The organism is Chitinophaga filiformis (assembly GCF_023100805.1).
Lineage (GTDB): Bacteria > Bacteroidota > Bacteroidia > Chitinophagales > Chitinophagaceae > Chitinophaga > Chitinophaga filiformis_B.
Genome location: NZ_CP095855.1, coordinates 1,499,456 through 1,614,798 on the forward strand (window position 1 = coordinate 1,499,456; position 115,343 = coordinate 1,614,798).

Genomic DNA, 115,343 nt, shown 5'->3' on the forward strand with positions numbered 1-115,343 from the left:
AAGAGACGGTGACTCCCATACATTGTCTCCTAAAGAAAACGAACTGCTGCGCATGCTGTGCGAGCACAAGAATGACCTGCTGCCGAGAGAACTGGCCCTGAAAAAGATCTGGGGTAGTGATACCTATTTCAATGGACGTAGTATGGATGTATACATCGCCAAACTCCGCAAATACCTGAAGGAAGATCCGGATATCGAGATTGTCAATATTCACGGCAACGGCTTCCGCCTGGTGGTAAAGGACTGATTATATTAAGACAGTTATTGGGATAGCTCCCGGCGAAGAAACCTGAGCGTTTCAGCTTCCGCCTGGAGCTTTCTGTTTGTAGGAAATCATATCAGAGATGTATGAAACTTTTACTTATTGAAGATGAACCATCAGTGGTGTCGTTCATACGCCGTTATCTTTCAGAAGCGGGGTACGATGTAAGCGTAGCACTGGATGGCCAGTCTGGGCTGCAAATGGCCACGGAGCATAGTTTTCAGCTGATCATCCTGGATGTGATGCTGCCCGGTATGAATGGAATGGCGGTTTGCAAGGCATTGCGCAAACAGAACGATACAACACCCATTCTCATGCTCACTGCCCTTGGCTCAACGGAGAATGTGGTGGCCGGCCTGGACAGCGGTGCAGACGACTATCTTGTCAAACCTTTCAAACAGGCCGAATTACTGGCGCGCATACGCTCACTGCTGCGCCGTAATCCTGATAACGCCGCCAATACAACAACCAATAATCATCATAATGCCAATGTGCTGAAGGTTGCCGATCTTGAACTGGACCTGAATACCAAAAGCGCCAGCCGTTATGGCGAAAACATTGTGCTTACAGCTACTGAATACAGGCTGCTGGAATATATGATGAGAAACCCCCGCCGCGTGCTCTCCAGGATGGAAATACTGGAAAACGTATGGGGTATTGATTTTAATATGAACACCAAAGTAGTGGACGTTTATGTCAACTATCTGCGGAAGAAGGTAAACCGTAAAGAACAACCTGCCCTGATCCAGACTGTAGTAGGAATGGGTTATATGCTGAAAGAAGAAGAATGACCATACGTAACAAAATATTAGGTTTATTCATCGCCCTCACCATCTCCATTATCCTGATGATGGCGGCTTTCGCCTATTTCCTTGTTAGTCGTCAGTCTTTCGACGACTTCTATAAACGGCTGGAGATCCGCGCATATATTGCCGCCAGGGCCAGGTTTACACAAGACAAAGACAATAGCGCTGCTTATGCCGAGATCCGGAACGAGCACCTGGAGCGCCTGCCTCACGAAAAAGAATATTTCCTGAGAATAGATACAACCGGTAGCCCTGCTCCTGATCCGGGCCTTAAGCCCCTGCGCCAGAGCTTCTATGAAAAGGTAAAGGCCCAGGGAAAGGCTACTTACCGCCACAGGGATATTTTTTACCAGGGAGTATTGTTTGAGAACGAAGCGGGGAAATATGTTGTAATAGTTTCTGCCAATAATGAATACGGTCAGCACTTTATGACCGAACTGAGAAGAACCCTCATTATCTGCATGGCCATTGCTGCAGTAGTGATCGTTACTGCCGGGCTTTTCTTTTCCCGCTATATCCTGCAGCCCGTCCGCCAGATCACTTCCCGGGTAAAAGATATCCGGGCACATAACCTGCACCTGCGGCTGGATACACCAACCAGTAAAGATGAAATGACAGAACTGGCTCAGACCTTCAACAATATGCTGGACCGCCTGGAGACAGCCTTCGAAACACAGAACAACTTCGTAAGTAATGCCTCCCACGAGCTGGGCACTCCGCTCACGGCTATTATCGGGGAGGCAGAACTGGCGCTGAACAGGCAACGCAATGAAGAGCATTACCGGCAATCACTATCAGTGATACTGAAAGAGGCCGAAAGACTTGAACATATCACCAAAAGTTTGTTGAGCCTTGCCCAGACAGGCTTTGACGGAAAACGGCAACAGCTGGAGAAAATACGTACAGATGAACTGATCTTTACAGTAAAAGAAACAATAGATCGTATCAACCCCGACAACAAGGTGGCCATTGACTATACCATGCTGCCTGAAGAGGAAGATAAGCTCGTCATATTAGGGAATGCGCAACTATTGCAACTGGCGTTAAGTAATATTGTACAGAATGCCTGTAAATACTCAGACAACCGCCCGGCATCTGTGGCCCTGGCTGCTACAGACAAGAACATTATCATTATTATCAAAGACAATGGTATAGGTATCCCTGCCCAGGATATGCCTTTTATTTACGATCCTTTTTACCGTGCTTCCAACACCGGCGGATATAAAGGCTATGGTATAGGCCTGCCGCTGGCACGCAATATTATACGCCTGCATGGAGGAAATATCATCGTCAATAGTAAAGAGAACCAGGGAACGGAGATCAGGATTGTATTGCCGACATATATTCGTTCATAATAATGTTTCATTCTTACCGTTTTCTTACCTGTTTTTGACCTCATTCTTACACCAACGGTGTTTTCTTACTGCATTTTTACCCTTTTTTTAAGTTGCTTTTATGCGGAGCTTACCTGTTCCTAACCCCGGGCTGGTAGTTTTGTGTTAAAAGAATTACCCATGAAGCATGTATTGATTCCTACAGATTTTTCTATCCGGTCTCTTCGCGTAGTGCACGGTGTGGTTGAGCGCTTTGGTGGTGAACCACTTAATATTGTCCTGATGCACGCAGTAGAAATGCCAGGTTCTATCATGGATCTGATGATGCTGTCAAGAAGGTCATCACACTATGATCTCATTACTGCCGACTATAAAGATGCCTGCGAGATCATAAAAAATAAATACGCCTCCGTTATTCAATCGTTGAAAACTGAATTTCTGGTAGGTAATGGTAAAGGTCTGTTCAGAAACTTCCTCTTATATCATAACATAGACGTGATAGCCTGTGCCGCAAAGGATGAATTCCGCAAAGCAGGCCCTCACAGCTACAATCCGGCAGAATTGATCAGGAAGTGCAAATACCCGGTACATCATATAGCGCTGACGCCAAGGAAGGAGAAATACCTGGTGTCTGCCATGTCTGAATTGTTTGAAGTATAGAACCATTAAACCGTTACAAGATGTTATTGAAGAAGAATATCCCGTTCAAATATGTTTTCGGGAAAATAAAGTATGAGGTTTTGCTCGTAGCGGTATATACGCTGGTGGTGGTATTACTGCACGACAGGTTTAATCTGAAGCACATGGCTATTCCATTGTCTGTGCCGATGATCATGGGGACTGTTATTTCGCTGTTGCTGGCATTCCGTTCCAATCAGGCGTATGACCGCTGGTGGGAGGCAAGAACAGTGTGGGGCGCTATTGTAAATGATTCGCGTACGTTTTCAAGGCAGGTGCTTTCATTCATAGATCATGCTTACGATGGAGAAGAGGTAGGGCATTTCAGGGAACGTATGGTACGCAGGCAGATCGCCTGGTGTTATGCGCTCGGCCAGTCCCTGCGTGGACTGGATGGCAGGGAAGGGCTTGACAGGCACATCCCCAAGCGGGAGATATCGCATGTATGCAGGTATACCAATATACCCATGGCGTTGCTGGAATTGCATGCCCGCGATCTTAATTATGCATTGAAACAGGGATGGATCAATGAATACCAGCAGGTACAGCTGGACCAGACCCTTAGCCGTTTGTGCGATGCAATGGGTAAGTGCGAGCGTATCAAGAATACCGTCTTCCCCGCTACTTATAGTCTTTACATCCATTTCGCCCTGAACTTTTTCATCCTGCTGTTGCCATTTGCCCTGATAGAATATTTCGGGTTTGTGGAAGTGCCTATGGTAGTAGCGATTGCCGCTTCTTTCCTGCTGATAGAAAAAATGGCGATCCACCTGCAGGATCCGTTCGACAATAAGCCTACTGATACGCCGATGACGGCAATATCGAGGAATATTGAGCGTGACCTGAAACAGATGCTGAACGATCATCACTTACCTGAAACTGTTAACGCAGAATACAAATTCTATGTGATGTAATAACTGTTTTAAAACCTACACTTACTTTACTCTGTTGGAGAAGGGATAACGTTCCGGTGCATACGAACAATAGCACGATCAGGGATTAACGGAAGGATTACTACAGCGCCGGACGTCATTCCAACATGGATATAGAGTGTTATATGGAGGAAACAAGTAAGGGAGCTTTCGCTCCCTTTTATTTTTTATAGCATACTATCAGAATAACAAGCCGCTGCCGCCTCCTCTGGGCGCTTTGCCCAGGTGTATGTAAGCTTTCTCTGTCACTTCCCTGCCACGTGGCGTACGTTTGATAAAACCTTCCTGTATCAGGAACGGCTCATAGACCTCTTCCAGTGTGCCGGCTTCTTCCCCTACAGCGGTAGCAATGGTAGTTATACCTACGGGGCCGCCTTTGAAATTTTCAATGATCACCTGGAGAATGCGGTTGTCCATTTCATCCAGGCCGTATTCATCCACATTCAAGGCTTTCAGGCTGAACTGTGCTATCTCCAGGTCAATAACGCCATTGCCTATCACCTGTGCAAAATCGCGTACACGCCTGAGCAGGCCATTGGCAATACGCGGTGTGCCCCTGGAGCGCCGGGCTATTTCCATTGCAGCATCTGAAGTGATCTTCGATTGTAACAGGCCCGCTGCCCGCCAGATGATCTTTTGCAGGGTGGCGGCACTATAATATTCCAGTCTTGACTTGATACCGAAACGGGAGAGCAGTGGCGCCGTCAGTAATCCTGAGCGGGTGGTAGCGCCTATCAGCGTGAAAGGATGCAGTGTGATCTGTATGGAGCGTGCACTGGGACCGGTATCGATCATGATATCAATACGGTAATCTTCCATGGCTGAATACAAGTACTCTTCCACTACCGTGCTAAGGCGGTGGATCTCGTCGATGAAGAGCACATCCTTATCTTCCAGGTTGGTGAGCAGGCCTGCCAGGTCGCCGGGTTTTTCTATTACCGGTCCGGAAGTTTCCTTGATATTTACGCCCATTTCATTGGCCACAATGCGGGAAAGGGTGGTTTTACCCAGGCCCGGAGGGCCATGGAACAGGATATGATCCAGGGCTTCTCCCCGTAATTTGGCTGCCTTGATAAATATTTTCAGGTTATCAATGATCTGGTCCTGCCCGGAGAAATCCACGATCTCCCGGGGCCGGATGCTATTCTCAAACTCCTTTTCTGCCGCGCTCTGGCGATTTTCTTCTGGTCTTAGCGGATTAGACATATCGGGGCGAAAGTTACCAAAAATATGGCGCTTGCAAGACGCCGGTAATACATTGTGTGGTATATTTATGCAGCGCCACAAAATTTAACCCGCTTAACACTATGAGAAAATATTATACATTACTACCTGCCCTATGCCTGATCACGCTCATGACCCAGGGACAGCAGATTAAAAAATCAGAAGTAAAACGCATATTATCCACATTAGCTGCTGATGATATGCAGGGACGTGAAACCTTCAAACCTGGTGCGGAAAAGGCCGCTACATTCCTGGAAAAGGAATTTGCAGCGGCAGGGTTACAGCCCCTGGCAGGAGATAATGACTTCAGACAATCATTTTTTCAGTACGACACTAAACCGGTAAAACAGGAATTGGTACTGAACGGACAAGCAACCCAGGGAGAAAGAGTGTTTGTAAGCAGTGTGGAAGCTAATATCAGCTGGACACAGGACACTGAAGTGGAAATAGCCCATATCAACGCGGGCGATAATTTCGATAGCAAGGTACGGGAGCTGAAACGTACGCCTAAAAATACCCTTGTATGGGTGGACAGCACGCAAACCGAAAAATTCAATCAATATGCCGGCGGATTACAGCAGCATGGCGCCAGTAAACAGGATAGTACTGCTACCGTTGTATTTGTTTTAAAACAGCAGGCGTCTGACGATGCAGGTAAATGGTCCGTTCAGGCTTCGCAGGAAGTTACCCGCCTGCCACTTTGTAATGTAGCCGGCATGATCACCGGCAGCGGTAAACCGGATGAATATGTGATCTTTTCCGGTCACTATGATCATATCGGGATCCTGGCGCCGGTAAAGCAGGACAGTATTGCCAATGGTGCGGATGATGATGCGAGCGGGGTGACTGCTGTATTGATGCTGGCCAGGTATTTTAAAACACACCCGCCTGTACGCAGTATTCTGTTTGTCGCATTTACCGGTGAAGAGATCGGCGGTTATGGTTCACGTTATTTTTCACGCCAGCTGGACCCTGAAAAGATCGTGGCAATGTTTAACATAGAAATGATTGGCAAGGAGTCTAAATTCGGTAAGAACAGCGCCTTTATCACGGGTTATGAACGTTCCGACTTCGGGCAGATACTGGGCCGCAACCTGGAATCTTCCGCATTTCATTTCTATCCTGACCCTTATCCAGAGCAGCAGCTTTTTTACCGTTCAGACAATGCTACCCTGGCAAGACTGGGAGTGCCGGCACATACCATCTCCACTACACAGATCGATAAAGATACCCTTTACCACAGTGTGAATGACGAGATAGAAAGCATGGACTTTGATAATATCACCAGCATCATACAGGCCATCGCTACCAGTGCTACCTCTATCGTAAATGGTAAGGATACACCCAGCCGGATAGACAAAGCGGCTGTAAGCAGCCGTCGATAAATTAAGGGATCATCTGGAGAATAATATTCGGATCCGGGCAATTGGCCAGGTATTTTTCCCTTTCGCTGTAACGGCATACACCGGGGTAATCTCCCTTGTTGCCTTCCATGTCAATAATGATCTGGAAATGCAGGTGAGGAGGCCAGTGGCCATTCTCCGGAATATCTCCGAAATGGGCTATCTGCTGGCCGGCTACGATCCGCATATTCTCCTGCAGGCCTTCCAGGTCGCGCAATGAAAGATGGCCATACAGTGTATGGAAAACATATCCCTCCAGCTGGTGACGAAGAATGATAGTAGCGCCGTAGTCGCCATGTATATCATTAAACCGGAAACTATGGACGGTGCCTTCCAAAGGGGCAAATACGGGTGTTCCGGGCTCACCCCATATATCAATGCCCAGGTGCAGGCGACGGGGTTCATCAGCTGTAGAGAAGTGCTCGCTGCGTGCATAAATTGTCCTGTGTTCTGCATAGCCTCCTATGCCAAACCTGCACTGATGTGCTGCCAGCAGCTGATTTACATAGTCGGTGAACTTTTGGGTATCATCCAGTATTGCTGTAGTAAGTGTGGCATTCCGGTCAGTGAAGTCCATAGCCAGCAGGCTGTCATTTTCCGGATCAAACAATACTACCGGCTGAAAGGGCTGATAACGCTTCAGGATCTGTTCTAACATACTGATGGGTTGAGAGGGGCAAATTACAAAAAGTGCGCTTTTTGTTATAATCAGTAAGATTAATAAACCCTTGGTATAAAACGAAAATGCCGCGGTACATACCGCGGCATTTTCGTTTTATAGCTTGATCATTAGATGACTATGTTGATCATCCTGCCTTTTACGATCACTACTTTCTTTACAGGCTTGCCATCGATCCATTTCTGAACGGCCTCGTTCACCAACACTTCTTTTTCAATGGTCTCATTGTCTGCATCGAGCGGGAAGCTCAGTTCAGTACGTGTTTTACCATTCACCGCTATCGGGTAGGTGAAGGCGCTTTCCTTAGTGTATTTTTCTTCAAATACCGGATAGGGGGCGTCCAGGATACTGGTGGTATTGCCCAGCTGATGCCACAACTCTTCGGCAATATGTGGTGCATATGGCGCCAGTAATATCAATACCGGTTCCAGTATGCTGCGTTTATTACATTTCAGGCTGCTCAGTTCATTCACACAGATCATGAACTGGCTGACTGCTGTATTGTAAGAGAAATTCTCCGTATCAGCATCTATTTTCTGTATGGTCTTGTGCAGTGTTTTCAGCTCTTCAGGCGTAGCTGCAGCATCTGTTACAATGATGCCTTTTTGTTCATCAGCAAACAGGCGCCATAGTTTTTTCAGGAAGCGGTGTACGCCTTCAATACCTTTAGTATCCCAGGGTTTAGACTGTTCTACCGGTCCGAGGAACATTTCGTACATACGGAAAGTATCAGCACCGAAACGCTCCACTACGTCATCGGGGTTGACAGTATTGTACTTCCCTTTACTCATTTTTTCGAGTAACACACCACAGATGTATTTTCCATCTTCCAGTATGAATTCTGCATCTTTATTGGCAGGCCTCCAGTTTCTGAAAGCGGCTATATCGAGCTCCAGACCATCTACAATGTTGACATCGGTATGCAATTCGTCTGTCTCGTATTGATCTTTCAAGCCATGGGAAACATACGTATTCGTACCACGCACGCGATACACCATGCGGGAGCTTCCGCCGATCATGCCCTGGTTGATCAGTTTCTTATAAGGCTCCTGGAAGCTGATATATCCCAGGTCAAACAGTGCTTTTGTCCACATACGGGAGTACAGCAGGTGGCCTACAGCATGTTCGGTACCTCCCACATAAACATCTACCTGGTTCCAGTAGTCGGTTGCTGCACGGTCTGCAAACACAGCTGTGTTCTTAGGATCGGCATAACGCAGGAAGTACCAGCTGCTGCCGGCATAGCCAGGCATCGTATTGGTTTCACGCCTGGTGTCGGCATCGATATTTACCCAGTCGGTAATGTTGGCCAGCGGCCCTTCGCCTTCTTCGCCGGGCTTATAGTTCTCTACGTGCGGCAAGGTAACGGGGAGGTCTTTCTCTTCCAGTGCGTAAGGTATACCGTTCTTATATACGATTGGGAACGGCTCGCCCCAGTAACGCTGACGGCTAAAGCCAGAGTCCCTCATCTTATAGTTGATCTGGCGTTTGCCAATACCCATTGCCTCTATTTTGTCTGCCACCACATCCATCGCGGCGCGCATGGTCATGCCGTCGAGGAAATCGCTGTGCTGCAGGATCGCATCTTTTGTAGGGTTGGCCTCTTCTCCGTTAAAGGCATCTCCGATAATGTTGGTGATCGGGATGTTGAAGTGTTTGGCAAAAGAGTAGTCACGCTGGTCGCCGCAAGGCACCGCCATGATAGCGCCTGTACCATATCCGGCCAGTACGTATTCAGAGATCCATACCGGGATGCGGCGTTTGTTGAACGGATTGAGCACATATGCGCCGGTAAAGCAACCGGTGATCTGTTTCACTTCCGCCAGGCGCTCACGTTCTGAGCGGCTCTGTACATAGTCCAGGTATTTTTCCACTTCTGCTTTCTGGTCTGCGGTAGTGATGCGGCTCACCAGGTCATGCTCCGGCGCCAGTACCATGAAATCCACACCGAAGATGGTATCGGGGCGGGTGGTATATACCGTTACGCTGCTATCTGCCACGCTATCAAAAGCAAACGTGATTTCAGCCCCCTGGCTCTTACCGATCCAGTTGCGCTGCATTTCCTTCATGGCGTCACTGTACTCGACGGTTTCCAGTCCTTCCAGCAGGCGGTTGGCGTACTCTGTAATGCGGAGGAACCACTGCCTCATCTTCTTTTTAACAACAGGGTAGCCACCACGCTCACTTACACCATTCACCACCTCATCGTTGGCCAGTACGGTACCCAGGGCCGCGCACCAGTTCACCTCGGCAAAGGCCAGGTAGGCCAGGCGGTAGTGCATAAGGATCTCACGCTGGCGTGTTTCACTGAATTGCTTCCATTCTTCTGCAGTAAAGCTGATATTGCGGTCGCCGGGACATTCATAATCCTTATTACCTGCCTTTTCAAAAGCAGCTATCAGGGTTTCAATGCGTTCTGCTTTCTGCAGGGCGCGGTTGAACCAGCTATCGAAGAGCTGCAGAAAGATCCACTGTGTCCATTTGTAATAACCGGGGTCGCTGGTTTTTATTTCGCGGTCCCAGTCAAAACTGAACCCTATATTGTCCAGCTGCCTGCGGAAGGCAGCCAGGTTGTTAGCTGTAGTAACTGCGGGGTGCTGACCGGTTTCCAGTGCATACTGTTCTGCCGGCAGGCCAAAGGCGTCCCAGCCCATTGGGTGGAGTACATTAAAGCCTTTTAATCTTTTATAACGGGCATAAATATCGGATGAGATATACCCCAGTGGGTGCCCCACATGGAGCCCTGCCCCCGATGGGTAGGGAAACATATCCAGTACATAACATTTGGGTTTGGGGCTGTTGTTGCTAACCTGGTAAGCCTTTGTGTTTACCCAGTGTGCCTGCCACTTTTTCTCAATCGCCCTGAAATTGTATTCCATATATTAATTAAATAATCTGTCTTATCCGAACACAGGCCTTTGTTTAGCGCCTATGTGCTGAGCTTAAAATAACGTTAAAGGACGACAAAAGTAAACATAACTGCTAATTTTTATTATTTTCGCCATTAAACGGTAGATTAATGGCGCAGCAACCCGGCAAATCATCATCAAAAAAATCCAAACCTTCCTATCTCTACTCTATTATTGGGGTGGCCTTAGTGCTTTTTCTGCTGGGGACGCTCGGTCTGATTGTCATACATGCCAATAAACTGAGCGAGTTTTTCAAGGAAAGTATTGAAATACAGGTGATTCTGAGGGATAATGTAAAGGAAGAGCAGGCCATTGCCCTGCGGGATTCCATCGCATCCCGTCCTTACGTGAAGTCTATAGAATACGTCTCCAAGGATATGGCTGCCGAGCGCTTTAAAAAGGAATTCGGAGAGGATTTTATTACCCTCCTGCAATACAACCCCTTATATGCCAGCATCAACATCAAGGGAAATGCCCCTTATGTGAATCCTGACAGCCTGAAAGTGATAGAGGCTAATCTCACCCAGCAGAATATCGTCAGGGAGATCTCCTATCAGAGAGGACTGGTCAGCAAACTGAACGAAAATGTAAGAAAGATCGGCCTGGTGATCCTGGGCATCTGTATACTACTCTCACTGGTCGTGATCGTGTTGATCGACAATACCATCCGCCTGGCGATGTTCAGCAACCGTTTCCTGATCAAGACCATGCAGATGGTAGGGGCTACCCGCTGGTTCATTGCCAAACCATTCGACCTGCGTAGTATTATAAACGGGGCATTAAGCGCATTGATCGCCATTGCCGGCGTAGTCGGCATTGTGTATGGGGCCGACCAGCTGTTGCCCGAACTGGCAGGTATGAGGGATTATTTCATGATGGCGCTGCTGTTCATCGGCATGATCATCATCGGGATCTGTATCTCACTGGTCAGTACACACCGCTCCGTCATGAAGTACCTGCGTCTGAAACTGGACGATCTATATTAATCTGATAATTTTCACCATACGATACTATGAGTAAAGCATCCAAGCATATCACCGTTGAAAAGGCAGGCGTAGAGGAACGCCCTGTTTTTGCAAAAGAGAATTACAAATTCATGATCGCCGGACTGGCTATCGTGCTCGTAGGTTTCCTGTTAATGATGGGAGGCAACAGCGATGATCCCAATACCTTCAAACCTGAAGAAGTATACAGTTTCCGCCGTATTACCCTGGCGCCGATCGTTATCGTGCTGGGCCTGATAGTAGAGATCTACGCTATCATGCGCAGACCTAAATAAGCGCGGATATAAAATATTGAATGTTCACGGCGATGAAATGCTCATCGCCTTTTTTTTGATAACAGTACTTCAGAACTTAAATTCTTTTAATTGTCATGGATATCTGGCAGGCGATTATTATTGCGATAGTGGAAGGATTAACCGAATTCTTACCTGTATCGTCAACAGGTCATATGGTGATCACCAGTGCATTGTTAAAGCTCAACAAAGACGAATTCACCAAACTGTTTGAAGTTTGTATCCAGCTGGGAGCCATCCTGGCAGTGGTCGTTTTATACTGGAGAAAATTCCTGGTATTCGATAAGAACAGGATCAGTTTTTATATAAAGCTGATCGTCGCTGTATTACCGGCGCTGATTGTCGGTTACTTATTTGCAGACCGCATTGATGCATTGCTCGAAAGCCCCCTGGTGGTAGGTATCACCTTATTGCTTGGAGGGATCGTACTGCTGTTTGTCGACAACTGGTTTACCCGGCCCACTATAGAAAAGGATGAACAAATTAGCCTCTTTAAGGCCCTGCGCATCGGTTTCTGGCAGTGTGTGGCCATGATACCGGGCGTGAGCCGCAGCGCCGCTACCATCATCGGTGGTATGCAGCAAAAGCTGACCCGTAATGTAGCTGCGGAATTTTCCTTCTTCCTGGCAGTACCCACCATGGCGGCAGCCACCGGTTATAAGCTGCTGAAGGGACGTGAACTGCTGATGTCCAACACTGAAAACCTGAAACTCCTGTTGATAGGAAACGTCGTGGCATTCATCGTGGCCATGATCGCTATAAAATTCTTCATCAATGCCCTCAAGAAATATGGTTTCCGGGTATGGGGATACTATCGTATTGTGGTAGGCATCGCAATCCTGGTGGCTATCGGGCTCGGTTACAAATTATCTGTATAACTAAACTTTAAAATAAAAGGCAGGTCCCGGATCGTATGGTCCGGGCCTTACTATTTAATCATCTGTACCTGTATGAGAGTTATTTCCCTCTTCCTGTGCTGTATGCTGATCAGCTACGCTGCCGTGGCGCAACGTAATTATGTTCCCGGCACGATCGTTACCCTGAAGAATGATTCACTGAAAGGTTTTATAGACTTCCGCAACTGGTATCAGTCGCCGGGCGAAATTGTCTTTAAAGGAAGCCTGTCCGACGCGAATGAGCAACGATTCAAGCCGGCAGATATTAACGGGTTCAAAGTAGCGGAACCTGACGTTGAATATGTAAGCCGGAAATTGCGTATCGATATTACCAGGCAGGATATCAAAAGCCTGAATGAAAGCACTGAGCGTATCGTACAGGATACCCCGGTATTCCTGATGAGAATAGTGACAGGGCCGTATAACCTGTATCAGTATATAGATCCGTTTTCAAGGGCGCACTATATTTATGATGCCGTTGATGTGCCGGCCAGAGAACTGGAGTATATACAGCAATATGTAGAGCGCTCCTCGGGCAGCGGCATCTTTACAGATGAAAGATATAAAGACCAGTTAGCGGCTTTGTTTGCAGATAATGCCGAACTGTCGGAAAAGGCCGGGAAAGTACCTTACAGGGAAGCGAACCTGAAAAAACTGTTCCTGGCTTACAACACCTATAAGGCGCCGGGAAGCGGAACGCAGCAGCCGGTAAGGGTTCAGAAGAAAGCGCATCTGCCGGTGACTTACGGCATCATGGGGGGAATAGCGTTTAACAGCTATCCTTTTAGCGGAGCTGCCTTTTTAGGACAGGGGGAATATGAAAATACCCAAAGCCCTGTAGGCGGTATCTGGACCGATATTCCCCTGGGCCGTAACGGACGTAATATCTCCTTCGTCGCAGAGTTGCTATATAAAAAACTGGAGGCTAACGGGGATTTGCATGGTGTGTACAACGGTGCTGTTGTAAAGTTTGCGTTCAGCTATTTACAGTTAAATACATTGTTCCGTTATACCTATCCGACTAAAACAGCAATAAGGCCTTATATCAATGCCGGCATCGGGAATGGGTTCGTAATTAAAACGAGTGAGAACAGGATACTGAGAAGCCGCGACACGCAATGGCAGGTTGCAATAGACGGGCCCCGTAAATATGAACAGACATTAGTAGGAGGTATAGGCGTAAAGATCTATAAAGTGAACGTTGAAGCAAGGTATACAACAGGCAATGGCTTCTCTCCTTATCCCGGAGGGAAATCTGCTATTCACAGCTTTCAGATCCTGGCCGCCTATGGTTTCTAACCTTTCACTGCCAGCAGTAATTCCAGGTCTGTATATTTCAGTTTGAACTTTTCACTGAGATGATAATTGGTCAGTGCACCTTTATAGAGATAGATACCATTGCGTACACCGCGCTTGATCCATACAAGATTTTCAAAGCCGCCATCATCGGCCGCTTCCAGCAACAGGGGCATCAGTACATTACTGATCGCTTCTGATGCGGTGCGGGCAAAGCCTGAGGGGATGTTAGGTACGCAATAATGCACGACATCATATTTTTTGAAGACAGGATTCTCATGACTGGTGATCTCTGAGGTTTCGAAACAACCACCACGGTCGATGCTGACATCCACGATCACTGATCCTGCTTTCATATTGCTGACCATCGCCTCTGTTACAACGATAGGTGTACGACCGCTCTGGGATGACAATGCACCCACTGCCACATCTGCATTGCGGAGTTGTTCCGCCAATACCTTAGGCTGCATAACAGATGTGAATATACGTACGCCGATATTGTTCTGAAGGCGTTTCAGCTTGTATATATTGTTGTCAAATACCTTTACAGAAGCGCCTAAGGCCATTGCCGTTCTGGCCGCGAATTCGCCTACAATACCCGCCCCGATGATCACTACCTTGGTAGGCGGAATGCCGGTCACACCACCCAGCAGAATACCTTTCCCTTTATTACCATTACTGAGGTACTGACCTGCAAGCAACATCACCGCACCGCCGGCTATTTCGCTCATAGCCCTTACAATAGGGTACGTACCTGCATCATCTTTCAGGTTCTCAAAAGAGAGCAATGTGATCCTTTTTTCCATCATCTTCTGTACCTGCTCTATCTTCAGGGCAGCAAGGTGGATAGGGGAAATAACGATCTGATGAGGGTGCAGCAGTTCTATTTCTTCATCATTCAGCGGCGCAGACTTTACGATGATCTCCGCTTTGAATACTTCCTTTTTATCATACAGGATCTCGGCGCCGGCCTCTGAGAAATCGGTATCATAGAAATGTGAGCCGTCGCCGGCTTTATGTTCTACTACAATATGATGACCATTGCTGGCTAATATGCTAACCGCATCGGGTGTTAATGCAATGCGGTTCTCCTGGAAGGACGTCTCTTTAGGTATGCCAATAAATAAACGGGAGTTTTTTTGTGGAATATCTAACGTTTCTTCCAGTGGTGAATACGTAAAGCCAGCACTCACAACAGGTTTTTGCCTTTGCTCCATATGATTATCAAGATTGGTCCGGGTGATTTTTTCCGCGTATCCAAAGATACGTCATTTGTTTAAAGCATTATCCGGCGCGTAAAAGCCTTTTTTTGTCAGGTAACACCGATAGCTGCAGCCGGACGGTATCCGGTGGCAGTAGGTCATTGATGATGTCAGGCCATTCTACAAAACTGATGGCATGATCGTGATATAACGTGTCTTCAACGCCCGCTGCTATGGCTTCTTCCTCGTCCTTTAGCCGGTAGAGGTCCAGGTGGTAAATGGTGTATTCCTGACCGTTTTCCCGGAATGCATATTCATTGATGATCGAAAAAGTAGGACTTGCTGTAGCATCTTCCACACCTCTGGCGCTGCAAAGCGCTTTTATAAAGGTGGTCTTACCTGCTCCCATCGGCCCTTCCAGGGTGAATATATGTTGCCCCTTGTAATGTTGCCAGAAGCTTTCTGCAGTTGCCGGCAGCTCTTCCTGAGAAAATGTCCATTCCATGCAGTAAATTTAGCTAATTACTATATCATTGGTTGCTACGGAGTTGCATTAAAAGTTGAACCTGCCGGAATGAATTGATTCTCTGTACAATAAGCAGTTATGCCGATACTCCGTTGCATTAATATTTTATTCGCTAAAAACAGTGCTTGGTACCTTTGTGTAAGGTATTATGATATTAATTTTATTCGCTGAATCATGGAAACGATCAGTTGTAAAGTAAGAGGTATGCATTGCACCAATTGCGCGCAATCGGTGTCAAAATACCTTGAAAATAAAGGGATGCAGGACGTGAACGTGAGCTTTGCCACAGAAGAGTTGAGCTTTACCCTGCCCGCAGGGATCACCTCTGCCAATGATGTGCTGAATGGCATAAACCAGATGGGCTACCAGATTATATTGCCGAACCAACCTCAGCCCGGGAATTTATTCCTCAATACCCTGACCTTTAAATTCTTCTTCTGCGCTGTTTTTACTGCTCCCTTACTGCTGCATATGTGGGTAAACTGGGCCTGGCTCCACGATACCTATGTACAGTTAGCCCTGGCTACTCCGGTATACCTGATGGGTATGTGGCATTTCGGTCGCAGCGCCTGGCGGTCGCTGGTGAACAGGCTGGCCAATATGGACGTACTGATCACACTGGGCGCCACAGCTGCTTACGGGTACAGCCTCACAGGCACCCTGCTGCAACTGGGCAGCGATTATATGTTCTACGAAACGGCAGCAGCCATCATTACCCTGGTATTCCTGGGCAACCTGCTGGAAGAACGTTCCGTAAAGCAAACCACCACCGCCATTGCCGACCTGGCAAGGATGCAGGTGACCACCGCAAGACGGATCGAGGAGCATGGCGATCATGAACATATTCATGTGGTAGACAACCAGACCCTTAAACCGGGAGATAAGGTACTCGTAAATACCGGCGACAAGATCCCGATGGATGGTACTATCTATTGGGGCAGCGGTCATATCAATGAATCGATGATAACCGGTGAAAGTGCTCCCGTAGCCAAAAGCGAAAAGCATAAGGTTATCGGCGGTACCATACTGGAAGATGGCAGTATCAAGATGTTCGTTACGGCCACCGGGAAGGACACAGTATTGTCTTATATCATAGAACTGGTAAAACAGGCGCAGAGTGCCAAGCCCAATATGCAAAAGCTGGCCGACAGGATCAGCGGCATTTTCGTGCCCCTGGTGCTGGGCATTGCTATTGCTACCTTCCTCGGTTGGGCCATTTTCGGGAATGTGAGCACCGGCGAAGCTATTATGAAAAGCATTGCAGTGCTGGTTATTGCATGCCCCTGTGCCATGGGATTGGCTACACCTGCCGCTGTAATGGTAGGGCTGGGGCGCGCTGCCAATAACGGGATACTCATCAAAGGAGCTAATACGCTGGAGGCATTCAAGGATATCAGGTATGTGGTGCTGGATAAAACCGGTACACTTACCACGGGTAAATTGCAGGTAGGGAACTATCACTTTGAAGGAATGACAGAACAGGAATTCAAAAAGATGGTCTATAGCCTGGAAAAATATTCTTCTCATCCCATTGCCCGCTCCCTTTCCGGTTTGTGGAAAGGGGAGGGCGAGACACCCTTACAACAGGTGAGGGAAATAAAAGGCCGGGGCATGCAGGCGAAAGACGTTGCAGGCAATGAGTGGCAGCTCGGCTCTTTTATGATGGCGGAAAAGGTTACCTCAGATGACAGTCATAACATCTATCTTCTGAAGAACGGGCAACTGGCAGGCTGGATCGATCTTACTGATGAGATCAGGCCCGATGCAGCGCTGATGGTGAAGCAACTGCAGCAAAGGGGCATTAAGCCTGTATTGCTGAGTGGAGACACTGAGCGTAAATGCCGGGAACTGGCCAACCAGACAGGTATAACGGAAGTGTTCGCGGGACAGACACCTGAACAGAAACTACAGAAAATAGACGCGCTCATGAAAGAGGCTGCAGTAGCGATGGTGGGAGATGGCATTAACGATGCGCCGGCCCTGGCCAGGGCCAGCATTGGCATCTCACTGAGTGATGCTACGCATGTGGCCATGCAAAGCGCCAATGTTATACTGCTGAACAACCGTCTTTCCTCACTGCCACTGGCACTCGGGCTGGGGCGTCATACCTATCTTACCATCAAACAGAATCTTTTCTGGGCCTTCATTTATAATATCATTGCTATTCCTTTTGCGGCTTTCGGCGTTTTAAGCCCGATATCCGGAGCTGGTGTGATGGCGCTTTCAGATATTGTACTGGCAGTGAATTCTGTAAGACTGCGCTATAAGAAGGTGATCTGAGCATCGGCATGTGCAGATGTGAGCAATTCTTTATTTTTACAGCTGCACTGATATGGCCAATCCATCCGACATACTCAAAAAATACTGGGGATACACGCAATTCCGTCCTTTACAGGAAGAGATCATCCAATCTGTCAGCAAGGGTACAGACACACTGGCCCTGCTACCAACAGGCGGCGGAAAATCCATCTGTTTCCAGGTGCCGGCTATGCTCAGCGAAGGCCTGTGTATAGTGGTCACACCGCTTATTGCCCTGATGAAAGACCAGGTGGCTAACCTGCAAAAGCGGAATATACCCGCAGTAGCTATCTATGCAGGTATGTATTACCAGGATGTGGAAAGACTGCTGGAGGAAGCCCGCAGGGGAAAGTACAAATTCCTCTATCTCTCTCCCGAACGCCTGCAAAGCAAGCGTTTCCTGGAATATTGTGATGGTATGCCCGTGAACCTGCTGGCCATTGATGAAGCACACTGTATCTCTCAGTGGGGATATGATTTCAGGCCGGCCTACCTTGAAATTGCTACTATCCGGACTTATTTTCCCGGGGTGCCGCTACTGGCGCTGACGGCATCGGCTACTCCCCGAGTACAGCAAGACATCTGTGAGAAGCTGTTAATGAAACAGCCGGCTATATTCACAAAAAGCTTTGCCCGTCATAATCTTTCCTATAGCGTTATTGAAGAAGACAATAAACCGGAGAAATTAAAGCACATCCTGCAGCGGGTGCAGGGCAGCGCTATTGTATACTGCCGAAACAGGAAGCGTACGCGGGAAGTGGCTGAGATGCTGGAACAAAGTGGTATTGCTGCCACCTATTACCACGCAGGCCTGACCGGCGAGGAACGTGCGGTGCGACAGGAGCTATGGCTGAATAACCGTATCAGGGTAATGGCTTGTACCAACGCATTTGGTATGGGCATAGATAAGCCCGATGTGCGCGTGGTGATCCACTACGATGCTACGGATGGACTTGAATCATATTACCAGGAAGCGGGTCGTGCAGGAAGGGATGAAAAGAAGTCTTATGCCGTCTTGATGTATCAACAACAGGAACTGACGGAAATGGTCAGGATGATGGCGCTGCAGTTCCCCGAAGCAGAGGAGATCCGCGAGGTGTACCAATGCCTGGTCAATTACCTGCAGGTGGCCGTAGGAAGCGCAGAAGGCGTTTATTATGATTTCGACATCAATGACTTTGTCCGGAAATTCGAACTGAATATTACCACTGCATATAGCGCGTTGAAGATACTGGAGCAGGAAGGTATCCTGCAGCTGAGCGAAAGTGTGTTTATGCCTTCCCGTGTAGAGTTCATCATCAGCAAACAAACGCTGTATGACTTTACAGATATGCAGCCGGCATACGACCCCCTGTTGCAGACATTGCTGCGTACCTACGAAGGCATCTTCGATACGCCTGTACCGGTGTATGAAAAGCAGGTGGCAAGACTTATGAGAAAACCGGAATCGCAGGTCATAGAATGGTTGCAGCAATTGCATCAGCGCCGGATCCTGAAGTATAACCAGCGCAAGGAAGAACCTCAGCTATGCTTCACACAGGAGCGTGTTTCCGCACAACACCTGCGTATCGATACCAACAGGATAAAAGAGCGTATGAAAGTGTACAAAGAGCGCCTGGATGCCATGATCGACTATATCCGGAACAGGGAAGTGTGTCGTACACAGATGCTGGTACGGTATTTTGGCGAGAAGAGCACAGCTGACTGCGGTGTCTGTGACGTGTGTATAGAGAAAAAGAAAAAGCCGCTGGAGGGAAAGGAAGCCGAAGCAATAGCTGTCCAACTATTGGCGCAGCTACAGGCCGTGCCAATGGAGTGGGCGGATGTACGTAACAGGTTATTGACGATAAAGGAAGACGCTTTACTGGAAGTGATGCAATTCCTGATAGCAGAGGGAAGAGCGGGCAGGGACGCACTCGGGAGAGTACATTTGTTGTAGGCAGGATGTTTTTATTATCCCTCTTGTCGCTCTGCCTGTACAATTTTCGAACTTGTTTCCCCATGATTTAAGGCATTTGGCAAATATCGCGGTTTGAAAACAAAGGTTCAGCCGCTTTTCTATTTCTATCATAACCACTACCCGATTCCCTCCGGTCATTTCAGACAGATAACCTATTACTATTCTAATATCATCTATTAATAGAGTGATTTCCCAATGATCGTGGAGCATTCTAATTTTAGGTTAAGTCAGTACTGCTACCCATATATCGCTTAATCCATCACTAATCAATTTTTCAAATTATGAAAAAGAAGATCTTGTTCGTTGTCTCCAGCACCCATGTAATTGGGCCTAACCAGCGTCGTACAGGCAATTTGCTGCCTGAGGTAGCCCACCCCTACGAAGTTTTTAAAAAAGAGGGATATGAGATCGACGTCTATAGCGTCAAAGGCGGCGAGGCCCCTATAGAAATGGTTGAGCCGGAAGATCCGGTCAATCAGGCTTTTCTAAAAGGTGATGGGCCGGAGAAATTTAAGAATAGCGGCAGCATTGAAGAGGTGAGCACAGATAAATACGATGCTGTCTTTGTACCCGGTGGTCTTGCGCCTGTGGCCGACCTGCCGGATAATCCGACGGTTCAGAAAATATTGTCCACCATGTATGAGAATGGCAAAGTAGTGAGCGCCGTTTGTCATGGGCCGGTGTGCCTGATCAACGTCAGATTGAACGACGGCTCTTATCTGATCAAAGGAAAAAAGGTAACCGGCTTCAGTATTACAGAGGAATTCGACTATGCAAGAGGAGACGTTCCATTCGAGCTGGAAGACGCTTTGAAGGAGCGTGGCGCCGACTATAGCTGTATCACTCCCTGGAAGGCGTACAGCATTACCGACGGGAGGCTGGTGACCGGCCAGAACCCGGCTTCCGCACAGGGGGTGGCCCAAAGGGTCGTTACTATTTTAGAATCCTGAGCCCTTCCGGCATAAAAACGAATAATTATGGCAACGTCACCTGTTTACGTATTTGCGCGTTGGAAAGTCAAAGAAGGCAAAATGCAGGAGCTGCTACAGCTGCTGACATCGCTCCGGATGCAAACACAGGCTGAAGAAGGCAACCTCTTTTACACCGTGTGTCAGGACAATTCTGATGCCAACACATTGCTGCTGTCTGAAGGTTACACAAGTGCCACAGCGCAGCAGGCGCATGTAAGTTCGGATCGTTATAAAAAATTAGCAGCCGGCGGGATCATTCCCCTGCTCAATGAACGCGAAGTGTTTTTAACAACTCCAATTATAAAATAAAAGTCATGAAAACAGTACATACGCTCTTGCTTTTAAGTTCTATGTTCGCTACGGAAGTTTCAGGACAATCGGGCGATGGTGAAAAGCCAACGATCATTTTTGTACATGGCATATGGGCCGACGGCTCTTGCTTTACCCAGCAGATAGAACAACTGCAGGCAAAAAACTATCATGTAATGTCTATTCAAAATGGGGTAACCAGTCTGGCGGATGATGTGGCCGAAACGCAAAAGGCCATCGACATGGTCAAAGGTAAGGTAATACTTGTCGGTCATTCCTGGGGAGGCATGGTGATTAGCCAGGCGGGCAACGATCCGAAAGTGGTCGGCCTGGTCTACCTGGCCGCCTATGGTCCTGAGAAGGGAGAGTCAGTGTTGTCCGTATCGGCCAACGCGCCCCAGACCGAACTGACCAAGTACCTCGTAACATCGGGCGGAACCGTTTTCATTACAGAAGAAGGGGTAAAGAAGGTGTTTGCGGACGACCAGAGCGCCCAAAAGCAGGCACTGTTATATGCAACACAGACACCGGCGGTACACACCGTGTTTGACGATAAAGGTGGAGAGCCTGCATGGAAGACCAAGCCTAGCTGGTACATAGTAGCGAAGAACGATAAGACGATCCATCCGGACCTGGAGCGTTTTATGGCCAAAAGGATGAATGCAAGGACCCTCGAGATCCCTTCCGCTCATGTCATGATGCTGTCGCATCCCATGGAAGTGCTTAAAGTCATCGAAGAAGCCGCTAACTACAAGCACTGATGCTGTCAGTTCATGGGAATGCCGGCCCCCAGGCCCTTTGAAATCTCATTCAATTGATGATTGGAACAGGTGAAATTTCACCCTTAAGGTGGTGCCCGATCTGCTTCCGGTGCGGCAAATTACTCACCGGAAGCAGATCTGAGGGCTATATCCAATACTACAAGTATTGCTGTTACAACTTGATGATCTTACCTTCTTTACTGCTCTGGAAAGCGGCCTCGATCACCCGGATCACATTTACGGCATCTGCCGGTTCTACAGGCACAGGGGCTCCCTGCGTGAGCGCCTTGTGCATGCCATCAAAATATTCCAGGTAGTCGCCTTTGGGAGAAGGCAGGTACTTCCTGATCACCTCACCGTCTTTCTCAGTATGCAGCAGGCCCCATTCATGGATGCCTTCCACGCCCCATCCCGGAGCGCCTGGCATCAGGCCCTGTTGCAGCATGGTTTCCTGTGTATCGGCTTTCGTTTTAATGAAAGAACCTTTACGGCCATGAAACTGATAGGAGGGGATAGGCTCCCTGGTGATATAACTGCATTTCAGGCGTACACGTAATTTATCATAGAAGAATACCAGCTCGAAATAGTCATCCACAATAGATTCCGGGCGGATGATGCGGATATCTGCCCAGATGGCATCCGGTAAGCCGAATAGCTGAAGTGCCTGGTCCACCAGGTGTGAGCCCAGGTCGTACAGCCCTCCGGTGCCTGGTAAGGCAGCTTCTTTGTGTTTCTTATAACTTAATTCCTCACGGTAACGGTCGTAGTGGATCTCTGCCTCCAGGATCTCTCCCAGGTCGCCGCTGGCAATTACCTGTCGAACGATCTTGAAGTCACTATCAAAGCGGCGGTTGTGATATACACTCAGCAAGAGGCCCTTGCTTTTGGCGAGTGCTGTTAGTTCCTGTCCTTCTGCGGAGTTGACGGTGAAAGGCTTTTCAACGATCACATGTTTACCGGCATTCAATGCCGCTTTCGTATATTCATAGTGGGTATAATTGGGCGTATTGACAACGATCAGTTCCAGGGACTCGTCCTGGAGCATCTCTTCCACACTTTTGTAAACTTTCACGTCCGGATACCTTTCCTGTGCCATGTGTTTGCTTCTTTCCACCACAGCCGTGAATGCAAACCCCGGATGTACATGTATAAAGGGAGCGTGAAAAATATGGCCTGACATGCCATATGCACATATACCGGTCTTGATAATTCTTTCCATGAAAATCCTGGTTTTGTTCAGTTAGGGCAATAAGATAGTGAATATTCGGTATTTCTTAGAACCAACTGCTTTTCTTACTGCTTTTACCGCCCAGGCCCAGCGCGCCCAACAGGCTGCGGGTTATGATATTTGCCGCAGTACGGCCTGCCTGCCGTGCAGCAGAACTGGTAAGTACGGTTTCCAGGATGCCCTTTTCTTCTTTCTGTCTGCCACCACCTTTGGAAGATGCCTTTTCTTCCGTTTCTTTAGCCGTTTTTTCGGCCGCTTCCTCCAGTTTGGCACTTAGTATCTCATACGCACTTTCGTTGTCTATTTCACGGTTATATTTCTTTACCAGCTTAGAGGTATTGACAATAGCATCTGCCTCCGCATCTGACAGTACGTCCATACGGGAGCGTGGCGCTACCAGCATGGTGGCCGCCAGTGGTGTAGGCTGACCTTTTTCATTCAGACAGGTGATGAGCGCTTCGCCGATACCGATCTGTGTGAGCAGCTCATCTGTTTTATAATATTCAGACAGGGGATAGTTCTCCGCCGTTGTTTTGATGGCTTTCCTGTCATTGGCGGTAAATGCGCGTAGTGCATGCTGCACTTTCAACCCCAGCTGACCCAGTACAGATGGAGGTACATCCATCGGGTTCTGTGTACAGAAGAAGATACCCACGCCCTTGGAACGGATCAGTTTAATGATCGTCTCAATCTGTTGCAGCAAGGCTGTACTGGCTTCCTGGAATATCAGGTGGGCTTCGTCGATGAACATCACCAGTTTTGGTTTTTCAAGATCGCCCTCTTCCGGTAATGTAGCATACAGTTCTGCCAGCAGGCTTAACATGAACGTGGAGAATAACTTCGGACGATCCTGTATATCGGCCACCCTTACAATGGAAATAATACCCCTGCCATCATCGCTGATGCGCATAAGGTCATCCACTTCAAAAGAAGCTTCTCCGAAGAAGAGATCAGCGCCCTGCTGTTCCAGGCCGATCACCTTACGGAGAATGGTACCCGCCGATGTGGTAGAGATCTTACCATAATCTTTTTCCATTTCAGCCTTTCCTTCATCACTTACAAACTGCAACACTTTCTTAAAATCTTTCAGGTCCAGCAGGGGCAGTTTCTGGTCATCGCAGTATTTAAATATCATAGATACCAGGCCTTCCTGCGTATCGTTCAGTTCAAGTATTTTGGAGAGCAGCACCGGTCCGAATTCACTCACAGTAGCGCGGAGGCGCGCGCCCTTTTCCTTACTCAGGGAAAGTAGCTCTGTTGGATAAGCGGAGGGCGACCAGCTGCCGCCTATTTTCTGATAACGTTCTTCGATCTTGGGATTGCCTGTTCCTGCTGCAGCAATACCGCTAAGGTCTCCTTTGATGTCCATCAGCAATACAGGTACGCTGGCATCGCTCAATGCTTCTGCAATTACCTGCAGGGTCTTGGTTTTACCGGTACCGGTGGCGCCGGCTATAAGGCCATGCCTGTTCAGTGTTTTCAGGGGCAGGGATACATCGGCTCCGGCGACTACTTCGCCATTGAGCATGGCACATCCCAGTTTTATATGTTCACCTTTAAAGGAATAACCATTTTGTATGTACTCCAGAAATGCTTCTTTCGTTGCCATGGTGCTTACAAATTTTTGCTGAAGATATGGAAAAGCCGTTTCGGACAAAAGGGGGAATAAAAAAATCAGGAACTAACGCATAAGGAATAGTGCAAATGCATTTATTCTTCATGCTTAGTTCCTGATGTATCTTTTTTGCTGTGCGCTGACAGTCTTATAGTTCTTCTTCTCTCTCAAGCATCAGTATGGCGCCCTGCGGAACGATGAAATATTTCTCGCCCTGGTACACCACTTCTGTGGAGCCGCTGATCAGAAAGATGGCCAGATCTCCCTCTTTTGCCTGGAGGGGGATATATTTTACCTTTTCTTCTTCCGGTTTCCATGCCTCATCGTCTTCGCTTGGCAATGGCAATGCATAACCAGGCCCGGTTTTGATCACATATCCCTGTTGCACCTTCTCCTTTTCCTGCATGCCGGGCGGAAGATATAAGCCGCTTTCTGTGCGCTCGTTAGGGGTGGTTGGTTTAATCAGCACCCGGTCTCCTACAACTATTAGCTTCTTCAATTTATTGTCTTGAGTCAAATGTATAGCCATGGTAAAGTACCTCCGGCAAAAGGTATTGCAAAATGCGTGCAGCAGAGCGTTCTGATGCCAATATGGCACTTTATACGTCTGCCAGCCGGAAGGTATCAGCCACCCTGATGCCTTTTTCTGTCAACTGCAGGCTACAACACTCTGTAAAAGGGTCATGCTCGAAAAAGAGGATGTAGTTGTTCTCCACAGCCTCCTGTAAAAAGCTCTTTTTCTCCTGCAGGGTTGTCAGTGGGAACATATCGTATGCCATTACGTAAGGAATGGGGATATGCCCGGTGCTGGGCAGCAGGTCGGCCATATATACGATCGTTTTGTCTTTGTACCTGATCTGTGGCAGCATCATCGAATCCGTATGCCCGAATACAAAGCGGATATTGAAGTCATTGCTGAATGGAATACCTTCCTCCCTTGGAATGAATTTCAACTGCCCGCTTTCCTGGATGGGCTGGATATTTTCCTTCAGGAAAGAGGCTTTTTCCCGATCGTTGGGTTTGGTTGCCCATTCCCAATGTTCCTGGTTGCTCCAGAAACTCGCGTTTTTAAAGGCGGGCGCCAGTTGCTCTCCCCGTCTTTCTATGGCGCCGCCACAATGATCAAAGTGCAGATGTGTCAGGAATACATCGGTGATATCGTCACGGTGAAATCCATGTTTTGCCAGGGAGGTGTCAATACTGGCGTCTCCATGCAGGTAATAATGGCTGAAGAACTTTTCATCCTGCTTATTGCCTATGCCGGTGTCTACCAGGATGAGGCGGTCGCCGTCTTCTATCAGCAGGCTGCGCATGGCCCATGAGCACATATTGTTCTCATCCGCCGGGTTTAGCTTGTTCCAGATGCTTTTAGGCACTACGCCAAACATGGCGCCTCCGTCCAGTTTAAAATGGCCTGTATCTATGCTGTATAAGTTCATGATTGGATCCGTTTGGATGCTGAAGTTCGTGAATTTCAGCTTCCTGTAGTAAGCCTTTTTTGTTTTTGCAGCGCCGCATAGAGCCAGATGAGGCCTGTGAAGAAGAACGCGATCAGCGCCAGCACAGAGTTACGCATGCTGCCTGTCAGCTCATGGATATAACCGAAAGTGATCATCCCTATGGCGATAGATAATTTCTCTACCACGTCATAGTAACTGAAGAACGATGCAGTGTCGTCTGTTTCAGGCATTAGCTTGGCATAGGTAGAACGGCTGAGGGATTGTACACCACCCATTACAAGGCCGACCACTACCGCCAGTATATAGAAATCTGTGGCTGTCTGCATACGATATCCGACCAGGCAGATGACCATCCATAATATGACAACGACCATTAATACCGGGAGGTTACCAAATTTGCCCGACAGCCTGGCTATACCCCATGCGCCAAGTACAGCTACTACCTGGATGGCTACTACAGCCATTATCAACTTGTCGGCAGGCAACCCCAGCTCCTGGCTTCCGAAGATGGTCGCCGCCATCATCACCGTCTGAACGCCCATGCTGTAAAAGAAGAATCCACGCAGGAACCTTTTCAATACCGGCATTACCTTCACCTGTGCATATACTTTTTTGAGCTCGCGGAAGCCTTCTGTCAGTGCGCTGGCGCTATGTTGCTGTACGGTTGCCTTAGAAGCGGGCAGGCGCATAAAGGTGATCTGTGCAAAGCCTATCCACCAGAGGCCAGTCAACAGGAAGGTGATACGTACCGGCATACCTCCGTCAATACCGAAGGGTTTTACCACCACAAGCGCAAAACCTATCAGCTGTAACAGTACACTACCTATATATCCCATTGCATATCCCCTGGCACTGATGCGGTCGCGGTCTTCTATCGCAGCTATTTCCGGCAGATAAGAATTGTAAAATACCAGGCCTCCGCAATATCCAAGCGTAGCCAGTATAAAGAAGATGGCGCCGTATTCAACGCTGGGGTCCGGTCCTTTGAAATTGAACAAAGCACAGCAGCTTAATCCGCCCAGCCAGGTGAACAGCATGAGATATCTTTTCTTATTGCCCCGTGTATCCGCTATGGAAGAGAGTATGGGCGACAGCAGCGCTGCAAGCATAAAGGCGGCGGCCATGGAGTAGTCGTACAATGCAGAGTTCACGAACGTTCTTCCGAAGAAGCTTACATTGTCGCCTGTGGTATCAGAGTGCGTAATGGTCGTGAAATAAATAGGGAAAAAAGTGGTGGTAATTACGAGGTTGTATACTGAGTTGGCCCAGTCATACATTGCCCAGCCATTGATTACTTTTTTACTGGCAGTTTGCATACGTAGTAAGTAAGTTAATGATCAAAAATAAGGAATATGGAGCCCATTGGATCAATGCATTCCCCCCGGCGGGCGTTTATTTATAATCCTGTATCCTGATGTGGTTCGGACACATGAAGTATTCCTGCTCATCATTTGAACTGACAATGATAAGACGGTCGCCGCTATAATCGGTAATAAGTTGCTGATAGAGCCGGATACCTGCGGCATCCAGGTTAGTACAGGGTTCATCCAGCAGCAGCACAGGAACATCTGAGAAAATGGTCAATGCCAGTTTCAGTCTTTGTTTCATGCCGGATGAAAAATAGCGGATCTGTTTATTCATGGATTTCTCCAGGCCCACCAGGGCCACAGCATCTGCGGGAGTGATAGCAGGAATGAATTGTTTGAACTGCAGGTGGAACTGCAGACTTTCTGCCAGTGTAAATTCCTCTACCAGTTCGAGGTAAGGAGCAGCAATGGCACAATGCCGGAAGAACTGATCAGGGCTGAGCGGTTCTTCCGGTGTGCTATAAGTAACGGAGCCTTCATTGTGATGGAGGTGTCCGCTGATAACTTGTAAGAGTGTGGATTTCCCCGAGCCATTGGGACCCAGTATGGCATACCTTCCGCCTGCCTCAAAGGTGGCGGATACACGACGGAAGATCCAGTCGTAGTTAAATCGTTTGCCTGTCTGGTGCAGCGTTATTTTCATTCGTCGCTGGCTAGTGACGTATAACCTTTCATAATGCCCCTGCCGGATTCACGTATGAAGGAAAGTATCTCATCCCTTTCATCTGTGGCAGGATATTCCGCTTCAATGATACTGATAGCTTTTGACAGCTTGTATCCTTTCACGAATATGATGCGGTAGATGTCCAGTACATGATTGATCTTTTCGAGAGAGAAACCTCTTCTCTTGAGACCAATGGAGTTCACGCCTACGTATGACAGTGGCTCACGCGCTGCCTTTACGTAAGGTGGTACGTCCTTTCTAACGAGGGAACCACCTGTAACAAAGGCATGTGCGCCTATTTTACAGAACTGCTGAACGGCTACCATGCCCGCCAGTACTACGTGGTCGCCCACGGTGATATGGCCTGCCAGGGTAGTGTTGTTGGAAAATACACAGCTATCGCCCACTTCACAATCGTGTGCAATATGGCTGTAGGCCATGATCAGGCAGTTCCTGCCGATAACGGTTTTCCATTTATCCTTGGTTCCTCTGTTTATGGTTACGTACTCTCTGATGGTGGTGTTGTCTCCGATTTCAGTTGTGGTTTCTTCGCCTGCAAATTTCAGATCTTGCGGGATGGCGGAAATTACAGCCCCGGGAAAGATACGGCAGTTCTTACCGATCCTGGCGCCTTCCATGATGGTGACATTGGAGCCGATCCAGGTGCCGTCTCCGATTTCAACATTCTTATGAATGACGGTGAAGGGATCGATCTTTACGTTTGGCGCAACTTTGGCGTCCGGGTGAATGTAAGTTAGCGGATGGATCATTGCTATTGTTTAGCTTTCTCTTGTTTTAATGATTTGAGCGGTCAGATCACCTTCAGTTACTACCTTGTTACCTACAAATACGGTTCCTCTCATTTCTACTATGCCTCTTCTGATGGGGCTCAGCAATTCCATCTTCAGGATCATTGTGTCTCCTGGAAATACTTTCTGCTTGAACTTACAGTTGTCGATCTTAATAAAATAGGTATCGTAATTCTGAGGATCGGGAACAGTGTTGAGCGCAAGAATACCTCCGCACTGTGCCAGCGCTTCCACCTGCAATACGCCCGGCATTACGGGATTATTAGGGAAGTGGCCCTGGAAGAAGTGCTCGTTGAAGGTAACGTTTTTGATACCTGTTACCTGTGTATCGGTAAGATCGATGATTTTATCCACCAGCAGCATCGGATAACGATGCGGCAACGTTCTTTCGATACGCGGCAGATCAAAGATCGCTGGTTTATTAGGATCATATACGGGCACATCTTTGATGTGCCTGTTCTTTTTGATATACTGTTTGATCTTACGGGCAAACTCCACGTTGGAAGCATGTCCGGGACGGTTTGCAATGATATGCGCCTTAATAGGAACGCCTACCAGCGCCAGGTCGCCCACGATGTCCAGCAGCTTGTGACGCGCTGGTTCATTCGGGAAGTGAAGCTGTATGTTGTTGAGGATACCTTCTCTTTGCGCTACGCTGATATTCTTACGTTTGAATACCTTGGCAAGGCCGTCCAGTTGTTCATCGCTTACCGGTTTGTCAACAATCACGATAGCGTTGTTGATATCACCACCTTTGATCAGGTTGTTGGAGATCAGGTATTCCAGTTCGTGCAGGAATACGAAAGTACGGCAGGGCGCTACTTCCTGTCTGAAATCCTGCAGGCTGTTCAGATTAGCATGTTGTGTTCCTAAAACAGGAGAATTGAAATCGATCAGGCAGGTAATGCGGTAATCCACTGCCGGAAGGGCCACCATCTCTACGTTCTTTGAATCGTCGTAGTAATTGATGTTAGTGTCAATAGAATACCATACCTTCTTGGCATCCTGTTCGGCAATACCAGCTTCCTCTATCTTCTGGATAAAGGGATAGGAACTACCATCCATGATCGGAATTTCAGGACCATCGATCTCGATGTGTACGTTATCAACCCCTGTTCCTACCAGGGCAGCCATAATATGCTCAATCGTACTCACGCGGGCGCCGTTGTGTTCGAGGGTCGTGCTGCGTGAAGTATCCACGACATAATCGACATCGGCTTTAACTACAGGTTGTTCAGGCAGATCTACACGCTGAAATTTAATACCGTAACCGGGAGTGGCCGGCTTCAGGGTCATGTTTACATGCGCTCCTGTGTGTAAACCAACACCCGATATGGTAACTGGGGCTTTTATCGTGTGTTGGTTAGACGACTGTTGACTATCCATATTTTTTTATAACTGTTTATCCTACTTTATTCTTCAAACACCTTCCCGCACGGAAAGCAGTTGTTTTACCATATCTTCCAATTCCTTCACACGTTTTTCAAGGTCGGGCAAATTTCTAAAAATTGCCTGACTTTTCAGTGAACTTTTGTAATCAAAGGCAGGAGATCCCATCAGTGCTGTATTGGGTTCCGCTATCGATTTGGACAAACCGCTCTGCGCATTGATCTTGGTACCGTCTGCCAGCTGAATATGTCCCACCAGGCCTACCTGTCCACCTATCACACAGTTCTTGCCGATCTTGGTACTGCCGGAAATACCGGTCTGTGCCGCTATTACAGTGTTGGTATCCACATCCACATTGTGCGCTATCTGGATCAGGTTATCCAGTTTAACACCCTGGCGGATGATGGTAGAGCCCATTGTAGCGCGGTCTATTGTAGTATTTGCCCCTATTTCTACATCATCGTGAATGATCACGTTACCGATCTGCGGCACTTTCTTATAGGTTCCGTCAGGCTGCGGTGCAAAGCCAAAACCATCGCCACCGATCACACAGCCCGCATGCAGGATCACCCTGCGGCCTAATATACAGTTGTCATATACCTTTACGCCGGGGAAAATGACAGTATCATCATTCACAGTAACATTATCGCCAAGGTATACGCCGGGATATATTTTAACATTGTTTCCAAGCACCACATTCTCACCCAGGTAAGCAAAAGCGCCGATGAAGACGTTCTGGCCGGTCTTAACTGATGCAGGCACATAGGACGGTTGCTGAATACCGGTTTTGTTGCCCACCATCTGTTTATATTTTTCCAGGAGAAGGGCAAAGCTGCTATATGCATCTTTTACCCTGATCAGGGTTGACTTAACAGGTTTTTCCGTTACAAGGCTCTCATTCACTATCAGTATCGAAGCATTGGTAGTATAAATGAACTCTTCGTATTTAGGATTGGCAATGAAACTGAGCATCCCTTCACCGGCCTCTTCAATCTTGGCGATGTTGCTCACTTTTACGTCCGGGTTGCCTTCCAGCTTACCATCCAGCATGGTAGCCAATTGTAATGCGCTAAACTGCATAGTTATTAATTAATAATGTTACCCGATCTGACCAGCTACCAAATTGTACCTATTCCACAACTCGCATTTCCGGAATTTGTAATTGATAATTAGCCATTCATCAGATTTTTGGATGACAAATGTAGAATTTTTTTACGGGTATAGCCAGCGTATGACTAACCAGTGCATTGTCAATAGACGAAATGTCTTTTACAGTTCCGTCTTTAAAGAGAATATTGATCTTCTCATTATTCACATTGTAAGCACTGAGACAGGCTGTGCCCGTGAAGACGAAATAGTCCAGGTCCCTACCGCTAATGCCGTACTGCTGCTGCACTTTCTGCTTCATGAGGTGAATACTTTCCGTATCGAAGGCCTCATTGCTCAGCACGCACTTGAACAGATGCCTGTTGATGAGCCAGTTACAAAGCAGCGATAATATTTTATCCGGGTGTTGCGCCCAGACCTTGATCGCTCCCATGATGTCATAATCATCCAGCAGGCAGAACTGTTGCAGACAATGCGGCTCCTGTTCAAAGTTGGCGGCGGTGATCGTATGATAGAGAAAATACTCCAAAGCCGGCGAAGCATACAGGGATACGCCCTGTAAAGCCAGTTCCTTGGCCCTGCGCAGTATTTTTACCAGCATATTCTCCGCGCTCAGCACCGTTTTGTGCAGGTAAACCTGCCAGTACATCAGGCGGCGCGCTACAATGAACTTCTCTATCGAATAGATCCCCTTCTCTTCCACCATGAGCTCATCACGGTGTACTGTCAGCATTTTTATTATTCTGTCATATCCAATCACGCCTTCAGAAACGCCCGTATAAAAACTGTCCCGGTTCAGATAATCCATCCTGTCTACGTCTAACTGGCTGGAAACCAGCTGATGCAGAAAGGTTTTGTGATAACGGCCGTTAAAGATCTCTATCGTCAGCGTCAGCGCCCCGTTCATTTCCCTATTCAGCTCTTCCATCAGCCACTGGCTGATCTTTTCGTGAGATACGCCCTCAATGATGCCATTCTCCAATGCATGTGAGTAAGGACCATGACCTATATCATGCAAAAGTATGGCCATCTTTGTAGCAACCTCTTCCTCTGCCGTGATCTGTACACCCTTGGCCCGAAGCTCCATTAAGGCAAAACACATCAGGTGATAGGCGCCCATGCTATGATGAAAACGGGTATGCATTGCGCCCGGATATACCAGGTGTGCCAGGGCCATCTGGTGGATCCTGCGCAAACGCTGATAATATGGATGGGAGATCAATGTAAAGATCAACGGATGGTCAATCGTAATGAAGCCATATACCGGATCGTTCACAATTTTACGCTTGCGTTCTGCCATTTACCGTTCTCCTTTAGCTAGACAAAGCTACGTTAAGGAATTATTATCTGTAACTTTTTCTAATGTATAGACGCGGGAAGAAAGGAATCCCCCTATCTTCCCCATGATTTTCCCTATTTTTATGATCGAAATTATTAATATTTAATCACTGGTCATAGAACATATTGTTTTTTAACAATTTATTGTGCCCGGATGAGCTGCCGGGAACGGTTTTTGACAACTTAGAATCGTAACTTGGGTAGGATAGTTGTCACTGCCAACTATAATTTGCTTTATCACAAACACCTTACTTGAATGAGTCAAATAAATATACTTTGGGTAGACGATGAAATAGAATCACTGAAATCCCAGATCATGTTCCTGGAAACCAAGGGGTATAAGGTATCCGCCCTCACCAACGGGTACGACGCCCTTGAATTCCTGCGTGACCAGGTGGTGGATGTTGTGTTGCTGGATGAATCTATGCCGGGTATAACAGGGCTCGAAACCCTGGGGAAGATCAAAGAGATCGACCAGCAGATCCCCGTGGTAATGATCACCAAGAATGAGGCAGAAAATGTGATGGACGATGCGATCGGCTCCCAGATCACAGACTACCTGATCAAGCCGGTGAACCCCAACCAGGTGCTCCTTTCCCTGAAAAAGATCATTGACAACAAACGCCTGGTGGCCGAAAAGACCACCATTGCCTACCAGCAGGAGTTCCGCACACTGTTCATGGCCCTGAACTCCAACCCGGACTATAACGAATGGATGGATATCTATAAGAAACTGGTATACTGGGAAATGGAAATGGGCAAAACAAACAGCCCCGAAATGCTGGAGGTGCTGAACTCCCAGAAAGCTGAAGCTAATACCGAGTTTGCCAAATTCATCAGCCGGAACTATGCCAGCTGGGTAAGCCCGAAATCAAAAGAGGCGCCTGTGATGTCGCATACCCTGTTCCGGGATAAGATCCTGCCGGCGCTGGACAGCGAGGTGCCTAATTTTATTATCATCATAGACAACCTCCGCTGGGACCAGTGGAAGGCGATACTGCCCATTTTCCTGGAGTCTTACCGCCTGGTGCAGGAAGATACTTTTTACAGTATCCTGCCCACCTCTACCCAATACAGCCGTAATGCCATTTTTGCCGGCATGCTGCCCGTAGAGATAGAACAACGCTTCCCGGAAGAGTGGAAAAATGACGACGAGGAGGGTGGAAAGAACCTGCATGAAGAAATATTCTTTGCAGATCAGCTCCGCCGCCTGAAACTGGACAGCCGTTTTTCATATACAAAGGTGACCACCCACAACGACGGGCAGCACCTGGTCAACAATGTCCATAACCTGATGTCTTACCCCATCAATGTGATTGTGTATAATTTCGTGGATATGCTCAGCCACGCCCGTACAGAAATGGAAGTGCTGAAAGAACTGGCGGCCGATGAAATGTCCTATCGCTCTATTACGGCGAGCTGGTTCGAACATTCACCGCTACACCAGGCCCTCCGTAAGCTGGCAGATAAAAAGATCAACCTCATCGTGGCCACCGACCATGGCAATGTGAGGGTGAAAACACCTGTAAAAGTGATCGGCGACAAGCAAACCACTACCAATCTCCGGTATAAGCACGGCCGTAACCTGAACTACGATGCAAAGGAAGTACTGGCTTTCCGCGATCCCAAAGAGGCAGGTCTGCCCAGGCCCAATGTGAATTCCTCCTACATCTTTGCCAAAGAGGACGGTTATCTCTGCTATCCGAATAACTATAATTACTTCGTTAATTTCTACCGGAATACTTTCCAGCACGGCGGTATCTCACTGGAAGAAGTGATCGTGCCCGTGGCAAGGCTGGTGAGTAAATAGGCACTCCGGGCTTTTTCCTTATTTTTGTTGAATGAACTTTAAAGTCACACCCAATAACCTGACCCGCCTCGAAAAGATCTTTGGAGAGGCCAAGTACGAGTTGCGTTTCGAAAAGGGAACGTTCAACTCCGGCTATTGTGTACTTGAGCACAAGAAGGTGGTTGTTATCAATAAATTCCTCAACCTGGAGGGACGTATCAATACCCTGCTGGATATCCTTTCCACGATGGCGCTGGATGAAACCTTGCTGACTCCGGAGTCGCTGAAACTGTACAGGCAGATCGTCGAAAACAGGAATGCGGCAGATGCGGCGGCGGCGGCCGACAACAACGATGAACCATCATTACCACCTTCACCAGAACAACCTTCAGAGAATTGAAAGTCACCTTTTTAGGAACAGGTACATCACAGGGCGTACCTGTTATAGCTTGTGGTTGCCGGGTCTGTACCTCATCCGATCCGAGAGATAAACGCCTGCGCAGCAGCATCCTGATATCTGATACGCCCGCCGGTAACATTGTTATCGATACAACGCCCGACTTCCGTTACCAGATGCTCAGGGTAGGGTTAAAACACCTGGAAGCGGTGCTGATCACCCATTCCCATAAAGATCATATTGCCGGCATGGACGATATCCGTGCCTTTAACTATTTTCAGCAACGGGCTATTGACATCTATGCCACAGAATTTACACAGCAGGTCATCCGTAATGAATTCTCCTATGCCTTTACCGAACAGAAATACCCCGGCATCCCGGAACTGAACCTTCGTACCATCGGTGCCGCTCCTTTTAATGTGAATGGCCTCGATATCATTCCTGTCAATGTGATGCATCACCGGATGCCCGTGCTGGGCTTCCGTTTCAATGATTTTACCTATATAACGGACGCTAATTTTATAGCAGAAGAGGAAAAAGAGAAGATCAGGGGCTCTAAAGTGCTTGTGCTCAATACCCTGAGAAAAGAGAAACATATTTCCCATTTTACGCTGGACGAGGCAATTGCCATCGGCCGTGAACTGGAGATCCCCCAGGTTTATTTTACCCATATCAGCCATCAGCTGGGCTTACATGAAGAAATTTCTGCAGAATTGCCTGCAGGCATGGCGCTGGCCTACGACGGGCTGGAAGTGATACTGTAACTTTCCCCCGGCGCTGACCGTTTTACAGGAAAGCTCCTTTAGTGCGATCAGCAGCTGTAATATGCCTGTTCGTATGCTTATCAGGAAAATATTCTTTACCATGAAACCTATCCCTGTATTTCTCTGTATAATATTACTCATACTTACCGCGGCTTGCCGGAAGAATGAAGAGGGCGGAAGGCGGATCCTGCAAAAAGGATTAAGAGGAAAGATCGTGTATACTTCCTGCGCTACTACCGTTGTCCAGGTACTTAACAAAGATATCGGTACAGACTGGACCAGCTGCACAGACAAGAAAACGTATGAGCATGTAGTTGATGCCAATATTGTGAACAGGAACGGCCTGGTGGCAGAAGTGGAGTTCAGTTTCAATATTGTTGAGAATGAACCGGTATTCAGGTGCGATATGCTGGATTGTATTCCCGCCACATCTGCCACCATTGTTATCACAGGAGATTAACTTCGCATTAACCCTTTTTCTTTTTTTATGCTATAACTTGCTCAGCTTTAAATGTTAACCCATGAAGCAGACGTTATGGAAAGCTTACAATAGTTTTTCGCGAAAGGAAAGGCAGGGTATTTTATTCCTGTTGCTACTGACAGGTACCTGCATGGCCGTACCTTCCCTGTGGGAGCGCTTTCTGCCTGTACAGGCAGAAGTATATACGGCAGATAGTACCCTGTCTGCCGAGGTAGCCGCCTTCCGTAGTGCGCTGTTGAACAGCGGAAAGGTTTTCCCGGGGGATGCTGGTAGCGATGTTCACCGCCGCCGGTTCACCTTCGATCCGAATACAATAGACGCTACGGAGTGGGAGACCCTGGGACTGGAAAAAAAGGTGATCAGTAATATACAGCGCTATATTGCCCGGGGCGGCCGGTTTCGCCGGAAAGAAGATCTGCAGAAGATCTATGGATTGCCGCCGGGGCTTTGTGATGAACTGATGCCTTTTGTCCGGATCGGCGGACAGCCGCCGGGTGCCTTCCGGCGTTATATGGGCTACAGGCAGGACACAGCGCATGGGAGGTATGGTCAGTATGTTCGTCACGGGCAGGAGGAAGGGCCCTACCGGAAAGCTTATAATAACAGGATACCTGTGCTGGACATCAATACGGCCGATTCCTCACTGTGGGAATCACTACCGGGAATAGGACCTGTGCTGGCAGCCCGCATTGTAAAATTCCGGGACAAGCTGGGCGGCTTTTACGCTATCAGCCAGGTAGGAGAAACCTACGGCCTGGCGGATAGTACATTTAATAAAATTCAACCTTCTCTGCGATTGCATAAGGTTTCACTAAAAAAAATCGACCTCAACCAGATGGATGAAAAATCTTTGGCACAACATCCATACATACGACATAAACTGGCGCGGTTAATAGTACTGTATCGCAGTAACCACGGGCCTTTCAGGCAAGCGGAAGACCTTCTTGGCATACCATTGGTAGATGATAGTATTTATCGTAAAATTGAACATTACATCAAAACAGAAAATTCCCCATTATGAACTTTGAGCCTACAGAAACGCAGCAGCAGATTACACAGGTGATACGCGACTTTGGAAAAATTCACATGCAACCCTACGTACTGGAATGGGATGAGAATCAGACTTTTCCGGCACATTTGTTTAAACAACTGGGCGAACTTGGCTTAATGGGGGTATTGGTTCCGGAACAATATGGCGGCAGCGGACTGGGATACCTGGAATATGTGACCGTCATCAGCGAGATCGCTAAGATCTGTGGCGCCATTGGGTTGAGCGTGGCCGCCCATAACTCATTGTGTACCGGTCATATCTTGCAATTCGGATCAGAAGCGCAGAAACAACGTTATCTCCCCAAACTGGCCAGCGCAGAATGGATCGGCGCCTGGGGCCTGACAGAGCCCAATACCGGTTCTGACGCCATGAACATGAAATGCGTAGCGCACAAGGATGGCGACGAGTGGGTAATAAATGGCACCAAATGCTGGATCACCCATGGTAAAAGCGGAGATGTGGCAGTGGTGATAGCCCGCACCGGGAATGTGCGCGACAGCCATGGAATGACAGCATTTGTGGTAGAGCGCGGAACGCCCGGTTTCAGCGGTGGCAAGAAGGAGAATAAACTGGGTATGCGTGCATCCGAAACAGCGGAAATGATCTTTGATAATTGCCGTATACCGGCGGCCAATATGTTGGGAAATGAAGGCGAGGGGTTCATACAGTCGATGAAGGTACTGGATGGCGGGCGTATCTCTATTGCAGCCCTGTCACTGGGCATTGCAAAAGGCGCCTATGAAGCGGCGTTGAAATATGCACAGGAACGCCATCAGTTTGATAAACCGATAGCCAGCTTCCAGGGTATCTCATTCAAACTGGCTGATATGGCCACAGAGATCATGGCGGCAGAACTGCTGACCATGCAGGCGGCCGATACGAAAACCCGGGGTGGCGCGGTAACACAACAGGCCGCGATGGCTAAGTATTATGCCTCTGAAGTGGCCGTGAAAACGGCCAACGATGCTGTACAGATCTTTGGAGGGTATGGCTATACGAAAGATTTTCCCGTAGAGAAATTCTATCGTGACGCAAAGCTGTGTACGATAGGAGAGGGTACTTCCGAAATACAAAAACTGGTCATTGCGCGCGAAGCCTTGAAATAATACCGGGTATCCGTTCCCGTTCAGATATTTCGTTGTTTACCGTTTAACAAAGAGGTTGTATCGAAAAGAAGATACAGCCTCTTTTTGTTTGGATGCCTACTCACTCTTCGTAATCCATGTGTTTTGCTCACCTGACTACGCTCTACCCGTAAATGGCTCATCATACAAGATCGTTTTTAAATTAAATCGATGAGCCTATCGATTTTTGTTATCGCTTTCATCCGTGCAACGCCTTTACCTTTGGGCACAGTTGTAGCATAAAAGGAATTTCTTATAAATTTCAAAGACTGTTAATTGAGTATCATAGTCTTAAAAGTCCTTTTATTATCTTCAACCAATTAAATAACTATGTCATGAGCTTTGAAGAACAATTACACCACATGTTCCCCACTGCAGATGCTATCCCGGCCGAATACCAGTTGCCGGCAGAAGTACACCAGCGGGAATATCTGTCAGGTGGCGAAATGAAACCATGGAATGGCGATGTGCATACGGTATTATCTCCGATCTGTATACAGACACCGAATGGGTTGGAGAGAAAAGTGATCGGTTCCTATCCTTTATGCGGAGAGGCAGAAGCAATGGCTGCACTGGATGCGGCTGTGCTGGCCTATAATGATGGCCGTGGAGAATGGCCGACGATGACGGTATCTGAACGTATTGCCTGTATGGAGAAGTTTACCGGCAAGATGATCGAGAAGAAAGCAGAGATTGTAAAACTGATCATGTGGGAGATCGGTAAATCATATACAGATTCCATTAAGGAATTTGACCGTACGGTAGAGTACATCAATACCACAATTGATGCATTAAAAGACCTGGACCGCAATTCCAGCCGTTTCGAGATACAGCAGGGAATCATCGGTCAGATCAGGCGTTCTCCTTTGGGAGTGGTGCTTTGTATGGGACCATTCAACTATCCCCTGAATGAGACCTTTACGACATTGATCCCGGCGCTGATCATGGGTAACACGATGCTGTTCAAACCACCGAAGCACGGTACTTTATTACATTACCCGCTGCTGGAGGCGTTTGCCAGCTGTTTCCCGAAGGGAGTTGTAAATACTATCTACGGCCGTGGCAATATCATCATCGGGCCGCTGATGGAATCAGGAAAGATCAATGTGCTGACGTTGATAGGCAGCAGCAAGGTAGCTAACCAGTTGAAGAAAATGCATCCGAAGGTGAACCGCCTGCGGGCCATCCTGGGGCTGGATGCCAAGAATGCCGCTATTATCACAGATAAGGCCGATCTTGACCTCGCCGTACAGGAAACAGTACTTGGCTCATTATCTTTCAACGGACAGCGTTGTACAGCCTTAAAGATCGTTTTTGTGCACAGCAAGGTAGCAGATGTATTCCTGCAGAAACTGAGCGCCGCCATCGGTCAGCTGAAAATGGACATGCCATGGGAGAAGGGCGTGTTCCTGACACCCTTACCGGAGCCCCAGAAACCGGCTTACCTGAAGGAGTGTATCGACGATGCTATTGCCAACGGTGCAAAAGTGATCAATGAGAACGGTGGGGCCATCTTCGAATCTTTCGTATACCCGGCAGTTTTATACCCGGTAAATAAGAAGATGAAGTTATACAGGGAGGAACAATTCGGACCACTGGTGCCGGTCTTGCCTTTCGACGACATTGAAACACCAATTGAGTACCTGATAGAATCTGATCACGGGCAGCAGGTAAGCCTGTTCTCCAATGATGCAGACGAGCTGGCGTCCCTGATAGATCCGCTGGTGAACCAGGTAAGCCGTGTAAATATCAACTGTCAGTGTCAGCGTGGTCCGGACGTATATCCATTCACCGGTCGTAAGGATTCAGCAGAAGGAACGCTGAGCGTACCGGATGCCTTACGTGCCTTCTCTATCCGCTCTATGGTGGCTACAAAACAAACTGAACAGAACAAAAATTTGCTGAATAAGATCGTAAACGATCAGACTTCCAACTTTTTGTCAACAAAATATATCTTTTAGTCAAAATTATATTAGTGACTGAAAAGCTTATTACGGGGTTAAACACGAGCGTTTTAATCATGTGATAAAATATTAATGTATTATTGCCTTTCGTACTTTTTTACAGAAAAATGAGTATTAGTTGATTCGGGTGATGGAATTGTGGATTAAGAACGTTAAATTTGGGTTAATTCATCACTCTTTACCATTTATCAACCTTCAACAAAGAAAGACAATCGAAACATTTTTACGCAACCCAAGAAGAGCATCCGCTGAATAAGCGGATGTTTTTTTTGAAAAGCTAAGATCTGTCACGATTTCCAACTGTTCAATTTGTCCCTGGTATGTTATTTACGACCGGACACTGTAAACTAAAAGGCCGATCTGTCACTGACAGATCGGCCTTTTATCATTTGAATATTTTCTAGTGTTCCAGGAAGTCGTTGTCTTTATTCTCTTCCGCAGAGCCCTTGGCGCCTGCTCTTTTTTCGATGTCTGCAAACCATTTTTCAACGGTGCCTGACAGAAAACCGGGCACTTTACCCCTCACATATTCTTTGAGGATCTCGAAGGTTTTTAAGGCCTGCTCATTGGAGAGCCCTGCTTTTTCCTGAAGTTCTTTTAAGAGGTCCATATCGTATTGCTTTGAGTTATTTTAAGCCACTTTAAGCTGTACAAGCGTGGATTTATCCAGTCTTTCTTCTGCATAACCTCTTGTCAGTACAAAAGTACTTTCGCTGGAAGAAGGCAGGTTAAACATGGCGTCGCTGAGCACCACTTCACAGATGGAGCGGAGACCACGGGCGCCGAGTTTATACTCCATTGCTTTCTCCACGATATAATCCAGTGCATCGTCTTCGATGATCAGTTCTATGCCTTCTACCTTGAACAGTTTCTTGTATTGCTTTACAAGTGCATTCTTAGGTTCTGTCAGGATCGCTTTCAGTGCGTCGGCGTCGAGAGAGTTCAGGTAAGTTACCACCGGCAGACGGCCCAGTAATTCAGGGATCAATCCGAAGGCTTTCAGGTCCTGGGAATTCACATAGCGCAGGATGTGTTTTTTGCTTTCTTCTTCCCTGTCGGTATTCACGTTGAAACCGATGGAGTGGGTCTGTACCCTGCGGCTGATGATCTTATCAACACCGTCAAACGCACCACCGCATATAAACAGGATATTCTGTGTATTTACCTTGATAAGTTTTTGTTCAGGGTGTTTACGGCCACCTTGCGGGGGAACCAGCGCTTCTGTACCTTCCAGCAGTTTCAGGAGGCCCTGTTGTACGCCTTCGCCGCTCACGTCGCGGGTAATGGAAGGATTATCGCTCTTACGGGCGATCTTGTCTATCTCGTCAATATATACGATACCTCTTTCGGCAGCTTCCACATCGTAGTTACAAACCTGCAGCAGGCGGGTAAGGATGCTTTCAACGTCTTCACCTACATAGCCGGCTTCTGTAAATACAGTAGCGTCTACGATAGTGAAAGGCACATTGAGCAGGCGGGCGATGGATTTAGCCAGCAGGGTTTTACCCGTACCGGTTTCGCCTACCATGATAATGTTTGATTTCTCGATCTCCACATCATCATCCCCAACCTGTTGGTTAAGGCGTTTATAGTGATTATAAACGGCTACTGCCAGTATTTTCTTTGCATCATCCTGACCAATCACATATTCGTCCAGGAACTTCTTTATTTCAACTGGCTTAGCCACTTTAGGAACAAAGTGGGAAGGGGCTTTTTTGCCCTGTTGCTGAAACAACTCCTGTTCTATGATCTCCTGCGCGTTTGCGACGCAGTTCTCACAGATATGACCTTCTGCACCGGCAATCAGTATTTGCACTTCATCTTTTGAACGGTTGCAAAATGAGCAACGGATTTTAGACTCTTTCATAGCTTACAAAGGTACGTTAAATGGGGGAAAGGGGAACTTCATGAAATGAAAAAGGGTGCAAAAAAGACATTCGCACCCTTTTTCATTACTTTTTCCGTAATCTCTTATTGCGGATTGTTTTCCTGCTGTTTTCTCGGATTCTTGCTGAGTACGTCATCGATGATGCCGTATTCTTTTGCCTCGTCGGCTGTCATCCAGTAGTCACGGTCAGAGTCTTTCTCTACTTTTTTCACCGGCTGGCCACAATGGGTGGCGATGATCTCGTTCAGCTCTTTTTTCAGCTTAACGAACTCACGTGCAGTGATCTCGATATCGGAAGTCTGGCCTTCTGCACCACCATGAGGCTGGTGAATCATAACCCTGGCGTGTTTCAGTGCAGTACGCTTACCTTTTGCACCTGCTACCAGCAATACGGCGCCGAAAGAAGCGGCCATACCGGTACAGATAGTAGCTACATCGGGAGCGATGATCTGCATGGTGTCATATATACCGAGGCCCGCATAAACGCTACCACCGGGGCTGTTGATATACATCTGTATATCGCGGGTACGGTCGGTAGACTCCAGGAACAGCAACTGTGCGGTAATAATATTGGCTACGTAGTCATTTACAGGGTCTCCCATGAAGATGATACGATCCATCATCAAACGCGAGAACACATCCATTATTGCCATGTTCATCGGGCGTTCCTCGATGATGTTTGGCGTTAAGGCATTAATCTGATGACGGGTATAGCTATCTACTACCAGGCTGCTGATCCCTCTATGCTGGATGGCATATTTCCTGAATTCGTTATTAATGTTCATGATGGTGATGTTTATTAGGTAATTTAGCAAATTCTTCGGCTGTTACTTCCTCTTCCTTCACATTTACCTTATTTTCTGCCCAATCAAACAATTTCTGTGTCACCATCTCGCGGTAGGTCTGGTCCACGAATTTCTCATCCTGCAGCAGGCGCTCCAGGTAGCTGTCCAGCCAGTCTGCGCCATCAGTAGCGGCGGCGCCACCAAAATAGCCCAGTACTTTCTGTTTGGCTGCTTCTTTCACTTCGTCGAAAGAAACGTCCAGCTGATTTTCGCGGATCAGTTTATCGCTGATTAATGTCCAGCGTAACTGATGATCAAAACCTGGATATTCCTTGTCAGCTTCTTCAGCGGTTTTTGGTTTTTCACCGCCGGTTTGCAGCCAACGTTTCAGAAAATCCTTAGGCAGCTCTATCGGCGTTTCGTGAACCAGCACTTCGAACAGGTCGTTGTGCAGGCGGTTGCGGCTTTCGGCATCCCAGGATTTTTCTATTTCTGATTGCAGTTTTTCGCGGAAGGCTGCTTCAGTAGTGATTTCTTCTGCAGGGAACACTTCTTTGAAGAACTCTTCGTTCAGTTCTCTTTTTTCTATTAATTCTACCTTGGTAATAGTCAGCTTGTAATATTTAGCAGCTATATCCTCGTGCAGGCCCAGTATATCGTGCTGGAACCAGGTCAGCTTGTCAGCGTCAATGGCAGCAGAAGCCTGTACCACTATGCTGTCGTCTTTTTTCTTACCCTGCAGCTGGGACTGGGTAGCCGCAGAGAAGTTTTTAACCAGGAAAGTGATGTCTTTTTCAAGACCACCTTCCACAGCAGTACCCTGTGCGTCTGTTTCAACAACATTCAGGCCGAGAACGTTATCAGCGCTGGTAACGGACTCAACTTCTGTTGATTTACCACCCCTTAACTGCAGACGCTCGATCTCTTCGTTCAGCATTTCAGGAGTAGCTTTGATCTTGTAACGGGTCAGGGTAGTTTTACCCGGAGCCAGCGGAGTAACCTCGAAAGCTGGTTTCAGGCCGATTTCGAAATCAAAGTCGTATTCAGATGGATTATTGTGGTCGAAAGTTTTAGCTTCTTTATCCAGGGAAAGCGGCTGGGCAAATATTTCCACTTTTTCGTTCTGGAGATATCCCATTAACTCTTTTTCTACTGTTTTCAGTATTTCATCTGCGAAAATGGCCTGGCCGTGCATTTTCTTCACCATGCCAGCAGGCACCATGCCTTTACGGAATCCAGGTATATTAGCGGTTTTGCTGAGTTGCTTTACTGCCTTGTCAAAATTCGGAAGGTAATCTTCCTGGCTCACTTTCACAGTGATCTTATCATTCAATAAACCGATGTTTTCTCTGGTAACGGTTGCCATAATAGTTTAAATGTTCTTGTATGAAGCAATAATAATTCCTTGTTTGAATTTTCTGCCATGAAGTCACAAAGGCACGAAGGAATGGCAGCTGTGTGGGAGTTACTTGGTGACTTAGCGCCTTAATGGCAAGTATTTGAAGCCGGGTACCGCGGATTGCCGGATAAAAAAAACGCTTAATGCTGAGGCAGAGTCTGCGTTAAGCGGTCAGCATCGGGCATTAAGCGTCAAAAAAGTGCGGGTGATAGGACTCGAACCTACATGCCGTGAAGCACCAGATCCTAAGTCTGGCGTGTCTACCAATTTCACCACACCCGCAGCAATATTTATAAGAACTTCATTCCCCAACATGCAAATGTTGGGAAAAGGATTGCGAAGGTATTGTTTTTTTATTTATTAAAAAAATCGTACCGGCCAGTTTTTTTAATTGTTATTCAAACCCTTAACTGCCGGCCTTAACAGGCGGGGCAACCGCCCGATCCGGAAGCCATCCGGTCCTGCCCGGTCATTGTCAGAAGACCAGCGGTAATGCATGTATCCCCGGATGGCCGGCAGCTCAGTTTAAACTGCCGGATGTTGGGTGGTTGCCGAAGGCGCTTTAAGGTATATGACAAGTGTACAGTTCCGTATTAGTCGGGCTTTAATACCTATATCAATATTACATTAAAACGATATTTAGAGGTCACCTCAATATCCAATCGATATATAAGTACCCTTTAGATGCCCTTTTGGTGACATTATAGTATAGGTATCAGACCGGAGACTAAGCGGTAGTTCACCAAACACTGGAAGGAGGATCAATACATCCGGATGATCTTTAAAAAAGACGCCCTCCCGGCGATAATTCCGGGAGGGCATACGTTTTTACAGAACGTAAAAGGGTGTGTGGTGTGGCATGGCGATGACGCGCTGTAAAGACATAGTCAACCAGGACCAGGTCGATCCCTGGCCAGCTTACATCAGACATAGTTCAACCAATACAGGCGCGAACCCTGATTGGCCAACGCTAATCTTTTCAGGCCTTTTGAACGGCAAGCTCCGCCTTGCGGGCGGTTTTTGCCTTATTTCTGAAGAAGAGGAAAATGTTTACCAGGATAACCCCGCTACAGCCTGCACATACTGCCGGCCAATTCCCCAGATTCCAGAGGAACAGTCCGAAGGCAGACCCAGTAGCGCCACCTATAAAAGTGGAGGTCATAAAAACGGTATTAAAACGGTTCCTCGCCTCAGGAAGGATGGAGTAGATGATGGTTTGATTGGTAACCTGGACGGACTGGTGTCCCACATCCAGTATAATGATGCCGGCCAGTATGAGAAATATGCTGCTGCCGGTAAAGTAGAATCCTATAAAGCTTAACAACTCGCAGACCAACCCTATGATGATGTTATTCCCCGGATCCCTGCCATCACTGATCTTTCCTATAAGCGGTGCGGCAAGTGCGCCTGCGGCGCCTGCAATGCCGAACAGGCCGATCTCGAAAGATTTAAACCCGAAAGGTGGTTGGGACAGGAAAAGCACCATGGTAACCCAGAAGGCACTTACTACTGCAAACGACAAGGCATTGGTGATGGCAGCCTGCCTGAGTAATGGCTGTGTCATGGCATAATGTGCCACAGACTTCATGAGGTGCCCGTAATGCCCATTGAAAGACGGCTGGCTCTTTGGAAAACGCAGGCGCATCAATACCAGCAGGACCAGGCATACCCCTGCGGCGATATAGTACATGGCCCGCCAGCCATATAAAGACCCGACGGTTCCGCTAAGACTGCGGGAGGCCAGAATACCGACCAGTAAACCTGCCATAATGGTACCAATAGTACTGCCCCGCTTATGGTCGGATGTCAGATGGGCGGCCAGGGGCAGGATCAGTTGTGGAACGATGGAGGAAACGCCAATGAGCACACTGGCGATCTGTAAGGTGAGGAAATTAGGGGCAGTTGCTGCCAGCAACAATGCCAGTACAGAACACCCGGTACTGAACAGGATCTGTTTCCTTCGTTCCAGGATATCTCCCATGGGAACGATCAGTAACAGCCCGAGCGCATATCCGATCTGGGTAAGATAGGTAACCCTGCCGGCTACGCTTTCATGTAAGCCCCATTCTTTTGAAATGAGAACAATTAAAGGCTGGCAATAGTAAATGTTGGCAACAATAAGTCCTGTACAAGCCGCCATAAATGCCGTATCTCCCTTTCCTAAATGTTTCTTCTCCATCCTGTTTCGATCAAATAAGGCCGCAAGTTACAACAATTAGCGGAAGCCTTCGAGGAGCTCTACAGCGCCCCTGGCCAGGAAGGATGCTCCCAGGGGGAGACATTGTTCATTGAAGATCACTTTTGGATGGTGGAGATAGTAGCCCGGAGATGTAGGGTCCTGGGCGCCCAACAGGTAAAACATGGAAGGCACTTTCCGGGAATAGTAACAGAAATCCTCGCCCGCCAGCAAGGGCACTTTTTCCAGGGCATTCTGCTGCCCGAACACACTATGCAGGCTACGCTGCAACTTTCCATGCACCTCCCCGTTATTGAGTACGCTGGGAATGCTGAAATAGAGATCAAAAATGATATCGGTCTGATGAATAAGACCCAGCCCTTCACCGAGCTTCCTGAGGCGACTGATCACTTCTTCGTAAACATCCAGGTTCAGTGCCCGGATCGTTCCTTCCAGCACAACCCTATCGGCAATTACATTGGGTGCAACACCCCCGTTGATCCTGGTAAAGGACAATACGGCAGTTTCCATTGGAGGGGTATGCCTGGACACAATAGTTTGTGCGGCCTGTACCAGTTGAGATGCAATCACCACCGCATCAATGCCCAACTGAGGGGAAGCGCCCGCATGCGCCGCCCTGCCTTTCACTTCTATTGTAAAGAAGCCCGTGCATGCCAGGGCAGGGCCAATGGCATAAGAGATCTGTCCTACGGGAAGAGATGGATCTACATGCAGGCCGAGGGCTGCCTGCACATCGTCCAGGTGACCGGCTTCCACAAAGCGGCGTGCACCGCTCTTTTTCTCCGGGTCAGTGCTGGGGCCCTCTTCCGAAGGTTGAAAGAGCAGTTTTATTGTTCCCTGGAAATCTGTTTGTTTTAACAGCGCTGCTGCGCCTATGAGCATGGTAGTATGCAGATCGTGACCGCAGGCATGCATTTTTCCGCTCACCTTTGAGGCAAAGGGCAGGCCTGTTTCCTCTTGCATGGGCAAGGCATCCATGTCTGCACGGATGGCTACACAGGGCCCCTTGCCCCGGGTCAGGGAGGCAATAACGCCTGTGCCCGCAATATTGGAGATGTAATCTATTCCCAGCAGGTCCAGTTCCTGTTTTACCAGGCCGGAAGTATGTTCTTCTTCGTAGCCTAACTCCGGTTGCGCATGGATTTGTCTTCTGATATCAATAAGCCTGTCCGTTAATTGTGCGTCCATCTATCAGCATTTTCCGTCAAGTTAAGCGGTTTTTCCGATATTCTCTGGGAGAACAACGGTAGCGCTTGCGGAAAACAGCGGTGAAATAATTGGCGCCCCGGTATCCGGTGCTGTAGCTGATCTCTTTAATACTGAGCGTAGTCTGCGACAGAAGGGAGGCTGCTTTTTTTAAGCGCAGGTGTTCAATATATCCGCGTGGAGAAACGCTGAGCAGTTCCTTGAAAGCCCGCTCAAATGTATTGATATGCATACCGGCCTGCTTACTCAGTTCTGCTATGCTCAATGGCTGGTGGTAATGATTCTGGATGTAGATGCATATCTGGCGTAGCTTCTGGGCCTGATCGCCGTTCTGCAGGTACTTGGGCGTGAGCGCGCTGAAATACAGGGATAGCAACTCATTCAGCCTTGCTTCCAGGTAAGGCTTCAGCGCCTGGTCTCCCTCGGGCGACTGGCGCATTTCATGCAATACTTTCAGGTCTGACACATCCATCCTGATGGCAGGTAAGAGGGCTGCCCTGCGGGCCTGCCGTTGTTGCTGCTGGTAGATCTCCTCAAAGGAGGGATGATGCGCGATGAACTTCCGGAAGAAGGAGGGCGAAAAAGAAATACAAATCATTTCATAATATCCCGGGCGCAGGTCTGCGATATTCTGGGAATTAGCAGGGAGGTAATAGATACCGAATTCTTTTTCTATCAGCATTAATTTCCCTTTTCCCTGCAAACGGCAGGAGATATTGCCCTGCAGGATGCAACACATTGCAAGCATGGGTTGTGTAACGGAGGGACGCAATCTGATCTTTTCCTTTACAAAGCATTGTTGCCAGCTGATAATCCAGTCAGGATCTCTGATCTCCTGGGTGATGTAACTGCCGAAAGGTGCTTCTACGTAGGTGGAATTTGTTGACTGTGCGATCCGGTATTGCTGATATCTGTCCGGCAGGCTCTCGGACACCCGGACATGTGGCTGCATTTTTTCAGGTATCCCGAAATGTAGCGCGGGGGGATATAAGCTGGAGGTCATGTTCAGGCATTTAACCGGTGACTGTAATAATTCTGGTTGTATAAATTCAGGTTACTACCCAAATATATGTCCCGGTACTGCGATGATACTTCAGATAGATGCGGCTTTTTTTTATTGCGTCTTCGCAGGCAGTTTTTATGTATGCTTTACTGTAAAGCGCCAGCAGCCTCCTCTTTTCACAGGGCCCGGAAGCTGATATTGTTTTTTGTGATGCCGGAATATACTATCCATCAGAAAAAGCGCACAATGGGAGATATGCCTGCTGGCATAATGAGTTGTTTTCCGGAGGGTCATCGCAGCTAAAGATGTCAACAATACAATTAAAAGAAGGATTGCTTCAGTTGGGGAACTGCGTTGATATATCTGAAGGTGAATGTGCGAACAGGAGTATGTCGTTGAAATATTTCATCAGGCCTGTGCTGGAATATATTACCAGGCTATGCTGGCATAGTGGCGAAGGAACGGTCTGGGATCAAGTGAAGGCGTAAAGAGAGAGTATGTCGTTGAATATCTTACCAGCCTATGTTGGCATTGTGGTGGGGAACGGTCTGAGGAGAGTATGTCGTTGGAATATATTACCAGGTTTTGCTGGCATTGTGATGAAGGAACGGTCCGGGATTAAGTGAAGGTGTAAAGAGCCTATGTCGTTGAAATGTCTTACCAGCCTGTGTTGGCAACTGGTGAGGGAACGGTCTGGTATTTGATGGGAGAGAGCAGGAAGAGAAGAAGCGGAGAAGACGGAGAGAACAAGGAGCGTATAAGCTGTCTTTTGTGAAGTAAGGAACAATAACACAACAATGACGCCTGTAATATGTTAATTTAATTCAAACTCCAAAATCCACCAGCATTATGACAACACAAGAAATTGCAACCCGCCTTGCAGAGCTCTGCAAAAAAGGAGAATTCGAAGCTGCACAGAAAGAATTTTTTGCCCAGGATGCTATCAGCATCGAACCAGAGGATACACCTGAATTTGCAAAGGAAACAAAGGGCCTTGACAAGATCTTTGAAAAGGGAAACAAATTTATGTCCATGGTAGAGGCTGTACATGGAATAGATGTTTCTGCACCATTGATTGCAGGAAATTCATTTGCCTTTGTACTGATGATGGATATAACCATGAAAGGAAGAGACAGAATGAAGATGCAGGAGCTATGTGTATATACAACAAAAGATGGAAAGATAATTTCCGAACAGTTTTATATGTAGCACAGCGGGCTCTCAGGAATGATGACCTGCCCGGGAGGGCCGGACCCGGGGACTGCTGAAAAAAATAGTGTAAAAAAGGGCCGCAGATCAGTGCGGCCCTTTCTGTTACCAGCCCCTCGAATTGGAGCCGGATTCAATACAATGGAGGCAATATCGTTCAAATTCTTCGCCGAATTGTTCCTCATATACGCTGTAGCCAATGAATCCGATGTCCCCTGCGGACACGTTCATAGTGGCTGTGGCTGGATTTTCGTCAATCATATTATAATACCGTTCTCCCATACCGACTATAAAGCATCGTCGGTGAAGGAAGCCCTCATCAGATCCGTTCACACGTTCATGGATCTCTTCACGGTCTATGTGGAAGAGCTTTTCTTCCATGACGTGATTGAACCTGGTCAGCTCCCGCTCATCCATATAAAGAAGCTGTTGCCTGATATGGCTGGCAATGTCGTTGGAAACGATATTGCCAAGCTGCCTGATTAAAATGGGATCATTGGTCGTAAGCGCTGTTTCTCTTAAATTGAATAAATATCTATCTGTTGTCCACGCGGTTTCAATGATTTCCCAGAATCTTGTTGCGTTCATAAAAGACAGATTTATTATGTCGTGGAATAAGTGCGCCAGGCATAATCAATGTATTTACGTGGGCACCTTTACTATAACAACGGAGTGGTAGCAAAGTTCATCCCATATTTTCCATGTATACCGCCGATTTTACTATTTTGTCGATGACCAGAATAATAACATTTCTAAATCGCATATTATTTTATGAGACGTCTATTTTTTCTTGCCGCCCTTATTTTCCTGGGACTGGCAACGAGAGCACAGCAAACTCAAAAACCTCCCTTACATGGCAAACACTGGATGGCGGTGACCGGTAAACCCCTGGCAGCCACAGCAGGCTCGATGATATTCCAGAAAGGCGGAAATGCCGTGGATGCGGCCTGTGCCATGCTGGCAGCCACCTGTACCATGTGGGATGTGTTAAGTTGGGGAGGGGAGACGCAAGCCCTTATTTACAATCCTAAAACCAAAAAAGTTATTGCGATCAATGCCCTGGGCGTTGCGCCTACCGGGGCTACCGTGGAATTCTTTAAAAGTAAGGGATACGGTTTCCCTCCTGAATACGGCCCGCTGGCGGCGGTAACACCCGGTACGCCCGGAGGCCTGTGCTATATGCTGGCTGAATACGGTACCCTGAGCCTGAAAGAGGTGCTGGCGCCGGCTATGGAAATGGCCGCCGGTTACCCTATCGAGGCGCAGACGGCCAACAGCATGGAAAGAAGCAAGGACCGCCTGAAACAATGGCCTTACAGCAAAGCGGTGTTCCTGACCCATCCGGGTGAAAAAAGGGAGGCGCCGGAAGCAGGGGAGATCTTTGTACAGAAAGACCTGCTGGCTACGCTCACGAAAATGGTAGAGGCAGAGCAAATGGCGCTGAAGAATAAAAAATCCCGTAAAGAGGCTATTATGGCTGCTTACGATCGCTTTTACAAAGGCGATATTGCGAAGGAATTTGTACGCGGCTGTAAGGAACAGGGAGGGCTGATCACAGAGCAGGACCTGGCAAAGTGGAAACCGATAGAAGAGGAGCCGCTGCATGTAAATTATAAGGGAATAGAAGTATACAAACTTCAATCTTGGACACAGGGGCCGATGTTGCTGCAAAGCCTGAATATCCTGGAGAATTTTGATCTGAAAGGAATGGGATACAATTCCGCTCAATATATACATACCCTGTACCAGACCATGAACCTGACCTTTGCCGACAGGGATTTTTATTATGGAGATCCTTATTTCACCCCTAAGACGCCGATCGAGGGACTGTTGAGCAAAGCCTATGCAAAGGAAAGGGCGAAACAGATCAACCCTGATCATAATGATGCTGCGGCTGCTCCCGGCGACCCTTATCCTTTTGAGGGCAAAACGAATCCTTACCTGAGGTTATTAAAGCAGCGCAGTGCGCTGACAGACACGTCTGCACAGAAAAAGCCGGAAGGCTTTGTGCCGAAGCATGATGCTGCAGGTCTGCTGAATGTGCCGGCTACTGACAGGATGTATGCTGCCAATGATGCAGACAGCCTGTATATGGACCGTTTATGGAGAGGAACCACCAGCGTGGAAGCCGCAGATGAGGAAGGCTGGGTAGTATCTGTAACGCCAAGTGGCGGATGGACGCCGGCATGTATTGCGGGCCACACAGGGGTGGGCATGAGCCAGCGTTTACAAAGCTTTGTACTCGACAGCGCTTTATGTCCATTCAATGTAATAGCACCCGGTAAACGACCAAGAGTAACGCTGACGCCGTCTATGGCATTGAAAGATGGTAAACCATACCTCTCTTTTGCAGTGCAGGGTGGCGATACGCAGGATCAGAACCTGTTGCAGTTCTTCCTGGATGTAGTGGAATTTGGTATGACAGTACAACAGGCAACAGAAGCTGCCAATATTAATACCAATCAGCTGTGGCTTTCATTGGGAGGCACCAGCATAAAAGAACGTATGCCGCATCCCGGTAGTATATTGCTGAATAACAATACGCCGGAATCAGTAAGAGAAACATTGAAGAAAATGGGATATATCACCACTTTCGGTGAGCGCACAAGCGGTCCGGTAAATGCTATTTTGCTGGATAGTAAGCATGGCTCTCTTTGGGGCGGAAGCAGTAACCATGGAGAGGATTACGGTATTGGATGGTAATCTGAACAGGGTCATTATATAGTCGGGAAAGCCACTTGATAAATGTCAAGTGGCTTTCTTGTCTTAGATCATTTGAACAGGAAATGGTTTTTATGAATTTTGTACCAGCAATTAACACAGTGTTCAAATGAGCAACATCAACTGGTAAAATTGTAAGAACAAGTTGTAGAGTATTGTATGTTCAACCTCAAATTAAACAATCCTGAATTAGATCAAAAGTCTCGCATCATTTATGCGGGACTGTTTTTTTTAGCACAAAAGAGAATGCATAAGTTGAATGAATTTGCTGAGGAGCACATAAATGATACTCACCAGGTGAGCAATGAAAAAGGGCTGTATCGAATTTTGACGACACAGCCCGTTCTTATCTGTGTTATAATTGATATTTAGTTGAACAGGTATCTTCACCAAACTGCATCTGCCAGCGTGAAGTAATCCGAAGATCTTGTTTCCGCTACCGGAATGAGGAGTTTTCTTTTTTGGCCGCCATCCATAAGTACAAAGGTATCCCGATCATTTGCAGGAGGAAGCCATAGTAAATAGTTTGCTGGCCCGCGCTGGCAATTGCCCAAAGTACATAGCTGAACGAAACGGCGAATAATAAAATGCATTGCAGCAACTCACTGGTTTTAAGTGGGCCGTTTTTGATCTTCAGTATGAAATAGGAGGCCGTTGAAAAGAGATAGGGGATCAGGACAGACAAGGTTGACAATAAGACCAGGAATTTGAATCGCTCCACTAATCCTTTAGTGTAGTTCATTGCCATGAGAATGGAGATCAGAACACTGCTGAACAGTGTGCCTACATAAGGCACACCTCTTTTATTTTCTTTGCTGAATATCTGCGGGAACAGGTTGTCCTTTGCGATGGCGTAAGGCAGTTGCCCCTGTACCAGCATCCAGCCGTTCAGCGCTCCGAAGGCGGCTATAGCTACTCCTGCGCTCACCCAGTAGCGGGCATTATTGCCCCACATAATAACGGCTGCATCGGCGAAAGGTGTGACCGTTTTTCTCAGTTGTGCCGCTGGAATGATGCCCATCACGCTGACAGTGCCTAAAACATAAACTACTGTCACTATCAATAATCCCAGCAGGGTAGCCTTTGGAATAGTTTGCTGTGGATTTTGCACTTTCTCAGCCGGAATCGTGGCAGATTCAATACCAACATAGGCGAACATAGTGAAGGTCACTGTATTGGAAAGGGCGGTGAAAAGGGAGGTACCGGTACTATTGAATGCGGGAAAGTTGGCCGCTTTGATGAAGAACAGTCCTCCAAAGGCCACCAGTAACAAAGGTATCAGCTTTAGTATGGTAGTGGCCATTTGCACAGAACCGGAAGCTCTGATGCCCCTGTTGCTGACCCAGGTGAGTAGCCAGATGGAGCCCAGGCCCGTAGCAACGGCACTTAAGGTATTGGTAGATAATATGGGAATGAAAGTGCTTAATGCGCTGACAAATCCTATGGTGATAGCTGCATTGGCACAGGACACCGCGAGGAAATATCCCCAGGCAATGGAAAAGCCCATATAGTCGCCGAAACCACGGCGGGTATAGGCGTATGGACCACCGGTTACATTAGGTACGAGTTTACTGAGATTGCCGAATACCTTTACCAGGAAGAAACAACCGATGGCCGAGATCACCCATCCCAGCAGGCTGACACTGCCGAAAGAGGCAAGAGCGGCCGGTGCGAGGAATATACCGGCACCGATCATATTACCAACGATGAGTGATGTGCTTGTCCAGAGGCCCAGTTTGTTTTTTTCCTTAGCTGTTTCTTTCATGCGGCAGGGTGTAGATGAGGTGTAAAGATCGTTATCCCAGGTTAAAATCCCATATCACAATATCCCACTCTTTTTCTCCGTCATTAAACGGGAAGAGGATACGAAAGCCCAGTTTGGTGTGTACGGCCAATGATTTCGGATTGTCCCTGGCAATAGAGCTCAGCGCAAAATCGTACACTGACTCGAAGTTATCTTTATGGAACTGGTACAATTGCCTTAAGAGACCTTTGCCACGGTAGTTGCTGTCGATACAGGTTTGTCCGAGGAAATATACGTTATAATCCATCAGTGCCTTGCCCTTGTAAAACTGACCATCAAACAGTTTCAGCGCATCTTTGAGTGGCGCATATACGTCGGCCGATTCTTTTACCAGTACCAGCAGATAGCCGATCACTTTGTCGCCATCTTTTATAATGGCAGATGGTGCAATTGTATGAAGCGCCTTGAGATCTTCAAAGTTATATTTCCAGGATACATAGCCCTGTTCGGCTTTCACCTCATCTGTGAGGCTCCCGGCTGAATTCAGCCGGGATAGCTCAGCGACCTGTCTTAATTCGTCGTCTGAGCTGATAAATTTTGTTGTATACATAGGTTGCAATGGTTTCCAGGAATGTAAAGAAACAAAAATGGACAGGATTAGTATATCCCCTGATTAGGTAGGGGTGTTTTTTAAAGGAAAATTGAATTTTTGGGAAAATTTGACGTTTTCAGGAAAAAGTATACATTTGCACTCCATTATGCGGGGAATTAGCTCAGTTGGCTAGAGCGCTTGCATGGCATGCAAGAGGTCACCGGTTCGACTCCGGTATTCTCCACTCCACCGGACGGCAGCGAAAACAAGGTTTCGCTGCCGTTTTTTATTTTGGTGAAAGCCGCGTCTGGCGTGAAAAGCGCCTTAACGATTGCGTTATCAGAATTGGTTCGAACTTTTCCATCTTTAAAATGGAACTTCTCCGGAAAGGTCGAACCAAGGAACTGAAACTTCTCTTCCGGCGTAGCGAAATCAATCAGCACATTGAGGTGACGCAGAAAGAAAAAGCCGTATTCGTTTATCTTCTCTTCCTCTGGGTCTTTTTGTTCAAAGCTGGCTATTTGCCTGGCTAACCTTTCGATCTCCGGTTCAATCCTACTTTTGATATTTCTGTAATCTGCAGCATCAATTCCGCCATCTAACATTAATAGTTGTGCATTTTCTAATCTTTTTTGATAGACTTCCAGTTCCTGCTTTAGCTTTTTAAAGGCTGTGGCCTTGTCTTGCCCATCGGTTTGGTTCGCTTCCTTCAATATCAATTCCATTGATTTGAATAGTTTCTCATTATTAGCGATAGCTGTAAGCTGCCCATAAAATGAAGCATTGGCATCAGCCGCCAGAAACCTTTCTTTGCAGCCGGTTCTACAATGGTAGTAGAAGTAGCGCCCACCATTACCCTTAGAGCCGCTGCCTGTTAATATGCGGTTGCACCTGGGGCACGTCAAAAAGCCACGCAAAGGCAATTCTTCTCGTTGGGTATGCTTTGCTGGCTGGTTGTTCTTTTTTCTTTTTCCTTCCAGGATATCCTGAACATCATAGAACAATTTTGTAGCAATAATTGGCTCATGTTTAGCCTCTACGATCATGGCAGGATCGACTTTATAAGCTGGCACTCTTATCTTTCCAATGTATGCAGGATTACGGAACATTTCATGAAAAGCGCTGCGTTTAGTTTTCAGTCCTTTTTTATGCGCCAGCATTCTTAAGTGATCAATGTGGTGCAAACCGGTCGCCATTTCTTCAAATACCCACTGTACCAAGGATGCCTTTTCAGAAGGAATAATACATGCTTTATTATTTTCATCACGGCTACGTTTATATCCTACCGGGGCTGGCCCCATCCATCGTCCTTCTTTCATAGCCTTGTGAATACCATCCGAAATATTTAACGAACGCCGGTCATTTTCCACTTCCGGAGCTGCCAGGTAAATAGCCAGCATAAACTTGTGCTCCGGGATATTCATGTCTAATGGTTGTTCGATAGCCTGCGGCTCTACTCCCAGTTTGTTTAACTGACTGATCATGCCGTAGGCATCAGCGGCGTTACGTGAAAACCGGTCCCATTTTAAAAACAACAGCAAGTCGGCAGAGTGCTTATTACTTTTAAGGAAGGCCAATAATTTTTTAAATTCAGGCCTTTCAAAGGTTTTGGCCGAATGGTCTTCTTTATAGAAAGCTGCCACTTCTATATTATTCAACGCGCAATATTTACGAAGCCGCTCTTCTTGGTAGGACAAACTAAATCCATCAGCTTGCTCGTCTGTACTCACTCTGACATAAAGGATAGCTTTGCGTGTTTTCATGTTCTTGTATTTGCTGTTGTTTAATTAGTGTATGTTCCTTTTCCATTCTTTGGCTGACGGCAATTACCATCTTCGCTACCAAATACAGCCAGTCCCTGATTTTGATTAATTCATCATCTGTGTAAGTATGGTGTTCATCATTCCAGATTGCCCTCAATTGTTGCAGGCTGACTTTTTCAAATAGGCTATCCGTTTCTATAGTATTGGAGTTTTGGGAAATGGGTTTTAATTTATTTTTCATATAAATATTGGTTTAAATGTTCTTTAGAAAAGAGATGCCTTCCCCGTTTTGTATGTTGTAGTGTTTGTAGTCTACCTGCATTTACTAAAGAATAAACCCTTGATACAGACAGGTGCAGGTAACTTGCAGCTTCCTGTAATGAAAGTGGTGGCGATGAATTGATTTCCAGGGAGGATAGTCCCGATTGGATTTTATCCAGTTTGGTAATTAATGTGTCTAACTTTTCCTGGATAAGCTTTAATTCATGATTCATAGATATGGTATTTATAGTTGGTACCATAAGATCAAATGCCAGGCCTGTTTTGTCATTGCTAGCTCGACAAAATTAGCTAACGGAAACAACTGCTAAAAAGCGGTAAAAAGTGTAAACTTTTTTACCAATAAACCACTTAAAGAAAATCTTAAAATCAAAACCTGGGTTTGTTTTGTGGCAAATTGTCACTGACATTGATAGAAAACATGAATGCCACACGGTCAGGCATTCATGTAAGGTGTAGTTGCTATTAGCCTAATAAATTATCTTGATACAATTACGCACGCTTCAGGATACAGTTAAAAACAATTAAGGACAATTAAGGGTTATTAAAGATTTATCAGGAACGAGTTGCATTTACGTTGAGATTATAACCTGCTTCCACCAAACAATAGATGTGTTCATATAGTAACAGTAGGAAAGAACGTTCAATCCCTTCGTCATATCCGACACCTTCGTTTGAAATACCAGCATCTAACCAGTTCCAAAATAAAAAGCGTAACTGTTTCAGCGTATATTTTTCAAAGAAGGATTTAAGTACCTGTTCCGGATTCATTACTTGTTCGTAAACCAAATCACGAGGTTGATCCTGGGATTGTGCCGTCGGGTGTGCATCCATTGATTCCGTAGCTCCAATAGCATTTTCCCATTTGTCTTTTTCGTTTATCAAGTGTAGGGCTTCCAGTAATACCAGTAAATCTTTATAGAAAGTCATTAATGTTAATCGAACGTCCTCTTCTTCGCAACTGCTTTTATTATTGGCAATAGCTGCTTTTATCCAATTCCAGGTATCATCACGAATAGAATCAATATCCCGAACTTTAAAGACTTCCTGAATAACATGGGTGGGATTTTGAGCGACTTTTTCCAAAAGAAGCTCAGGTATTTTTTCAAGCTCACTGGATTCGCCTAATGCATTTAAATTGTTTGCTTCTTCCTCACTTAATTCTCCGTTCCCAACTGCCTGCTTTTTTAATAATGCAATCAATTCGTCCTGGGTAGCCATTAATTGATTCTGCAAGCCAAGAATATAAAAATAACAGGTTTCGCTTTTGAAGAAGGCATCCAGGTGTTTAGCCGTTTCAAACTTAAGAATGGATTTGCCTGCTTCCAATTCGGCATATTGCTCCTTGGACATGTGTAAAGCATTGGCGACCGCTTCCTGGCTTAGATTGTTCTTTTCGCGGAAATATCGTATGAAAATATTCTCAGTCATGTTGGGTAAACTTATTGGTTAATGAATCCATTTTTTCCTGGAAAATCTGTTCAGTTTTGAGATGCAGTTCATGGATGAGAGTGAATAATTCTTGTAGCTCCAGATGTTCAATTTTAAAGTCATCCTTGTACCTGGCATTTACATAGGCTTTGTATAAAAGCTGGAACAAATCTTTATCTTTTCGAGTACTGAAGGGATGTGCATCATATAATTTAGGGGCGCATTGCCGTGTGAAGCGCAGTAACCTTCTCAGGTTATGGGTGACGTAGTTATGACCGGTGAGAGCATAAAGAATCGCGCGAAGGCAATGCTCGGCAGCCTGGTGAAGCATAAAAGCTGCAATATCTGCCACTCGTATTTGTGAAAAATGACCGGCTCCATCCAGGAATAACCGGGCGATACGAAATGTTTTATAAAAATCTTCCTGGGCTTTGATTTTCATAACTTCTAGATTGGTAATAATGCTAATCGGTAGCGGGAACCGACCGTCATCATACACCATGTTTTCTGTAGTGCACACCAGTGAATAAAATATATGCCCTTCTCTAATCAGCCTGTAAATTTCGACTGCTTTGGAAAAACTGATCATAACATCAGCAATATCCTTGCAGGCAGTTTCAATGGTTTCCTGAAGTTCTTTATGTGGTTGCTGTGACTTTCCGGGTAGCAAAATCAGTAGATCATATTGGGAAGCATGGCCAGCGTTGTCGTTTCCCCGAGCATCCAGCAGGAATATCTTTTCAGCCTCCGTTACTTTAACAATAATGTCAATAATCCTTTCAAGCGGATCTCCTTCCGGTTGCAGTACTTCAGGGGTGAGTGGAATGATAGGTGTTTCTGTTTTTGTATCATCTTCAGTATCTATTGGCCCTACGGATTCATTTCCAAGGATTAGCCAGGCCGCTTCAATCAGCTTTTCAATATTATCGTGCAGGGTGACATATTCCAGGGCCTCCACATCTTCTGCACGTAGCGCATCGGTTAGCCATTCCTTGAGGCATAATCGGATATCTGAAAGCGTATACCAGGTGAAGAATTCTTTCAGGATATGACGAGGATTGTTTATTTCATTACAGGTGAGCCTAAAAGGTTGTTGGTGCCATGCTGGCCAATTGGATAGTATTCGCTTGTTTAATGGAGTGTTCATTTGGAAAAGTTTAAAGGTGAATGCGTATGGGTGGAAAACGGGCGGTTAGCCTCTATGGGCAATAAAGCATTGTTTCAGTTATGAGGATGATAGCTGATTACGGATATGCTTAAAAAATCAGAGAATTAGAAGATAGTCAACTCAGTTATAACGGAGTGTGAGGCTTTCCTGGGGGAATAACTTGTAAAGGCGTAGAAAATGTCGTTAAGAAGCTTATATGCTTTGTGTAAGTAAAGGCAGATGTTTGTTTGACAGGTAGTATTGAGCAATGCATATAATTGCATTTGAATCAAAGGGAAATTAGGTGCACTTGTAAAGACTACCTTGCAGGGAGTGAAATAAAATTGCGTGGGTTAGTCCTTATCGATTCTGAAGGGCTGCGACACCCCAAATCACGAATAAGAACGCCCACGCAATAGCGTGAGCGATTTACTTATTTCTCGTGATTTTTGAAAGGTCGCAGTTTTCAGAATCGAGAATAAAGCAAACACGCTTAAAATATCTTATGTGTTCGCAAAAATAGAGTCTAGTTATCTAACTATCGTCAATAAGTTGTTTTAGTGTAAATGCCATATTGAGCTTAAAGATAAACATTGGTTATTAAATAACCAACAATAGCTTATTAATAACCAATATTGATAATTTAAAAAATACCTAATAATTTGCTAGTCAACCTTATAGAATAAACGATGGCAAAAAAGGAGAAAGTTAATTTAAACAGGCTCAGGATTGTACTGGCTGAAAAGAATAAAACCAACAGGTGGTTAGCTGATCAATTAGGGGTAACTGAAGGTACTGTATCCAAATGGGCTACCAATACACATCAACCTTCTCTTGAAACACTTTATCAGGTTTCTTTATTGTTCAAAATAGATATACATGAGTTGATTGAGTCGACGATCCCTAAAAAGTGAAGTTATACAGCTTATACTTGATGAGTAAATTCATAACTTGAAAGTTATTTTTAATTTATAATGGCAAAACAAAAAGGAAAAACAGAAGAACCGGTAGAAAAGCAGTCGCTTGGAAAGCTCGAAGCGTCGCTTTGGAAAGCAGCCGATAAGCTACGTAAAAATATCGATGCTGCAGAATACAAACACATTGTATTAGGTCTCATATTCCTAAAATATATCTCCGATGCTTTTGAGGAATTGTACGCGAAACTGAAAGCGGATGAAGCTAACGGCGCAGATCCTGAAGACAAAGACGAATACAGGGCTGAAAACGTGTTTTTTGTACCCAAGGAAGCTCGCTGGGCGTTCCTCCGCTCCAAAGCTAAGTTGCCAGAAATTGGTAAGTTCGTTGATTCGGCCATGGATGCCATTGAAAAGGAAAACAATTCATTAAAAGGTGTTTTGCCCAAAGTATTTGCTCGCCAGAACCTGGACCCAACTAGTTTGGGCGAACTGATTGACTTGGTGGGTAATATTGCCCTTGGCGATGTAAAAGCCCGAAGTGCCGATGTGTTAGGACATGTATTTGAATATTTCCTGGGTGAGTTTGCCTTAGCTGAAGGTAAGAAGGGCGGACAGTTCTATACACCACGTAGCGTGGTTGAGTTATTGGTAGAAATGCTGGAGCCCTATAAAGGTCGCGTGTTTGACCCTTGTTGCGGTTCTGGCGGTATGTTTGTTCAGTCTGAAAAATTTGTGGCTGACCATCAAGGGAGAGTAAACGATATTTCCATATACGGTCAGGAAAGTAACCAAACAACCTGGCGACTGGCGAAGATGAACCTGGCCATCCGAGGCATCGACAGTTCACAGGTAAAATGGAATAGCGAAGGTTCTTTTCTCAACGATGCCCATAAAGACCTAAAAGCAGATTACATCATAGCCAACCCACCATTTAACGTGAGTGATTGGGGGGGCGAGTTGATGCGTACCGATGGCCGCTGGCAATACGGTGTGCCTCCCGTAGGTAATGCCAATTTTGCCTGGTTGCAACATTTCATTTACCATCTTTCGCCTTCCGGCCAGGCGGGGGTAGTGCTGTCCAAGGGAGCTCTTACCTCCAAAACGAGCGGCGAAGGAGATATTCGAAAAGCATTAGTCGAAGCTGGTTTAATCGATTGCATTGTAAATCTGCCTGCTAAGCTCTTCCTCAATACGCAGATACCTGCTGCCCTCTGGTTCTTGGGTCGCAATCGTAAGAACGGTAAGTACCGCAACCGCAATCAGGAAATTCTTTTTATCGATGCACGCAACCTCGGACATCTAATCAATCGCCGTACACGCGAGCTTTCGCTTGAGGACATACAAAAAATTGTCGAGACGTATCATAATTGGCGTAATCCTAAGGGTAAATATGAGGATATACCCGGCTTCTGCGCCTCAGCACTTATAGATAAGGTAAGATCTCTGGATTATGTACTCACCCCTGGGCGCTATGTAGGGTTACCTGATGAGGAAGACGACTTCAACTTTAACGAACGCTTCAATGTCCTCAAAGTCGAATTGGAATTGCAGTTGAAAGAGGAAGTACGATTAAATAAAATTATTGCTGATAACCTTTTAAAGATTCAGACGAATGAATGAGTGGAAGGAGTATAAATTAGGAGAAATTTTAAATCTTATTACAAAAGGAACAACTCCTCCAAAAGGCGTTGGCTTTGTTGACAAAGGAATAAATTATATCAAATCCGACGCTATTGGTTATGATCGAAAATTTGACAAGTCGAAAATTGTGCAAATAGACAATAAGACTCATGAAAAATTTAAAAGGTCACAATTAGCTGAAGACGATATATTATTTTCAATGGCTGGTATTTATTTAGGAAAAAATGCAATAGTACCAAAGGATATTTTGCCTGCTAATACCAATCAAGCCCTTGCTATACTTAGAATTAATCAAGAAATAGCTTCCCCATCTTATGTCAGCTTATATCTAAGTCAGCAGAACGTTGTTGAATTTGTAAATAATATGTCGGGCCAGTCAGCGCAACCCAATTTAAATTTTGAAGAAATTAAGAGTATAGAAATACAATTACCTTCCCTTCCAGAACAAAAAGCCATTTCCTCTATTCTCAACAGCTTAGACGACAAAATTGAACTACTGCATCGCCAGAACGCTACCCTGGAAAAAATGGCTGAAACGCTATTCCGGCAGTGGTTTGAGGTGGAGGCTAAGGAGGATTGGGAAGATACGACGCTTCAACAACATACAGATACTGTTAGGGGACTTAGCTATAAAGGAAGTGGATTGGCTGAAATTGGCAAGGGGTTACCGATGCATAATCTTAATTCCGTTAATGAAGGGGGAGGATACAAATATGAAGGTATAAAATTTTACACTGGTGAATATAAAGACCGGCATATTATATTCCCCGGTGAAATCATAGTAACAAATACAGAGCAGGGACATGAATTCAGATTAATAGGGTTTCCTGCTATTGTGCCGAATTCGTTTGGCAATAAAGGGCTTTTTAGTCAACATATTTATAAATTAGTGCCTAAGGAAGATTCATATTTATCAAGGCAATACATTTATTACTTGTTACTGAGTTCTAATATGAGAGAGCAAATCATTGCCGCTACCAATGGATCAACAGTTAACATGCTTGCAATTGATGGCTTACAAAGACCTGAATTTAAATTACCGCCACAATCTTTAGTTAAGAAATTTACTGAGATTGTATCAAAGTATTGGGAAAAGAAAGATTTAAATCAAACCCAAATCCGCACCCTCACTGCTCTGCGTGACGCCTTGTTACCAAAGTTAATGAGCGGAGAAGTAAGAGTTCAAATAAATTAAAATGGCAAAAATAACTCCTGAAAATATTGAGTTGTATTGTGTAAGGGCAGATTTCGGCACGTATACTCGACAGTTTATAGAAGGTAGTTATGTAGCGATTGGTTGGCTGGTAGAATATAATTTATCTGAAATAAAAAGCCGGGATGAGCTATATCCATTATACAAATCAACATATCCCAAGGATACTAGCAATGTAGTGGTTGGGCAGCAGGTAGGCCAGATAGCAAGGTTTCTTTTGGAAATAAAAGCTGGCGATTATGTGATTACACCTGCTCAAAATACAGAGTACATTTATTATGGCATTATAGATGAAAATGCTTATTACTTTTCCGATGGTGCAGATGGCTGTCCTTATTTACACCGCAAGAAAGTAAAGTGGAACAAAGAACCCATCCAAAGAAGTCAGTTTTCCGTTCCTTTCCAAAATACTATTCGGTCATCCCTCACAGTTTTTTATATTAGTCATAAAAAGAACTTCTTTAGTACTATTGGTAAGCCGGAACTGGTACCAGAAAGCGAAAAAAAAATCGAATTCGACTATTATACATCTATATTAAATCGCATTCTTGAATTAGACGATAAAGAGTTTGAAATCCTGATAACTCATATTCTCAATGCCTTAGGATTTGAAGGCTCTGAGCATCAAGGTAAAGTAGGGGATGGTGGGGTGGATGCCACAGGTGAACTTAATGTGGCTAATATGGCTAAAATCAAACTTTTTGTTCAGGCTAAGCGGTACAAGTTAGGGTCAAGAATTAACGCCAATGTAGTAAAAGCGTTGCGGGCCAATATTCCAGCAGGCGGCCAGGGCGCATTCATTACCACTGCAGATTTTCAAAAGCAGGCAAAGGATATAGCTGTAGAACAGGGCTTCCCTAGAATAGGATTAATTAATGGTCCTCAATTGGTAGATATTTTGGCTGAGCATTGGGGCGAAATACCGGTTGAATTTAAAGTAAAACTAAACCTAAAAATTGGACTGGTACCTAACTAATGGATAAGTTGAAAAAAGTCATAGAGCAATATGGACGTTGGTCGGAGCTAACAATTCTTATTTTAAGGATTGAGGCGCATATCGAATCCGATTTTAGCAATTCTCTCGAAAATGCTAAATCACTTCTGGAAACAATCGGAAAAGAAATTTGTACTTTAAAAGGTCACACGTTAAATCCTAATTCGACAATAAATGGAGTTTTAAAAAATGCGTTTTCTGTTTTGGGTTATAGTAATACGAACTTGGTAAATCAAATTTCTTCAGCATTGGCGACTATTGGTCAACAAGTTGGAGAGCTAAGGAATGAAATTGGTATCACGTCTCATGGTAGATCCTTAGCAGAAATCAGGGAAAGAAATAACCGTGTAAATATTCTGACCAGGGAATTCTTGATAAATACAGTCGAAATTATCTCCTGCTTCTTAATCCGGAGTTTTGAAAATGAGAATCCGAGACAACCCAATGAGGCTACGGAAAATGCTGTCAACTATTTGGAAGCAGAAGATTTTAACGAATTTTGGGATGATGCATTTGGTGAGTTTCAAATGGGGACATATTCCTACGCAGCAAGCGAGATTCTGTTTAACGTAGATAAACAGGCATATATTAATGAATACAATTCCTTTACACAAGGCGAAACTACCGAAGAATGACCAGGATTACCGAAAATAGTATAGAAGCCTATGCCATTGAGTTGCTGGATAGATGTGGCTACGAGTACATCTATGCCCCCGACATTGCTCCCGATAGTGAAACACCTGAAAGAAGCAATTTTGAACAAGTATTGCTTATAGAGCGTCTGCAACAGGCTGTCCGTAAGATCAATCCTTACATTCCTCCTGATGCACAGCAAGAAGCCCTCCGTGAAATACAACGAATTACTTCACCCGAATTGATAGCTAATAACGAGGCTTTTCATCGCCTGCTTACCGAAGGTATTCCCGTTACAAAATGGGTGGACGGCGAAGACCGGGGCGACAGGGTTTGGCTTATTGATTTCAATAACCCGTATAATAATGAATTTGTAGTAAGTAACCAGTTTACCATTATAGAAAATGGTCAAAATAAACGGCCGGATGTATTGCTTTTTGTAAACGGTATTCCTCTGGTGGTGATGGAGCTGAAGAATGCAGCAGATGAAAATGCTACCATTCAGTCGGCCTTCCGGCAAATGGAAACATATAAAAAGGCGATTCCTTCTTTATTCACATACAACGGTTTTATAATAATATCTGATGGACTGGAAGCCCGCACAGGTTCACTATCGGCCGGCTTCAGCCGATTTATGGCTTGGAAATCTGCGGATGGCAAAGCCGAAGCTTCCCACCTGGTAAGCCAATTGGAAACGCTTATTATGGGGATGCTGAACAAGGAAGCTTTGATCGATTTAATCAGGCATTTCATTGTTTTTGAAAAATCGAAAAAGGAAGACTCGGCTACTGGAATCACTACCATTTCTACTGTTAAGAAACTAGCTGCTTACCACCAATATTATGCGGTGAATCGGGCAGTGGAATCTACCATAAGAGCCTCGGGGCTTTTACAGGATGAAATGTCTTCACTCAATTTGGTGGAGGAACCTCCGGAAAGCTATGGTATACCAAGTGTGAAGAATCAGCCAGTAGGTGACAGAAAAGGAGGGGTGGTATGGCACACGCAGGGGAGTGGCAAATCGTTATCCATGGTGTTTTATACTGGCAAAATAGTGCTGGCTATGCACAACCCAACCGTGCTGGTGATCACCGATCGCAATGACCTGGACGACCAGTTATTCGACACCTTTGCCGCATCCAAGCAATTATTGAGGCAGGAGCCTGTACAAGCTGAAGATCGGAATCACCTGAAAGAGTTGCTGAAAGTAGCATCCGGCGGGGTTGTCTTTACCACCATTCAAAAGTTTCAGCCCGAAGAGGGGAATGTATATGAGTTACTTTCCAACAGAAGGAATATTATAGTTATTGCCGATGAAGCACATCGAACACAATATGGCTTCAAGGCCAAAACGGTGGACGCTAAGGACTATCAGGGTAAAGTCACAGGGAAGAAAATAGTGTATGGCTTTGCTAAATACATGCGCGATGGGTTACCCAATGCCACCTATCTTGGCTTTACCGGAACGCCGATTGAAAATACAGATGTCAATACTCCTGCCGTTTTTGGCAATTATGTAGACATTTACGATATCGCACAGGCTGTTGAAGATGGCGCTACCGTAAGGATATTCTACGAAAGTCGATTGGCTAAAGTAAATCTGAGCGAAGAAGGCAAAAAACTGGTAGATGAACTGGACGAAGATCTAGACCAGGAAGACCTTAGCCAAACTCAAAAAGCTAAAGCCAAATGGACACAACTAGAAGCACTGATAGGTAGCCAGAACCGCCTCAACAATATAGCTAACGATATCATAAATCACTTTGAACAGCGACAATCAGTTTTTGAAGGAAAGGGTATGATCGTATCTATGAGCCGAAGAATTGCCGCAGAACTATATTCAGCTATTATAAAACTAAGGCCAGAATGGCATTCCGAGGATCTAAATAAAGGTGTGATAAAAGTAGTGATGACTTCTTCTTCGTCAGACGGTCCGGAAATCTCCAAACACCATACTACTAAGGAACAGCGGAGAAGACTTGCGGAGCGCATGAAAGAGCCTGATGATGAGCTGAAATTGGTCATTGTGCGTGATATGTGGCTCACAGGTTTCGATGCCCCAAGCATGCATACCCTGTACATTGATAAACCCATGAAAGGGCATAATCTGATGCAGGCCATTGCCAGGGTTAACCGCGTGTACAAAGACAAGCCCGGTGGTTTGATTGTAGATTACCTGGGGATAGCGGCTGATTTGAAAAGAGCGCTCTCCTTTTATGCAGATGCAGGCGGTAAGGGCGATCCCGCTACGGTGCAGGAACAGGCTGTGCATCTGATGCTGGAAAAAATTGAAGTAATCTCCCAAATGTACCATGGCTTTGCTTACGAAAATTATTTTGAAACGGATACTTCTGGAAAGCTGTCTCTTATCCTGGCTGCCGAGGAACATATCTTGGGATTGGAGAATGGCAAAAAACGGTACATAGATGAAGTTACCGCATTAAGCAAAGCCTTTGCCATCGCTATTCCACATGATCAAGCTCTCGATGCTAAAGATGAAGTAGCATTTTTCCAGGCTGTGAAAGCCCGCCTAGTAAAATTTGACAGTACCGGATCTGGAAGAACAGATGAAGAAATTGAAACAACTATTAGACAGGTAATAGACCAGGCACTGGTATCGGAACAGGTAATTGATGTATTCGACGCAGCAGGAATAAAGAAACCTGATATTTCTATTCTGTCAGAAGAATTCATGCTGGAATTGAAGGGAATGGAACATAAGAATATAGCATTGGAAGTGCTCAAGAAGTTATTGAACGATGAAATAAAATCGCGTGCTAAAAAGAACCTGGTGAAAAGCCAGACATTAATGGAGATGTTGGAACTATCCATTAAAAAGTACCACAATAAAATTCTTACTGCCGCCGAAGTGATTGAAGAACTTATTAAGCTGAGTAAGGATATTGTTCAAATGGACAATGAAGCGAAACAGATGGGGCTTTCTGACTTTGAATATGCATTTTACACTGCTGTAGCCAATAATGACAGCGCCCGCGAGTTGATGCAACAGGACAAGCTTCGCGAACTGGCCGTAGTGCTTACAGAAACTATACGTCAAAATGCTACCATCGACTGGACGATCAAGGAAAGTGTAAAAGCCAAACTAAAAGTAGCAGTGAAGCGTATTTTAAGGAAATATGGTTACCCTCCGGATATGCAAATGCTGGCTACAGAAACGGTTTTAAAGCAAGCGGAAATGATTGCGAATGAGTTGACGAATAAAGAACATTAAAAGAGAAATTCTACTCCAAAATCTATAAACAATATAATATGCATCCAGAATGGTATGGGAAAAATTATGGTAGCACTCATTTTGGAATAGCACGGAAGAATAAAACGTTTTATGTTAGGGAATATAACCCAGATGAAACGATTCCTGGGGATATTATATTACCTCAGCCTTTACATGATAATATAGCTGACAGAATGAAACCTTCTGTTTTCTACCCGAAAAACACCATAAAATTTGAATGGAAAGCCTCTTGGGGTTATTATGAGTTTCATTATTTGACTATATATTACAAAGAGATTCCTGTTCAATTTATTAATATAGCTACACCTGAAATAGTACTTCAGTATCTACTTGAGTATGTCGAAATTGATGAAATAGAAGTTTTGCGAAGACAAGTAATGTTTTTGCAAAACAAGTTACATAAAACAGAAGTATCGCTTACGGAGTACAAAACAAAATTTCAGACGGTAGATAAACTACATAAAGAATTATTGAATTCTCTGAAAAATAATACCTATTTCAAATGATTTCTAGCAGTTAACTGAAACTGTATTTCTAACTAAGGGCCAATACCTAAAAATATGTGAGTATTGAGCATAGGTATATTTAAAGGAGTTGAATATGCTGGATAATTTTTGACAATTATTAACCATTGCAACTTTCTAATGGAAATACAAAATATACTTAATGCTGCTAATGTAAACGTCCAAAAGCTTGAAAAAGGGTTGAAGCACATTGGGCTTACTTTATCCAGCTTTGATAGTGTTGCGGAAGAACAGGTTTCAGGTCTTATAGAGTTATTTAAAATAGCAGTTGATATTGATCCAAAGACAACAGCCAAGTTTACTAAAATGGATCTCAGGTCAAAACTTGAAAAGGTTTTAAAAGGCCAACGAATAAATCATAATAATCATATTGTTGACACAAAAGAAGCAACTGTAAAAGAGGTTGTTGCAAATGAGCAAATTAAGAAACCGCGACTAAATGTAAAACTTGATTCAAAAGACATTAATGCAGCTAAGAAAATAAAACTTGGAAAGGTTAAGTTTTTTGATCATCGGGTGAACAATTTTGGAATTATTGTTGGAATAGATGATGCTATTGAATGTCATGTGTCACCAACAAATATATTAACTCCACCCATAAATGATGATGATATTGTGGCTTATGAGCCAGTACTGAATAGGGATGGAAAATATAGGGCAGCAAGAGTATCTAAAAATATTCCTGTTTTTATATTCAATAAAGAGTCTTCGCAAATTTCTTATGCTTATCCACTTTTTGATAATCATTTAGAGAAAGAAATTACTTTAACAGGGAAGTATGAAACTGGATTTGCAACTGTAAGAGCAAAATACTATCGTGCGTCAAGTTGGAAAATTTCAGTTGTGCCTTCTGAAAATATTCCAAAAGCAAAATCTATTTCATATGGTAAAAACATAATTGTAAATCTTTTACCCAATCTAAATGATTATAAAGGCACTATTGAATGGCTAACCTTCTTGTTACAAACAGAACTTGTTGAATCGGACCTAGATTCAATATATAGTGAAGTTATTAACAAACTTGAACAGAAGACGATTCCGGAAATAAATAAGGAAGTAAAGAACATTAAGGATGGTTCATCTTTCAAATCTTATTTTGAAAAAAAGAAAAAGTCATTAAATAAGATAAGTTTTGTTTTATGGGCGTTGGGTGAAATTGAAAAACTTCCTAATGCTGTTAACCAAGCAGAAGTCGATATATGGCGTTTTGATATTTTACCATCTTTACATTGGCAGGCTTTACAACAGGTTATAACAAAGCTCTTTTCTGAACAAGGTCCAACAAAACAAGTTGAAGAATCCTACAAGCATTTAATTAGCCTAGGATGGGAAATCACAACAAAAGATGAATTGGAAAGAGTTATAGATTTCCTTTCCTCCTTTACAATAAAATTTCCTTTCATTGGATTTTCAGAGGCCGATTTTAAGTGCATAATTAATCAGTTCTATATTGAATTGTATAATAAAGGGCTGCTAAAAGAATTGACAGATGATCGTATTAAGCAATGTATCGAGGAAATACAATCAGACTCTGATAAAGCCCTTTTTATAGAGAAACAAACGCCTGAGAAAATACTCTCGTTTTACAATTTATTTCCTGGTCTATCAAGCTATAGGGAGAATTATTTTGCTGGTATACTGGATGCTGAAATTTCAAAAATCGAATTCTTGTGCTTTGACTTAGAATCCGATGGTGAGAATATAATTGAATTTGCCTGGAAAAGCAGATCAGAAGTAAAAAGTGAAGCAGATTTTAAGCAGCAGGAAGATGGGATTACGGAACTTGTATGGCTCTTAAATTCGGGCACCTTAATTATTGGTCAGAACATTAAAGAGTTTGACTTATCAGTTTTAGCTAATCATGGAGCTTCTCCTTCTTCTGATTGTATTTGGGATACTCTCGAGGTAGAAATGTTACTTAATCCCGGGCGATTTAGTTACGGACTTAAAACTCAACACAGTGCAACATCAGATACGGAGCTTACTTATCGTTTATTCAAAAATCAGTTATCAAGGATAATTGTTCTGCAAAGCAGTTTATCTGCTGTTAAAGAATTATTACCAGCAAAAGCTATCGAAGCAATTAACCTAGTTGGCAGCAATCCAAATTGGGATTTGTTGGATTATGAATATTTTGTAAAGCAATCAAATGAGTTTTTCCGTCCCAATCCGACAAACCAGAATATTTCTGAGCAAACATTTAATCAGCTCACACAAAAATTAAAAGAAGAGGGAAACAAGGTCGTAATTGCTCCCGAATTTTTATGGAACACATTATCCCATCAATTCGACCTCACATTTTATTCGGATAGTAAGTCCTTTGGCTTTTGCTTGAACAAAAATAAAATTGAAGCCAGTATTAGTGATGATAAGTTGCTAAAAGCAATTCTTTTACGTTTTGTAGATTTATATACTTCAAAAGGATTACAGCCTTATTTTCAGCACCTGCCTATTGCAATAAGATTAAAGTTAAACGGTGAGCAGGCTACTTTAATTTGTGACTATATTGAGGTTGATTTTGAAAGTATTAATCACAAACCTATCTGCGTTAAACCAACTGATATAGAAATTCTTAAAAAGCAGAAGCATAATTTTTCAGATTTAAAAGTAATTGTGGTTGGAAATGAATTGTACAACTTAACAAGTAAATTACAATTAGGCCAAGACCTTGATTTTGCTACAATTTTCGACCGATTGAAAAATGAACCCATTTGGCTGCAAATGTCAGGTGGTAAAAGTTTTATTGGTCTCGAGCAAAGTCATTGCAGGCAACTGGGTATTACGGAATTTCCTGAGTTTATTCAAAATATTTGGTTAGAAAAAATTGGAAAGGGTAAATTCAAAGTATGGTGTAATATAAACTTTGATACATGTATAAACGATTTGCCGCTTAATGAAGCTTCCTATATTGATTGGGTAGATGAAAACTTTACGAAAACAAAGTCATTCATAATAAGGCCAGATGCCAGGAAGTCCGGTTATATAGCAGAACAAAAAAGGGTAAATCCTGAATCATTGTATAGGAAAATATATTGGGTATATCAATTCAAATTATTTGAGGGCATTGGCAATACAAACAATCCAAAAGTTTTAATAGTAAACGATGAATCGGAAATTGAAAAGCTATCCGCTTATGCAAGGCGGAAAGGGTACTATATTCCCGATACACAGGCTTCATTGGCGAGGCAGGTCGAATTACTGCATACACATAGATCACCTAACAAAATTTTAATCGCTTCTTTCCTAACCTTAGATAAAATAATTTCAAGCAACTATACGGGTCCTTTAGATTTTATATGGGATAGTTTTTTGTTACAGGAGAAATTACAAATGTTGAAGGGGAAGATTCCGGCAGATTTTCAATCTAAAGAAGAACAAAAAGAAGATGATTTTCAAACTGACGTTAATTCAATTCAAAAGGATTATGATTTATTTTCCCTAATTAAACTGCACAAACCACTTATTGATTATTACTATAAAATGCTTTATGATAATAATCAGGATTCGCAGCTATTCCTTTGCGATACTAGGCTGACTGACTACTATGGTATTGAGAAGAGTTTAAATCTTAATGCTAAAGATGTTCAGATGTGGTATAAAGAAGCAGATTACGATACTGATAAGGAAATTGCAGCTGAGTTCTTTTCATCAGTTCATGAGAATGCTAACACCGACTTTAATATTGATGAAGCGAAAGAAATACTCCGGCAAATCTTTTTGATACCCGAAGAGGGCGGCATTCCATATCCGTGGCATGATTATCAACACCCTTGTTTAAATGAAATTTTACCGGCAAAAAAGGATCTGCTAATTTCTTTACCAACCGGGGCAGGTAAATCATTATTATTTCAAGGGCCTGCCTTATTCCGTTCAGCATTTTCGTGTAAGCTTTCAATTGTTATCAGTCCGCTTCGTGCTTTAATGCAGGATCAGGTAGATGCCCTTTGGAATAAAGGATTTTATAGCAATGTTGAGTTTCTAAGTGGAGACAAATCTCATGTTGAAATTAGAGATATTTATCGTAGGATCTCAGGTGGAGAGGTTACTCTTCTTTACATAACACCAGAACGGTTTAGGTCTCGTTCCTTTGAAAATTGCCTTCTTACTAGATTGGATGCTGATAGCGGATTAGAGTACGTTGTATTTGATGAGGCTCATTGTATTTCACAATGGGGTCAGGAGTTTCGTCCTGATTATTTGAATGCTGGTAGAAAAGTGGCAGGTTATTCCGGAATTTATCAAATGTGTAAGCTGCTATTTTCTGCAACAATATCAGAACAAGTATTTGAAGAAATAAGTATTCTCATGCCGGGTGTTGTAACAGTGGAAGGTACAGAGAAAAGTTATAATCCGGTAAGAGACCACATCAAAATGGATTTCAAACATAATGTGGTTGAAGATGATAGGCTTCTTGAAGTTGCGAATTACTTAAAATCTGGCCGATTCAATCCTATATTAAGCAGGGCGATCATTTTTGTTAAAAGCAGAAAAAAGGTTGAAGAATGCTCGCTAATAATGCCGGACAGTTTAAAAGATGTGTTTGGTGCAGACTGTGGTTTTGTAGATAAGGTAGGTGCGTTTCATGCAGGAATGGATGCGGAAGATCGTAAGGATACTTACGAAAAATATAAATCGGGTGAAATTGTAATACTTTTTGCAACTAAAGCATTTGGTATGGGGATGGACATTCCAAATATTCATTTTGTAACTCATTATTCACCACCAAGTACGTTTGAGGATTTTCTTCAAGAGGTGGGTAGGGCTGGAAGAAATGAGAAACAACGCTTGGAAGCTGGTTTTAATAGTAATGAGAATCCAATTAAAACACTTTGCCTTACTACCAATAATGACTTCGCAAAATTAAAAGACCAATTACATCAAAGCAGAATCTCATGGCATGAGGTCAAGGATATTAAACAAGTGTTGGAAGAATATATCGCAAGATTTAAGTCATTGATACCGGATACTGAAAGTCCAGTAGCAGTACCGTTTAATCTTTATTCAAATGAGAAAGGCTCTGTGAATGATGATCTTGATATTAAATTTAGAATATCCTTGCATTGGCTGGAACGGTTAGGAAGAATTAAGTTAGGCTACTTTACGATTACTCATCTGGAATTTGATGCTGAATCATTAAACAAATTATCTGAGCGAATATATAAATGTCCAGATAAAGATTGTGAGAAAGTATGCTATTCAATAATAGAGTTACTGTCTAATGATTTTCAATCTAATAAAGTAGTACAACTTTCTATTGCATCCTTACGTGGCATTTCCAAACTAAGCCTCGAGAATCTATTTACAGCTTTATTGAAGAACCACTCCGCAGGAATATTAAAGCTGTTGCAGGATGTAGTCGTTGAGCCAACCAAAATTCGTTTGGATGAGATAAATCACAGCAAGAATGTATATTATGACAACGAAAAGTATCCAGCCCTACAAGTAATCTTTTCATTAGCATCTAAAATACTTGGATCAGTACCTTCTAACGGCTCTAAGTTTTTTGAAGGAGAGGAATTGGATGATTTGTTAAAGGAATCAGTAAATGAGAATATTTATTTTATAAAGCTGCCCTGGACTAAGAAAGATAATGCTGAAGCTCAAACAAAGGAATACAAAAATTACATCAAGGACATTTTCAAAAAGAGAAGCAAACACGCTTTTACAATCATCCGCTTATTGGGAAAGACCAAACATGAAACTAAAATGGAGAAGGTTTCTGATGGTAACCGAAAAATAAGAATAAAGCAGTCAGTATTTAATGGCTATCACAAAAAAGAAGAATGGTCAAATAAAATCACACAATTAGAGAAAGATTGCATTAAGCTTTTGGATTATGTAGCAAAACAATACTTCGATAAAAATATTAAAAATTTCAACTGGCCAGATATTATTTCCGAATTGAATTTAAAAGGGAATATTCAATACTTATCTGACTTACTTTTTATTCTATCTGTATTAGGATATAGTAAAACCGGAGGCTTGCTTCCTACAGGAATTGAAATTTACCTTACCTCAGTCGAAAAAGTTGACGAAACAGATTTACAATCTCTTGATAAAAAAATATTTGATGAATTTGAGGAAACCCGAAAAGTGAGAGAATTAAAATTGATTGCATTAGAGGTGTTGGCTGGGTTCCAAAAAATCGGTTTGGTCAATGATGCAAATGCAGTTAGGAAAAAACAAGATGCTTTTATAAGGAAATACTTTGGATGCAATTCGTTGGAAAGTTTGTTACAATTATTGCAGGATGAACTCCCGCCTAATGACCCGCTGCTTGTTAAATGGAGGGGTGATGCAATAAAAACTGAAGAAGACCGGTTGAATGATGAGCAACGAAAAGTGTATGATTCCGAAATAAATCAGCATATAAATGTTATGGCTGGACCAGGATCTGGCAAAACTCATACTTTAACTCTTCGTGTGGCGAGACTCGTGCATCATATTGGAACAAAGCCAGAGGAAATTTTAGTATTGGCATATAATAGAGCAGTTGTTTCCGAATTGAAAGAAAGATTAGGCCGCTTATTCAACGATTTGGGCTACGGAAATTTAGCAAAGAGAATCAAGATATTTACCTTTCATGGTTTGGCTAAAAGATTTTGTCAAAACGAAATTAAAGGGCAACCATTCGATGAATGGGAGAGAATTTTACTTGGACAACTGAATAATGCACCTGGTCAAATCATGAATCAATTAGCACCATTAAAGCACATTTTGGTAGATGAATTTCAGGATATTAATAATGTAAGAATTAGGATTTTAAACAAACTGCATGAATTAACGGATTCTCACATATTTATTATTGGTGACCCTAATCAAAGTATATATGGCTACGAAAGAATAAAGGAAGGAGGAAGCATGAGTCCTTGGCCATATTATGGAGATTTTAATGAGATATTCAATCCAACTCAATTTGAATTATACGATAATCACCGGTCATATCCCGCAATATTGAATTTGGCGAATCAGGTATTGACGCTTCCGGAGGAGCACCAAAATTTAATTCTAAGACCAACAAGAATTCCTGATGAAAATTTCATTACAAACTATGCTGAGGTAATTGACAGAACCCAACAGAGAGTGGATTGGTGGGATCGGATTTCAATTTTAATGCAAGAAAGAGTTGGGCAACGGCCATATAAGCAAATTGCAATTCTTTTCAGAACAAACAATGAGGTGTATAGAGGCTTTCAAAAAATAAAAGGTCTTAATCTTCCAAATATTAGAATCCGTATTCAAGGGAGTTTGCCATATGAGTTCACACGTATAAGAGAATGTCATGCTGTTATACAATTCTTAAAATCTAAACTAGGTCAACAAATTCCGTTAGAATTTAAGAAAATATTCCGAGTATATATTAACGACCTGATAAACCAAAACCCCAATTGGAATCATTTTTATATCAGAGTTATTTATGCACTCGTTTTAGAATACTTGGAAGAACAAGAAGAAAGTCATGTATTCGATAATTTGTTAGAGTTCATATCTGAATTGACATATAAGGATGATGGGCAATTGTATAAAATATATGAAAAGCATTTAGATAAAATTTCGACTACAACTCATGAAACGGAAATTATTCTCACTACAATGCACAAGGTTAAGGGCCTAGAATTTGATAGTGTTATTATCCCCCCTTCATTCTCAAATTTACCCTTAAAAATCAATGATCCGTTAATGGGATCGGAACTTGAAGAACAGTTGGACGAAGAAAAAAGACTAGTATTTGTAGCATATACAAGAGCAAGGTATCGATTGTTAGTCTTCAAGCATTTCAGAGAGATTGCATTAGCGAATAATACAAGGTATGTTATTCCTGAAAATGCAAATATTGGCCTGGGCATCCCTATACAGCCGGGAATTAAAAAACTGAAAATTGGTTGGGCAGCAAAAGCATTTAACTTTAATAGTGGTGTAAATAGTTATATCAACACTTCAGTCAGAAGTGGTGATTTTGTTTTTGTTAGACAAAAAATTGTACCATTTAATGGAGGACATTTTACGGTGTATGAAATCGTAAAGGAAAATACTTCAAGGCCAATTGGTGAGCTGGCTTCAAATGCCAATTTTGTTAACGACCACCAAACTATTTCAGGTTTTGTTGTAAACGAAGTAGTAGTATGGTCTTTTGATGATACTTGTAAATTTGATGCCGAGAATGGTACAAATTATTCAAGAGATTGGTGTCCAGAAGCACGAAGGCAAGGGTACATTTATTTGGTTGATTTTGCGGGATTTGGGGGAGCTAAGTAATTAACGGGTAATCCATAATTGCAGGGTCATTTCTGCATTGATTGCCCGGAATCAATTCTTTAACAGAAATAAGTTTGTTATATGACTGAACTGGAAATAAATAAAGGAATTAAAGCCATTTGCGATACTTCAAATGAGATAGCGTCTTTTTATGCCGATAACAATGCCCTCGTTGCCAAATTGAATTCGGTGCCGCAGGATGAATTACAAAAAGCTTCTGATTATTATGCTTCTCGTTCGGGCGTGATCGTTGACCTTCGAAAAGATGTATTAGATCATTTGAAAGATGGTAATAAACTGGATATTACAATGCTTGATGGATTAGTCCTAAAGCATAAGACCGGAAAAGAGCGCCAGTATCGTTCATACAAGAATTACTATTCAATTTTCTTTCCTATAATCACTTTTTATGGCCATAATGATATTCGCGAATTCATTAATGGTTTCATTGCAGAAATAATCAACCGGTTACAATTAAGGGGCAAAACTAAACATATATATTTTGACTTTCAGGGTCCAAGACAACAAGGAAGCGACAGATTTTGGTTCGCCATTTTCAATAATAAACAGGAAACGCAGTCAACGGGTTTACAATTATTTGTAGACTTCCATAATGGAAAAGTTAAGTATGGTGTTTATAAGCATGCAGATGAATCATATTTAAAAGGACCAATAGAGATGTTCCCTGAAAGTTTTAAATTTTCAGAGATGTTGAAGTTGTTTGAGGAAAGCAAGCAATTGATACTGGAAGATGAACCTGTAAAGGATAAACTTTTAACGATACCACTCAATCAAAAACACCTGTATAAAATTTCACATGGTGCATTTAAAGCCAAAGGGAATGAAAGGATCCGTGATATCTTTAAAGAAAATCAGTGGATAGTAATTCACGAAAATACTCAAAAAGGTCAGGCGGATAGTTTTAAAAATGATCTAACTGAAGGAGATTATGTTTACATAACCATTGGGGGCAATGAATTATTTTCAATTGCAAAAGTAAAGCCCGGTTCATGGGCATATGTTCCTGAAGATATAACGAATGAGAATGGGTGGATATACAGAGAAGTCGAATATGTGAAGTCAGCCATCAATGCAGATACTACAACGTTAAAATCATTCAATGAACATATTTACCCAAGTGGCAACAGTACATTTACTGAAATAACCATTGATAAAATAGAAGAAGCAAATAAGAATATATTTGAACCCCATTTTGGTGTAGAATTTATTTCAGAAGGCGCCTCAAAAATTAAATCCAAAGGTGAATTCCAAAAACATCCAAACAACATCATATTGGTAGGGCCCCCTGGAACAGGGAAAACGTTTAATAGCATAGACAAAGCAGTCGAAATAATCACTGACATCAAAGGTAATCATGATGACAATAAAATAGTTTTTGATAAACTTAAAAAAGAAGGACAAGTTGAATTTGTAACATTTCATCAAAACTATTCCTACGAAGATTTTATGGTAGGTATAAGGCCCGATATAGAGAATGAATCTTTACGCTTTAAGCCCTATAAAGGTATTTTTTATGAGATGGCTAAAAAAGCTAGAGAAAATTATTTTGCCTCGTTAAAAGACCAGCCCAAAGAAAAAAGCTTTCAGGATGTATTCGCAGATATCGTTAAACCACTTACCGAAAAGGGAGAGCATATAAAAATAAAAATGACATCAGGGGTCTTTTATACAATTACCGATATAAGTGACTATTCAATTTATTTCAATAAGCCTAGTGGTGACTCCCGCCACACCCTCAGCATTGATACATTGGAAGAAATCGTGGATGGGTCTAGAGAGTTTACAACTGGCTTAGGGCCTTATTACAATCCTTTAGCAGAATTAATCAGATCAAAGAAAAAGGAAAGTAATAATAATAATAATAAAGAACTAAAAAAGAATTTCGTTCTAATAATTGATGAAATAAACCGGGCAAATATTTCAAAAGTATTTGGTGAATTGATCACACTTCTGGAAGAGGATAAAAGAATCGACGCTAAAAACGAATTGCGGCTTACACTGCCAAATGGAGAAAAGGAATTTGGCATACCGCCCAATCTTTATCTTATAGGCACAATGAATACTGCTGATAAATCAATTGCTCTTATTGATATTGCACTTCGCAGAAGGTTTGAGTTTATTGGGTATTTTCCTGACTATAGTAAATTGGAAGAAGGTGATGGCGTTTTTTTAAAGCATATTAACAAGGAAATATATACACGTAAGAAATCTGCAGATTATCTCATTGGGCATGCTTATTTTATGACAGGGCTTGATACTTATACGGTCATAAAGAATAAAGTTATACCGCTGTTAATGGAGTACTTTTCCGGTAAGACAGAAGTTGTAGAAGAAATTTTAAAAAATAGCACTTGGGATATCAGCTATGATATAGAGAAATACGATTGGGTAATTCAACCATCAGTTTAATGTATATACTTTTTGAATATGGAGATCATATTTCGGTAACAGACAGAATAGGTCTGGAAATTTATCTGCATTCATTATGGCAGAATCATAAAGAGTTGTGGAAAGACCAAATGCCGGAGGCTGATGATTTGCCCAAGAGAGAATTTCAGCCATTCATTTCTTTTGATGGAGTGAGAGCAAAGGCGAATAATTTCGTTGGATTTATCCATTATGGTAATGAACTCCTTGAAATTTACCCTAAGGTTTTTCGGCAGATGCTGAATCCAAACAAAGAATTGATGCACCAGCATTTATTCTATTGGTTCAGTTATTGCAAGAAGATTAAATTCCCCTTTAATCAATCATTTCTAAATAATTTTGATTCTGATTATTTTCCTGAATTGATCATTTATTTAATCGCTAATCAAATCAATGAAGTAGTGAACACAAAACCTTATTCTGCTTATGAAGAAGTAGAAGAGGCATTGTTGATGCCCAGAGGAAAAATTAATTTCGGTCGTTACACAAGAAATCTCGCTTTCGGTAAAAGCCAATATATAGATTGTGATTATGAACCTTTCGTTTATGATAACAAAGTAAATAGAGTTATTAAATATTGTGTTCGCCTTTTATTGTCAAAGACGGTGGTGCCCGAAACTCAGAGAATTCTAAATGGAACTATTAATGTATTGGATGAGGTTGAAGATCAGGTTTGTTCTATAACTCAATTGAACCAGATAAAGATTCCGACATTATTCGTGGATTATGAAGATGTTATGCATTCTTGTAGAATGATCATCGAAAATCAGGTTTATTCATATGTGGAATATGAAATGAAGAACTGGAGTGTATTATTTCCTATGGAATATATTTTTGAAGATTTCATTAGTGGGTTCTTAAAGAAACATTTTAATCAGGAGTTTGATATAGAGTCACAGAAATCTGAACTCTATCTTCATCAGGATCCCCAGACATTTAACTTGCAGCACGATATTCTATTGACTAATAGAAAAACTAAAGAAAAAATAATTATTGATACTAAGTATAAACCCCGATGGGGTTTATCTGTATCAGATAAAAAGAAGGGAGTTTCTCAATCTGACATGTATCAAATGATAAGTTATGCCTATCGCAGAGGCACAGACAAGGTGATCTTATTGTATCCCAATACTTCAGATAAACTGGCAGAGGATTATATGTTCACGGTGCAAAAATCAAAGGAAAATGAGCATATAAAAATTAAAGTGGTTGACATCCCTTTTTGGTCTTCAACTGACCACAAGGAAGTTGAGTCAAAATTATTGACCAAGCTTGGCAGTGTATTACTAAGCGGATTTTAACTGGTTTTGATATTACTTTTGCCTGGTAGGTATAACAACGAAAGGGAAAGTATTATTGAGGCGGTTTTTTATATCAGGAAGAAAATAAATCTCATGGTATACCTAGTGACATTGTAGATATTTTGCCTATCAATTGTTTTACAGGACTAATACGCTTAAAGAATTCCTTTAATTGGTTCGACAATCTGCCGGCGGACTCCACCAGGTAAAAAGCCTTAGAATTTCTTAGCAGTAAGGATTTTAAGGCTTTTTTGTTTGTGTAGATTCTTTAATTTTGTCCGTACTTATCTAACAAAGTGCTGGCTTGCTTCCCCAATGCCAGTGCATCCCTGAGCCTATTGAGAAAGTGGCCCGTTCCCAGGAGCGTTTCCACCCGTTGCTGGTAGCCTGTTGTTTTGATGTGGACAAACCTTTCTCGTATTGTTTTGCTGTTATTTAAGACACCCGGCATTATCCCTGTTAATTTGTTTCAATGTTTAAGAAAATTGCCCTTCTCCTGATCCTTTTTGCAAGTGTATTTACAGATACTTCCGCTCAGTATGCAGACATGGGTAGTGGTGTTATTAAAAACCACATATGGTGGTTTAACTGGAACGGGTTTGCATTGGTTAACGGTGCATCCCGCGATTTTACTACGGACGACGGATTAAAAGTGAATATCACTTTTTCGAAAGTAAGTGGCGCCCCGCTTCCTCCAAAGGTGATGAATACATGGTCTGGAGCCGTACTCCATTACCTGTACGATTTCTCTGACCCGGCAATGATGCCTGCTTTGTATAATTACACCCAGGGAGAAGGCTCTTATTTTACCATGACTGTTACTGCTACGCGGGAGGGACAGGCGGTGCCTTTCACTTTTCTGGCTGCAGATGCAGAAGGTAGCCTTAGCCCGGTGGAATATACCACGTTTACTACCAGCGGCGGGAACTGGAGCTTCCTGGACTTCTTCAGAAATTCATCGCAGACCGGCAATCCCGTAACAGGTTGCGGTACGCAGACGATGGTAGTTTCAGATACACAAGGCTCTCTGGATGGCACTCCCTTTGGGCAGAATCCGCTCATGGCTACTGTGGCCCCGGCCAGTGGAGTACTGACTGTGGACGTAAAAATGGAAAGGACAGTGCCGGGTGGAATGGGTGTGGCATTTGCGGTGTATGCACCACTGGACAGGGGAGACCTGCCAGCCAGTTATGGATATGCAAGGCACCTGTTAAAGTATGTACGTAGCAACGGCTGTAATTTCAATCCTCCATTTCCTGCCCTCACCCAGGATGAAAGTCTGAAGCTGGGAAATATTATAGGAGATGCAGATGGCGCCGACAATATAGACGACGATCTCAATGGTGTTGATGAAGATGCTCTTACAGCATTCCCTGATTATACCGGCAATGGCACTTACAGTCTTCAACTGCCCCTTTCCAATACAACAGGTGCTGATGCCTGGCTGACGGGGAGTTTTGACTATAACAGAAATGGGGTGTTTGATGTGAATGAAGCAGTAACGGTTGTTGTGCCGCCTGGTGCAACAGCGGCCACCCTGAACTGGACCGGTATGCCAGGGATGCTTACTACCGGTAATGGCGGGCTGTTTGCCTTCAGGTTTCGTTTGTCATCCAATCGTGCTGCTACACAAAATGCGTCTATTGCAGCAGAGGATGGTGAGGTGGAAGACTATATGACGAGAGTGAATGCTCCATGCGCTATCACCACGAATCTTACTGCTACTGCTATCTGCGCCGGAAAATCGGTGCAGTTGCAGGCGGCGGGAGGCAGTACTTATAACTGGAGCCCGGCTGCAGGATTATCTGATGCTGATATCAACAATCCGCTTGCTTCCCCTCTTACCACGACCAACTATGAAGTAACAGTGGGAGACGCAGGTGGTTGTGGTGGGAAAGCGAATGTACAGGTAGTTGTAAATAACATAGCAGATGTTGTGACCCGTGCCGATACAACAGTTTGCAGCGGCAATCCGGTTCAGCTTAGCACACGTTCTAATGATGGTACAACGTTCAGCTGGGCACCGGCAACGGGACTGGATAATGCTGATATACTATCGCCCGTAGCGACGCCCGCTACCAGCACCCGTTATACTGTTACGGCAGATAATGGCAGCGGTTGTGTGAGCCAGTCTTCCGTACTGATAACTGTTATCCCCGGCACACTGATGTCTGTAACACCGGCTGATACGGCCATTTGTGAAGGCACTTCAATAACCCTGGAGGCAACAGGCGGGGATACTTATGAATGGCTGGAAAATGGCGTTGTGTTGCCTGCATCTGGCAATTCGATCACCATATCTCCTGATCAGGTGTCCACATATGCAGTTAACATTGTCAATCGTACCTGCAATGCAAACAAAAGTTTTGTGATACCGGTAATGGTGAATGCAATGCCTGTCACTGCCATCACAAGTACGAATGGTATTGATTGTTCGCACGGCTCTGCCATGCTGCTTGCCACGGGAGGCGTAAAATATGTATGGGACACCGTTCCGAGCATCAGTAATATGCAGATTGCCAACCCTGTGGTATCGCCAACGGAAACCACTACATATCATGTTACCATAACCGATGAGAATAATTGTGTTAGCCGCGATTCGATCACAGTCCCCGTAGACTTAAGTGCCGGATTGAGTGTATACCCTATGCCATCAGCCTTTACACCCAATGGTGACGGGAAGAACGACTGCTTTGGCCTGAAATACTGGGGCGGCGTAACGGCACTTGAATTCAGGATATATGATCGCTGGGGCGTGTTAGTGTTCAGTACAAAAGATGCAGGCACCTGTTGGGATGGTACGTTCAAAGGCGTATTGCAACCTGTGGGTGCGTATGTATATTTCGTAAAAGCTAAAACACTTTGTGGTGAAATTGAGCGGAAAGGTGTAGTCACCTTAGTGCAATAAGATATACTGGTATTACTGCCTGAAGGCCCTGTAAAGACATTTGCAGGGCTTTTTTATGCGTACATGTGCTGATGCGATGAATCTGTTTTCTGATCCCTCAATACCGAAATGCAAGCCGACCATTACCACTAATGGCGTTGCCAGTATTGCCGGCGTCTTCGCGGGAGGCGATTGTGTAAATGGCGGCAAGGAAGTGATGGATGCTGTCCGGACAGGAAAAGGCGGTGTTATAAAATGATTGTGGATGAAAACAAAGAAGTGCTTCAAAAGGTCATTGAGGAAGGAGGGTGAATGGGGCATGCGGCATAAATATGTATTGATGTGAGGGGAACGGGATTTAGATAATTTAAAATAGATTTGTATCTTCACCGATTACTAGTTGAATTTCAGTACTATTTAGATAAATATGCAGTCGTGAGCTACTCAGGGGGACAAGAAACACTTTTCGGAAAATTTTAAATGTATCAACCGGGATGCGGGGACAGATGATCCGTCCGCGCTGACATATGCCGATAATAGAACAGGTTTACAGGAGATCTCATGCACATATCTTAAACAATATTGGTGTCTGGCCTATTGAAGTACTTTCAGACAACCCGGGGCAATCCTTATATGATGTAACAGCGCAGATTTTAAGTTTTCATTGAAGCGATCCACAACTATAGACGAGAGACCAGACAAAATAAAGTTCGTAAAGACTGGTAAATGCCAATCTTTAAAGTGTATAAAAGACAATTAAATACTAAAGCGCATTACCACTGACCTAATAGAGAAGTTAAAATAAATTAAGTTATGAACAGATTACTCATGCTCTTCTATTGTATGACGAGTTGTTTGATCCCCTGCCTGGCACAGGAGAAAGTGCCGTCAGCGGTCCTTCAACAGCTTCTGAGGAAGGAACGTCCGGATACAGCTGAACTGCGGATGCTGTTCAGCGCCGGTGTTTCATATATCAACAGGCCCGGTATTGAGCCGGGTGATATAGATACTGCTTCAATGTGCGCAGCAAAATTGCTTAAATATGCTGTAAACACTGGCCATAAGCTATGGGAGGGAAAGAGTAATCTGCTCTATTCGAAGATATTCCGTGAACAACATGATGTTGTGAAAGGGAAAGAGTATATACTGAAAGCGGAGGCTATATTTAAAGAACAGCAGCAAAAGGAATCTCTTGCCGATACCTATGTCGAACTGTGTGACTATTATCAGCCGGTAGACGTTGAAAGTCTTAATATGAAGCTTAAGTACTATCGCGAGGCAGCAGTGCTCTATGGAGAATCCGGTCTGAAATTAAAACAGGCAGACGCGCTTTACAGGCTTGGCGACTACTACAGCTTCCTTCCAGACTACAACGAATCGAAAAAGGTATTGCTGCAGGCACTGGCAATTTTCAAAGAAGTACATGTTGAAGAGCTGCAAGGCATATACAACTTGTTGGGGGCAATTTACAACCAGCTGGGAGATTCCGATAATGCCCTGAAATATGTGCTGTTGTCATTGAAGACAGCGCAGGCGGTTGGAGATAGCAGTACACAGCTTTGTACAATTTACAACAGGTTAGGAATGATCTATATAAGGGTGGATGATATTCCTAAAGCCATGCAGAGCTTTCAAAGGGCCCGGGAAATAGCATTGCGATTAAAAGATACTGCCGCTATGCAGATACTGGCCCGTAACATTGGCCAGGCTTATCAGAAGATGAATAAGCCTGCAGACGCATTGAAGATCCTGAAAGAAGAGGAGCGTAACTATCCGCCAAAAAGCCAGGAAAACAGGATACTGATGTTTGAAAGTATTTTAAATGCCTACTGCCTGCAGGGTGATTTTAAACGCGGGGCCGTTTATGCGCAGCAACTGGAAGATCTGCGGCGTACCATGTATCCTGACGATGCTTACCTGGAATATGTTTATACTGCACTGGTCAACTATTACCTGGGTATTCACCAGTTCAATACAGCGCACCAGTATGCGCAGGTAATGCTGGCAGTAGCCAGTAAGAGCGGTAATCTGTCTTTCCGGGCAAAATCATGCTCTTTCCTTTACCGCGCAGATTCTGCCCTGGCCAACTATAAAGAAGCGCTTGACTATTACCGGATGTATAAACTGGCTAACGATTCTTTGTTTAATATCGCGAAAATGCAGAAGATCGGTTATCTGCAGGTGCAATTCGAAACAGAGCAGAAAGATCAGGCGTTGATGTTGAAAGAACGGAATATTGAACTGCTCACCCAGGAGGCGCAGGCGGCCCGCTTCACCAGAAACGTGATCATCGGCGGTGCAGGTATGTTGATTGCGCTGCTATTGTTAGGGTACAATCGTTATCAGTTGAAATTGAGTAGCAACCGGCAGCTGAAGCAACAGCAGGATGAAATTAACCGCAAAAATCAATCACTGCAGGAGTTGATCAGTTCCCAGAATAAATTGCTGGGTGAAAAGGAATGGCTGGTGAAAGAGATCCATCACCGTGTTAAAAATAATCTTCAGATCGTTATGAGCCTGCTGAATACGCAGGCTGCCTTTCTTGATGATAAAGATGCGCTGAATGCTATCAGGGAAAGCCGCTACCGGATGCAGGCCATATCCCTTATCCATCAGAAGCTTTACCAGTCAGACAATGTGGCACTGATAGATATGAGCACGTATATTAACGAGCTCGTAGTATTTCTGAAAGATGGTTTCTCTGATGTTAACAGAATAAAATTTGATCTTCAGATTGCACCGGTGAAGCTTGATGTATCACAGTCGGTACCGGTAGGCCTGATCCTGAATGAAGCAATTACCAATGCTATCAAGTATGCGTTCACAGGTAACGGCACTATTATCGTTTCCCTGCAACCTACAGGTAACGACGTCCTGACGCTTGTGATTGCCGACAACGGGAAGGGCTTCCCGGATGGCGAAATACCTACCCAAAAAGATTCTATGGGCATGATGCTGATGCATACGCTGGCGGAACAACTGGATGGATGTCTGGATATTAAAAGCTGTAGCGGGGTTACTATCACTGTCAGATTTAAATACCAGGAGAAAGAAACTATTGATAAACCGGTGCAGCTTGAGGAGAATGTTGCGGATTATATGTGAATATAACCTCTGAAGGAATCCTCCGGTTTTATACATGTATTATCGGGTGTGATCAGCCCCGGTCGGCAGAAGATAATGCCAGCGCATCGCCGGGATGATGGACCTGTATGTCATTATACCGGTATTTTTATTTTTTCACGCTGGGCATTTCCCCAGTCGGCCAGAGATTGAACAATAGGAAGCAGGGTTTTTCCCTCTTCGCTCAGTGCATATTCCACCCGCGGAGGTACTTCCGGAAATGCAAAGCGTTCCACGAAACCATATTTCTCCAGTTCTTTCAATTGCTGCACCAGCATGCGCTCGGAAATATTTGGAATGAGTGCTTTTAGCTGACTATAACGCACCCTGTTGTGGCCCAGATGCCAGATAATGCCTGGTTTCCACCGGCCTCCCAGTATCCGCACTGCGATAGCCATTCCACATGTTTCATACAGCTCTTTCGCATTGAGTGTATTGGTCGAGGTCTCTTTTCTCATTTCTAACATGTTTGTCAGTAATTAACAATTTCAAACCAGCATGTCAAAGATAGTTATAATGTATGCGACGTGTTCAATTCTTACTGTTTAGTAAGTAATTAACAATTTCCCGCGTACTTATCCGGGGCCTCAGGCTGATCTATGTTTGCGCCTCAATAAATCAATCGGGATATTATGGAAACAAGGAACATTGCCTTGATTACAGGCGTAGGCAGAAAAGAAGGCCTGGGATATGAAACGGCCAGGCAATTGGCGAGGCTGGGGTATAAGGTGGTCATCACCGCAAGGGATCACCGGAAAGCTGAACAGCTTGCGGCGATGATGTTGCATGAGCACCTGGATGCTATCGCAATGGAACTGGATACCACTGATGCAGACAGCGTCAACCGCTGTGAACGACAGGTTACAGAACGATTCGGCCGCCTGGATGTACTGATCAACAATGCGGGTGTTATGACAGATTTGACATCTACAATCGCTACCGCTAACCTGGAGCTTGTAAAATCATGCTTTGACAGCAATGTGTTTGGACCCTGGCAGGTGACACAGGCATTCCTGCCATTGCTCAGGAGGAGCGCTCAGCCACGTATCGTGAATGTAACCAGTGGTATGGGCTCTTATGACGATCCTGATTTTGGCCTGCATCATTTCCCAGGAGCGCTGTCAACATATGCACTGACGAAACTTACGTTCAATGCACTGACAGTAAAAGCTGCAAAAGAATTGAAAGATGAACGGATATTGGTGAATGCAGTATGTCCTGGTTTTACCGCTACCTATGAAGGATTAAAAGAGCAGGGCGCAAGACCGGTAGAAGATGGTGCGAAAAGCATTGTGTGGGCTGCTACGTTAGCGGCAGATGGGCCTACGGGAGGATTCTTCCGTGATGGGAAGCCATTGCCGTGGTGATGAGATGTGGTGAAAATAAAAAGCCACTGCAGGGGCTTTTTATTTTCAAACAAGGATCACATATCCTTAAAAATTTCAGCAATAGCGTTTTTCAGTTCTGAAGCCAGTAAAGGTTTCTTTAACAGTTTCAGCACCATCGGGTTTGCATAGGTACGACTGAGGTCTCCATAATCGAGAGATGACGATACCATGATGATATGGCACTGTGATTTGATCTTTGCAGGATAGGCGTAAAATGCTTCCAGGAATTCAAAGCCATCCATCTCCGGCATTTGTATGTCCAGCAGCAATACTGTGGGCGGTATTTTCGGCAGGGTGATATTAGAAGACAGGAATTCAAGCGCCTTGTTTGCGTTGTTAAAGGCAAGCACAGTTCTGCTGATCTGTTGCAGCGTGATAAGTCGCTCGTGCAGCAGCAGATCTACTTCATTGTCATCTATCAGTATTACACGTAAATCAGGAATCGAAATCATTTCTGTTGGGAATGCTTATTTCAAATTGTGTACCTTCTCCATATTTTGATTCAACGTTGATAGTACCGCCAATTTTATTCAGCGCTTCTTTTACAATATACAAACCAATACCACTTCCTGGTTTATTATTATTTTTTGAACGGAAGAACATCTTGAAGATGTTGTTGAGATGTTCACTAAGTATTCCTATTCCATTATCTTCTATGGACAGGGTAGCTTTATGAGGCTCTACCTTCACTGACAGTATCACTTTCGGATGACTCTCATCCGGTTTCTGATATTTCACAGCGTTCGAGATCAGGTTATTCAGAATAACACTGATACGGAAAGTATCTCCCTTGAAATCTACCGGCTGATCTACGTTCACCTGGAACTGGATAGCCGTGTTCTGATGACGGAAGGATGCGATACATTCCTGGATGAGATGTTCAAAGTCGATCTTTTCATATTCCACATCCAGCCTTGAATTGCGGTAATATTCTATGATCTTCTGTATGAATCCGTCCAGTTTGAGGATGCATGCTTCAATCATGTTAAGATAACCGTTGGGGTCGGTCACCGAGTTGTCGAGCCGGCTCAGGTTAATGATACCGAGCACAGACATGAGTGGTGAACGGAGGTCATGTGAAGTGGAGTAGATAAAGCGGTTGAGCTCATCATTGATCTTTTCCAGTTCCAGGATCTTTTCCTTCAGCTGTTTGCGGGTAGAATATATTTCGAATGCGTTGTTAATGGTGCGGTGCAGTTCATGTTCATCCCATGGCTTCTTGATGTAGGAGAAGATATGCCCTTTGTTGATGGCATCGATAATATCTTCTACATCCGTATAACCTGTCAGGAGAATACGCATGGGGTCGGGGAGCGTATCCTTTATTTCGTTAAAGAATTCAACTCCTGTAGACACGGGCATTTTCTGGTCTGCAATGATGATGTGGACATCAATGCTTTTCAATAGTTGTTTGCCTTCCTGGGCAGAATTGGCGGTGTAAATTTCATAACTTCTGCGGAACCCGGCTTTAAAAGCATTGAGGTTATGAACTTCATCGTCAATGTACAAAATCCTGATACGGTTGTCTTTCATCCATTTTGGTTTTGTCCGCAGGTTCAACTTTCAGGTTGATCAAATGGATTATCCTGCGTGGGTATACTAAGACGCATGAGCGGTTACGCTCATAGGTAAATATATAATAAATTCTGCACCTTTGTCAGGGGCTGTGACCACCTCTATGCGCCCGGCGTGCTTTTCAACAATACTGAACACGATTGAAAGTCCGAGACCGGTGCCTTCACCGACATCTTTGGTGGTGAAGAATGGGTCGAAGATCTTTTCTTTCACTTTTTCCGTCATACCGGGGCCTGTGTCTTTTATACTGATCAGGGCAAGTCCGTTCTCTTCCCTGGTCGTAATGGTTACCGTCTCTTCACGGTCTTTGTTGTTTGTTTTTATGGCGTTAAAGGCGTTGGTCAGTATGTTCATGAACACCTGGTTCATTTTACCTGCATAGCACTCTATTTTGGGTAAAGAGCCATAATCCTTTACTACTTTGACATTAGGAGGTATACTGTTTTTGAGTAGTACCAGTGTACTGTCTATTCCTTCATGAAGATCTACGGATTTGAGATCACTTTCATCCAGCCTGCTGAAGGTACGCAATCCCTTCACAATTTCCGAGGTCCTGGTAGCGCCGTCCTCAATTCCCTTAATGAGAGATGATATTTCGTCATGGATGTAGTCAATATCTATTTCCTCTTTAAAAGCGGCAATATCCTGAAGCGCACCATGAATATCTTTCGCCTGTGGCAGGGCGTCATATTTTTCCAGCAGTGTTTTGATATCCTGGATATCCAGCTTCAGCGGTTTTATATTAGAGGTGACAAAATTGATAGGATTATTTATTTCATGGGCAATACCGGCAGTCAGCTGACCAAGGGAGGCCATTTTTTCTCTTTCCACCAGTTGCGTCTGTGCATCTTTCAGATTTTTCAGGGCTATATTGAGCTCTTCGTTACTGGTTTGCAATTCTTCTGTGCGCTTATGTACCTTGTCTTCCAGTATGATATTTTGTTCCCTTACCAGTCGTTCGTTTTCCTGTGATGCCTGCAGTGCTTCCGCCTTGAACAGGTTGATCTTATAGGCCAGCGCGAAGGACAGGAGGAGGGCTTCCATGGCAGAGCCTATCTGCAGCGCATAGTATGTAAATTCATTGTATGGCAGTACGTTCATGTTCCTCAGTACAAATACCAGTACGCTGAGCAGGAATATGGACCAGGCTATCAGGAAAAACCTGGCAGAGCTGTATCCCATACGGCTCATGCGCAGTGATATATAGAATACGCTGATAGCTGCGGCGCCAACCACGGCCTGTACCCAGATCTGTGCAACAATGTACATGTCCAGCAGGGCCGGGATAAAGCAGCCGATATACAGGTAGACAAGTATATTAATAAGCCTGTGCCCGGGCTTATAGTATTGTTTGGTGAGCAGGAACTGCTGGATGAACCATAAAGCTGTTAGTCCGTTGACTATGGGGACCAGTACAGTGGCATGCTGGGCCATCCAGGGGCTGCCGGGATAAAGGAACCGGAAAGTAAATCCCTGCAGGGTGGCCTGGGTAAGGCCTACAAATACGTTATAGGATACGTAGGTCAGGTAGCTGGTATCTCTCGTAGATATATAAAGGAAAAGGTTGTAACAGGACATCGCCAGTATAACCCCGATGTATAGGCCAAATATGAGCTCCCGGTAGTCATTTTTCTCCATTACCTGGTCGCGGCTACCTATAGAAATAGGTAGTTGCAATTGTTCCCCAGCAACGACCCTCAGGTAGTACTGCCTGGTGGTATGCGGTGGCAGGGTGAGTGGAAATATGTAGTTCTGATGATCGACAGGCCGGTTCGAATAGCTGGTGAATTCCCCCAGGTGGGTTGTTTTATAGCTGCCGTCCGGCTGTGTCTCAAACAGGGTAATATCGTCTATGGTAGGGTATTCCACCTCCAGCAGCAGTTCGTGCAGGTCGGATTCATTGGTGATGGTAAACCTTACCCAATGGGTATATGGTGTGATCTGGAGATTGGGGACATTTTCATCCGGAGATGTAAAAGGCGCTTTGGTGATAGCGCTGATATCCAGTTTGTTAGTCTTATCAGTGTATATCTCGAGGTTCTTACCTATCCGGGTCAGGGGCATATTGTTTCGGAACACGACGGGAGGTGCTGCCTCCAGTTGCTGGAAACCCAAGATGGTAAGGAGCAATAGAACGATAAATCGGAACATGCGTTAAATTTATAGAAAATTCACCGTTCACTCTTCACATTGGAATACTGCAAATTAGCAATTTCGAGGTTATAGCTCACTTCATAAGAACCTTTAGGTCCGACTTCTGTTTTGGTTTGAATCAGATTTTCGCGCAGGTCATAGATCAGTTCCCGTTCCTTGGGGTCGGCATTTTCCAGTTTGTTAACGTCGTTGATAACCATGGCAGTGGCAATGAAGTCGTCTTTGGGATAAAAGAAGGTGCCTTTATCGCCTAAGGATTCATCGATGGTAAAGCCGACTCTCTTGCCTATACGGGTAGTAATGGGGGCGCATAAAACGTGGAAATTATCAATAGGCATCTGAGCCGCCAGCACCACGCCCGCCCGGGCCAGTACCTGGCTGCCTATGCCCATTCCGGCTACTTCTTTCGAGTTCCACATAGCGCAGATCTCTGCACTGCCGGTCCTTACGATATCGTATATTTTCGGATCATATTTACCGATAGCCGTTTCTATTGGCAGCGGCAATATACCGTCTGCCAGTTGTACACGTGCACCGCCGTATGTTTTCGTGCGTGTTTCATCCTCTACAATAATCACGATGCTATTTTCATGGTGCATCCAGTCCGCGCTGCCGGATGTGATCTTAGCAATGCCAAAGTATATTTCCAATAACCGGAGATGGCCATTATAAAAACGAAGACAGGCCTCCGGGTCGTCTGGCGCTTTAAAAGCCCTTACTGTAATCATGATATTGCATCTGGGTACTCCTTAAAAAAGATCAGGCCGGGAAATGAGCGGACCGGCTATTGCGCTTTCGATTGCAACGGGCTTCTTTTTCCGCTCATTCCTGAGTATTAAACAATTATCTGTTCGAAATCAACATAATACCTGCCAGAGCTTTTGAACTGACCGAGCAGTATTCTCCTGCATGTATCTGTTACTACGGCTCCGCCCAGTACAACGGAGGATGCCAGTTGAGGCCAGGTGGTGATTGTCTTTCCTATCTGGCCTAAAGAGTATTTCATTCTTTCGGACATGTCATCCAGTGCAACCATAGGGCGGAATATGGGTAGCTTCTCTGCATCCGTGAGCCCGCGAAGGCTCTTTAGATCTATATCGGGTATAAAACCGTGCAATAAGGGTCTGTCGGGTTCCAGGTCAAAACGTTCTACATCTACCATGCCTCTGTCATTAGTATCCATTACAACAGGTATGCCTAATGACTTCGCCTTCATCCTGCTCAGTATTTTTATATCTATGCCATCACATTCTTCTACCAGGATATCGATATTACCATCTTTGGTGAAGAACTCGTCCAGGTTTTCCTCGGTGGCTCCCTCTGTATAAATAACCACCTTAATGAACGGATCCAGTTCTGCTATCTCCCGGGCGGCCACTAGCACTTTATGAACCTGTATACTGTGAATGCCGGTACGGATCCTGTTCATATTGGTCAGCTCAACCTTGTCAAAATCGGTCAGCCTTAGTTCTCCGCATACTCTTTCCATAGCCAGGGTAAGCGCGATAGATTGCCCTACGGAGAGTCCGATAATGCCAATTTTCTTACCGCTCAGTATGGCGATCTCCTCATCGGTGATCTTTTGTTTATTCCTGCTGGTGCGGAGTTCAATGAAATCCTTTTCATCGACAATATGTACCACCCTGTGGGCCCAGGGGTAGTAAACCCATACGCCAAAAGCATGGAGCTGTGTAGTACCAACATATTCGTTGATCTTTTGTTCGGATTCTTCTTCCGTAAGTCGTTTGGTTGGATTACGGATCTTCATCAACTCTCTCAGCTGGGAATGTATGTGGTCATGTACACGTATATGTGGATTCGCTGCTAATAAAGCCAGTAAATCGGCATATTGTTCCTTGTGCTGCAATCGGTAAAATACTGGTGTATAATTATCCGGCTCGGTCCGTTGCTGATTGATATAATGCTCTAGTTCTGTCATTTTGCCTGGCATATAATTTTATGAACAATGATGGCAATTCAAAATGGTATATGTATGGTCAATTAGTTAGTCAGTATGTTAAGTGTGTACTGGCATGGTAAGGGCCTGATGACAAAGGCAAGCTCGTTAATTCACTACATATATCATATACTCACTATGTAGTCCGGGATAAATGTTGTTTTAAGTATACAAGTAAAGAAAAAGTTAAAGTTTCACATGAAAGCGTATGGTAAAATAACAATTAATTTGAAAAGATTGCGAAATGAAGCTGTTATTTTAGTGAGAATCTGTGTTTTAATGACAATTGTTTGATGACCGGCGCCACTCATGAAATAAATTTCTATAATATTGGTGTAGAATTTGCTGCTTGGCAATTACCATTGAAGTTCTTTATTCATCATAATTTTAATGCCTTAGTATATGAACAAGAGAGAATTTATAAAGCTGGCCGGCCTGGCCGGCGTGGCGGCTTTAAGCAATCCCTCAGGTATAGTGGCAGCTCCTGCCGCCCGTAGAGGGGTATCCGTTTTAGACGGCAATGCAAAAGCACCTTTTGAAGTACCACCTTTACCTTATGGCTACGACGCTTTAGAGCCTCATATTGACAAGGCAACGATGGAAATTCACCACGACAAACACCATGGCGCCTACGTTAAGAACCTGAACGACGCCGTGAAAGGATCATCTTACGAAAATCTTTCACTTGAAGAGATCCTTGCGAAAGTAAAAGCGGAGGATAAAGCTGTGCGCAATAATGCGGGTGGCCATTATAATCACTCTTTGTTCTGGAAGCTTTTATCGCCACAGAAAACAACACCTTCTGATAAGGTAAAAACTGCTATCAATAACTCCTTCACATCTTTTGAGAAGTTCCAGGACAGCTTCAATACAGCTGCCAAAGGGGTATTCGGTTCCGGCTGGGCATGGCTGATCGTAACTCCAGCCAAGAAATTGTCTGTTATATCTACCCCTAACCAGGACAATCCCCTGATGGAAAACATCGTAAAGGATCGTGGTACTCCGATCCTCGGGTTGGATGTATGGGAGCATGCTTACTACCTGAAATATCACAACGTACGTGCTGAGTACATTACTGCTTTCTGGAACGTTGTGAACTGGAACGAAGTGGATAGATTATATGCGGCCGCTGTAAAATAGCCGGTACACATGATAGATAAAAAGAGGAGGGGTTCGCAGCTGCGGACCCCTCCTCTTTTTATCTATATGATATATCATTTTCTTTTAAAGAACACAAAGCCGTTCTTTTCACCGATTACTTCAAGGTTCGGGTCTTTTTTCCAGATTTCGCTGTCGCTTACACGGCATACAAAAAATGTAGGTTTGTCTACCGGACCACTTAACAACCAGTCCTTGTTATAATAGTTCTTATTGGCTGGCGGGAGTTTTTTTGTGTAGAACAAGTGGGCGTAGCTATGATACTTCAGCACCTGTACATAGCTGTCTTTTCCTTCAAAGGTCTTAAAGAAATCAATGGCGGCGCCCTGGGAGTACCGCTCTATCTTTGGCGTAAAGTGTACGATAGTGACCTGTATAGCCGCTATTGTGCTCAGGAACATGCACAACAGTCCCGCCTTTACCTTTTTCTGGAATAACAGCACCGAGCTTATAATGATCAGCAGCATATACCCGCCACCGTAGGCAATTTCCCAGGCAGACCAGGGGACCCGGGCCTGGAGATTGGCTTGTGCGAACCTGTCGCCGATATGCGGGATCAGTACATCTTTATAGATGCCTATTACCGGCAAGAGGGCAATGGCGATACCGATTGCAAGGCCGGTCAGCAGCATTAATACTATATTCCAGGCGTGTAGTTGCAGTTTGTTCTCTGCGATCCGGTATAACTGCCAGGCGGCAAGGAAACTAAGCGGGAAGTAGCAGAGTGAAGAATAGTGTACGATCTTGGTTTCCACTATGGAGAACAAGATAAGTACCACCCAGAACAGGACCCACATCCAGGTTTTGAAATCCTTTACTTCAGCCGGAGTTGAACCGGTATAAATGGATTTGCCTTTTCGTCCCCTGATGTAAGTGAATAGAAAAATGCTTGCGGGAAAGCAGCCTATCAGCAGCACTATCCAGTGGTAAAAGAAAGAACCTCCATGACCGGCATCGGGGGTGGTAAGCAGTCTTATCTGATAGGTAACGAATTCGTTGATAAACCACCAGCCGTGTGCGATGAGCTCATAACCGAACCACAGGGCTGTTGTGATGAAGGCAACGAGCGCGATCAGGCCTACGCTGGCCAGGCTGATACCAATTTTCCCTTTTTTGTATATCCAGTAGAACGGCAGCGTCAGTATGCTGATCAGGATGGCTACGGGCCCTTTGGTCAACACCGCCAGGCCGAGGAATATGCCGCTCAGCATGGCCATTCGCGATGGCTTAGCGGCATAGGCTATACGGAAGGCGCAATAAATGGCCAGGAATATGAAAAAGTTGAAGGTAGGATCTATGATACCTGATTTGAAATAGAAGTGAGGCAGCCAGGAGCCGGCATATGCCAATGCCCACCATAAGCCCAGCTTTTCGTCGGCCAGCTTTTTGCCAATACCATAGAGCGTCACCAGTGTGGCAATACCAAGAACACCATTCGGGAAACGGGCCGCAAATTCATTCACACCAAAGATGTGCATACTGGCAGCCTGCAACCAGATAAATAGAGGTGGTTTTTCCCAGAAAGGCTGGAAATCGATCTGTACCTGTGAGTAGTTGTGCGTAACGATCATCTCTCTTGCTGCTTCCGCAAAATTGATCTCATCCCAGTCGAACAGATCCACTGCCCCAAGGAATGGTACAAAAAGAATCGCAGCTGCTATGGCTATCAACAGGTATTTCATAAATCATCCAAGTCAACAAAAATAACTAAATCAGGTCAGACCAATGACCGGTTCTGCAGCTGCTTCAGGAGATGACTTCATCCTTCTCTGGTGGAACAGTGTGTAAACAACCAGGCTGCTCGTGGTACCGATAATGCTACCTGCGTACACATCCACAAAAAAGTGTTGTGCCAGGTAAATTCTTGAATAGGCGGCCAGTAATGCCAGTGTTAAGAACGCAAATCCGGCTAATTTATTCCTGCAGATCAGCGTTAAAAAAGTGAACATGGCAAAAGCAGTCGTTGTATGCCCGGAAGGAAAACTGCAGGAGCCATGCACAGGTACCCATTTTACCGTGTGTACCAGCACCGCTGTATCAGCAAAATAAAGTGACGGTCTTGGCTCATTGAAATAATGCTTGGCCACCTGCACGATGAGTGTAACCAGTAACAATATTGTACCGGCGTTCAGGAACAGTTTGTATTTTCTGAAGGCCAGAATAAAGACCAGCATAACAGCAAACGTGATACCATCTCCAATATAAGTGGTACCCGTCATGATCACATCAGCCCATGGAGCATGCGCATGGTTGATGGCCAGGAATAATTCTGCATGTGTGAAATAGACCTGTAATAAAGCTCCTCCAACGATCCAAATAAGGAATGGCAAAAAGAAGCTGGCGTTCTTCCCTAACAGTGTATTTAGTGTTTTCATAGATGTAGGTTGTGACCCCCCCATAAGAAGAGCCGGGCATAGGATGTTCAGACATTTTCCTTTCGCGGGGCACAGGTTCATCCTGCGCCGGCAAACATGGTTTGCCCGGAAAATGAATACTGAAAATCTTGAAGCGGATAGCTACTGGCTTATGGCTGTCAAGTTGTAGGCTTTGTGTTTAATTTTTTAAAGAGCTTTTTTATATTACTGAATATCCTGAAATAGAACTCTTTATTGAATAACTGGGAATCATTCAATGCTTTGTATATCAGGAACATAGCAATAGGCATAAGGACTATATTGGAGAGCCACATACCACTCCAGGTGGTCATCACGTCTTTTCTGGCCATCTTCTCTCCGACCATGAAAAATATGTTAAAAATCACAAAAAACACAACAGCAAATATCAAAGGTGTGCCCAAACCGCCTTTTCTGATGATAGAACCCAGCGGGGCGCCTATCAGGAACATCACAATACAGGAAAACGCCAGTGTAAATTTGCGCTGCCACTCTACTTTATGAAGCAGGAGGGTGCTGTGTTTATCGCCAAACTCCCTGGCAGGCCCTTCCAGGTTATTCTGTCCGTCACGTATGTTCTGTTCGGTCCTCTCCATGACATAACGAAGTGATTTTTCCGGAATGACATCCTTAAATGATGTGATATTGGCAGCCAAAGGAGGCGCTTTGGCCAGCCAGCCTGTATCTTCCCACTTATAGAAAGGATAGCGGGTGGTGATATAGGCATTGACGGTGCGGGAGAACAGTTTTTCTTCCTTGTACAGGGAATCTATGGCCTTATCCAGTTGTCTCACATTCAGCATTTGCTGGTTGGAGGCAAAAAGGCCCATGTCCAGCCTGCTGAAGGCGAAGGAGCTCAGGTCAAATGCTTTTTTGTACTCCCTGAAGCCGAGACGGATCAGTTCTCCCGGGGTACTGGAACTGCGATTGTTGCGTTCCTCATAGCGCCATCCTTTTTCCAGTACGAAGTACAGGAAACGTTTGTCGGTAGAAAGCAGCATTGTACCTTTTTCAGCCAGTATAACCTTATCGCCTCCTCCGGGAGTATGGTCGATGATCATTACCTGGTGAATGGTCTTATTATCGCTCTCTTTCTGTGCTACTTTGATGGTATAGTCGGGAATGTCTGTATAAAACACGCCGGCCTTGATATTGAAGGCGGGTTTTGAGTTGGTAATATCGTACAGCAGTGACTTAGCCCGAAGGTTGGCCACCGGCATGGCATAGTTGTTAAAAAGAAAAGCCAGGACGGCGATCGAGGTACAAACGAGCAGGAGTGGGCGCATGAAGCGGGTGAGAGAGATGCCTGATGATTTCAGTGCCACCAGTTCGAAGCTTTCTCCCAGGTTACCGAAGGTCATGATGGATGAGAGCAGTACGGCCAGCGGAAGGGCCAGCGATACCAGGTTGGCGCTCGTGTAGGTAATCAGCTCTATGATCACGGGAGTATCGAGCCCTTTACCTACCAGGTCATCGATATACTTCCACAGGAATTGCATCACCAGTACAAACAGTGTAACAAAGAAGGTTGCCACAAAAGGCCCCATGAATGTTTTAATGATGAGCTTATCCAGTTTTTTCACTTCCTGCGTATAATGTTAGTTCGGTGCCGTATGGACGTTAATTCGTACATGAAGCGCACAAATTTAACATCATTTATGAAAGTGATGTCAAGTATGGATTAAAATTAGCGTTAAAATTCCCCTGAATGGTAAGCGCTGGCGTAAATTTATGGGATGGAAATAATCTCACTGACAGCGGAAGAACAGGCGTTGGTTGTTAACGCAGATTGGTTGTATCTGAAAAACAATGTCTTACAGAAAGTAATGACATTGATGGGGCAGTTGCAACAGGTGTTGGAAGCACATCCGGGCACAAAGACATTTCCTTTTCCCGGCCACACGCTGCAGGCGGGAGGGAAAATATCCCGGGGAGAGCGGTACAGGGAATTACCTTATATCATACTGGATTATCCCCGTTTTTTCAGCAGGGACAATATTTTCGCATTCCGCACCATGTTCTGGTGGGGACATTACTTCATTGCTACCCTGCACCTGGCAGGGGAGGAGAAGGAAAAGTATAGTGACGCGATCGCTTCAGCCTGGCATCAGTTGTCAGCGCATCAGTTTCAGGTCTATCTTCAGGAAGACCCCTGGCATCACGATTTAGAAAATGGGAACTACAAATTAATATCAGCCATACCGGTACTGGAATTCAAGCAGCTGATCGCCCGGCGTTCTTTTATTAAACTTGCTAAACCTTATAGTTTTGAAGAATGGGGAAAGATAGTTCCGGAGGTAGTAAGAGATTATGCTCTTCTGCTACAGGTACTGGTCCGTACTGACTGACCGCTTAGTTCCCTATCCTGTGGAAGAGGTCTTTCACCTGATAGTCCCATAATTGGCTCTGGTCGGCTATCTCTTTCTTTTCTGCAAAATCTTTAACGATCAGGATTGTTTCATTGGTCACTTCGGAGATCTGTATGCGAAATTCAAAGAATTCTTCCTTGGGCGCATGTTTCCAATGCAGACGGATAAATTCATCTTCTTCCTGTTCCAGCACTTCAGCCTCTTCGGTGGAGCCGTTCCATGAAAAGGAGAAGACGCTGTCCCTGTAGTCTACTTTATCTGCGAACCACTCCTGAAGACCTGCGGGGGTGGAAAGGAATTCGTATAAGATACTTGGTGAGCACCGTACCGGATATTCCAACTCATATTGCACTTTCTTTGACATCGCTCAAGTAATTAGTAAATCAATAGCATCTGGCTGCAATTATAGAAAATTATTTATTCTGTCAAAATTATTTTGCAATTTTTTTTAATAATTGACGAAAATCTTGTACACTTTATAAATAACAATTCTATTAGGAAAATTATAAATACATTAGCAATCTGCACCGTTTGTTTTCACGGCTTTTTGTGGGAAAATCCTAATTTGATGGTCCTAATATTAAGTTGTGAATGATGAAACGTTTTTGCTTGAAAATGGTTTAATAACCAATTATTTTTTTTGGGAGCTATCTAAAAAAACTTATTTTTGTCTGGCATTCATCAAATAGGGTAACATTTTATTAACCTGTAACTGTTCCGATTCTTTATGTCAATGCGCCAACTCAAAATCACGAAATCCATCACGAATAGGGAATCCCAGTCCCTGGAAAAATATTTGCAGGAAATTGGGAAGGTGGATTTAATTACTCCGGAGGAAGAAGTGAACCTGGCTATCCGCATTAAGCAGGGGGATCAGAGAGCGCTGGAAAAGCTTACCAAAGCTAACCTCCGTTTTGTTGTGTCTGTTGCAAAGCAGTATCAGAACCAGGGCTTATCTCTCAGTGACCTGATCAACGAGGGAAATCTGGGCCTGATCAAAGCAGCACAGCGTTTTGACGAGACCCGCGGGTTTAAGTTCATTTCCTATGCTGTATGGTGGATCCGTCAATCTATTCTGCAGGCATTGGCAGAGCAGAGCCGTATCGTACGTTTGCCACTCAACAAAGTGGGTTTGAGCAATAAGATCAGCAAGGCATATTCTCAACTGGAACAGGAATTTGAAAGAGAGCCGTCTCCTGACGAACTGGCAACCATCCTCGAGATCAATACGGAAGAAGTAGAAGCCACTTTAGGCGTTGCTGCCCGTCACGTATCCATGGATGCACCGTTCATCGATGGTGAAGACAACTCGCTGCTGGATGTACTCGCTAATCCGAATGCGGTAAATGCAGATGAAGAACTGGATCACCACGATTCACTGCGTCGCGAAATAGAACGTTCTTTGTCCACGCTGACAGACAGGCAGAAAGATGTGATCATCCTTTACTTCGGCATAGCGGTTGAGCATCCTATGTCACTGGAAGATATAGGCGAGAAATTTGGCCTGACACGCGAAAGGGTACGTCAGATCAAAGACAAAGCGATCACAAAATTGCGTACTACTTCCCGCAGCAAACTGCTGAGAAATTACCTGGGAAGTTGATTACGGGTTCAGCGGAGTGATGTTTTAGAAAAAAGTAACTTACTTTATATAAGAAAAAGGTGAATATCGGGTAGATATTCACCTTTTTTCGTTATTTGCGGCCTTCTGGTGGTTTACAATTTACTTTATATTATTTTTGCAACCCCTGAAGCTATCAGTCCCGACAGGACGGATGCAGAATGGCAAAAAATTAAACAAGAAAAAAATGTTTGAATCATTATCAGAGCGGCTCGACTCAGCGTTTAAACAACTGAAAGGCGAAGGCCGCATCAGTGAGATCAATGTAGCTTCTACAGTGAAAGAAATACGCCGGGCGCTGGTAGATGCTGATGTTAACTATAAAATTGCAAAGGATTTTACAGACCGTGTAAGGGAAAAGGCCCTGGGTGAAAAGGTAATTACCGCTATTTCTCCCGGACAGCTGATGGTGAAGATCGTGAAGGACGAACTGGCTGAACTGATGGGCGGCACGGAGTCCGAACTGGACATAAAGGCAAATCCAACTGTAATATTGATCGCTGGTTTGCAGGGTTCCGGTAAAACAACCTTTTCCGGTAAGCTGGCTAATTTCCTGAAGACAAAGAAGGGAAAGAAACCGCTATTGGTAGCGGCAGATATATACCGTCCGGCGGCGATCGATCAGCTGAAAGTGCTGGGTGAGCAGATAGGAGTGGAGGTATATAATGAACCTGAAAACAAGGATGCGGTAAAGATAGCACAGAATGCGATCCAGCATGCCAAACAGCAGGGTAACAACATCATCATTATCGATACTGCCGGCCGTCTGGCTGTAGATGAAGTGATGATGACCGAGGTAGCTAACGTAAAGGCTGCTGTAAAACCCAATGAGATCCTGTTTGTGGTAGACTCCATGACCGGTCAGGATGCCGTGAATACAGCCAAAGCGTTCAATGAGCGCCTGGATTTCAGCGGCGTGGTGCTTACCAAACTGGACGGCGATACCCGTGGTGGTGCGGCCCTGACTATCAAGTATACGGTAGAGAAGCCCATCAAGTTTGTGAGCATGGGCGAAAAGCTGGATACGCTGGATGTATTCTATCCTGAACGTATGGCGCAGCGTATCCTGGGGATGGGTGATATCACCACCCTGGTAGAACGTGCCCAGGAGCAGTTCAACGAAGAACAGGCAAAGAAACTGGAGAAGAAGATCCGTCAGAACCAGTTCGACTTTGAAGATTTCCGCGAACAGCTGCAGCAGATCAAAAAAATGGGTAACTTGAAAGACCTGATGGGAATGATCCCGGGGGTTGGAAAGGCTATAAAAGACATCGACATCAGTGATGATGCATTTAAGGGCATTGAAGCCATGATCGGTTCCATGACGCCGTACGAACGGAGCAATCCTGATATTATTGATGGCAGCCGCCGCAAGCGTATAGCGAAGGGCGCCGGGAAAAATATCCAGGATGTGAACCAGTTCATGAAGCAGTTTGACCAGATGCGCCAGATGATGAAGATGATGAACAAGTTTGGAGCTGGTGGTAAAGGACTGAGAGCTTTCGGCAGATAAGATTCAGGAGAAATTCTACAATTTGTAGACTTTTAACAGAAAATATTTTGAACTGTCGGGTTTAAAAATTACCTTTGCTGCCCCAATTAAATATTTTTTCATAACTCGCAAAAAAATAACTCGAATTATTTATGCCAGTAAAAATCAGACTACAACGTCATGGCGCTAAGAAGAGACCTTTTTATTTTATCGTAGTTGCCGATGCTCGCGCGCCAAGAGATGGTAAATTCATCCAGAAGATCGGTACTTACAATCCGCTGACTGTTCCTGCCTCTATCAACATTGATACAGAAAAGGCACTGCGTTGGTTGCAGAAAGGTGCACAGCCTACAGACACCGTAAGAAGAATCCTTTCATTTAAAGGTGTTCTCTACCTGAAACACCTGTTGAGAGGTGTGAAACTGGGTCTGTTCGATGAGCCTACTGCTTTCCAGAAATTCGAACAATGGCAGGCTGAACACGAGCAGAAAGTTGCTGCCCGTCGTGACAGTCACAAAAAAGCCAGAGTTGCAACTCCAATCGTAAGAAGAGTAGAAGATAGTCCTGCTCAGCCTGAAGGTGGCGAAGCATAATCAAAGCTTTTAAATCATATTGAAAGGGAAATATTTGTACGCAAATATTTCCCTTTTTCATAGCCGGAAGGACATGTATCGTATATGAATAATTACTTCAGCATAGGGAAACTGGTATCGGTATTTGGACTACAGGGAGAACTGATCCTGAAGCACAGTCTTGGGAAAAAAACGTCTCTGCCCGGAGTGGAAGCATTATTCCTGGAAGAGCGCAAGAACAGCTTTATTCCATACTTTGTTCAGAAGACCAGTGTGAAGGATCACGAGCATGTGTTTGTAAAGCTGGAAGGGATAGACACTAAGGAGGCAGCCCGGAGGCTGGTACAGGTGCCTGTTTATCTGGGTGAAGAGGATTTCAAAAAGCAGGCAGCCTCTTCCGCTCCTTTGTCGATGCTTGGGTATGCGGTGCATGATAAACAGCAGGGAGAGCTGGGTGTGATCGAAGAAGTAATAGAAATGCCGATGCAGGTGTTGGTAAAGGTCATTTTCCGGGAAAAGGAGATGCTTTTACCCCTCAATGAGCAGTCGCTTGTAAAAGTGGATAAAAAGCACCAGATCGTCCATGTAGATCTTCCGGAAGGCTTGCTGGATATCTATCTGGAATAGAAGCGCGCATTTATTGTTCACTATGGCCTTAAAACGGCTGGTTGAGCCATTAAATATGAGAATTGATATCATTACTGTACAACCGGGGTTGCTGGAAAGTCCATTTTCCCATTCAATATTGAAGCGGGCACAGACAAAAGGGCTCCTGGAGATACATACACATAATCTGCGGGATTATTCCACTCTTAAGCATCAGCAGGTAGATGACTACCAGTTTGGCGGGGGAGCGGGCATGGTAATGATGCTGGAGCCGGTGGTAAACGCCATTGAGAGCCTGCAGGCGAAGGTGAAGTATGATGAGGTGATCTATCTGACGCCAGACGGGGAAACCCTGAACCAGCGGATCGCCAACCAGTTGTCCCTGAAAGGGAACCTGCTGCTGTTGTGCGGGCACTATAAAGGGATTGACGAGCGTATCCGCATTCACTTTGTGACAAAAGAGATCTCTATCGGCGATTATGTATTGTCTGGCGGGGAGCTTGCAGCAGCTGTGCTGGTGGATGCCATTGGCAGGCTGATACCCGGCGTGCTGAATGATGAGACCTCCGCTTTGCTGGATTCATTCCAGGACAATCTGCTGGCGCCGCCTGTATATACCCGTCCGGAAGAATTCAGGGGCTGGCGGGTGCCCGACGTGCTGTTAAGCGGCGATCACAAGAAAATTGATAACTGGCGGCACGACCAGGCGCTGGAGCGCACAAAGGAACGTCGTCCGGATCTGTTATAAAATTTGGTTGATTGTCAACCGTTTGAAAAAATATTCTTTAATAAAAGGAGTTGTTATTTGGAAGTTGTGTATTTCTCAGTTACCTTTGCACTCCGATAAATATTTGAAAGATGAACGCTATTTCTTTTGTTCACGAGCAACTGACAGGTAAGAAATCCTACCCGAAGTTTAAGGCCGGTGACAACGTCACTGTTAACTATAAAATTGTTGAAGGTAACAAGGAAAGAATCCAGTCCTTCAAAGGTGATGTTTTGAAAGTACAGGGTACTGGTGCAACCGTATCCTTTACAGTAAGGAAAATCTCTGATGGTGTAGGTGTAGAAAGGGTATTCCCGCTGTTCTCTCCTCACATTGACGGGATCATCCTGAACAAGGTTGGTAAAGTAAGAAGGGCTAAGCTGTTCTACCTGCGCGAACGTGCTGGTAAAGCTGCCCGTATCAAAGAGAAAAGGGTTTAGTATAAATACAGGGAAATTAGTGATAACGGGGACCGTTCCGGTTCCCGTTTTTTTCATTTCTATGAAAACCGGATGCCACGTAGAGGGGAACTCTTAAAATAGAATTAAAACTTTGCAGGTCATTCCAGGTATGCCTAAATCCCGAATATATTTACCTATCTTTGTTTGCTTAACGTTTAAAACTGAGAAAATGACTGCCGTTATAGTTAAATCACCACTTTTATTATTCCAGGAATTAGGTATGACAGAATTACTTTTAATCGCTTTGGTTGTATTGCTGTTGTTTGGTGGTAAGAAAATTCCAGAACTGATGCGTGGCCTTGGTAAAGGTATCCGTGAGTTCAACGACGCGAAGAACAATGTGCGCAAAGAGATCGAAGATGGTATGAAAGATCAGCCAGCTACGACTGACCACAAGAATGCCTAATTAATATCCTGCTTGCAGGAAAATTGGAATTTCTCGTTTCTTTGATTCAAACGTGAATAGTGGAATAGTGTGCCTGTGAAGGAGATTGCATCAATCACTGTATTAGCTGCTATATACCAGTATGCCAACTGAACCGTCATTCGGTTTCGGCTTTCAAGTTTGACCTGAGCAATTATTTTATAAGAAATTAACTGGTTTGGCTTTGTCTGAATTCAGCAGTATATCGGCTTTTCAAGAAGCATTATACGCCGGCAGAACAACCTGTACGGAGATGGTACGGTATTACCTGTACCGGATTGAACAGACAAAACACCTGAATGCTTTTCTGGAAGTTTTTGAGGAGGAAGCCCTGGCGAAAGCGCATGCACTGGATATCCGGATTAAAAACGGGGAGCCTGTGGGAGCGCTTGCTGGCGTTGTGATAGGCATTAAGGATGTTATCTGTTATAAAGGACATAAAGTAAGCGCTGCTTCTCGCATACTGGAGGGATTTACTTCCCTGTATTCTGCTACAGCTGTGGAAAGGCTGCTGGCAGAAGATGCTATAATCATTGGCAATCTCAACTGTGATGAATTCGCAATGGGATCTACTAATGAGAATTCGGCATATGGCCCGGTGTTGAACGCGTTGGACAATACCCGTGTACCGGGTGGGTCATCCGGCGGTTCGGCGGTGGCAGTACAGGCGGATCTTTGTATGGTAAGCCTGGGGAGTGATACAGGAGGATCTGTAAGGCAACCGGCTGATTTCTGTGGTATCGTGGGATTAAAGCCAACTTATGGACGTATATCCCGCTACGGACTGATCGCTTATGCCTCATCCTTTGATCAGATAGGCATTTTTGGCAGGAATATTGCAGATGTGGCGAGGGTCCTACAGGTAACTGCAGGACCGGATGGATATGATAGTACCGCTTCGAAAGAAGAAGTACCTGATTATCAGATCGTGCACAATAAATCCTGGAAAATCGCGTATTTAAAAGACGCGTTGTTCCACCCCGGCCTCGATGAGGAGATGAAGGAAGGATATACCAGCTTTTTTGAAGAACTTAAAGCTGCTGGGGATACAGTTACAGCAGCCGATTTCGCTTATCTCGATTATGTAGTGCCAGCATATTATGTGCTTACTACCGCAGAAGCTTCGTCCAACCTGTCACGGTTCGATGGAGTAAAATACGGACACAGAACATCTCTTAAAAACCTGGAACTGGCCGACTTTTATAAGAAAAGCAGGTCTGAAGGTTTTGGAAAAGAAGTAAAACGACGTATATTACTGGGGACTTTTGTACTTAGTGCAGGGTATTACGATGCATACTTCACTAAGGCACAACAGGTTAGAAGACTGGTGGTAGATAAATTGTCAGAAATACTATCTCAGTATGATGCCATTATTATGCCAACAGTGCCTTCTACGGCATTTAAAATAGGTGAAAAAGCGGACGATCCAATAGCCATGTACCTGGCAGATATTTACACGGTACTGGCAAATCTGGCTGGGGTACCGGCAATTTCCGTACCTTTGCAGCGGCATTCAAACGGAATGCCATATGGTGTACAGATCATCACAAAGCAATTTAGCGAAGCAAACCTGTTGAGCATTGCGGAACACGTAATGCAAATACGGAGGGTTACTCCTGTTTAAAATAAATATGTGTATGAGGAAAATCTTTTTACTACTGCTGTTGCCAACTTTGGGTGCAGGGACTTTTGAGGCGATTGGTGGCAATGGTGTACCTAAAGAGATGGTTACTCCCTATGGAGGACCGGATACTACGGTACTGAACCACAAAATACGTTTACCTAAAGACACAGCTATTGTGCCTTCGGAAACGTCACAGACTGTGCGCAAGAATGCTCAGAGTCTCCCGTCCAGCATCAGCAGCCCCAAGGTTTATGAACAGATCAACAACAACATTGTAGCTGGATACATCAATAACTTTGCCAGCAGATACAGTCAGCATCTGCAGGTAATGGTATCCAAAGGCCAGCCTTACTTTGTAATGGTGGAGAAGATCTTCAGGGAACATGGTATTCCCGAAGAGATGAAATATCTCGCCGTAATTGAATCCAGCTTTAATACTAATGCACGTTCCCGTGTAGGAGCCGTAGGAGCCTGGCAGTTTATGTCCGGTACCGCGCGCATCTTCGGCCTCAGTGTGGGTAAAAAAGTGGACGAAAGAAAAGACTTCTATAAGTCTACTGTGGCAGCTGCCAAGTTCCTGAATGAACTGTACAACCAGTTCGGCGATTGGTTACTGGTAGTAGCTGCTTACAACTGCGGACCCGGCGGCGTACAGCGTGCTATGAACGCCAGCGGACGCACCGATTTCTGGGGTATGCAATACTTCCTGCCCGCAGAGTCCCGTAATCATGTTTACAAATTCATTGCTACAGGGTATATCCTCGATAGGTTCAATAACTTCTTCGGTGTGGGCGACGATATGACCAGCACAGTAGTCAACAGTGCTGCAGTTCCGGGTACCGCTTCCGCTTCTACTGAACTGACAGAAGAAGAAATGTTCAACACAGTTGAATTCAATATTTCCGGCAAATACCGCCTGGATGCTATTGCAAAGAAGCTGAACATGGAACTGACAGAACTGGAACACCTGAACCCCGATTTTGCCAGAATGATGGCAAGCCCGGAAAACAGCTATGATCTGAGAATTCCTAAAGACAAAATGAAGGAATTCCAGACCGAAAAAGAGGAGATCCTGAAAGAGTCCCTGCAGATGATGCTGGACGATAGGGCTACCACTTTAGACAAGTCCCGCTTCCCGGCGCCAGCTAAAATAGCTGCTCCAGCTGAAGCTAAGGCCAGAAAGACAGTAACTGCTTCCAAAACTAAAGCTACCAGATCTGCGAAAACAACCGCAAAAGGTAAAACAAGTAAAGCAGCTACCGCTAAAAAGAAAACAGTGGCGAAGAAAACAACTGCTAAAAAGCCGGTAACTAAAAAAACGACTTTGAAAAAGACAACACTTCGTTAAACATAATTCGTAAAAAAGAAAAGCCTGATCATTTGATCAGGCTTTTTCTTTTTTTATTACTTTTGTATTTAGATGATTGTCTAAATATATAATCATGAATACTGTATTTAAAGCCCTAAACGATAAAACCAGGCGGGATATACTGGAACTTTTGAAAGAAGGGGACAAGACCGCTGGCGAGATTGCCGATCACTTCAATTTTTCCAAGCCTACTATTTCACATCATCTGGACCTGCTGAGACAGGCGGAGCTGATCCTGAGCGAAAAAAAAGGGCAGTTTATCTCCTATTCTCTGAACACTACCGTAGTGGACGAGTTGCTGAAATGGGTTTTGCAATTTTCTTCAAATGCCAATAAAAGCACTGAAAATAAAAACCTTGGTTATGAAGGTCAATAACATCGGGAAGGAACTTCCTTTTATTTTGTTGTTTTTAATGCCCTGGACGGTATATCTGTTATTCCGGGAGCAATTGCCCGGGCTGGTAGCCTCACATTATACCGTGGTAAACGGGAAGTGGGTGGCGGATAGATATTCTTCACCTTTGGGATTACTGACGGGATTATCTGTGGGTGCCATTGTAGTATATCTTTCTATGTCCCTGCCGGCGGTTCTGAAGGGCGCCCGTCCGGAAATGAGCGCGGGTATGAAACAATGGCTGTATTATTTCAAGTTGGTAATAGTCGCCTTCATGCTTTTGCTGCCAGCATATTCTTTACTTGCTGCCAGCCATCAGTTACCAGACCTTTCCGACGCCAATATCGCCAATGCGTCTATGATCCTGCTGGTGATCATTCTCAATGTATTTCTGTTTTTACTCTTTTCACGCGCAAACAGGGACATGCCCAAACCTGTTTCTGAAAAATACTATAAGATCATCTGGGCAGGTACACATATCGTGACCAGCGCAGGGCCACTAATGGTAATTCTCTCCTCCCAGGGCATTCAAGCGCAAAGACTTATACCCGAACTGACCATGCTCTTTATTGCCATCTGCGGAAATCTGCTTTACAATGCCCGTCCGAACCGGTATATGGGCATCAGAACTCCCTGGACACTGCGTAATGAAGAAGTATGGAGAAGAACCCATCATGTAGGTGGGATATGGAGCTTTGTTGCCGGCATCGCTGGCTTTATCGTCTGCATTTTTGCCCCCGAGAGAATGCTTTCTGTGATAACACCGGCCATAGCAATTTCGATCGGCGTTTTCTGCATTGGTTATTCCTATTGGCAATATCGTAAGATCGTTACACATTGATGTAAATAAGAAAGCCGTCAGCAATGACGGCTTTCCTGATCTATAATGGTACAATGCATTATCACCCTATCTGGCTGGCATGTAAGCGGCTTTCCTCTACTTTTTTTACTATATCGAGCAAAGGTCCCGTCATGAATGTGGTGGCCAAGGCCATTAGTACAAGCATGGCAAAGATCTCAGGAGACAAAATGCCCAGGTCATAACCGATATTCAGCACCACCAGTTCCATCAACCCGCGGGTGTTCATCAGCGCTCCTATGCCCAGGGAATCGCTCCAGGACTGTCCCATCAGTTTTGCCGTCAACATACTGCCGCCAAGTTTTCCTCCTACTGCCACCAGCATGATCAGGCCAAATACAGCCCAAAGGTGTCCTTGTCCAAGGAGGCCGATCTGCGTACGCAGCCCGGTAAAAACAAAGAAGATCGGGAGTAGCAGCAAAACACTTACATCTTCCAGTTTGTCTGTCAGCAGCTTTTGTACGGATACTTCCGCAGGCATGATCACACCTGCCAGGAAAGCGCCGAACAAGGCATGAATACCGATCACTTCTGCCGCCCATGCAGAGAACAACAGTGTTATAAAAGCCAGTGCTACAACTGACTTCTGTTTATTAGCTGCCTGTAGTTTGATGATCTTTTTATTCAACCATGGTTTCAGTACGTATAACATAGCACCAAGGAACAGGAGCGCCATCACCATAGTAACTACAGCACTCCATAAGGTGCCGGCTTTTACGATAGTGATCACCACTGCAAGAATGCACCATGCAGTTACATCGTCGGCAGCTGCACAGGTAATAGCCAGTAAGCCCAGCGGGGTACCGCTGAGTTTTCTCTCCTGTACAATACGCGCCAATACAGGAAAGGCGGTGATGCTCATCGCAATACCCATAAACAATGCAAAGGAGAGGAAGTTCACATTGGCAGGTGAAAACTGCGGGTAAATATAGTAGGCCAGTAATACACCCAGGAAGAAAGGGAAAACGATGCTGGCATGACTGATCATTACAGCATCATGGGCTTTGTTCTTCATCTTATGTGTATCCAGTTCCATACCGACTACAAACATGAAAAAGGCCAGGCCTATCTGACTGAGGAATTGCAGGTTCTTAAAGCTATCAGCGGGAAAAATAAATGCACTTCCGGAAGACCAGAACATTCCCAGTAAAGAAGGTCCCAGGCAAATGCCGGCTACAATTTCACCTACAACTGCGGGTTGGCCGATCTTGTTTGCCAGCCATCCAAAAAGTCTTGCTGTCAGCAATATTAATATGATCTGCAATAACAACAGAGCCAGTGGATGTTGCACATTATGTACAAGCGATATCCATACGCTTTCAGCAGAACTCACAGTCGCCGGCGTGGTAGCTGGCGTTGCTGTAGTTGCAATATTGGCATGTGTAGTACCATCTGTGGTTAAATGGCTCCCCTGCCTTATGATAAACCAGATCAGGCACCCAAAAAAGCCGATAATCAGCGGATAAAGCAACAGTCTCTTATTCATAATTAATATCGGTTGGTTGTACGAAAGATAATAAGAATATCTAAGAGCATCCCGCTTATGTAGTATTAAATTACTTTAAAAGTTACCCGCATATAGCATCAGCTTGACAGAGGTTGTGTATCTTGTTGGCACTATGGATACAAGGAGAGACTTTATCAAAAAAGCAGCTTTATTATCAGGCGGTACGGGACTAGCGGGCGTATTGCCGGCATCTATTCAACGGGCGCTGGCTATTGATCCTGCCGCAGGAAGCACCTATCTCGACGCAGAACATGTAGTACTGCTCATGCAGGAAAACAGATCATTCGATCATGCGTTGGGAACATTAAGAGGAGTAAGGGGTTTTAACGACCCGCGTGCCATTACACTGCCTGATAAAAATCTTGTTTGGTTACAGTCAAATGCTGCAGGAGAAACGTATGCACCTTTCCGGTTGGATATTAAAGATTCGAAGGTAACCTGGATGAGTTCTCTCCCGCATTCCTGGGAAAACCAGGTAGATGCCCGCAATGAAGGAAAGTACGACAGGTGGCTGGATGTAAAACAATCCGGCAATAAAGAATATAAAGATCTGCCCCTTACCATGGGGTATTTCACAAGAGAAGACATCCCTTTTTACTATGCGCTGGCAGATGCATTCACGGTATGTGATCAGAACTTCTGTTCTTCTCTGACAGGTACAACCCCCAACAGGCTGTACTTCTGGACAGGCACTATCCGCGAAAGGCAAAGTCCGGACGCTGCGCCTAACGTGCGTAATTCAGAAGTCGATTATCCTGCACCTGCCAGCTGGACTACTTTTCCTGAGCGGCTGGAAGAGCATGGCATCAGCTGGAAAGTATACCAGAATGAGCTCAGTGTAGGTGTCGGTTTTAATGGTGAAGAAGATGCCTGGCTGGCTAACTTTACTGATAATCCGCTGGAATTCTTCTCACAGTACAGACCCCAGTTCTCAGTAGCCCATTACAAACATTTACAACAAAGCATCACCCGGTTGACAGCTGCTGTCAAAACACTTGAGGGCAAGATCAGTGAAGGAGGTAACACTGCCGCGTTGAGTAAGGAACTGGAGGAGAAGCAGGCACTGCTGACCAGGGTGAAAGAAGAGGAAGTTAAATGGCGGCCTGAGAAATTTAATCTGCTTTCTGAAAAGGAAAAGAGCATCCATAGAAAGGCATTTACGACGAATGAAAAGGATCCGGATTATCATCAGCTGACGACCCTTCAGTATCATGATGGTAATACGGAACGCACCATGCAGGTACCTAAGGGAGACATCCTTTACCAGTTCAGGGAGGATGTGAAAAAAGGAGAATTGCCCGCCGTATCCTGGATCGTAGCGCCGGAAAATTTTTCCGACCACCCGGGAGCCCCCTGGTATGGCGCCTGGTACCTTGCCGAGGTAATGGATATCCTGACACAAAATCCGGAAGTATGGAAGAAAACGATCTTTATACTGGCCTATGATGAAAATGACGGCGACTTCGACCATGTGCCGCCATTTGTACCACCGCATGGGCCTGGCACAGGGCTTGTCTCTGCCGGTATCGATACCAGCGTGGAATATGTAACCCGTGAACAGGAACTGCGAAAGAAAGACATGAAGGAAGAAGATGTGAGAGAGAGCCCTATCGGGCTTGGGTACCGTGTACCATTGATCATTGCTTCGCCATGGAGCCGCGGAGGTCTGGCCTGTTCGGAGGTATTTGACCATACATCGGTACTGCAGTTCCTGGAGCATTACCTCAGCCATAAAACAGGCAAATCCATTGTTGAAAGTAATATCACCGAATGGCGCCGTACGATATGTGGAGATCTGACCTCCGTGTTCCGTCCTTATAACGGGGAGAAAATGCATCTGCCTGTGTTCGGCGATAAAGATACCTTCATTGAAAGCATCCATAAGGCGCAGTTCAAAGAGGTGCCCTCCGGCTTTAAGAAGCTGACAGCCGCAGAGATTGCCGCCATTAACAAGGATACTACAGCACCACATATGGCAAGACAGGAAGATGGTATCCGTCCGGCATGCGCATTGCCATATGAAATATATGTTGATGGAAGACCTGGCGGTGACAGGAAATCCTTTGAGATAAAATTCACTGCCGGTACTGACCTGGCGGGCAAAAAGTCTGCCGGAGTACCATTCAATGTATATGCACCGGGCAAATACCTATCGGCAGATAAAGGTACTTATGAAGCTGTGAGAACATGGGCCTATGCAGTAAAAGCAGGAGACAGTCTGACAGACAAATGGCCTTTGGAAGCATTTGAGAACGGCCTGTACCATCTGCGGGTATATGGTCCTAACGGTTTCTACAGGGAATTTAAAGGAGATGAGAATGATCCATTGGTAGACGTGGTATGTGGATATGAACGAAAGGGCAAAGCATTTACGGGTAATATTTCTCTGCAGTTGAACAATACTGATCATACACACGTATATACTGTAGAGATCACTGATCATGCATATAAAAGCGGTGATCATAAGAAGGTACTGGCGGCAGGTGTAAAATCCTCTATGGTGCTTGATCTCAGCAAAAGCTACGGTTGGTATGATTTCAGCGTACGTATTTCCGGTAGCAGGACATTTGAAAGAAGATATGCCGGACATGTGGAAAACGGGAAAGTCACATTCAGTGACCCTGCGATGGGAAGGGTTAAGTTATAACGAACCTTTACCTTTGCAGACGAAACCACAAACACGTAATTATGGAATCAATAAAAGGTAAAAATGCACTGGTAACGGGTGCCGGAAAGGGAATAGGTAAAGCGGTGGCGAAACAACTGGCAGCGGAAGGCGTGAATCTCGCCTTGCTGGCACGCACGGAAAAAGATCTGCAGGCTGTTGCTGAAGAGTTAAAGGGAACAGGTGTAAAGGTGGTATATGCTGTTGCAGATGTGGCTGACAGACATGCTGTGGAAGCGGCGATAGAGAAAATGAGTACAGCGCTTGGCAGTATCGATATCCTGATCAACAATGCAGGCATCGGTAAGTTTGCAAAATTCCTGGAACTGGAGCCGGAAGAATGGGAGCAGGTAATAAAGGTGAACCTGTTTGGCGCCTACTATGTGATACGTGCAGTGCTGCCAGGAATGTTGTCCCGTCAGAGTGGAGATATCGTGAATATATCTTCTACCGCAGGACAGAAAGGGGCGCCGGTAACCAGCGCTTACAGCGCATCTAAATTCGGCCTTATAGGCATGTCTGATTCGCTGATGCAGGAAGTACGTAAATCTAATATAAGAGTAACGACATTAACGCCCAGTACCATTGCAACCGATATGGCGATAGATCTGAAACTGACAGACGGTAATCCTGAAAAGGTGATGCAGCCGGAAGATTTCGCTGAGCTGATCGTAATGCAGTTGAAACTGAACAGGCGAACATTTGTAAAGGAGGCCGGTTTATGGTCTACCAACCCCTGAGTAATCTTATCATATTGTTTCAAGGTCCCGCACATGGCGGGACCTTTATTTTTACATGGCTTGTAATAGCTGTATCTGATAGGCAACGGCCTGCGACTTCATCTTACGCAATATCAATGGCCACTGTACAGAAAAGAATGGCTGGAAAATACCTGATATTTCATTCATGAAATAAATATCGGCATCAGCAATATCCTTGGGATGATTGCCGGACAATATCCGGCTGAACATGGCCAGCAGGCCATTACTATCCTTGTCATTGGACCAGGCGGTAAACCACACTTTTTCCTTAATATAGACAGCACGGACCCACATGTCAGCAATCCAGCCCTGTACACGATAATGATCGTGCTTATATTTATCTTCTATCACCGGTAGTGACTTGGCAATACTATCTATATAATG

Annotated in this window: 93 protein-coding genes, 2 tRNA genes and 2 pseudogenes (2 of these 97 running past the window's edge); 54 read left to right on the forward strand and 43 right to left on the reverse strand. The window is 44.7% G+C overall.

All coding sequences use genetic code 11. From position 1 onward, the window contains the following. From MYF79_RS06270 to MYF79_RS06290, 5 genes are all read left to right on the forward strand, one after another. Nucleotides 1-247 carry the final stretch of a response regulator transcription factor gene (locus MYF79_RS06270; RefSeq protein ID WP_199654853.1) on the forward strand. The gene continues 455 nt to the left of window position 1, outside the view, so 247 of the gene's 702 nt are visible here — the last part of the coding sequence; its start codon lies beyond the left edge, outside the window; it ends in the stop codon at nt 245-247. A gap of 101 nt (nt 248-348) precedes the next feature. Next, the gene (locus MYF79_RS06275) at nt 349-1,053 is read left to right on the forward strand and encodes a response regulator transcription factor (RefSeq protein WP_247813060.1); all 705 of its coding nucleotides are present in this window, start codon (nt 349-351) and stop codon (nt 1,051-1,053) included. Further along, nucleotides 1,050-2,423, forward strand: a complete 1,374-nt coding sequence (locus MYF79_RS06280; RefSeq protein ID WP_247813061.1) for an ATP-binding protein — start codon at nt 1,050-1,052, stop codon at nt 2,421-2,423. The genes MYF79_RS06275 and MYF79_RS06280 overlap by 4 nt, the downstream gene beginning before the upstream one ends. A gap of 159 nt (nt 2,424-2,582) precedes the next feature. Next, complete coding sequence (locus tag MYF79_RS06285; protein WP_247813062.1) at nt 2,583-3,062, forward strand: hypothetical protein; 480 nt, start codon at nt 2,583-2,585, stop codon at nt 3,060-3,062. Nucleotides 3,063-3,082: 20 nt separating this feature from the next. Continuing rightward, entirely contained in the window at nt 3,083-3,994 is a 912-nt protein-coding gene (locus MYF79_RS06290) for a bestrophin family protein (RefSeq protein WP_247813063.1), read from the forward strand. Between the two features lie 198 nt (nt 3,995-4,192). Here MYF79_RS06290 and ruvB read toward each other — a convergent pair whose 3' ends face one another. Continuing rightward, nucleotides 4,193-5,218 carry a Holliday junction branch migration DNA helicase RuvB gene (gene ruvB, locus MYF79_RS06295; protein ID WP_247813064.1) on the reverse strand — a complete coding sequence of 342 codons (1,026 nt, stop codon included), beginning with the start codon at nt 5,216-5,218 and terminating at the stop codon, nt 4,193-4,195. Nucleotides 5,219-5,319: 101 nt separating this feature from the next. Here ruvB and MYF79_RS06300 point away from each other — a divergent pair, with 101 nt between their 5' ends. Further along, a complete protein-coding gene (locus MYF79_RS06300) occupies nt 5,320-6,621 on the forward strand; it encodes a M28 family metallopeptidase (protein WP_247813065.1) in 1,302 nt (433 codons plus the stop codon). Between the two features lies 1 nt (nt 6,622). On the opposite strand, the gene MYF79_RS06305 is transcribed toward MYF79_RS06300, so the two are convergent. Both MYF79_RS06305 and leuS read right to left on the reverse strand, forming a co-directional pair. Further along, nucleotides 6,623-7,297, reverse strand: a complete 675-nt coding sequence (locus tag MYF79_RS06305; RefSeq protein WP_247813066.1) for a peptidoglycan DD-metalloendopeptidase family protein — start codon at nt 7,295-7,297, stop codon at nt 6,623-6,625. Between the two features lie 131 nt (nt 7,298-7,428). Further along, nucleotides 7,429-10,197, reverse strand: a complete 2,769-nt coding sequence (leuS, locus tag MYF79_RS06310; protein ID WP_247813067.1) for a leucine--tRNA ligase — start codon at nt 10,195-10,197, stop codon at nt 7,429-7,431. A 140-nt stretch (nt 10,198-10,337) separates the two neighbouring features. Between leuS and MYF79_RS06315 the strand changes: the two genes are divergently transcribed. The 4 genes from MYF79_RS06315 to MYF79_RS06330 all read left to right on the forward strand — a co-directional run bounded on the left by MYF79_RS06315 (nt 10,338) and on the right by MYF79_RS06330 (nt 13,719). Continuing rightward, nucleotides 10,338-11,213, forward strand: a complete 876-nt coding sequence (locus MYF79_RS06315) for a cell division protein FtsX (protein ID WP_247813068.1) — start codon at nt 10,338-10,340, stop codon at nt 11,211-11,213. Nucleotides 11,214-11,239: 26 nt separating this feature from the next. Then, nucleotides 11,240-11,506 (forward strand): DUF3098 domain-containing protein, encoded by a 267-nt coding sequence (locus MYF79_RS06320; RefSeq protein WP_247813069.1) that lies wholly within the window; start codon nt 11,240-11,242, stop codon nt 11,504-11,506. 95 nt (nt 11,507-11,601) lie between these two features. Further along, entirely contained in the window at nt 11,602-12,402 is an 801-nt protein-coding gene (locus MYF79_RS06325; protein WP_247813070.1) for an undecaprenyl-diphosphate phosphatase, read from the forward strand. 72 nt (nt 12,403-12,474) lie between these two features. Further along, nucleotides 12,475-13,719 carry a PorT family protein gene (locus tag MYF79_RS06330; RefSeq protein WP_247813071.1) on the forward strand — a complete coding sequence of 415 codons (1,245 nt, stop codon included), beginning with the start codon at nt 12,475-12,477 and terminating at the stop codon, nt 13,717-13,719. Here the strand turns inward: MYF79_RS06330 and MYF79_RS06335 are convergent. Together MYF79_RS06335 and tsaE are read right to left on the reverse strand one after the other, a co-directional pair. Beyond that, the gene (locus MYF79_RS06335) at nt 13,716-14,933 is read right to left on the reverse strand and encodes an alanine dehydrogenase (protein ID WP_149698424.1); all 1,218 of its coding nucleotides are present in this window, start codon (nt 14,931-14,933) and stop codon (nt 13,716-13,718) included. The two genes, MYF79_RS06330 and MYF79_RS06335, sit on opposite strands and share 4 nt — an antisense overlap. A 67-nt stretch (nt 14,934-15,000) precedes the next feature. Then, nucleotides 15,001-15,423 (reverse strand): tRNA (adenosine(37)-N6)-threonylcarbamoyltransferase complex ATPase subunit type 1 TsaE, encoded by a 423-nt coding sequence (gene tsaE, locus MYF79_RS06340; RefSeq protein WP_199654866.1) that lies wholly within the window; start codon nt 15,421-15,423, stop codon nt 15,001-15,003. A 195-nt stretch (nt 15,424-15,618) separates the two neighbouring features. Here tsaE and MYF79_RS06345 point away from each other — a divergent pair, with 195 nt between their 5' ends. The 5 genes from MYF79_RS06345 to MYF79_RS06365 all read left to right on the forward strand — a co-directional run bounded on the left by MYF79_RS06345 (nt 15,619) and on the right by MYF79_RS06365 (nt 21,743). Further along, nucleotides 15,619-17,724 carry a heavy metal translocating P-type ATPase gene (locus MYF79_RS06345; protein ID WP_247813072.1) on the forward strand — a complete coding sequence of 702 codons (2,106 nt, stop codon included), beginning with the start codon at nt 15,619-15,621 and terminating at the stop codon, nt 17,722-17,724. 52 nt (nt 17,725-17,776) lie between these two features. After that, a complete protein-coding gene (locus tag MYF79_RS06350) occupies nt 17,777-19,681 on the forward strand; it encodes an ATP-dependent DNA helicase RecQ (protein ID WP_247813073.1) in 1,905 nt (634 codons plus the stop codon). A 302-nt stretch (nt 19,682-19,983) separates the two neighbouring features. Further along, nucleotides 19,984-20,652, forward strand: a complete 669-nt coding sequence (locus MYF79_RS06355; RefSeq protein ID WP_247813074.1) for a type 1 glutamine amidotransferase domain-containing protein — start codon at nt 19,984-19,986, stop codon at nt 20,650-20,652. Nucleotides 20,653-20,679: 27 nt separating this feature from the next. Next, nucleotides 20,680-20,982 (forward strand): putative quinol monooxygenase, encoded by a 303-nt coding sequence (locus MYF79_RS06360; RefSeq protein WP_247813075.1) that lies wholly within the window; start codon nt 20,680-20,682, stop codon nt 20,980-20,982. Nucleotides 20,983-20,987: 5 nt separating this feature from the next. After that, the gene (locus MYF79_RS06365) at nt 20,988-21,743 is read left to right on the forward strand and encodes an alpha/beta fold hydrolase (protein WP_247813076.1); all 756 of its coding nucleotides are present in this window, start codon (nt 20,988-20,990) and stop codon (nt 21,741-21,743) included. 172 nt (nt 21,744-21,915) lie between these two features. On the opposite strand, the gene MYF79_RS06370 is transcribed toward MYF79_RS06365, so the two are convergent. The 10 genes from MYF79_RS06370 to MYF79_RS06415 form a co-directional block, all read right to left on the reverse strand. Further along, on the reverse strand, nt 21,916-22,962 hold the full coding sequence (locus MYF79_RS06370; protein WP_247813077.1) for a Gfo/Idh/MocA family oxidoreductase: 1,047 nt from the start codon (nt 22,960-22,962) through the stop codon (nt 21,916-21,918). Nucleotides 22,963-23,017: 55 nt separating this feature from the next. Further along, the gene (locus MYF79_RS06375; RefSeq protein WP_247813078.1) at nt 23,018-24,580 is read right to left on the reverse strand and encodes a helicase HerA-like domain-containing protein; all 1,563 of its coding nucleotides are present in this window, start codon (nt 24,578-24,580) and stop codon (nt 23,018-23,020) included. Nucleotides 24,581-24,734: 154 nt separating this feature from the next. Further along, nucleotides 24,735-25,085 carry a co-chaperone GroES family protein gene (locus tag MYF79_RS06380; protein WP_247813079.1) on the reverse strand — a complete coding sequence of 117 codons (351 nt, stop codon included), beginning with the start codon at nt 25,083-25,085 and terminating at the stop codon, nt 24,735-24,737. Nucleotides 25,086-25,185: 100 nt separating this feature from the next. Further along, nucleotides 25,186-26,025, reverse strand: coding sequence for an MBL fold metallo-hydrolase (locus MYF79_RS06385; RefSeq protein WP_247813080.1), 840 nt, complete (start codon nt 26,023-26,025; stop codon nt 25,186-25,188). A 35-nt stretch (nt 26,026-26,060) separates the two neighbouring features. Beyond that, nucleotides 26,061-27,362 carry an MFS transporter gene (locus MYF79_RS06390; protein ID WP_247813081.1) on the reverse strand — a complete coding sequence of 434 codons (1,302 nt, stop codon included), beginning with the start codon at nt 27,360-27,362 and terminating at the stop codon, nt 26,061-26,063. 76 nt (nt 27,363-27,438) lie between these two features. Continuing rightward, entirely contained in the window at nt 27,439-28,056 is a 618-nt protein-coding gene (locus MYF79_RS06395; RefSeq protein ID WP_247813082.1) for an ABC transporter ATP-binding protein, read from the reverse strand. Next, nucleotides 28,053-28,847, reverse strand: a complete 795-nt coding sequence (lpxA, locus tag MYF79_RS06400; protein ID WP_247813083.1) for an acyl-ACP--UDP-N-acetylglucosamine O-acyltransferase — start codon at nt 28,845-28,847, stop codon at nt 28,053-28,055. Before lpxA ends, MYF79_RS06395 begins: the two co-directional genes overlap by 4 nt. A 9-nt stretch (nt 28,848-28,856) precedes the next feature. Then, complete coding sequence (locus MYF79_RS06405) at nt 28,857-30,272, reverse strand: bifunctional UDP-3-O-[3-hydroxymyristoyl] N-acetylglucosamine deacetylase/3-hydroxyacyl-ACP dehydratase (protein ID WP_247813084.1); 1,416 nt, start codon at nt 30,270-30,272, stop codon at nt 28,857-28,859. Nucleotides 30,273-30,305: 33 nt separating this feature from the next. Continuing rightward, a complete protein-coding gene (lpxD, locus tag MYF79_RS06410) occupies nt 30,306-31,355 on the reverse strand; it encodes a UDP-3-O-(3-hydroxymyristoyl)glucosamine N-acyltransferase (protein ID WP_247813085.1) in 1,050 nt (349 codons plus the stop codon). Between the two features lie 100 nt (nt 31,356-31,455). Further along, on the reverse strand, nt 31,456-32,682 hold the full coding sequence (locus tag MYF79_RS06415; protein WP_247813086.1) for an HD domain-containing protein: 1,227 nt from the start codon (nt 32,680-32,682) through the stop codon (nt 31,456-31,458). A 294-nt stretch (nt 32,683-32,976) separates the two neighbouring features. On the opposite strand from MYF79_RS06415, the gene MYF79_RS06420 reads away from it, so the two are divergent. The 7 genes from MYF79_RS06420 to MYF79_RS06450 all read left to right on the forward strand — a co-directional run bounded on the left by MYF79_RS06420 (nt 32,977) and on the right by MYF79_RS06450 (nt 40,287). Further along, nucleotides 32,977-34,530, forward strand: coding sequence for a response regulator (locus MYF79_RS06420; protein WP_247813087.1), 1,554 nt, complete (start codon nt 32,977-32,979; stop codon nt 34,528-34,530). A gap of 31 nt (nt 34,531-34,561) precedes the next feature. Further along, entirely contained in the window at nt 34,562-34,909 is a 348-nt protein-coding gene (locus MYF79_RS06425; protein WP_247813088.1) for a hypothetical protein, read from the forward strand. Next, entirely contained in the window at nt 34,906-35,670 is a 765-nt protein-coding gene (locus tag MYF79_RS06430; protein WP_247813089.1) for an MBL fold metallo-hydrolase, read from the forward strand. The genes MYF79_RS06425 and MYF79_RS06430 overlap by 4 nt, the downstream gene beginning before the upstream one ends. Nucleotides 35,671-35,770: 100 nt before the next feature. After that, nucleotides 35,771-36,130: a hypothetical protein gene (locus MYF79_RS06435; protein ID WP_247813090.1), complete on the forward strand. Its 360-nt coding sequence runs from the start codon at nt 35,771-35,773 to the stop codon at nt 36,128-36,130. Nucleotides 36,131-36,191: 61 nt separating this feature from the next. Beyond that, complete coding sequence (locus MYF79_RS06440; RefSeq protein WP_247813091.1) at nt 36,192-37,172, forward strand: ComEA family DNA-binding protein; 981 nt, start codon at nt 36,192-36,194, stop codon at nt 37,170-37,172. Continuing rightward, nucleotides 37,169-38,308 carry an acyl-CoA dehydrogenase family protein gene (locus MYF79_RS06445; protein WP_247813092.1) on the forward strand — a complete coding sequence of 380 codons (1,140 nt, stop codon included), beginning with the start codon at nt 37,169-37,171 and terminating at the stop codon, nt 38,306-38,308. Before MYF79_RS06440 ends, MYF79_RS06445 begins: the two co-directional genes overlap by 4 nt. 353 nt (nt 38,309-38,661) lie before the next feature. Beyond that, complete coding sequence (locus MYF79_RS06450; RefSeq protein ID WP_247813093.1) at nt 38,662-40,287, forward strand: NADP-dependent glyceraldehyde-3-phosphate dehydrogenase; 1,626 nt, start codon at nt 38,662-38,664, stop codon at nt 40,285-40,287. Between the two features lie 403 nt (nt 40,288-40,690). Here MYF79_RS06450 and MYF79_RS06455 read toward each other — a convergent pair whose 3' ends face one another. The 8 genes from MYF79_RS06455 to MYF79_RS06490 form a co-directional block, all read right to left on the reverse strand. After that, nucleotides 40,691-40,900, reverse strand: a complete 210-nt coding sequence (locus tag MYF79_RS06455) for a hypothetical protein (RefSeq protein ID WP_199654887.1) — start codon at nt 40,898-40,900, stop codon at nt 40,691-40,693. A gap of 21 nt (nt 40,901-40,921) precedes the next feature. Further along, on the reverse strand, nt 40,922-42,157 hold the full coding sequence (clpX, locus tag MYF79_RS06460; RefSeq protein WP_247813094.1) for an ATP-dependent Clp protease ATP-binding subunit ClpX: 1,236 nt from the start codon (nt 42,155-42,157) through the stop codon (nt 40,922-40,924). Nucleotides 42,158-42,261: 104 nt separating this feature from the next. Next, nucleotides 42,262-42,963 (reverse strand): ATP-dependent Clp endopeptidase proteolytic subunit ClpP, encoded by a 702-nt coding sequence (clpP, locus tag MYF79_RS06465; protein ID WP_110052934.1) that lies wholly within the window; start codon nt 42,961-42,963, stop codon nt 42,262-42,264. Further along, nucleotides 42,953-44,329, reverse strand: coding sequence for a trigger factor (locus MYF79_RS06470; protein WP_199654889.1), 1,377 nt, complete (start codon nt 44,327-44,329; stop codon nt 42,953-42,955). Before MYF79_RS06470 ends, clpP begins: the two co-directional genes overlap by 11 nt. Before the next feature lie 233 nt (nt 44,330-44,562). Then, nucleotides 44,563-44,644, reverse strand: a tRNA-Leu gene (locus MYF79_RS06475). A gap of 697 nt (nt 44,645-45,341) precedes the next feature. Then, nucleotides 45,342-46,541, reverse strand: coding sequence for an MFS transporter (locus MYF79_RS06480; protein WP_247813095.1), 1,200 nt, complete (start codon nt 46,539-46,541; stop codon nt 45,342-45,344). A 36-nt stretch (nt 46,542-46,577) separates the two neighbouring features. Then, nucleotides 46,578-47,747 carry a M20 family metallopeptidase gene (locus MYF79_RS06485; RefSeq protein WP_247813096.1) on the reverse strand — a complete coding sequence of 390 codons (1,170 nt, stop codon included), beginning with the start codon at nt 47,745-47,747 and terminating at the stop codon, nt 46,578-46,580. Between the two features lie 16 nt (nt 47,748-47,763). Next, nucleotides 47,764-48,768, reverse strand: coding sequence for a helix-turn-helix domain-containing protein (locus MYF79_RS06490; RefSeq protein ID WP_247813097.1), 1,005 nt, complete (start codon nt 48,766-48,768; stop codon nt 47,764-47,766). 849 nt (nt 48,769-49,617) lie between these two features. On the opposite strand from MYF79_RS06490, the gene MYF79_RS06495 reads away from it, so the two are divergent. Next, nucleotides 49,618-49,977 (forward strand): SnoaL-like domain-containing protein, encoded by a 360-nt coding sequence (locus MYF79_RS06495; protein ID WP_247813098.1) that lies wholly within the window; start codon nt 49,618-49,620, stop codon nt 49,975-49,977. 105 nt (nt 49,978-50,082) lie between these two features. On the opposite strand, the gene MYF79_RS06500 is transcribed toward MYF79_RS06495, so the two are convergent. Then, a complete protein-coding gene (locus MYF79_RS06500) occupies nt 50,083-50,565 on the reverse strand; it encodes a DUF4240 domain-containing protein (protein ID WP_247813099.1) in 483 nt (160 codons plus the stop codon). A gap of 183 nt (nt 50,566-50,748) precedes the next feature. Here MYF79_RS06500 and MYF79_RS06505 point away from each other — a divergent pair, with 183 nt between their 5' ends. Further along, nucleotides 50,749-52,680: a gamma-glutamyltransferase family protein gene (locus tag MYF79_RS06505; RefSeq protein ID WP_247813100.1), complete on the forward strand. Its 1,932-nt coding sequence runs from the start codon at nt 50,749-50,751 to the stop codon at nt 52,678-52,680. A 454-nt stretch (nt 52,681-53,134) separates the two neighbouring features. Here MYF79_RS06505 and MYF79_RS06510 read toward each other — a convergent pair whose 3' ends face one another. Further along, nucleotides 53,135-54,463, reverse strand: a complete 1,329-nt coding sequence (locus tag MYF79_RS06510) for an amino acid permease (RefSeq protein ID WP_247813101.1) — start codon at nt 54,461-54,463, stop codon at nt 53,135-53,137. Nucleotides 54,464-54,494: 31 nt separating this feature from the next. Continuing rightward, a complete protein-coding gene (locus MYF79_RS06515) occupies nt 54,495-55,052 on the reverse strand; it encodes a GNAT family N-acetyltransferase (protein WP_247813102.1) in 558 nt (185 codons plus the stop codon). A gap of 152 nt (nt 55,053-55,204) precedes the next feature. On the opposite strand from MYF79_RS06515, the gene MYF79_RS06520 reads away from it, so the two are divergent. Continuing rightward, nucleotides 55,205-55,278: transfer RNA gene (locus MYF79_RS06520), tRNA-Ala, on the forward strand. Between the two features lie 787 nt (nt 55,279-56,065). Here MYF79_RS06520 and MYF79_RS32490 read toward each other — a convergent pair. From MYF79_RS32490 to MYF79_RS06540, 5 genes and pseudogenes are all read right to left on the reverse strand, one after another. Then, nucleotides 56,066-56,797: pseudogene (locus tag MYF79_RS32490) on the reverse strand (recombinase family protein); the annotation flags it as partial. Beyond that, nucleotides 56,742-57,038 (reverse strand): hypothetical protein, encoded by a 297-nt coding sequence (locus MYF79_RS06525; RefSeq protein ID WP_247813103.1) that lies wholly within the window; start codon nt 57,036-57,038, stop codon nt 56,742-56,744. The gene MYF79_RS06525 and the pseudogene MYF79_RS32490, both read right to left, overlap by 56 nt. Continuing rightward, nucleotides 57,028-57,291, reverse strand: a complete 264-nt coding sequence (locus MYF79_RS06530) for a helix-turn-helix domain-containing protein (RefSeq protein ID WP_247813104.1) — start codon at nt 57,289-57,291, stop codon at nt 57,028-57,030. Before MYF79_RS06530 ends, MYF79_RS06525 begins: the two co-directional genes overlap by 11 nt. A gap of 340 nt (nt 57,292-57,631) precedes the next feature. After that, nucleotides 57,632-58,507: a helix-turn-helix domain-containing protein gene (locus MYF79_RS06535; protein ID WP_247813105.1), complete on the reverse strand. Its 876-nt coding sequence runs from the start codon at nt 58,505-58,507 to the stop codon at nt 57,632-57,634. Next, a complete protein-coding gene (locus MYF79_RS06540) occupies nt 58,500-59,654 on the reverse strand; it encodes a HEPN domain-containing protein (protein ID WP_247813106.1) in 1,155 nt (384 codons plus the stop codon). Before MYF79_RS06540 ends, MYF79_RS06535 begins: the two co-directional genes overlap by 8 nt. A 689-nt stretch (nt 59,655-60,343) precedes the next feature. Here MYF79_RS06540 and MYF79_RS06545 point away from each other — a divergent pair. The 13 genes from MYF79_RS06545 (at nt 60,344) to MYF79_RS06605 (ending at nt 86,826) form a co-directional block, all read left to right on the forward strand. Next, entirely contained in the window at nt 60,344-60,568 is a 225-nt protein-coding gene (locus tag MYF79_RS06545) for a helix-turn-helix transcriptional regulator (RefSeq protein WP_247813107.1), read from the forward strand. A 60-nt stretch (nt 60,569-60,628) separates the two neighbouring features. Next, complete coding sequence (locus tag MYF79_RS06550; protein ID WP_247813108.1) at nt 60,629-62,191, forward strand: type I restriction-modification system subunit M; 1,563 nt, start codon at nt 60,629-60,631, stop codon at nt 62,189-62,191. Continuing rightward, nucleotides 62,184-63,407, forward strand: coding sequence for a restriction endonuclease subunit S (locus tag MYF79_RS06555; protein ID WP_247813109.1), 1,224 nt, complete (start codon nt 62,184-62,186; stop codon nt 63,405-63,407). The genes MYF79_RS06550 and MYF79_RS06555 overlap by 8 nt, the downstream gene beginning before the upstream one ends. A gap of 1 nt (nt 63,408) precedes the next feature. Continuing rightward, on the forward strand, nt 63,409-64,401 hold the full coding sequence (locus MYF79_RS06560; protein WP_247813110.1) for a restriction endonuclease: 993 nt from the start codon (nt 63,409-63,411) through the stop codon (nt 64,399-64,401). 8 nt (nt 64,402-64,409) lie between these two features. Next, nucleotides 64,410-65,054 (forward strand): abortive infection family protein, encoded by a 645-nt coding sequence (locus tag MYF79_RS06565; protein ID WP_247813111.1) that lies wholly within the window; start codon nt 64,410-64,412, stop codon nt 65,052-65,054. After that, nucleotides 65,051-68,284 carry a type I restriction endonuclease subunit R gene (locus MYF79_RS06570; protein ID WP_247813112.1) on the forward strand — a complete coding sequence of 1,078 codons (3,234 nt, stop codon included), beginning with the start codon at nt 65,051-65,053 and terminating at the stop codon, nt 68,282-68,284. The genes MYF79_RS06565 and MYF79_RS06570 overlap by 4 nt, the downstream gene beginning before the upstream one ends. 38 nt (nt 68,285-68,322) lie before the next feature. Beyond that, complete coding sequence (locus MYF79_RS06575) at nt 68,323-68,811, forward strand: hypothetical protein (protein ID WP_247813113.1); 489 nt, start codon at nt 68,323-68,325, stop codon at nt 68,809-68,811. 138 nt (nt 68,812-68,949) lie between these two features. After that, nucleotides 68,950-77,085 (forward strand): UvrD-helicase domain-containing protein, encoded by an 8,136-nt coding sequence (locus tag MYF79_RS06580; RefSeq protein ID WP_247813114.1) that lies wholly within the window; start codon nt 68,950-68,952, stop codon nt 77,083-77,085. Nucleotides 77,086-77,166: 81 nt separating this feature from the next. Continuing rightward, nucleotides 77,167-79,515, forward strand: a complete 2,349-nt coding sequence (locus MYF79_RS06585; RefSeq protein ID WP_247813115.1) for an McrB family protein — start codon at nt 77,167-77,169, stop codon at nt 79,513-79,515. Beyond that, on the forward strand, nt 79,515-80,834 hold the full coding sequence (locus MYF79_RS06590; RefSeq protein ID WP_247813116.1) for an McrC family protein: 1,320 nt from the start codon (nt 79,515-79,517) through the stop codon (nt 80,832-80,834). The genes MYF79_RS06585 and MYF79_RS06590 overlap by 1 nt, the downstream gene beginning before the upstream one ends. A gap of 472 nt (nt 80,835-81,306) precedes the next feature. Then, nucleotides 81,307-83,742, forward strand: a complete 2,436-nt coding sequence (locus MYF79_RS06595; RefSeq protein ID WP_247813117.1) for a CshA/CshB family fibrillar adhesin-related protein — start codon at nt 81,307-81,309, stop codon at nt 83,740-83,742. Nucleotides 83,743-83,818: 76 nt separating this feature from the next. Continuing rightward, complete coding sequence (locus MYF79_RS06600; RefSeq protein WP_247813118.1) at nt 83,819-83,980, forward strand: hypothetical protein; 162 nt, start codon at nt 83,819-83,821, stop codon at nt 83,978-83,980. A gap of 554 nt (nt 83,981-84,534) precedes the next feature. Then, a complete protein-coding gene (locus MYF79_RS06605; RefSeq protein WP_247813119.1) occupies nt 84,535-86,826 on the forward strand; it encodes a histidine kinase dimerization/phosphoacceptor domain -containing protein in 2,292 nt (763 codons plus the stop codon). A 113-nt stretch (nt 86,827-86,939) separates the two neighbouring features. On the opposite strand, the gene MYF79_RS06610 is transcribed toward MYF79_RS06605, so the two are convergent. Beyond that, nucleotides 86,940-87,302 carry a winged helix-turn-helix transcriptional regulator gene (locus MYF79_RS06610; RefSeq protein WP_247813120.1) on the reverse strand — a complete coding sequence of 121 codons (363 nt, stop codon included), beginning with the start codon at nt 87,300-87,302 and terminating at the stop codon, nt 86,940-86,942. Nucleotides 87,303-87,476: 174 nt separating this feature from the next. Here MYF79_RS06610 and MYF79_RS06615 point away from each other — a divergent pair, with 174 nt between their 5' ends. Continuing rightward, nucleotides 87,477-88,211: an SDR family NAD(P)-dependent oxidoreductase gene (locus MYF79_RS06615; RefSeq protein WP_247813121.1), complete on the forward strand. Its 735-nt coding sequence runs from the start codon at nt 87,477-87,479 to the stop codon at nt 88,209-88,211. Between the two features lie 56 nt (nt 88,212-88,267). Here MYF79_RS06615 and MYF79_RS06620 read toward each other — a convergent pair whose 3' ends face one another. The 5 genes from MYF79_RS06620 to MYF79_RS06640 form a co-directional block, all read right to left on the reverse strand. Next, the gene (locus MYF79_RS06620) at nt 88,268-88,684 is read right to left on the reverse strand and encodes a two-component system response regulator (RefSeq protein ID WP_247813122.1); all 417 of its coding nucleotides are present in this window, start codon (nt 88,682-88,684) and stop codon (nt 88,268-88,270) included. Then, nucleotides 88,668-89,765, reverse strand: coding sequence for a hybrid sensor histidine kinase/response regulator (locus MYF79_RS06625; RefSeq protein ID WP_247813123.1), 1,098 nt, complete (start codon nt 89,763-89,765; stop codon nt 88,668-88,670). The genes MYF79_RS06620 and MYF79_RS06625 overlap by 17 nt, the downstream gene beginning before the upstream one ends. A gap of 66 nt (nt 89,766-89,831) precedes the next feature. Further along, nucleotides 89,832-91,958 (reverse strand): 7TM diverse intracellular signaling domain-containing protein, encoded by a 2,127-nt coding sequence (locus tag MYF79_RS06630; RefSeq protein WP_247813124.1) that lies wholly within the window; start codon nt 91,956-91,958, stop codon nt 89,832-89,834. A gap of 20 nt (nt 91,959-91,978) precedes the next feature. After that, a complete protein-coding gene (locus MYF79_RS06635) occupies nt 91,979-92,689 on the reverse strand; it encodes a hypothetical protein (RefSeq protein WP_247813125.1) in 711 nt (236 codons plus the stop codon). A gap of 107 nt (nt 92,690-92,796) precedes the next feature. Next, complete coding sequence (locus MYF79_RS06640; RefSeq protein WP_247813126.1) at nt 92,797-93,900, reverse strand: ThiF family adenylyltransferase; 1,104 nt, start codon at nt 93,898-93,900, stop codon at nt 92,797-92,799. Nucleotides 93,901-94,320: 420 nt separating this feature from the next. Between MYF79_RS06640 and MYF79_RS06645 the strand changes: the two genes are divergently transcribed. Further along, nucleotides 94,321-95,058, forward strand: coding sequence for a superoxide dismutase (locus tag MYF79_RS06645; RefSeq protein WP_247813127.1), 738 nt, complete (start codon nt 94,321-94,323; stop codon nt 95,056-95,058). Nucleotides 95,059-95,132: 74 nt separating this feature from the next. On the opposite strand, the gene MYF79_RS06650 is transcribed toward MYF79_RS06645, so the two are convergent. From MYF79_RS06650 to MYF79_RS06660, 3 genes are all read right to left on the reverse strand, one after another. Further along, nucleotides 95,133-96,758: an ArnT family glycosyltransferase gene (locus tag MYF79_RS06650; RefSeq protein ID WP_247813128.1), complete on the reverse strand. Its 1,626-nt coding sequence runs from the start codon at nt 96,756-96,758 to the stop codon at nt 95,133-95,135. 30 nt (nt 96,759-96,788) lie between these two features. After that, nucleotides 96,789-97,451, reverse strand: a complete 663-nt coding sequence (locus tag MYF79_RS06655; protein WP_247813129.1) for a phosphatase PAP2 family protein — start codon at nt 97,449-97,451, stop codon at nt 96,789-96,791. A 158-nt stretch (nt 97,452-97,609) separates the two neighbouring features. Next, nucleotides 97,610-99,052 (reverse strand): LptF/LptG family permease, encoded by a 1,443-nt coding sequence (locus tag MYF79_RS06660; RefSeq protein WP_247813130.1) that lies wholly within the window; start codon nt 99,050-99,052, stop codon nt 97,610-97,612. Nucleotides 99,053-99,205: 153 nt separating this feature from the next. Here MYF79_RS06660 and MYF79_RS06665 point away from each other — a divergent pair, with 153 nt between their 5' ends. Beyond that, nucleotides 99,206-99,817, forward strand: coding sequence for a hypothetical protein (locus MYF79_RS06665; protein ID WP_247813131.1), 612 nt, complete (start codon nt 99,206-99,208; stop codon nt 99,815-99,817). 4 nt (nt 99,818-99,821) lie between these two features. On the opposite strand, the gene MYF79_RS06670 is transcribed toward MYF79_RS06665, so the two are convergent. After that, nucleotides 99,822-100,202 (reverse strand): START-like domain-containing protein, encoded by a 381-nt coding sequence (locus MYF79_RS06670; RefSeq protein WP_089834283.1) that lies wholly within the window; start codon nt 100,200-100,202, stop codon nt 99,822-99,824. Between the two features lie 369 nt (nt 100,203-100,571). Between MYF79_RS06670 and MYF79_RS06675 the strand changes: the two genes are divergently transcribed. The 11 genes and pseudogenes from MYF79_RS06675 to MYF79_RS06725 all read left to right on the forward strand — a co-directional run bounded on the left by MYF79_RS06675 (nt 100,572) and on the right by MYF79_RS06725 (nt 110,008). Next, nucleotides 100,572-101,441 carry an RNA polymerase sigma factor RpoD/SigA gene (locus MYF79_RS06675; RefSeq protein ID WP_044218015.1) on the forward strand — a complete coding sequence of 290 codons (870 nt, stop codon included), beginning with the start codon at nt 100,572-100,574 and terminating at the stop codon, nt 101,439-101,441. A 205-nt stretch (nt 101,442-101,646) separates the two neighbouring features. Continuing rightward, on the forward strand, nt 101,647-102,972 hold the full coding sequence (ffh, locus tag MYF79_RS06680) for a signal recognition particle protein (RefSeq protein ID WP_199654915.1): 1,326 nt from the start codon (nt 101,647-101,649) through the stop codon (nt 102,970-102,972). Between the two features lie 131 nt (nt 102,973-103,103). After that, nucleotides 103,104-103,355 (forward strand): annotated as a pseudogene (gene rpsP / locus MYF79_RS06685) (30S ribosomal protein S16); the annotation flags it as partial. Nucleotides 103,356-103,628: 273 nt separating this feature from the next. After that, nucleotides 103,629-104,150 carry a ribosome maturation factor RimM gene (gene rimM, locus MYF79_RS06690; protein WP_247813132.1) on the forward strand — a complete coding sequence of 174 codons (522 nt, stop codon included), beginning with the start codon at nt 103,629-103,631 and terminating at the stop codon, nt 104,148-104,150. A 55-nt stretch (nt 104,151-104,205) separates the two neighbouring features. Further along, nucleotides 104,206-104,877, forward strand: a complete 672-nt coding sequence (trmD, locus tag MYF79_RS06695) for a tRNA (guanosine(37)-N1)-methyltransferase TrmD (RefSeq protein ID WP_247813133.1) — start codon at nt 104,206-104,208, stop codon at nt 104,875-104,877. A gap of 110 nt (nt 104,878-104,987) precedes the next feature. Next, on the forward strand, nt 104,988-105,335 hold the full coding sequence (gene rplS / locus MYF79_RS06700; protein ID WP_089834278.1) for a 50S ribosomal protein L19: 348 nt from the start codon (nt 104,988-104,990) through the stop codon (nt 105,333-105,335). Between the two features lie 190 nt (nt 105,336-105,525). Continuing rightward, entirely contained in the window at nt 105,526-105,762 is a 237-nt protein-coding gene (locus MYF79_RS06705) for a twin-arginine translocase TatA/TatE family subunit (protein ID WP_089834277.1), read from the forward strand. Between the two features lie 271 nt (nt 105,763-106,033). Next, nucleotides 106,034-107,404: an Asp-tRNA(Asn)/Glu-tRNA(Gln) amidotransferase subunit GatA gene (gatA, locus tag MYF79_RS06710; protein ID WP_247813134.1), complete on the forward strand. Its 1,371-nt coding sequence runs from the start codon at nt 106,034-106,036 to the stop codon at nt 107,402-107,404. Nucleotides 107,405-107,417: 13 nt separating this feature from the next. Further along, nucleotides 107,418-108,752, forward strand: coding sequence for a lytic transglycosylase domain-containing protein (locus tag MYF79_RS06715; protein WP_247813135.1), 1,335 nt, complete (start codon nt 107,418-107,420; stop codon nt 108,750-108,752). 94 nt (nt 108,753-108,846) lie between these two features. Beyond that, complete coding sequence (locus MYF79_RS06720; protein WP_247813136.1) at nt 108,847-109,149, forward strand: autorepressor SdpR family transcription factor; 303 nt, start codon at nt 108,847-108,849, stop codon at nt 109,147-109,149. After that, entirely contained in the window at nt 109,136-110,008 is an 873-nt protein-coding gene (locus MYF79_RS06725; RefSeq protein WP_247813137.1) for an SdpI family protein, read from the forward strand. Before MYF79_RS06720 ends, MYF79_RS06725 begins: the two co-directional genes overlap by 14 nt. Nucleotides 110,009-110,069: 61 nt before the next feature. Here MYF79_RS06725 and MYF79_RS06730 read toward each other — a convergent pair whose 3' ends face one another. Continuing rightward, nucleotides 110,070-111,512, reverse strand: coding sequence for a cation:proton antiporter (locus tag MYF79_RS06730; protein ID WP_247813138.1), 1,443 nt, complete (start codon nt 111,510-111,512; stop codon nt 110,070-110,072). Between the two features lie 133 nt (nt 111,513-111,645). Between MYF79_RS06730 and MYF79_RS06735 the strand changes: the two genes are divergently transcribed. Next, nucleotides 111,646-114,180 carry a phosphocholine-specific phospholipase C gene (locus tag MYF79_RS06735; protein ID WP_247813139.1) on the forward strand — a complete coding sequence of 845 codons (2,535 nt, stop codon included), beginning with the start codon at nt 111,646-111,648 and terminating at the stop codon, nt 114,178-114,180. Nucleotides 114,181-114,221: 41 nt separating this feature from the next. Next, nucleotides 114,222-114,938, forward strand: a complete 717-nt coding sequence (locus MYF79_RS06740; protein ID WP_247813140.1) for a 3-ketoacyl-ACP reductase — start codon at nt 114,222-114,224, stop codon at nt 114,936-114,938. Nucleotides 114,939-114,989: 51 nt separating this feature from the next. Here MYF79_RS06740 and MYF79_RS06745 read toward each other — a convergent pair whose 3' ends face one another. Continuing rightward, nucleotides 114,990-115,343, reverse strand: the 3' portion of a protein-coding gene (locus MYF79_RS06745) for a SufE family protein (RefSeq protein ID WP_247813141.1). Its footprint extends 72 nt past the window's final position; only the last 354 of its 426 coding nucleotides appear in the window; its start codon lies off the right edge, out of view — the gene reads right to left on this strand; its stop codon occupies nt 114,990-114,992.

Excerpts from the sequence above, each read along its gene's own strand:
- MYF79_RS06275 (WP_247813060.1), top strand. The coding sequence starts at position 349 with ATGAAACTTTTACTTATTGAAGATGAACCATCAGTGGTGTCGTTCATA.
- MYF79_RS06280 (WP_247813061.1), top strand. The coding sequence starts at position 1,050 with ATGACCATACGTAACAAAATATTAGGTTTATTCATCGCCCTCACCATC.
- MYF79_RS06285 (WP_247813062.1), top strand. The coding sequence starts at position 2,583 with ATGAAGCATGTATTGATTCCTACAGATTTTTCTATCCGGTCTCTTCGC.
- MYF79_RS06290 (WP_247813063.1), top strand. The coding sequence starts at position 3,083 with ATGTTATTGAAGAAGAATATCCCGTTCAAATATGTTTTCGGGAAAATA.
- ruvB (WP_247813064.1), bottom strand. The coding sequence starts at position 5,218 with ATGTCTAATCCGCTAAGACCAGAAGAAAATCGCCAGAGCGCGGCAGAA.
- MYF79_RS06300 (WP_247813065.1), top strand. The coding sequence starts at position 5,320 with ATGAGAAAATATTATACATTACTACCTGCCCTATGCCTGATCACGCTC.
- MYF79_RS06305 (WP_247813066.1), bottom strand. The coding sequence starts at position 7,297 with ATGTTAGAACAGATCCTGAAGCGTTATCAGCCCTTTCAGCCGGTAGTA.
- leuS (WP_247813067.1), bottom strand. The coding sequence starts at position 10,197 with ATGGAATACAATTTCAGGGCGATTGAGAAAAAGTGGCAGGCACACTGG.
- MYF79_RS06315 (WP_247813068.1), top strand. The coding sequence starts at position 10,338 with ATGGCGCAGCAACCCGGCAAATCATCATCAAAAAAATCCAAACCTTCC.
- MYF79_RS06320 (WP_247813069.1), top strand. The coding sequence starts at position 11,240 with ATGAGTAAAGCATCCAAGCATATCACCGTTGAAAAGGCAGGCGTAGAG.
- MYF79_RS06325 (WP_247813070.1), top strand. The coding sequence starts at position 11,602 with ATGGATATCTGGCAGGCGATTATTATTGCGATAGTGGAAGGATTAACC.
- MYF79_RS06330 (WP_247813071.1), top strand. The coding sequence starts at position 12,475 with ATGAGAGTTATTTCCCTCTTCCTGTGCTGTATGCTGATCAGCTACGCT.
- MYF79_RS06335 (WP_149698424.1), bottom strand. The coding sequence starts at position 14,933 with ATGGAGCAAAGGCAAAAACCTGTTGTGAGTGCTGGCTTTACGTATTCA.
- tsaE (WP_199654866.1), bottom strand. The coding sequence starts at position 15,423 with ATGGAATGGACATTTTCTCAGGAAGAGCTGCCGGCAACTGCAGAAAGC.
- MYF79_RS06345 (WP_247813072.1), top strand. The coding sequence starts at position 15,619 with ATGGAAACGATCAGTTGTAAAGTAAGAGGTATGCATTGCACCAATTGC.
- MYF79_RS06350 (WP_247813073.1), top strand. The coding sequence starts at position 17,777 with ATGGCCAATCCATCCGACATACTCAAAAAATACTGGGGATACACGCAA.
- MYF79_RS06355 (WP_247813074.1), top strand. The coding sequence starts at position 19,984 with ATGAAAAAGAAGATCTTGTTCGTTGTCTCCAGCACCCATGTAATTGGG.
- MYF79_RS06360 (WP_247813075.1), top strand. The coding sequence starts at position 20,680 with ATGGCAACGTCACCTGTTTACGTATTTGCGCGTTGGAAAGTCAAAGAA.
- MYF79_RS06365 (WP_247813076.1), top strand. The coding sequence starts at position 20,988 with ATGAAAACAGTACATACGCTCTTGCTTTTAAGTTCTATGTTCGCTACG.
- MYF79_RS06370 (WP_247813077.1), bottom strand. The coding sequence starts at position 22,962 with ATGGAAAGAATTATCAAGACCGGTATATGTGCATATGGCATGTCAGGC.
- MYF79_RS06375 (WP_247813078.1), bottom strand. The coding sequence starts at position 24,580 with ATGGCAACGAAAGAAGCATTTCTGGAGTACATACAAAATGGTTATTCC.
- MYF79_RS06385 (WP_247813080.1), bottom strand. The coding sequence starts at position 26,025 with ATGAACTTATACAGCATAGATACAGGCCATTTTAAACTGGACGGAGGC.
- MYF79_RS06390 (WP_247813081.1), bottom strand. The coding sequence starts at position 27,362 with ATGCAAACTGCCAGTAAAAAAGTAATCAATGGCTGGGCAATGTATGAC.
- MYF79_RS06395 (WP_247813082.1), bottom strand. The coding sequence starts at position 28,056 with ATGAAAATAACGCTGCACCAGACAGGCAAACGATTTAACTACGACTGG.
- lpxA (WP_247813083.1), bottom strand. The coding sequence starts at position 28,847 with ATGATCCATCCGCTAACTTACATTCACCCGGACGCCAAAGTTGCGCCA.
- MYF79_RS06405 (WP_247813084.1), bottom strand. The coding sequence starts at position 30,272 with ATGGATAGTCAACAGTCGTCTAACCAACACACGATAAAAGCCCCAGTT.
- lpxD (WP_247813085.1), bottom strand. The coding sequence starts at position 31,355 with ATGCAGTTTAGCGCATTACAATTGGCTACCATGCTGGATGGTAAGCTG.
- MYF79_RS06415 (WP_247813086.1), bottom strand. The coding sequence starts at position 32,682 with ATGGCAGAACGCAAGCGTAAAATTGTGAACGATCCGGTATATGGCTTC.
- MYF79_RS06420 (WP_247813087.1), top strand. The coding sequence starts at position 32,977 with ATGAGTCAAATAAATATACTTTGGGTAGACGATGAAATAGAATCACTG.
- MYF79_RS06425 (WP_247813088.1), top strand. The coding sequence starts at position 34,562 with ATGAACTTTAAAGTCACACCCAATAACCTGACCCGCCTCGAAAAGATC.
- MYF79_RS06435 (WP_247813090.1), top strand. The coding sequence starts at position 35,771 with ATGAAACCTATCCCTGTATTTCTCTGTATAATATTACTCATACTTACC.
- MYF79_RS06440 (WP_247813091.1), top strand. The coding sequence starts at position 36,192 with ATGAAGCAGACGTTATGGAAAGCTTACAATAGTTTTTCGCGAAAGGAA.
- MYF79_RS06445 (WP_247813092.1), top strand. The coding sequence starts at position 37,169 with ATGAACTTTGAGCCTACAGAAACGCAGCAGCAGATTACACAGGTGATA.
- MYF79_RS06450 (WP_247813093.1), top strand. The coding sequence starts at position 38,662 with ATGAGCTTTGAAGAACAATTACACCACATGTTCCCCACTGCAGATGCT.
- MYF79_RS06455 (WP_199654887.1), bottom strand. The coding sequence starts at position 40,900 with ATGGACCTCTTAAAAGAACTTCAGGAAAAAGCAGGGCTCTCCAATGAG.
- clpX (WP_247813094.1), bottom strand. The coding sequence starts at position 42,157 with ATGAAAGAGTCTAAAATCCGTTGCTCATTTTGCAACCGTTCAAAAGAT.
- clpP (WP_110052934.1), bottom strand. The coding sequence starts at position 42,963 with ATGAACATTAATAACGAATTCAGGAAATATGCCATCCAGCATAGAGGG.
- MYF79_RS06470 (WP_199654889.1), bottom strand. The coding sequence starts at position 44,329 with ATGGCAACCGTTACCAGAGAAAACATCGGTTTATTGAATGATAAGATC.
- MYF79_RS06480 (WP_247813095.1), bottom strand. The coding sequence starts at position 46,541 with ATGGAGAAGAAACATTTAGGAAAGGGAGATACGGCATTTATGGCGGCT.
- MYF79_RS06485 (WP_247813096.1), bottom strand. The coding sequence starts at position 47,747 with ATGGACGCACAATTAACGGACAGGCTTATTGATATCAGAAGACAAATC.
- MYF79_RS06490 (WP_247813097.1), bottom strand. The coding sequence starts at position 48,768 with ATGACCTCCAGCTTATATCCCCCCGCGCTACATTTCGGGATACCTGAA.
- MYF79_RS06495 (WP_247813098.1), top strand. The coding sequence starts at position 49,618 with ATGACAACACAAGAAATTGCAACCCGCCTTGCAGAGCTCTGCAAAAAA.
- MYF79_RS06500 (WP_247813099.1), bottom strand. The coding sequence starts at position 50,565 with ATGAACGCAACAAGATTCTGGGAAATCATTGAAACCGCGTGGACAACA.
- MYF79_RS06505 (WP_247813100.1), top strand. The coding sequence starts at position 50,749 with ATGAGACGTCTATTTTTTCTTGCCGCCCTTATTTTCCTGGGACTGGCA.
- MYF79_RS06510 (WP_247813101.1), bottom strand. The coding sequence starts at position 54,463 with ATGAAAGAAACAGCTAAGGAAAAAAACAAACTGGGCCTCTGGACAAGC.
- MYF79_RS06515 (WP_247813102.1), bottom strand. The coding sequence starts at position 55,052 with ATGTATACAACAAAATTTATCAGCTCAGACGACGAATTAAGACAGGTC.
- MYF79_RS06525 (WP_247813103.1), bottom strand. The coding sequence starts at position 57,038 with ATGAAAAATAAATTAAAACCCATTTCCCAAAACTCCAATACTATAGAA.
- MYF79_RS06530 (WP_247813104.1), bottom strand. The coding sequence starts at position 57,291 with ATGAATCATGAATTAAAGCTTATCCAGGAAAAGTTAGACACATTAATT.
- MYF79_RS06535 (WP_247813105.1), bottom strand. The coding sequence starts at position 58,507 with ATGACTGAGAATATTTTCATACGATATTTCCGCGAAAAGAACAATCTA.
- MYF79_RS06540 (WP_247813106.1), bottom strand. The coding sequence starts at position 59,654 with ATGAACACTCCATTAAACAAGCGAATACTATCCAATTGGCCAGCATGG.
- MYF79_RS06545 (WP_247813107.1), top strand. The coding sequence starts at position 60,344 with ATGGCAAAAAAGGAGAAAGTTAATTTAAACAGGCTCAGGATTGTACTG.
- MYF79_RS06550 (WP_247813108.1), top strand. The coding sequence starts at position 60,629 with ATGGCAAAACAAAAAGGAAAAACAGAAGAACCGGTAGAAAAGCAGTCG.
- MYF79_RS06555 (WP_247813109.1), top strand. The coding sequence starts at position 62,184 with ATGAATGAGTGGAAGGAGTATAAATTAGGAGAAATTTTAAATCTTATT.
- MYF79_RS06560 (WP_247813110.1), top strand. The coding sequence starts at position 63,409 with ATGGCAAAAATAACTCCTGAAAATATTGAGTTGTATTGTGTAAGGGCA.
- MYF79_RS06570 (WP_247813112.1), top strand. The coding sequence starts at position 65,051 with ATGACCAGGATTACCGAAAATAGTATAGAAGCCTATGCCATTGAGTTG.
- MYF79_RS06575 (WP_247813113.1), top strand. The coding sequence starts at position 68,323 with ATGCATCCAGAATGGTATGGGAAAAATTATGGTAGCACTCATTTTGGA.
- MYF79_RS06580 (WP_247813114.1), top strand. The coding sequence starts at position 68,950 with ATGGAAATACAAAATATACTTAATGCTGCTAATGTAAACGTCCAAAAG.
- MYF79_RS06585 (WP_247813115.1), top strand. The coding sequence starts at position 77,167 with ATGACTGAACTGGAAATAAATAAAGGAATTAAAGCCATTTGCGATACT.
- MYF79_RS06590 (WP_247813116.1), top strand. The coding sequence starts at position 79,515 with ATGTATATACTTTTTGAATATGGAGATCATATTTCGGTAACAGACAGA.
- MYF79_RS06595 (WP_247813117.1), top strand. The coding sequence starts at position 81,307 with ATGTTTAAGAAAATTGCCCTTCTCCTGATCCTTTTTGCAAGTGTATTT.
- MYF79_RS06600 (WP_247813118.1), top strand. The coding sequence starts at position 83,819 with ATGAATCTGTTTTCTGATCCCTCAATACCGAAATGCAAGCCGACCATT.
- MYF79_RS06605 (WP_247813119.1), top strand. The coding sequence starts at position 84,535 with ATGAACAGATTACTCATGCTCTTCTATTGTATGACGAGTTGTTTGATC.
- MYF79_RS06610 (WP_247813120.1), bottom strand. The coding sequence starts at position 87,302 with ATGAGAAAAGAGACCTCGACCAATACACTCAATGCGAAAGAGCTGTAT.
- MYF79_RS06615 (WP_247813121.1), top strand. The coding sequence starts at position 87,477 with ATGGAAACAAGGAACATTGCCTTGATTACAGGCGTAGGCAGAAAAGAA.
- MYF79_RS06620 (WP_247813122.1), bottom strand. The coding sequence starts at position 88,684 with ATGATTTCGATTCCTGATTTACGTGTAATACTGATAGATGACAATGAA.
- MYF79_RS06625 (WP_247813123.1), bottom strand. The coding sequence starts at position 89,765 with ATGAAAGACAACCGTATCAGGATTTTGTACATTGACGATGAAGTTCAT.
- MYF79_RS06630 (WP_247813124.1), bottom strand. The coding sequence starts at position 91,958 with ATGTTCCGATTTATCGTTCTATTGCTCCTTACCATCTTGGGTTTCCAG.
- MYF79_RS06635 (WP_247813125.1), bottom strand. The coding sequence starts at position 92,689 with ATGATTACAGTAAGGGCTTTTAAAGCGCCAGACGACCCGGAGGCCTGT.
- MYF79_RS06640 (WP_247813126.1), bottom strand. The coding sequence starts at position 93,900 with ATGACAGAACTAGAGCATTATATCAATCAGCAACGGACCGAGCCGGAT.
- MYF79_RS06645 (WP_247813127.1), top strand. The coding sequence starts at position 94,321 with ATGAACAAGAGAGAATTTATAAAGCTGGCCGGCCTGGCCGGCGTGGCG.
- MYF79_RS06650 (WP_247813128.1), bottom strand. The coding sequence starts at position 96,758 with ATGAAATACCTGTTGATAGCCATAGCAGCTGCGATTCTTTTTGTACCA.
- MYF79_RS06655 (WP_247813129.1), bottom strand. The coding sequence starts at position 97,451 with ATGAAAACACTAAATACACTGTTAGGGAAGAACGCCAGCTTCTTTTTG.
- MYF79_RS06665 (WP_247813131.1), top strand. The coding sequence starts at position 99,206 with ATGGAAATAATCTCACTGACAGCGGAAGAACAGGCGTTGGTTGTTAAC.
- MYF79_RS06670 (WP_089834283.1), bottom strand. The coding sequence starts at position 100,202 with ATGTCAAAGAAAGTGCAATATGAGTTGGAATATCCGGTACGGTGCTCA.
- MYF79_RS06675 (WP_044218015.1), top strand. The coding sequence starts at position 100,572 with ATGCGCCAACTCAAAATCACGAAATCCATCACGAATAGGGAATCCCAG.
- ffh (WP_199654915.1), top strand. The coding sequence starts at position 101,647 with ATGTTTGAATCATTATCAGAGCGGCTCGACTCAGCGTTTAAACAACTG.
- rimM (WP_247813132.1), top strand. The coding sequence starts at position 103,629 with ATGAATAATTACTTCAGCATAGGGAAACTGGTATCGGTATTTGGACTA.
- trmD (WP_247813133.1), top strand. The coding sequence starts at position 104,206 with ATGAGAATTGATATCATTACTGTACAACCGGGGTTGCTGGAAAGTCCA.
- rplS (WP_089834278.1), top strand. The coding sequence starts at position 104,988 with ATGAACGCTATTTCTTTTGTTCACGAGCAACTGACAGGTAAGAAATCC.
- MYF79_RS06705 (WP_089834277.1), top strand. The coding sequence starts at position 105,526 with ATGACTGCCGTTATAGTTAAATCACCACTTTTATTATTCCAGGAATTA.
- gatA (WP_247813134.1), top strand. The coding sequence starts at position 106,034 with ATGGTACGGTATTACCTGTACCGGATTGAACAGACAAAACACCTGAAT.
- MYF79_RS06715 (WP_247813135.1), top strand. The coding sequence starts at position 107,418 with ATGAGGAAAATCTTTTTACTACTGCTGTTGCCAACTTTGGGTGCAGGG.
- MYF79_RS06720 (WP_247813136.1), top strand. The coding sequence starts at position 108,847 with ATGAATACTGTATTTAAAGCCCTAAACGATAAAACCAGGCGGGATATA.
- MYF79_RS06725 (WP_247813137.1), top strand. The coding sequence starts at position 109,136 with ATGAAGGTCAATAACATCGGGAAGGAACTTCCTTTTATTTTGTTGTTT.
- MYF79_RS06730 (WP_247813138.1), bottom strand. The coding sequence starts at position 111,512 with ATGAATAAGAGACTGTTGCTTTATCCGCTGATTATCGGCTTTTTTGGG.
- MYF79_RS06735 (WP_247813139.1), top strand. The coding sequence starts at position 111,646 with ATGGATACAAGGAGAGACTTTATCAAAAAAGCAGCTTTATTATCAGGC.
- MYF79_RS06740 (WP_247813140.1), top strand. The coding sequence starts at position 114,222 with ATGGAATCAATAAAAGGTAAAAATGCACTGGTAACGGGTGCCGGAAAG.